Raw genomic sequence first — 114,213 nt, 5'->3', positions numbered from 1 at the left:
TCCTGATGGCTGGCCAGCACCCGGAAATCGCCGATCCGCGGGTCGCGCTTCAACACCGCGCAGAACAGCCGCGCGGCATCTTCCACAAAGATCGGATTGGCGGCGTTCAGCTCGGCAAAGGCCTGTTCGTCTTCGCGCTTCACCATCACCTGCGTCTCGGTGACCACCCCGGCACGGGCGATCTCGACCAGATCTTCCACCGTCAGCGCAGCGTCCAGCACCTCGACCGACAGCCGCGCGACCGAACGCTGCGAATGCGGCGTGGCCAACTGGCCGCGCGTGTTGCGCGCATGTTCCGAAAGCTCAAGGCTGCACGGGCAGGTGCTGGAATAAACGTAATCCAGATGCACGATTTTCTTGCGCAGCCCGGCGGTTTCCACCAGCTCGAAGGCCACCTCGTAATATTGCCAGCCCGCAAGGCCCGAGCGCAGCGACGGCACCTGCATCGGATAGGAAAAGCGCATCTGGATGCGGGCATCAAAGCTGCCCAGATCGGCCTTGTAATCGTCAAGCGCGGCCTCGATCACCGAAAAGCCAAAGGTGCGTTCCGCATGGGCATAGAAAGACCGCATGATGCGGCTCATGTTGATGCCCTTCTTTTCGGCCTCAAGGCTGACGGTGCCGGTGACGCTGGTTTCCAGCATCACAGGCGCGGCGTCGCGGGTCTGATAGCGGATCGGCAGGCGGAAATTGGAAATCCCCACATGCTGAATGCGCTGCCGCTCGCCCCGGATCAGGCTGGATGGCCCGTTCTGCAAATCGGGCAGGCTGTCCTTATAGGCCGGGGTCACCGCGAAATTCTGCGGATAGGCGCGGCTCAGCGCCGGTGCGAACTGCCCCGGCAGCAGATAGCCCACCCCCGGCTCCAGCGTGGCAATCTCGTCATCCGATGAATGGCGCGCCCATTTCTGCAACAGCGCCAGCGCGGCCTCCGCCTCGTCACGGCTCGGCTTGCGGTCGATCTCGGGGGTGTGAATGTTCATGGGCTGGGTCCTTCCGGTTCGGGCCGGGCCGCTGCCCATGCCGTCAATGTCAACAGGTATACGCAAAGCGTCCGCGATCGGATCAGTGGGCGGGCGCCGGGCAAGAAGAATTTCTGGCCCCTGCCCGCCGCCCCATGGAATATAAGCACCGCTTGGCAGCACACAAGCCAGCAAGCGGCGTCCGCACCGCCTTCAGGCCTGCGCCAGCGCAGCGCGGAGATCCGCGATCAGATCGCCCGCATCTTCCAGCCCCACCGACAGCCGGATCAGCCCCGGCGTGATGCCAAGCGCGTCTTTCTGGTCTTGCGGCAAGCGCTGATGGGTGGTGGTGGCGGGATGCGTCGCAATGGTCTTGGCATCGCCCAGATTGTTGGAAATCTTGGCAATCTCCAAAGCGTTCAGGAAGCGGAACGCCGCCTCCTTGCCCGCCGCGATGTCAAAGGTCACCAAGGTGCCGCCCGAGCCCATTTGCGCCACGGCCAGATCATGCTGCGGATGACTGGCCAGCCCAGGATAGATCACCCGGCCCAGCTTTTCATGCCCCTCCAGCGCCTGCGCGATCTTCAGCGCCGCTTCCGCCATCGCCCGGCAGCGCAGATCCAGCGTCGCCATGCCGTTCAGATGCATCCAGGCGGTGAAGGGCGACATGCTGCCGCCCGTGTGCTTCATGTAAGGCTCCAGCACCTTGCGGATGAACGCGGTGGTGCCACAAACCACACCGCCCAGCGCGCGCCCCTGCCCGTCGATGTGCTTGGTGGTGGAATAGACGATGACATCGGCGCCTTGGTCCACCGCGCGCGAGAAAATCGGGGTGGCAAACACATTGTCCACGACCACCAAAGCCCCCACCGCATGGGCGATCTCGGCCACGGCGGCAATGTCCACCAATTCCAGCGTCGGGTTCGACATCGATTCAAAGAACACCGCCTTGGTGCCCGGCGTGACGGCGGCGCGCCATTGGTCCAGATCGGCCCCGTCCACAAAGGTCACCTTCACGCCATAGCGCGTCAGCACCTCTTCCAGGATGTAAAGGCATGATCCGAACAAGGCCCGGCTCGACACCACATGATCGCCCGCCCGCAGCATCGAGGTCAGCGCCCCCGACACCGCCGCCATGCCGCTGGCGGTGGCAAAGGCATCCTCGGTGCCTTCCAGCGCCGCGATGCGCTCTTCGAACATGCGGGTGGTCGGGTTGCCATAGCGGGCATAGATGAACTCATCCGCCCCCGCCTGCACAAAGCGCTGCTCCGCCGCCTCGGCGGTCGGATAGACAAAGCCTTGCGTCAGAAAGATCGCCTCGGCCATCTCGCCATATTGGCTGCGCCGCGTGCCCTCATGCACCAGTTTCGTGCGCGTGTTCCAAGTCTCAGACATGCCGTCACCTTTCGGCAAAAAGAAAACCCCGAAACCGGCAAAGGTTTCGGGGCCCACCCCCAAGACCTTTTAGCGGAATGTTTAACGTGGCCCGCAATCCGGTAACAAAGCACCACGCCCCGCGCATACGCTTTTGCCGCCGCAGGGTCAACGCCCTTGCGCCCACCCTGCCCGCCAAGATCCGCGCCGCAAGGCCCGCGCGCCCGCTGCCGCTTGCACCTTTCTGAAATACTCCCGCGCGGAGCGCTCCCGCAGCCCGCCACCGGCGCGCCCTTGCAAGATGTCTCCCTAGTCCTTGCGCTTGCCCGTCTCCTCGGGCTCGATCAGAAAGCGCTGCAAGGCATAGATCTGCGCCCAAAGAAACAGCATCAGCGCCAGAGGCATCCCGAAGGTCTCGAGCTTCACCCAAGTCTCGGTCGACATCGTGCGCCAGATGATCTCATTGGCCACCGCCAGCGCCACGAACATCAGGCACAACCGCCGCGTCAGGATCATCCAGCCTTCGCGCCGCATCGGCAGCGCCTCGGCCAGCACATATTCCAGCCAGCTTTGCCCGCGCAACAGCCCGATCCCCAAAAGCGCCGCAAGGCAGGCATAGACGATGCTCGTCTTCATCTTGAAAAAGCGCTCGTCGTTGAACCAGGCGGTCAGCCCGCCGAAGAAGATCACCATGAAGGCGGTGAACACCTGCATCCGGCTGATCTTGCGCGTCAGCGCCCAAAGAATGCCCATCGCGAGCAGCAGGATCGGGATGAACACCAGCGCCGCCACGATGAAGCCCGAATACTCGGTGCCGCGAAACGTGAAGGTGTCGTCCTTGATCCGCAGATAGATCAGGAAGAAAGCCACCGTCGGCCCCAGTTCCAGCACCTGCTTCACCACGCCGTTGATCTTGCGCTCTGCCATTGTCCGTTTGTCCTTCTGCCGCCTATCCAGCCTGCACCATGATCGCGCCGCCCGCCACTGCCGCCATCAACAGCGCGCGGACAAGCCCCACCTTTTCGCCCAAGACCGCCCAGCCGATCACGGCGGCGAAAACGGTCGAGGTTTCGCGCAAGGCCGCGACCTCGCCCACCTTGCCCAGACGCGTGGCCAGCATCACACCGCCAAAGCTGACAAAGGCCACCAAGGCGCCAAGGATGCCGCGCATGACCAAAGGCCCCGCCGGCGGCAAGGGCGCGCCGATCCCGCGCCACTGGCGGTAGGCCACCAGCAGCGGAAAGTCGATGGCGGTGATCAGGAAAAACCACGCAAGGAAGGTGAAAGGGTCGGGCGTCAGCCGGATGCCCCAGGCGTCATAGGTGGTGTAGACCGCCACCAGCAGCCCCCCGGCAAAGGCCCAGGCCAGACCCGCGCGCAAGGCCGCCCGCGCCACCACCCCGCCGCGCAGGTTCAGCGCCGCCAGTGCCAGAATCGCCCCCGACAGGATCGCCACGCCCAGCCATTGCAGCGCGCCATATCCTTCGCCCAGAAAAAGCGCGGCAAAGGCCAGCGTCGCCAGCGGCCCGGTGCCGCGCACCACCGGATAGACCACGGTAAAGGCCGCGCGCTCATAGGCCAGCGCCATGGTCAGCTTGTAGGCGAAATGGATGCCCAAGGCGCCCAAGAGCACCAGCCACTCAAAGCCCTGCGGCCAGGGCACGAGGAACAGCGCCACGGGAGCCGCGAAGATCGCGATCCACAGATCGATCGAGCCGCGCGTGACCCAAGGATCATGCCGCCCCTTTTGCAGCGCGCCGAACACCGCATGGGCAAAGGCCGAGGTGAGCGCAAGCATCAGTGCCAGCCGCAGCCCTTCGGGCGTGCCTTCCAGTGAGATGAGCCAATCGGTCATGAAGAACGTCGTCCTTGCTGGACCCCCGGGGGCTTTGCCCCCGGACCCCCAGGATATTTATGAACAGATGAACGAGGTCAGGCGTCGAGCCCGACCAGCGCGCGGGCGAAATCCTCGGGGTCGAACGGGGCAAGGTCGTCGATCTGTTCGCCCACACCGATGGCATGGATCGGCAGGCCGAACTTGTCCGCGAGGCTGACCAGCACGCCGCCCTTGGCGGTGCCGTCGAGCTTGGTCATCACGAGGCCCGAGACATCGGCGATCTTGCGGAAAATCTCGACCTGCGCCACGGCGTTCTGGCCGGTGGTGGCATCCAGCACCAGAAGCGTGTTGTGCGGCGCGCTGGGGTCGATCTTGCGCAAGGTGCGCACGATCTTGGCCAGTTCCTCCATCAGATCGGCGCGGTTTTGCAGGCGGCCTGCGGTGTCGATCATCAAGAGGTCGGCGCCTTCGGCCCGCGCCTTGGTGAAGGCGTCGAAGGCAAGGCTGGCGGGATCGGCCCCTTCGGGCGCGGTGAGCACCGGCACCCCGGCGCGCTGGCCCCAGACCTGCAGCTGTTCCACCGCCGCCGCGCGGAAGGTATCGCCTGCCGCGATCACCACTGATTTGCCGGCGGCCTTGAACTGGCTGGCCAGCTTGCCGATCGTCGTGGTCTTGCCCGAGCCATTGACCCCCACCACCAGCACCACCTGTGGCCGGTTGGGATAGAGCGGCAAGGGCCGCGCCACCGGGGTCATGATGCGCGTCACCTCATCGGCAAGGGCGCGGCGCAGTTCAGAGGCCGAGATGCGTTTTCCGTAGCGCCCTTCGGCGATATTGGCGCTGACCCGAAGCGCGGTGTCGACGCCCATATCCGCCTGAATCAGCACGTCTTCCAGGCTTTCCAGCATGGCATCGTCCAGCTCGCGCCGGGGGGCATCGGCTTCGGCGGGACCGAACAGACGGCCCAAGAGGCCCGGCTTGCCCGCCTCGGCCGGCGCGGGGGCGGTCTGCGGCGGGGCTGCGGTGTTTGTTGGCGGCTTTGCCGCGGTGTTTGCATTCTGCGGCTTTGCCGCGGGCGGGGTCTGCGTCGCGGGCGCCAGCCCCCCCTCATTCGCGGGTTCGGGCGGCGCATCGGCGACCAGCGCGTCGAGGCCTTCGCCGATCTTGTCCGACGAGCGGAACATCTTGTCGCGCAGCTTCTTGAAGAATGACATCGGGGCCCCGGTCTGATGGCGGACGTTTCCTTCACCTAAGCGCAAAATCCGGCTGAGGGAAGGCGGTGCGGACATTTCCCGCCCGGAAAGCGGCGGCTGGGCAAGTCGCGCCTTGCCCTGGAAAGGCCCCGAATCCCTGATAAGCTGCCCGCATGATGCCTGCTGCCTTGCCCATGACGGTCTTTGCCCTTGCCACGCTGTCGCCGGTGGCGCTCCTCCTTATGGGCCTGTGGGCGGGGGGCGTTTGGCTCTGGGCGGCGGTGTTTTACACCGGGGGTCTGGTGGTGCTGCTGGATCAGCTGCTGCCGTCGCTGGGCGGCACTGCCCGCGAGGACGCCGAGTTTCCCGGTGCCGATGCCCTTCTGGTGGCGGTGGCCCTGTCGGTGCTGGGGCTGATGCCGCTGACGGTGCTGGGCGTCGTGTCCGGGTCTCTGAGCCTTGGCGAAAAGCTCCTTCTTGTGCTCGCCACCGGGGCCTTTCTGGGTCAGGTCGGGCACCCGGCGGCCCATGAGCTCATCCACCGCCCCGGCCGCGGGCTCTATCGGCTGGGGGTGCTGACCTATGGTGTCTTGCTTTTGGGCCACCACGCCTCGGCCCATCGGCTGGTGCATCATGTGGCGGTGGCGACGCCAGACGATCCTTACACGGCACGGGCGGGCGAAGGCTTCTGGCGCTTTGCCGCGCGGGCCTCGGTCGGCGGGTTCCGGGCCGGCAAAGCGGCGGAAGACATCCGACGCGCGCGGGCGCCGGGGCGCGAGGGGGTGCATCCCTATGCATGGTATCTGGGGATTGCCGCGGCCAGCCTTGCTCTGGCCGGGCTGATCGGCGGCGGGCTGGGGCTCTTGGTCTGGCTCGGGCTTGCGGCCCATGCGCAGATGCAGCAGCTGCTGGGCGATTATGTGCAGCATTACGGGCTGCTGCGCGCGCGCCTGCCCGATGGCCGCTTCGAGCCGGTGGGGGCGCGCCATGCGTGGAACGCGCCGCATTGGCTGTCTTCGGCGCTGATGCTGAACGCGCCGCGGCATTCCGACCACCACACCCATCCCGGGCGCGCCTACCCTGCGCTGCGCCTGGCGCCAGAGGCGCCCCTGCTGCCTTGGCCGCTGCCGCTGGCCTGCACGCTGGCGCTGGTTCCGCGGCTCTGGCACCGCCGCATGCGCCCGCATCTGCAACGCTGGCAAAGCGCAGCCGGGCAAGATCCCGCTCAGTGACGCGCAGGGCCACTGGCGCGAACCCGCCCGCCATGCGACGCTTCGCGCATTCGTGATCGGAGATCGCCGCATGCGCCCCCCCGCCCGTTCCCCCACCCGTTCTTTTGCCCGCACGCTCGCCTTCAGCCTGATGCTGCTCCCTCTGCCCCTCGCCGCGGCCGAGCCGCCGGTGCCCCTGACCGGTGCCGAGTTTGAAGCCTATACCACCGGCAAGACCCTTACCTTCAGCCAGTTCGGCCAGGTGTACGGGGCCGAGCAATACTTGCCCGGCCGCAAGGTCCGCTGGGCCTTCAAGGGCGACGTTTGCCGCGATGGCACCTGGTATGAAGAGGCCGGGAAGATCTGCTTCACCTATACCTACAACCCGACCCCGCAATGCTGGTCCTTCTGGCGGCAGGACGGGCGGCTCACTGGCCTTTTCAGCGGCGACGGCGCAGGCGCGGAACTGTCGGAAGTCGCACAATCCCCTGACCCTCTGGCTTGCGCCGGGCCGGATGTGGGCGTCTGAACGGCCTTGCACCGCAGCACCCGGCGGGGCGGGCAGGACGCCTCCGGCGGGAGTATTTCAGAAAGGTGCAAATCAGCGCGGCGCTCTCATGTTTGCACCTTTCTGAAATACTCCCCGCGGAGCGTCCGACAGGGCAACCGGGTGCGCCAGTGGCAAGGAACGCTCTGCGGCTTGCCACGCTTGACTGGCTTGCGCTCGCAGCTGCGCGCCGGTCAAAACAGCGAGCCTTGCTCGGGCGGCTTGCCCCCGCCTTTGCGCGCGGCGGGGCGGGCGCCGAGCGTCAGGCGGCCATCCTGAAACTCCACCTCCAGCACATGCGCCGTTTCGGCGGCGGCGCGGGTGGTGACCACGGCCCCATCGGCGCGGACGACCGCATAGCCGCGCTGCAAGGTCTGATCGTAGCCCAGCGTCAGGCGGGTGCGGTCCAAAGCCTCGAGGCGCCGGGCCAGATCGCGCAGTCTTTGCGCGGGTGCGGCATCCAGCCGGGCGGAGGCGCTGTCGAGCAGGCGGCGCTGCTCGGTGATCTTGCCCCCCGCCTGCGCGATCAGCCGCGCCAGCGAAGGCGCAAGGCGTGAGGCCCATTTGTCGAGCTGCCCGTGCCAGAGGTCGCGCCGGCGCGACAGCCGGGCCTCCAGCGCCTCGGCCCGCCGCGCCACCGCCTCGCGCCGCCGCGCGATCAGCCCTTGCAGCGCCAGGGGTGACAGCCGCCCGGCCTGTCGTTCATAGCTGCCACGCTTGCGGCTGACCGCGAGCGACAGCGCCCCCGACAGCCGCCCCGTCGCGGCATCCAGCCGCTGTGCCGGCCCCGCGAGCAGGGTGTCCGGCCGGGGCAGCGCGCGCGCCACATCGCGCAGCCTTTGGCCGCGCTGCGCCACCCCTTGCGCCAGCGCCCGGCTGAGCCGCGCGCCCAAGGCATCGACCGCGGCCATCAGTTCCAGCCGCACCGGCACCGCCATCTCGGCCGCCGCCGTGGGCGTGGGCGCGCGGCGGTCGGACGCAAAGTCGATCAGCGTGGTGTCCGTCTCATGCCCCACCGCCGAGATCAGCGGAATGCGCGACTCGGCTGCCGCGCGCACCACGATTTCCTCGTTGAAGCCCCACAGATCCTCAAGACTGCCGCCGCCACGCGCCACGATCAGCACATCCGGGCGCGGCACCGGCCCGCCGGGGGCAATGGCATTGAAGCCACGGATCGCCGCCGCCACCTCGGCCGCGCAGGCCTGCCCTTGCACCGCCACCGGCCAGATCAGCACCCGGCGCGGAAAGCGGTCGCGCAAGCGGTGCAGGATGTCGCGGATCACCGCGCCCGAAGGCGAGGTCACCACGCCGATCACCGCGGGCAGATAGGGCAAGGGCCGCTTGCGCGCGGCATCGAACAGCCCCTCGGCCTGCAAGGCCGCCCGGCGCTTTTCCAGCATCGCCATCAAGGCGCCCGCGCCCGCTGGCGCCACATCCTCGACGATCAGCTGATATTTCGACTGGCCGGGAAAGGTGGTCATCCGCCCGGTGGCGATCACCTCCATCCCTTCCTCGGGGCGCACCTGCATCCGCGCCACCTGCCCTTTCCACGAAATCGCCGCGATCACCGCGCGGTCATCCTTGAGGTCGAAATACAGATGACCCGAGGCCGGGCGCGACACCCGCCCCACCTCGCCGCGCACGCGGACAAGGCCGAATTCGCCTTCGATCACCCGTTTGACCGCCCCCGACAGTTCGGAAACGCTGTATTCGGGGCTGTTGCCGACCGGGGCCGGGGCGTCTTCAAACAGGTCCATGGCGCTTGCCTCCCTTGCGGGCTGACCTTATGACGCCTGCAACCGAAGGCCAAGGGGGCGCACCCATGAACATCCTCATTCTCGGCTCGGGCGGGCGCGAACATGCGCTGGCGTGGGCGGTCAAGCAGAACCCCAAGACCGACCGGCTGATCGTGGCGCCCGGCAATGCGGGCATCGCACAGCTGGCCGACTGCGCCGAGATCGACATTCTGGACGGCGCCGCCGTGGTCGCCTTCTGCGCCGAGAATGCGATCGACTTCGTCATCATCGGCCCCGAGGCGCCCTTGGCCGCCGGTGTCGCCGATGCCACCCGCGCAGCCGGACTCCTGACCTTCGGGCCGAGCGCCGCCGCCGCCCGGCTCGAGGCCTCCAAGGCCTTCACCAAAGAGCTTTGCGATGCCTGCGGCGCCCCCACCGCCGCCTATGCCCGCTTTGCCGATGCCGCCGCCGCCCGCGCCTATGTCAAGGCGCAAGGCGCGCCCATCGTGGTCAAGGCCGACGGGCTTGCGGCGGGCAAAGGCGTGATCGTGGCGATGACGCTGGACGAGGCACTGGCCGCCATCGACGACATGTTCGGCGGCGAATTCGGCGAGGCCGGGGCCGAGGTGGTGATCGAAGAGTTCATGACCGGCGAAGAAGCCAGCTTCTTCGTGCTCACCGATGGCGTCAACGCCCTGCCGATCGGCACCGCGCAAGACCACAAGCGGGTGGGGGCGGGCGACACCGGCCCCAACACCGGTGGCATGGGCGCCTATTCCCCCGCTCCGGTGCTGACCCCCGCCTTGCAAGATCAGGCGATGGCACAGATCATCCGCCCCAGCATCGCCGAAATGGCGCGGCGCGGCACCCCCTATCAGGGCGTGCTCTACGCCGGGCTGATGATCGAGAACGGCCAATGCCGGCTGGTGGAATACAACGCCCGCTTTGGCGATCCGGAAACGCAGGTGCTGATGATGCGGCTGGGAGGGCAGGCGCTCGATCTGCTGCTCGCCTGCGCCGAAGGCCGGCTCGACAGCGCCCGCGTGCACTGGGCCGAAGATCACGCGCTGACCGTGGTGATGGCCGCGCAAGGCTATCCGGGCGCCTATGCCAAGGGCAGCGTGATCCACGGGCTGGAGGCCTTGCCCGAAACCAGTGCGGACATGGTCTTTCACGCCGGAACCCGCGCGCAGGACGGGCAGATCCTCTCGAACGGCGGCCGTGTCCTCAACGCCACCGCCCGCGGCGCCACGCTGGCCGAGGCTCAGGCCCGCGCCTATGCGCTGGTCGATGCCATCGATTGGCCCGAAGGGTTCTGCCGCCGCGACATCGGGTGGCGGGCGCTTTAACCTGCCAAAGCCGCACCCGGCCACACCTGCGGGAGCCTCCGGCGGGGATATTTAGGAACAGATGAACGCCAAGGGCGTGCTTCTTTCTGTTCATCTGTTTCCAAATATCCTCGGGGGGAGCGGGACACCGTCCCGCCGGGGGGCAGACAGCCCCCCGTGCACCGCCGGCCACAGGCGCAGCCATGGGGCGGTTGTGCATGCCATCGGGGCTTGCGCCGCCCCCCGCCCCCGCATATGACACGCCCGATTGTTTTGGTGGCCGTGGGGAGGATGCATCCATGCCGCTTCTGGTGATGAAATTCGGCGGCACCTCGGTGGCCGACCTCGCGCGGATCGAGAATGCCGCGAAAAAGGTGCAGGCCGAGGTGGCCCGTGGCTATGACGTGATCGTCATCGTCAGCGCCATGTCGGGCGAAACCAACCGGCTGGTCGGCTATGTCGAAGGCACGTCCAAGCTGTATGATGCGCGCGAATATGATGCCGTGGTCGCCAGCGGCGAGAATGTCACCGCCGGGCTGATGGCGCTGCGCTTGCAGGAAATGGGCATCCCCGCGCGCAGCTGGCAGGGCTGGCAGGTGCCGATCAACACCACCTCGGCGCATGGTTCGGCCCGCTTCATCGACATTCCGCGCGCCAATATCGATGCGAAATTCGCCGAAGGCTTCAAGGTTGCCGTGGTGGCGGGCTTTCAGGGCCTCTCAGCCGAAGGCCGCGTCACCACCTTGGGCCGGGGCGGCTCCGACACCACCGCCGTCGCCTTTGCCGCCGCCTTCGGCGCCGAACGCTGCGACATCTACACCGATGTCGACGGCGTCTACACCACCGACCCGCGGATCTCGTCCAAGGCGCGCAAGCTCGACAAGATCGCCTTCGAGGAAATGCTGGAACTCGCCTCCCTCGGCGCCAAGGTCCTGCAAACCCGCTCGGTCGAGCTGGCAATGCGTTACAAGGTGCGGCTGCGTGTCCTGTCCTCCTTCGAGGATACGGATGAAAACTCTGGAACCCTGGTCTGCGACGAGGATGAAATCATGGAATCGAAAGTCGTCTCTGGTGTGGCCTACAGCCGCGACGAAGCGAAAATGACACTTGTCACCGTCGAGGACCGCCCCGGCGTGGCCAGCGCCATCTTCGGCCCTCTGGCCGATGCGGGCGTGAATGTGGACATGATCGTCCAGAACATCTCTGAAAAGAACTACGGCAACCACAGCGGCGCCGTCACCGACATGACCTTTTCGGTGCCGACCAATCAGGTCGCGCGCGCGCAAAAGGCGATGGAAGATGCCCGCGCCGCCGGGCTCATCAATTATGACGAGCTGATCGCCGACACCGATGTGGCCAAGGTCTCGGTCGTGGGCATCGGCATGCGCAGCCAGGTGGGCGTCGCCGCCCGCATGTTCAAGGCGCTGGCCGCCGAGAACATCAACATCAAGGTCATCGCCACCTCCGAGATCAAGATCTCGGTGCTGATCGACCGCCGTTACATGGAACTCGCGGTGCAGGCGCTGCACGACAGCTTCGAGCTGGACAAGGCCTGAGGCAGGCCCCAGACCGGCCAAAGCCCGAGATCCCCGCCGGAAAGCCGCCGCTTTCCGGCGGTTCGTCTTTCCGCGCCCCCGGTGTCTGCCGCCTTTTCAGGCAAAAGCCGCCCAACTGTGCCGTGATGCCGCGGCGCGGCGACTTTCCCCCCTCCCCTTTCAGCAGGGCCTCGCCTATAGAGGGGGCAAGTCAAAGGGTGCCCCAGAATGCCAGAACGGTCGGATAGTGACAGCCGCAAACTCTTGCGCCGCCTGCGCGACGTCTTGGGCGCGCAGGCCAAAGGGCAAGAGCGGCTGGACCAGATCACCCATCTGATCGCCGATTCGATGCGCACCGAAGTCTGCTCGATCTACCTGTTCCGCGACGCCGAAACGCTTGAGCTGTGTGCCACCGAAGGGCTCAAGGCCGAATCCGTCCACCAGACCCGGATGAAGCTGGGCGAAGGCCTCGTGGGCCGCGTCGCCCGCACCAACACCCCCGTCAACACCGCCGATGCCCCCGCCGAAAAGGGCTTTCGCTACATGCCCGAAACCGGCGAGGAGATCTATTCCAGCTTCCTCGGCGTGCCGATTCAGCGCGTGGGCGAAAAGCTCGGCGTGCTCGTGGTGCAGTCCCGCACCGCCCGGCAATTCTCGGATGACGAGATCTATGCGCTGGAAGTGGTCGCCATGGTGCTGGCCGAGATGACCGAACTGGGCGCCTTCACCGGCGACGAAGACGGGATGCGCGCGCTGCACCGCCAGCCGGTGATGTTCCGGGGCGCCACCGGGCAGGAAGGCGCCGCCGAAGGCCATGTCTGGCTGCACGAACCGCGCGTCGTCGTCACCAACCCGGTCGCGGATGATCCGGTGGCCGAGATCGACCGTTTGCGCGATGCGGTGGGGCAGCTGCGAATCTCGGTCGATGATCTGCTCTCGGCCGAAAGCCTCGACAAGGAACAGCGGCAGGTGCTGGAAGCCTACCGGATGTTCGCCAATTCGCGCGGCTGGCTGCGCCGGATGGAGGCCGACATCCAGAACGGCCTGTCGGCCGAGGCGGCGGTGGAAAAGGAACAATCCGCCGCCCGTGCCCGGCTGGAACAGGTGCCCGATGCCTACCTGCGCGAAAGGCTGAACGATCTCGACGATCTGTCGAACCGCCTGCTGCGCATCCTCACCGGCCAAGGCGCCGACACCGGGGCCGAGATGCCGGAAAACCCGGTGCTGGTCGCGCGCAACATCGGCCCGGGCGAGCTGCTGGAATACGGGCGCAAGCTGCGCGGCGTGGTGCTGGAAGAAGGCTCGGTCGGCAGCCATGCCGCCATCGTTGCCCGGGCGCTGACGATCCCGCTGGTGATTCACGCCCGCCGCATCACCGCCGAGGCGCTCAACGGCGACCATATTCTTGTCGATGGCGATCAGGGCATCGCCCATCTGCGCCCCGAAGAGGCGGTGGCCCGCGCCTTCCGCGACAAGATCGCCATGCAGGCCGAAGCGCAGGTGCGCTATGCCTCGCTGCGCGATCTGCCCGCCACCACCGCCTGCGGCACCACCATCGCGCTGCATATGAACGCGGGCCTGATGGCCGATCTGCCCAGCCTCGAAGGCTCCGGGGCCGATGGCGTCGGCCTCTTCCGCACCGAGTTGCAATTCCTCGTGCGCAACAAGATGCCACGCCGGGCCGAACTCGCAGGGCTCTACGCCCGGGTGATGGATGCCGCCAAAGGCAAGCGCGTGGCCTTTCGCACCCTCGACATCGGCTCCGACAAGGTGCTGCCCTATATGAAACCCAATGACGAGCCGAACCCCGCCATGGGCTGGCGCGCGATCCGGGTTGGCCTCGACAAACCGGGCGTGCTGCGCATGCAGATTCAGGCGCTGTTGCGCGCCGCCAATGGCCGCCCGCTGACCCTGATGTTCCCCTTCGTCACCGAACTGGCCGAATTTCAACAGGCGCGCGCCCATGTCCTGCGAGAGGTGCACCGCGAACGCTCGCTCGGCCATGTGGTCCCCGCCACCCTTGAAATCGGCGCCATGCTGGAAACCCCCAGCCTCGCCTTCGCGCCACGCACCTTTTTCGAGCTGACGGATTTCGTCTCCATCGGCGGCAATGATCTCAAGCAGTTCTTCTTCGCCGCCGACCGCGAGAATGAACGGGTGCGCCGCCGCTATGACATGCTCAACCTGTCCTTCTTGGGCTTCATCGAACAGATCGTCGGGCGCTGCGCCGAAACCGGCACGCCCCTCTCCTTTTGTGGCGAGGATGCGGGCCGCCCGGTCGAGGCGCTGGCCTTGGCCGCCTTGGGGCTGCGCAGCCTCTCGATGCGCCCGGCCTCGATCGGTCCGGTCAAATCCCTGCTGCGCCGCGTCAATCTGGCCGAGGCCCGCGCCGTGATCAGCGCGGCCCGCGCCCGCGGCGACATGAGCGCACGCCCCGCCCTGATGGACTGGCTCGCCACCCAACCCGCCTGACGCGGCACGGCATTGCCCAAGCCGCCACGCCCCCGCCGTCTCTCTTGTTCGAACGTCTCTCCTGTTCAAAAATATCCCCGCCGGAGGCAACGCCGCGGGCGGGTTGGCCGCAGGCCAGACGCCCGCTCACATTCAACGCGGCGCAGCCGCTCCTCCAGATCCCGCCGGTTCAGCCCAAGGAAGCGGCGGGTCACGCAAAAGTTAGCCGCTCAACCGCCCTTGCGCAGGCGCGGGGCCTCCACCGCGGTGCGGAACTCGGCCAGCACCGCCTCGGCCCCGTGGATCTGCGACAGCCGCAACAGCGCAAAGCGGATGCGGGCCACTTCGGTGAAATAGCTCAGGAACGCCGCGTTCAGCGCCGCCCCCGTCACCGCGCCGATCACCGGCACCGCCTGCGCCGCGAGCTTCTGGCCCAAGGTGGCGGCCAGTTTCGGGGCCACGGTGGCAATCACCTTTTGCACCGCAGGCCCGGTCAAGGTCAGCCGGGCCGAGACGAAACTGGTGTTGATCCCGTCATCCTCGGCCAGCGGACTGCCCGCGCCAAAAACCTTGATGCATTCGGCCCGCACGCCCGGGTCCTCGGGGTCAAAGCCTTCGGCCCGCGCCGCCTGCCGGATCGCATGCAGGATCAGCGTCACCGTCACCGGCAATTCCGCCAGCGCGGTGGGCACCCCGCCCGCGCCGCCCGCCGCCCCGGCGGCCATCGCAGCCACCAAAGGGCCGCGCGTCCCGGTATCGGGCAGGCGGTCGCCTTGCCCGGCCACCGCCATCGCCGCCGACAGAGCCTGCGCCACCCCCCGCTCGATCTGGCTGCGATAGGCCTCGGGCACCAGCGCCAGCTGCTGCTCCAGCCGCCCGCCCAAACGGTTCACCAGCGAAATCACCGGCCCATTGGCACGGCGGTGCCGCGCCGCCAGATCGCGGATTTCGGGCAAGGCATCGCCCGGCAACACAAGAAGGATATGATCGCGTGACAAAGGGTCCATGCCCTTTGATATGGGGGCCTTTGGCCGCCGCGCAATCCCTGCGCGCCGCCCGATTTTCGCGCCTCAGGTCGCCTTGGTGACAGCCCCCGTCACCCCGTCCCAAGCCCCGGCCTTGAGCGCCAGCCCCAAGACCCGCTCGGGGTTGGTGGGCGGCGGCATTTCCACCCCCTCCAGCTTGCGAAAGCCAAAGCGCCCGTAATAGGGCGCATCCCCCACCAGAAGCACCCGCTCCCAGCCCAGCCGCCGCGCTTCGGCCAGACTTTCGTTCATCAAAAGCCCGCCCAAGCCTTCACCCTGCCGCGTCGGGTGCACCGCGATCGGCCCCAGAAGCAGCACATCCTGCCCCCCCACCAGCGCGGGCCAATAGCGGATCACCGCCGCCAGCGCCCCGGTCTCGTCGCGCAAGGTCAGGCACAGCGCCGCCACCGTCGGCACGCCTTCGCGCAGGCGGTAGGACGACAGCGCCGTGCGACCGGGGGCAAAGCACAGGTCATACAGCGCCTCGACCTCCCACCAATCGTCTTCGGTCTCTTCTTCAAGCCTGTAGACCACGCGCGCCTCCTGCCCTCGATCCCGCCTGCCACCGCCGCGGCCAAGCACCGGCGATTCCCCGCACTTCCCTGTGGCACGCGCCCGTAACATGCGATTATGTCAGGTTCAAATCCCCATTCCCCCCGCCCGACAGGAGCACGCCCATGTTCTACAGACCCCAAGACGGACACGGTCTGCCCCACAACCCGTTCAACGCCCTCGTCACCCCGCGCCCCATAGGCTGGATCTCCACCACCGGGCCGCAAGGCGACAATCTCGCCCCCTATTCCTTCTTCAACGCCGTGGCCTATGTGCCGCCGCAGGTGATGTTCGCCTCCACCGGCGCCAAGGACAGCCTCGCCAATCTGCAAGACACGGGCGTCTTCGCCGTCAACATCGTCGCGGCCCAAATGCTGGAGCAGATGAGCGCCACTTCCGCCGCCCTGCCGCGCGGCACCGATGAATTCGCCGCCGCCGGGGTGGCCAAGGCCACCTGCACCACGATCGCCTGCCCGCGCGTGGCCGATGCCCCCGCCACGCTGGAATGTCAGGTGACGCAGGTGCTTGCGCTCAAAGGCGAGAACAACTTCCTGATCCTTGGCGAAGTCACCGGCATTCACCTCAAGGAGGACTGCCTCGTGGACGGCCGCTTCGACCCGGCCCGCTATCAGCCGCTCGCGCGCATGGGCTACCGCGACTATGCGATCGTGCGCGACACCTTTGAACATCTGCGCCCGGATGACCAACGCTAAGGGCGGGGTCTCCCCCGCCCTGCGCCCTCTCGCTCTGCGCCGTGCTCAGCCCTGCGGCTGCGCGGGGCTGCGCAGATAATACACCGCGCCCCCCAGCACCGCGCCGATCACCCAGGCATAGCCTTCCAGCTGCGCCAGCGCCGGCACCCAGACCGCCGCCACCGAAAACGCCGCCCCCACGCCAAAGGCCAGCAGCGCCGTGTGGTTCCAGCCGTTGCGATAGTGGTATGGCCCCCGCTCCATGTCATAGAGCGCGTCGCGGTTCAGCGTCTGCTTGCGGATCAGGTAGTAATCCACCACCAAAATCCCGAACAGCGGCGCCAGCGTGGCCCCCAGCGTGTTCACAAACCCGCTGATGCCCACGTTGCTGATCACCGCCGTCCACAGCCCGCCGATCACCAGCGCAAAGCCAGACGTCACGATGCCCGCCTGCCGAAAGCTGATCCGCCCGGGCGCAAGATTGGCGATCCCGTTCACCGCCGGAATGAAATTGGCCACCAGATTGATGCCCACCGTGGCGGCAAAGAAGGTGATCGCCGCGATCACGCCCAAAAGCACGCTGTCGGTGCGCTCGACGATCTCGGTCGGGTTGATGATCTGCTCGCCATAAACCGCCGCCGCACCCGCCGTGGTCAGCAAGGCCAGCGCCGAGAACAGGATCATGTTCAGCGGCAACCCCGCCAGATTGCCCTTCACCATCGCCTCCTTGCTCCTGGCATAGCGCGAGAAGTCACTGAAATTGATCATCACGGCGGCGAAATAGGCGATCATCGTGCCCACGATGGCGATGAACCCCGCCACTTCCGTGCCCCAAGTGCCTTCGGGATTGGCAAAGATCGTCGCCGCATGGTGCAACAGCTGCCCGTCCGACTTCACCCACAACACCGCGACCAGCCCGATCATCACCGCATAAACGAACGGCCCCGCGATGTTCAGGAATGTCGCGACCCAGCCCATGCCGCGCCAGAAAATGACAATGTGAAAGGCCCAGACAATCAAGAACGACATCCAGTCGATCCCCGACAGGCCCAGAAACAGGCTGCCGCCCTCGGCCCCGGTCACCAGACGGATCAACAGCGCCAGCGCGGTCGAGGCGAAATAGACCTGCACCCCATACCAGAACACCGCCACCGTGGCGCGCATAATCGCCGGCAGCTTGGCCCCGGCGGTGCCCATGCTGGCGCGCGCGAACACCGGATAGGGAATGCCGTATTTCTCCCCCGCCGCGCCCGACAGGTTCACCATCAACATCACGAACAGCCCTGCCGCGATCAGCGCGGCAAAGGCCGTCCAGCCGCTGACGCCATAGCCGATGAACAAGGACGCCACCAGCGTATAGCCGAACAGCGATTGCACATCATTGGCCCAGACGTTGAACACCGCGAACCAGCCCCATGTCTTTTCATGCGGCTCTGTCGGGCGCAACGCATCCTCGTTGCCCGCAAAATCCTCTGCTTCCGTGATCGCCGCCATGGCCCGTCCCTTCCTGATGCTGATGTGCCATGCCTCTCTCCGGGTCTCCCCTCGCGCGCCGGATCTTGTCGCCCGGTCGCAAGAAAGGGCTTGTCATCGGCCCGGTTCAAGACATTTATGCTAACATGTTACGTGACGTCCCAGAGTCACACTACACCGTCCCGGCAAGAAAGAGCTTATGGAAACCGCAGACAATCCGGCCCGCAACCGCGCCCCGTCCCGCGCCCGCCCGGCGCCCCGCAACGGCGCGGGGGCGCCAAGCGCGCCGCCCGATCAGGCCGAACAGGCCTATCAGGCCTTGCTGGATCACCTGCGCCAAGGCCACTTGGCCAGCGGCATGTTCCTGTCGATGCCGCTTTTGGTGGCGCAACTGGGCTTTCCGCTCGCCGCCACGCGTGAGGCGGTCAAACGCGCCGAGGCCGCCGCCTTGGTCAGCATCCTGCCCAAGCGCGGGCTGATGGTGATGCGCGCCGATGCCGCCACCACCCGCGATTGCATGGAACTGCGCGCGATGCTCGACATTCACGGCGCGCAAGGGCTGCTTGCGCGCGGGGAAACCCTGCCGCTCGCCGCGCTGCGCCGCGCGCATGAGGCGCTGCGGGACGAGGCCGCGGCCTTGCCCCCCGGCAGCACCGTGCAGCGCCGCGCGATTGAAACCGATCTGTCCTTGCACGATCTGCTGGCCACCGGGCTGGATGGCCCGCTGCTGCCGCGCCTCTATGCCGACAACCGCAACCGCATCGCGGTGATCCAGACCCAGCGGCCCTTTCTGACCGATCGGATCGTGCCCGCGATGACCGAACATCTGGCCATCCTCACCGCGCTCGAGGCCCGCGACATGACGGCCGTGCAGCAAAGCCTGTGGGACCACCTGACCCATACCTTGCGCTGGTGGGGGATCGACGCGCGGGGATCTGCGCCTGCGCCTGGGTGTCTGCCGTAGGGCGGGGTTAACCCCGCCCTACCGCTGCGGCGGGCGTTGCGGCGGTGTTCTGACGCAGGCGGGCGCCCTGCCCACCCTTCCCTCTGCCCGCCCCTTCCCTCTGCCCGCCCCCCGCCGTAAGATCGGCCCGACCCCAAGCGTGAGGCCCGGAATGAACAGGATGATCGGCATAATCGGCGGCTCTGGCCTCTACCAAATCGACGGGCTGGAAGGCGCCTCCTGGGTCAAGGTCAAGACACCTTGGGGCAAGCCTTCGGACGAGGTTCTGGTCGGACGGCTGGACGGTGTTGCCATGGCCTTTCTGCCCCGGCACGGGCGCGGCCATGTTCTGTCGCCCACCGGAGTGAATCACCGTGCCAATATTGACGCGCTCAAGCGGCTGGGCTGCACCGATCTGGTGGCCGTCTCCGCCGTGGGGTCGCTACGCGAGGACTTTGTGCCGGGCGATTTCGTGCTGGTGGACCAGTATATCGACCGCACCTTCGCGCGCGAGGGGTCTTTTTTCGGCAATGGCTGCGTTGCGCATGTAGGCTTTGCCCATCCGACCTGCGCGCCGCTTTCGGCCCGGGTCGGTGTCGCAGCCAGTGCCGCCGGAGCGCGGCTGCATGAGGCGGGCACCTATATCGCGATGGAAGGTCCGCAGTTTTCCACCCTCGCCGAAAGCCGCCTCTACCGGCAGTGGGGCGCCGATCTGATCGGCATGACCGGTCTGCCCGAAGCCAAACTCGCCCGCGAGGCCGAGCTGTGCTACGCCAGCCTCGCCATGGTGACCGATTTCGACTGCTGGCACCCCGAGCATGGCGCGGTGGACGTGGCGCAGGTGGTGGCCATCATGGGCCGCAACGCCGGCCTTGCGCGCGAGATCATCGCCCGCCTGCCTGCCCTCCTTGGCCCAGAAAAGCCGCCTTGCCCGCAAGGCTGCGACCGCGCGCTGGACCATGCCATCATGACGGCCCCCCACCTGCGCGACCCCGATCTGCTGGCCAAGCTGGACGCGGTGGCAGGACGGGTGCTGTGAGCTTGCGGCACGGTCTGGCCGCAGGCCTGTGCGCGCTCGCGGTGCAGGCTGATGCCTCGGACGGCGTGCAGGTCGCAGGTCTGCTGTCCGACGCCGACTTCTTCCGTGCGGCCACGTGCGGCGCCGCACCCGGCGAGCCTTGCCAGCAAGACCCGATCCGCTGGCCCAAGACCGAGCTGACCCTTGCCGTCTTGCCGCCCGAGGTCGACACCGGGCGCTTTATCCCGCTCTTACTGTCGGTCAGCGTCGATTACGCCCTGCGGCAAATCAACCGCACGGGCGCGAACCTGCGCATCACCCGCGTGTATGACGCGGATGCCGACATCCGGGTGGCGCTGACCGATGCCACCGAGGGCACAGTGATGCCCGACCAGCCCGGCATCAGCGCGCCGGGCGAAATGGGGGTGGGCTATGCCTCGGTCTGGTCGACGCCCGACAACCAGATCACCGAAGCCTCGATCCTCATTTCATCCCAGATCCGCGCGTCCGAAATGGTTTCGGTGGTGCTGGAAGAGATCTTCCAGACCACAGGCCCGCTGTTCGACATCGACAGCCCTGCCTATGAAGGCGTATCCATCCTGTCGCAAAATGCCAATTCTACCGTGACCATCGCGGGACAGGACGCTGCCTTGCTGCGCCATCTGTATCCGCCTGAACCCTGAAAGCCTGCGCATGAGCTCTGCCAAAACCGTCAAGGATTACATCCGCACGATCGTTGATTTCCCGCATGAGGGAATTTTGTTCCGCGATGTGACCACCCTGTTTGCCGATCCGCGCGGGTTTCGCATGTGCGTGGATCAGCTTCTTGCCCCCTATGTGGGCGTGCGAATCGACAAGGTGGTAGGGCTCGAGGCGCGCGGCTTCATCCTTGGCGGCGCGGTGGCCCATCAGCTGTCCACCGGCTTTGTGCCGATCCGCAAAAAAGGAAAGCTGCCGGGGCAAACCATCGCGCAGGCCTATACGCTGGAATATGGCGAAGCCGTGGTCGAAGTGCATGAGGACGCCATGCAGGCGGGGGAGACCGTGCTGGTGGTCGATGACCTTCTCGCCACGGGCGGCACTGCCGAGGCAGGCATCAAGCTGATCGAAAGGTTGGGGGCACGGGTGGTGGGCTGCGCCTTCGTGGTGGATCTGCCTGATCTGGGCGGGCGCAAGCGGCTGGAGGCCATGGGCATGGATGTGCACGCGCTCTGCGCCTTTGACGGGCTGTAAAGCGCGCAAAGACAAGGCGGGGCACCGGCTCGCAAAGATCGCGCCCCCGCATGCCTGTTAACCGCGCCTTAGGGAATTCCGCCTAGACAAGAGGCGCGCGGTCGGTGATCGCGCTGCTGCTTGCACGGGGCCTTAGGGCCTTGGTTGACGTGCTGCTTGCAATCACACGTCACTCAAACCCCACCCCGCCGGGCCTGAAAATCCGGCGGGGTCACCGCTTTGCAGCAGGATTGCGGCCTTGTCTCAGAGGTCTTGGCGGGCCGCTGCGCAACCGTCTTGCGCTTGTGATGTGCCGCGACTAGCGTCCTCGCATGACCCCCAGTTTGCCCGATCTCACCCGCACCTTCGCCCGCATCGGGTGCTTGTCCTTCGGTGGCCCGGCCGCCCAGATTGCCCTGATGCACCGGGTGCTGGTGGATGAGCGTAAGTGGCTCAGTGAAAAAGACTACCTGTCAGCACTTTCGTTCTGCATGCTGCTGCCGGGGCCAGAGGCGATGCAACTGGCCACATGGGCAGGCTGGCGGCTCCATGGCACCGCGGGCGGCCTGATTGCCGGAGGCCTGTTTGTGCTGCCGGGGGCACTGGTGGTGCTGATCCTGTCGATGGCCTATGCGGCATGGGGTTCGCTTCCCCTGATGCAGGCGCTGTTTCTGGGCGTGCAGGCGGCCGTGATTGCCATCGTGATCGAGGCCTTGATCCGGGTGGCACGGCGTGCGCTGCGCGGGCGGGCGGCCTATGTGATCGCCGGGCTGGCGTTTCTGGGGCTGTTCGTGATGAACCTGCCGTTTCCGGTGATCATTCTGTCCGCCGGGCTTTGGGGTTTGTTCACCGCGCGCGGCACCCCTGCGGCTCTCCCCCCCGTTACCGCTCCGCGCACCCCACAGACGCTCGTGCTCTGGCTGGCGGTGTGGCTTGTGCCTTTGGGGCTGCTGTGGCTGCAAGGCGGCATCCTGTTCGACATCGGCTGGTTTTTTTCCAAGCTCGCGGTGCTGACCTTTGGCGGCGCCTATGCGGTGCTGGCCTGGATGACGCAAGAGGTGGTGCAGGTGCAGGGCTGGCTGACCACGTCGCAGATGATGGCGGGCTTGGGGCTGGCAGAGACCACGCCGGGGCCGCTGATCCTGGTCAATGAATTCGTGGGCTTCATGGCAGGGTATGGGGCTTCGGGCTGGGGCTTGGGGATCGCGGCGGCGCTGGTGACGCTGTGGATGACCTTCGTGCCTTGCTTTTTGTTCATCTTTGTCGCCGCGCCCTATATGGCGCGTGTCACCGCCGATCCGCGTCTGGCCGGGGCCTTGAATGCCATCATGGCGGCGGTTGTCGGGGTGATCGCGAATCTGTCGCTTTGGTTTGCCTTGCATCTGCTGTTCGGCACCCTCACCCCGCAAAGCCTTGGCCCAATGCAGCTCACGGTGCCGGATCTGGCAAGCCTGAACCTGACGGCGCTGGCACTGGCCGCGGTGTCGGCCCTGCTGCTCTTGGGGTTTCACCGCCCCTTGTGGCAGGTTCTGCTGGCCTCGGCGCTGCTCTCTGTCGCAATCAGTGCGGCCTGACCCCTTTTCATCGGGGGCAAAACCCCTATGCTGGCCGAACGACAAGATGAGGATGGGATATGGCGCGCTCGATTGATTACGGTAATCTGATGCACCGCGCGATGCGCAGCCTGATCCAGTCGGTGCTGGAAGATGTGGGCAAGAACGGCCTGCCCGGCGCGCATCATTTCTTCATCACCTTCGACACCACGCATCCCGATGTCGAGATGGCCGATTGGCTGAAGGCCCGCTATCCGGCAGAGATGACGATTGTCATTCAGCATTGGTTCGAAAATCTCGTCGTCGATGAGGATGGGTTCACCATCACGCTGAACTTTGGCAACCAGCCCGAGCCGATGGTGATTCCCTTCGATGCCGTGCGCACCTTCGTGGACCCATCGGTAGAATTCGGCCTGCGCTTTGAAAGCCATGCCGAAGAGGATGACGAGGCGCTGGAAGAAGACGAGGAAGATGACGATGATCCGCCGCCGCATCAGGATGCGCAGGTCGTCAGTCTGGACAAGTTCCGCAAGCAGTGATGCCGCGCGTGCCAGCCGCCTGATGGCTGTATGCGACGGTATGCCAATTGATTTTTCCGCGCCCCCGCCGTAAGGACGGGGCAGCAAAATCAGGAGGCTTGCCCATGTCCGCCACCCGCACCGAAACCGACAGCTTTGGCCCGCTCGAGGTTCCTGCCGACAAATACTGGGGCGCGCAGACCCAGCGTTCGATCATCAACTTTCCCATTGGCTGGGAAAAGCAGCCCGTGGCGATCATCCGTGCGCTTGGCGTGATCAAGAAGGCCTGCGCCCTGGTCAATGTCGATCAGGGCGATATCAGCCCGGAACTCGGCAATGCCATCGCCGCCGCCGCGACCGAGGTGATCGAGGGCAAGTTTGACGACAACTTCCCGCTGGTGGTCTGGCAGACCGGGTCGGGCACGCAATCCAACATGAACGCGAACGAGGTGATCTCGAACCGCGCCATCGAAATGCTGGGCGGCGTGATGGGCTCGAAAAAGCCGGTTCACCCGAATGACCATGTGAACATGGGCCAGTCGTCGAATGACACCTTCCCCACCGCAATGCATGTGGCAACGGGCATGATGGCGCGCGATGTGCTGTTGCCGGGACTGGAAAAGCTGCATGCCGCACTGGTCGCGAAATCGGAAGAGTTCAAGGATATCATCAAGATCGGCCGCACCCATACGCAGGATGCAACGCCGCTGACCTTGGGTCAGGAATTCGGCGGCTATGCCAAGCAGGTGGAAAAGGGCATTGCGCGCGTGAAGATGTGCCTGCCCGACATTTACGAACTGGCGCAAGGCGGCACCGCCGTCGGCACCGGCCTGAACACCCGCGTGGGCTGGGATACGCGTGTGGCTGCCCGCATCGCCGAGATCACCGATCTGCCCTTTGTCACCGCGCCCAACAAGTTCGAAGCACTGGCCGCGCATGACGCGATGGTGATGTTCTCGGGTGCCTTGAAAACAGTCGCGGCGGCGCTGTTCAAGATCGCCAACGACCTGCGGCTTCTGGGCTCTGGCCCGCGCTCGGGCTTGGGCGAGTTGATCCTGCCCGAAAACGAACCGGGCTCCTCGATCATGCCGGGCAAGGTGAACCCGACGCAGGCCGAGGCGCTGACCATGGTCTGCGCGCATGTGATGGGCAATGACGCCGCCATCGGCTTTGCCGGGTCGCAGGGGCATTTCGAGCTGAACGTCTACAACCCGATGATGTCCTATAACCTGCTGCAATCCATGCAGCTTTTGGGCGATGCGGCGGGGTCGTTCACCGACAACATGGTGGTGGGAACCCAAGCCAACACCGCGCGGATCGACAAGCTGATGAAGGAGTCGCTGATGCTGGTCACCGCTCTGGCCCCCACCATCGGCTATGACAATGCGACCAAGGTGGCCAAGACCGCGCATAAGAACGGCACCACCCTGAAGGAAGAGGCGATCGCGCTTGGCTTCGTCGATGCCGAAACCTTCGACCGTGTGGTGCGGCCCGAAGACATGATCGGCCCAAAGGGGTAAAAGGCGTTCCGGGACGTCAGGACCGGATCACATCCTCCGGTAAAGATTTAAAGGCATCGAACGCCCGCAGCCGCTGCTGCGGGCAAGGAGACGGAAGCCGATGGCCGAGATCGTCAATCTTCGCACAGTGAAAAAGCAGGCCGCCCGCAAGTCGGCCCGCCATCAGGCGGATGCGAATGCCGCGAAATTCGGGCTCACCCGCGCCGAGAAGGATCGGCAAAAGGCCGAAGCCGAAAAGGCTGCGCGCGATCTGGCAGGGCATAAGCGCGACCCTTAGGGCGGGGTTTCCCCCGCGCCTCCCGCGCCGAAGGAGGCTTCACCCCGCCCTGCCCTTGCGACAAGGCGTCTTGCCTGCTAGGGCAACGGGATGCTGTCATATCAACACCTCTATCACGCCGGAAATCTGGCCGATGTCCAGAAGCACGCGCTGCTTGCGTGGACGCTCGACTATCTGACGCGCAAGGACAAACCGGTCACCTACGTGGAAACCCATGCGGGACGCGGGCTGTATGACCTGACCGCGCCCGAAGCGGTGAAAACCGGCGAAGCGGCCAAGGGCATCGCCATCGCGCAGGACTGGTTCCCCACCAACCACCCTTATCGCCGCGCGCTCGCGGCCACGCGCGCCGAGCGCGGGCCAAATGCCTATCCGGGCAGCCCGCTGATCGCCGGGCATCTGCTGCGCGAGATCGACAGTCTTCACCTGTGCGAACTGCACCCGCAAGAACATGCGGCGTTGGATTATGCCGCCGCTCCCTTTGGCGCAAAGGTCTACCGCGAAGACGGGCTGGCAAAAGCGCTCTCGATCTGCCCGCCCACGCCCCGGCGCGGCATGGTGCTGATCGATCCCTCTTATGAGGTGAAAACCGACTACGAGACGATCCCGCGCGTGCTGGGCCAATTGCACCGCAAGTGGAACGTCGGCCTGATCTATCTTTGGTATCCGATCCTGCGAGACGGGCTGCACAAGCCGATGCTGGCCGAAATTATGGCCCTAGCCCCAGAAGCGCTTGTGCATGAGGTGCGCTTCCCCCCCGTGCGCGAAGGACATCGGATGGAAGGCTCGGGCATGGTGATGCTGAACCCGCCCTTCGGCATCGAGGAAGAGACAAAGCGCCTTTCGGCCCTGTTCCGAAAGCTGCGCTGAACCGACCGGGCCCGAATTTTCGGCGAAAATTCGTGTCTGGACCCGGTGCTGGGGATCACTCCCCCAGCATCCGGCCTGCCATTTCGGTCAGATCCCGGCTCAGCCCCTCGGTCGCCAGCATCCGGCGCAACCCTGCACGGATCATGGCCTGACGGTCGGCGTCATAGCGCCGCCACGTCTCGAACGCGGTCGACATCCGCGCCGCGGTTTGCGGATTCAACGGGTCCAGACGCAGCAGCCATTCGGCGACCAGATCATAGCCCCCGCCCTCCGCGTGATGGAATCCAGCGTGGTTCCCGGCAAGGGCGCCGATCACCGCCCGAAAGCGGTTGGGGTTTTTCCAGTCAAACGCCGGGTGCGCCGTCAGGTCGCGGGTCACCTCAACGGCGCGCTCGGGCGCAGCAAAGGCGATCTGCAGCGCAAACCACTTGTCCATCACATTGCGGTCATGGCTCCACCGCGTCTCAAAGCGGGCGAGTTCCGCTTGCCCTGCGCCGATGTCGAGCAGGCAGGCCAAGGCCCCGACCTCTTCGGTCATGTTGTTGGCTTGTGCGAACACCGCGCGTGCCGCCGCGCCGTCGTCCAGACGGCTGAGGAGAGACAACGCGGCAAGCCGCAGCGCGCGGCGCCCCGCCGCGCGCGCATCGGGGCTGAAACCGCCGGGTTCGGCCAAGGCCGCGATCAACCCCGGCACCTCAGAGCCAAGCCGCTGGGCAAGCGCCGCCCCCATCCTCCGGCGCGCCGCGTATATCCCTGCCGGATCGGGCACATGGCCCGACGCGTGCAGAGTTTGCGCCATATCATCCTCTGAGGGCAGGCGCAGGCAAAGCGCCCGGAAGGCCGGATCAAGGCTTTCGTCCAGCGCCACACGCGCCAAGGCATCCAGCCAGTCTGGCCCCGGTGCGGCCCCTGCCGTCACCATCCGCGCCAGCACATCCTTGGCAAGCGCGCGCCCGGCCTCCCACTTGTTGAACGGGTCGGTGTCATGCGCCAGAAGGAAGGCGCGTTCGGCGGCGGGGGTCTCGCGCTCCAGCACCACGGGCGCTGAAAACCCCCGCAAAAGCGAGGGCACCGGCCGCGTCGCCAGCCCTTCGAAGCGGAAGGATTGCCGCATCTCCGTCATCTCAAGCACGGTGGTCGCAAGCACCTCATCTCCGTTGGGGTTCAGCAAACCCACGGCAATCGGCAGCACCTTGGCACCCTTGACCGGCTGGCCGGGCGTGGCAGGGTTTTCCTGTTCAAAATGAAGGGTATAGACGCCATTGTTAAACTCATCTCTCACCTTCAGAAGCGGCGTTCCGGCTTCGGTATACCAGCGTTTGAACTGGGTCAGATCGCGGCCTGTCGCATCTTCAAACACGCGCAGCCAATCTTCGATGGTGGCGGCCTCTCCATCATGGCGCTCAAAATACAGATCCAGCGCCCGGGCATAAGCCTCGGCCCCCACCAGACGCCGCAGCATCCCGATGACCTCGGCCCCTTTTTCATAGATGGTGGCGGTGTAGAAGTTGTTGATCTCCATATAGCTGTCAGGGCGCACGGCATGGGCCAGCGGGCCTTGATCCTCGCGGAACTGGCGGGCGCGCAGCATCAGCACATCCTCGATCCGCTTGACCGCCGCGCTGCGCATGTCGCCGGAAAACTGCTGATCGCGGTAGACGGTCAGCCCTTCCTTCAGGCACAGCTGAAACCAGTCACGGCAGGTGATGCGGTTGCCCGTCCAGTTGTGGAAATACTCATGCGCGATGATCGCCTCGATCCGCGCAAAATCGTCATCGGTGGCGGTCTCGGGGCTCGCGAGCACGAATTTGGAGTTGAAGATGTTCAGCCCCTTGTTCTCCATCGCGCCCATGTTGAAATCATCCACCGCGACGATGTTGAACACGTCCAGATCATATTCACGGCCATAGACCTCTTCATCCCAGCGCATCGACCGGATCAGGCTGTCCATCGCATAGGCGCAGCGCTGCTCGTCGCCGGGGCGCACCCAGATATTGAGCGCCACATCGCGCCCCGACATCGTGCGAAATCGCGCGGAATGGGCGCGCAAGTCCCCCGCCACCAGCGCGAACAAATAGGCGGGCTTGGGCCATGGGTCATCCCATTCCGCCCATCCCGGCCCCGCGGCCACCGGGTTGCCGTTTGACAAAAGCACCGGCAAATCGCCTTCCACCCGCACGCGGAACCGCGCCATCACATCGGGGCGGTCGGGGTAGAAGGTGATCTTGCGAAAGCCCTCGGCCTCGCATTGGGTGCAATACATCCCGCGCGACATATACAGGCCCTCCAGCGCGGTATTGCCTTCGGGCGCGATCTCGACCTCGGTTTCCAGCACGAAAGGCCCATCGGGCAGATGCGCCGCCGCCAGCGTCAGCCCGGTGGCATCGGGCTGCGCGGCAAGGGGCCGTCCATCCACCGACAGCGCCAGAAGCCGCAGCCCCTCGCCATCCAGCCGCAGATCCTGCCCCGGCTCGCGTGCCGGGTTCGGCCGCATCTCCAGCCGCGCCATCACGCGGGTGGCTTGCGGCGCAAGGTGGAAGGTCAGCGTGACCTGATCCACCAGATGCGAAAACGGCTGATAGTCGGAAAGAAGAATGGCGCGGGCTTCGGTCATGTCATGGGTCTCCTGCCCGCCCAAGCTAGGCGCTTGGCCGCCATGCGCAACCCCGAAGACGGACCCGCGGCAGAAAACCCAAGGCCGCGCGGCGGATCGGGTCTTTACGAATCCGACGCATCCGCTATCTCTTTGTTCCATGAATGTTCTTGTCTGGTTCAAACGCGATCTGCGCCTGCATGACCACCCCGCGCTGACGCGGGCGGCGGCTCTCGGGCCGATCCTGCCGCTTTACGTTGTCGAGCCGGAGTATTGGGCTTTGCCCGACACCTCGGCCCGGCAATGGGAGTTCACGGCCGAATGCCTTGCCGATCTGCGCGAGGCGATGGCACAGGCGGGCGCGCGCCTTGTGGTGCGGGTGGGCGACGCGGTGGAGGTGGTGGCGCGGTTGTGCCGCCAGCACAAGATCACGCAGATCGTCAGCCACGAGGAAACCGGCAATCTGTGGACCTTCGCGCGCGACCGGCGGATGGCGGCTTGGGCGCGGCAAGCGGGTGTCGAATGGACGGAACTGCCGCAATCCGGGGTGGTGCGCCGGCTACAGGGCCGCGACGGTTGGGCAAGGCGGCGGGATGGGTTCACCGCGCAGCCACAACTGCCCGCGCCCTCGGGGCTGAACCCGGTGCCGGGGGTAGAGCCGGGCGCCATCCCCACGGCGCGCGCCTTGCGCTTGGCCGAGGATCGCTGCGATCACCGTCAGGCAGGCGGGCGCCAGCACGGGCTCTTGGCGCTGGAAAGCTTCCTCACATCCCGCGGTGAGCCTTATCGCGCCGCCATGTCCTCTCCCCTCGGGGGGGAGCGGGCCTGTTCGCGGCTTTCGCCTTATCTGGCGCTTGGCGCGCTGTCGGGGCGCGAAGTGGCACAGGCCGCCAGCGCGCGCTTGGCGGAACGCCCGGGCGGAAGCTGGCCCGGGGCGCTGTCCAGCTTTCAAAGCCGCTTGGCGTGGCGCGATCATTTCATGCAAAAGCTGGAAGATGAGCCGCAGATCGAGGCGCGTTGCCTGCACCGCGCTGCCGAGAGCCTGCGCCCGCGGGACCCCGATGCCGCGCGTCTCGCGGCGTGGAGCGCGGGCGAAACCGGCCTGCCCTTTGTCGATGCCTGCATGCGCTATCTGGCGGCGACCGGGTGGCTGAACTTCCGGATGCGGGCGATGGTCACATCGGTCGCCTCCTATCACCTTTGGCTGGATTGGCGGGCCACCGGGCCGGTGCTGGCGCGGCGTTTCACCGATTACGAACCCGGCATTCACTGGCCGCAGGTGCAGATGCAATCAGGGACCACGGGCATCAACACACCGCGCATCTACAACCCCGTGAAACAAGGGCTGGACCAAGACCCGACCGGTGTCTTCACCCGCCGTTGGGTGCCCGAACTGGCGCGGGTGCCCGATGCCTTTCTGCATTGCCCGTGGCGATGGGAAGGCGCGCGCACGGTGCTGGGATTGCTGTATCCAGAGCCGGTGGTGGATGTCAGGGGCGCACAGCGCGCGGCACGCGATGCCATCTTCGGCCTGCGCAAGACCATGCCGCGCGCCGAGGTTTTCGAGATCATCGAGCGTCACGCCAGCCGCGCGGGGGGGCAGTTTGTCAACGACCGCACCCCGCGCCGCAGGCCACCCTCGCCTTCGGCGCAGTTGAGCCTAGGTCTGTAACCCATGGCGAAGATGATCAAAAAAGGCGATCTGCCCAGCAAACCCTGCGCCCATTGTGGCCGCCCTTTCGCGTGGCGAAAGAAATGGGAAAAGGTCTGGGACGAGGTGCGGTTCTGTTCAGATCGCTGCCGCTCTGAGGCGAAACGCAAACCGGGCTGACCTTGGCTCACAGGGTTGCGGCCACCGCATCCAGTTGCGCCGCCGCGGTGCCCCAGCCTTGTTCAAACCCCATCTCTTCATGCGAGGCCCGCTGATCCGCGCTGCGATGCATCGCAACCGCGCGGTAGAGCGTGCCCGCGCCTTCGGGCTCGATCAGGATAAAGGCGGTCATCCCGAAACTGTCAGACGTTGGCCTGTATCCGGGGCCCAGCAGATCGGTCCAGACCAAGCGACGCTCGGGCACCACCTCAAGGATGCAGCCATCGCCCGTCTGGGTGCCCATGTCGGGAATGTCCATCGTGGTGGAGAAGATCCCGCCGGGGCGCAGGTCGATCTTCACATCGCGCGTGACCACAGGTTTGGGCGCAAACCAGCGCGCGATCAGCGCAGGCTCTGTCCAGCAGCGCCAGACCTTGGCAGGCGGAGCCTTCAGGTGGCGCACCAGTTCCAGATCCGTCTCAGGGTTCAGCTGCATTCTTATCCTCCACTGTCGCCAGAAAAGCCTCCAGCCGATCGGTGCGCGGCGCGCCGCTGTCAGCCCCACAGGGCAAAGATTAACCGATCCCACGGATTTGTAACCCTCTTCGAAAGGCGAAAGCTGTGTTCGGATTTGTGGTAAAATAAAATGACCGCTTTTGTTGCTTCGGCCTGCATTTTTCAGTATCTGTGCAGCACCGCATACGACGGTATTCCATCGGACACCGCAGGCAGAATCGAGGACTCCCATGACAGACCGCATCACCATCACCGGGTTGAAGGTTGACGCCCAGCTTGTGGATTTCATCGACCATCAGGCACTGCCGGGCACGGGCGTTGATGCCAGCACCTTCTGGCAGGGCTTCGCCAGTGCGGTGGCCGATCTGATGCCGAAAAACCGCGCCTTGCTCGCCCGGCGCGAGGCTTTGCAGACACAGATCGACACTTGGCACAAGGACCGGCGCGGCACGGCCTTTGACGCGGCCGCCTATCAGTCTTTCCTGACCGAGATCGGCTATCTGGTGCCTGAAGGCCCGGATTTCTCGATCGAGACCACGCAGACCGACCCGGAAATCGCCCATGTGCCCGGCCCACAATTGGTGGTGCCGGTGATGAACGCGCGTTACGCGCTGAATGCGGCGAATGCGCGCTGGGGCAGCCTTTATGATGCGCTCTACGGCACCGATGCCTTGGGCGATCTGCCCAGCGGCAAGGGCTATGACGCGGCGCGGGGCGCGCGCGTTGTGGCTTGGGGCCGCGCGTTTCTGGATGAGGCCGTGCCGCTCGCCCAAGGCAGCTGGAGCGAGGCGCGCGGCTTCCGGGTCGATGCGGGCCAGCTTTGGGTGACCGGGGCCGAAGAAGCGGTGGGCCTGTCCGATCCGGCCCGCTTTGTCGGCTACGCCGGGGCGGCGGACGCCCCCACCGCCCTCGTGCTGCGCAACAATGGCCTTCACATCGCCGTTCAGATCGACGCCACCACCCCCACGGGCCGCGATGATCTGGCGCATGTCTCGGACATCCGGCTGGAATCGGCGATGTCGGCGATCATGGATTGCGAAGATTCGGTCGCGGCGGTGGACGCCGCCGACAAGGTGCTGGCCTATGGCAACTGGCTTGGTCTGATGAAGGGCGATCTGTCCGAAGTCATCGTCAAAAGCGGCAAGGAAAGCATCCGCCGCCTGAACCCCGACCTGACCTTCACCGCCCCGGATGGCGCTGCGCTGACGCTGACGCTGAAATCTCGCGCGCTTTTGCTGGTGCGCAACGTGGGTCATCTGATGACCAACCCTGCGATCCTGACAGAAGACGGGCGCGAGATCGGCGAAGGCATCATGGATGCTTTTGTCACCACGCTTTGCGCGATGCATGATCTGAAAAAATCGGGTGGCAGCCGCAACTCGACCATGGGCTCGGTCTATGTGGTGAAGCCAAAGATGCATGGCCCCGAAGAGGTCGCCTTTGCCTGCGAGATCTTTGACCGGGTGGAACAGGTGCTGGGCCTGCCGCGCCACACCGTCAAGCTGGGCATCATGGATGAAGAGCGCCGCACCAGCGCCAACCTCAAGGAATGCATCCGCGCCGCCAAGGACCGGGTGGCCTTCATCAACACGGGCTTCCTCGACCGCACCGGGGACGAGATCCACACCAGCATGGAAGCTGGCCCCATGGTCCGCAAGGGCGACATGAAGGCGAGCGCGTGGATCAAGGCCTATGAAGACCGCAATGTCGACATCGGGCTCGCCTGCGGCCTGCGGGGCCGCGCGCAGATTGGCAAGGGCATGTGGGCGGCCCCGGACCTGATGGGCGACATGCTGGCGCAAAAGATCGGCCATCCGATGGCGGGGGCGAATTGCGCTTGGGTGCCCTCACCCACCGCTGCCACCTTGCACGCCACGCATTACCACCGCGTCGATGTGCTGGCGCGTCAGGCCGAGATCGCCAAGGGCGGGCCGCGCGGCACGCTGCAGGCGCTGCTGACGCTGCCGCTGGCGCAAGGCGCGAACTGGTCGGAGGAAGAGATCCGGCAAGAGGTCGAGAACAACGCACAAGGCATTCTGGGCTATGTGGTGCGCTGGATCGATCAGGGGGTGGGCTGTTCCAAGGTGCCCGACATCCACGATGTCGGCCTGATGGAAGACCGCGCCACTTGCCGCATTTCCTCGCAGGCGCTGGCAAACTGGCTGCACCATGGGGTGATCGGGGAAGACCAGGTGATGGCGGCGCTGCGCAAGATGGCCGCCGTGGTCGACCGCCAGAACGCCGGCGACCCTGCCTATCAGCCGATGGCCCCGGGCTATGATGGTGTGGCCTTCCGCGCCGCGTGTGATCTGGTGTTGAAAGGCCGCGCACAGCCTTCGGGCTATACCGAGCCTGTGCTGCACGCCCGGCGTCTCGAAAAGAAGGCCGAAGCCGTATGACCCTTTCCCTCGAACAGGCGCGCCAGATCATCTCGGCGGCGATGGCCAAGGGCCGCAGTGATGGCATGAAACCGCTGTCCGTGGTGGTCGTCGATGCAGGCGGCCACACCATCGCCTTCGAGCGTGCAGACGGCGCTTCCCCCGGACGCTATGCGGTGGCGCATGGCAAGGCCCATGGCTGCATCATGCTCGGGCTGCCGGGCAGCGCCATTCAGGCGCGCGCCGATGCACAGGCGTATTTCGTGCAGGCGATGAACGGCCTCTTTTCCGGGGATTTTGTGCCGGTCAAAGGGGGCGTTCTGGTCCGTGATGCGGCGGGCGTGGTGATCGGCGCCGTGGGCATCACCGGCGACAGCTCGGACAATGATGCGCTGGCCGCCTGCGCCGGGATCGCGGCTGCAGGGCTGGTGGCCGAAAGCTGAAGCGCCCTGCGCTTCAGCCCAGATCCAGCGCGATCGCATGCACCCGCGTGTTCAGATCGCCAAGCGCTGCATGCACGGCCCGGTGCCGCGCCACCCGGCTGAGAGGGGCAAGCGCCTCTGAGCGCAGCAGAATGCGAAAGTGGCTCTCCCCGCTGCCATCATCGCCGGAATGGCCTGCGTGCTTGTGACTTTCATTCACGATTTCAAGCTGTTGCGGCGCGAATGCCGCCATCAGCCGTTGCTGCATCTCATCCTTCACGGTCATTTTTGTGATCTCCCCCTTCAATCCGCCGCCCAAACCCCTAAACTGTGGCGCCCGAGTCGGAAAGACAGCGGGTCGCAGGAAAGGCAGACGATGGTCACGAAACCCCCCTTTGAATTCGACATTCGCGTTTCCGCGGACAAGAAGCGCAAGAAAACCACCAGACGGGGGATGTCGGGTGCGTTCGACACATCGAACAAGCCGTGCGACTTTCCGGGCTGCAAAGAGACCGGGGCTTACCGCGCGCCCAAAAGCCCCGATCTGCTGGATGAATTCTTCTGGTTCTGCAAAGAACATATCCGGGAATACAATCTGAAGTGGAATTTCTTTCAAGGCACTTCGGATGATGACTTCCAGAAGTTCCTCGACAAGGACCGGGTGTGGGAACGCGAGACCAAGCCCTTCAGCCGCAAGGATGACGGGCGGGCTTGGGCGCGGCTGGGCGTGGATGATCCGATGGCGCTCTTGGGGGAAAAGGCGACCCAGAACCCCGGGCGGCCCGTGGCGGCCTCGACCCGCAAACTGCCGCCGACCGAGCGCAAGGCGATCGAGATTCTGGACGCGCGCGACAGCTGGACCAAGGCCGAGATCCGCAAGCAATACAAATCCTTGGTCAAGGATTTGCACCCCGACATGAATGGCGGCGACCGCAGTGACGAAGAGCGTCTGCAAGAGGTGGTCTGGGCTTGGGATCAGATCAAGGACAGCCGCTATTTCCGCGACTGACGTGCAGCACGATTTTTCTGCGAAAAATCAAAACAGCGGGCCTTGCCCGCTGTTTTTTTCTTCCGATTTTTCGCAGAAAAATCGTGATGCGCGTCAGGCCGCGCGAAAGGTCAGCGCCGCCCCGTTCATGCAATAGCGCTTGCCCGTGGGCTGCGGACCATCGCCGAACACATGGCCGAAATGTCCGCCACAGCGGCGGCAATGCACCTCGGTGCGCACCCCGAACAGGCTGCGGTCTTCCTTGGTGCGCACAGCATCGGGCAAGGGTTGCCAGAAGCTGGGCCAGCCGGTGCCGCTGTCATATTTGTGCTGCGACGAGAACGCCGGCAGATCACAGCCCCCGCAGTGATAGGTGCCCGCCCGCGTCTCCTTGTCGAGCGGGCTGGTGAAGGCGCGCTCGGTGGCCTCCTCGCGCAGCACGCGGTAGGACAGATCGCTCAGCCGCGCGCGCCATTCGGCCTCAGACAGCTGAAATTCGAAGACACCGTCGGAGGCCCAAGCCTTCGGCCCCATGACCATCAAGGCCACGCCCCCCAAAACGACTGCACGTCTGTTCATTCTCATCTCCCGTTTCGGATAGCATACGCCCTGTTTACGGCCCCCGCGCGCAAAAGGTTTCGGCTTCACGCAAACGCGATCCGCCGCCACAATCACAGGCTTTGCCCCCTTCCCCTTGAACCCCGCTGCGTTATGTTCCACAACTTCACCGGAAATGGGCCAAAAGGCCGGGACAGGACTGAACAAGATGCTGGATCACGCGATGAAACCGACTGAAGAAATCTCTGTGCGTGAGGTGTTCGGCATCGACACCGATATGAAGGTCAAGGCTTTTGCCGAAGCGACAGATCGGGTTCCGGCGGTTGATCCGACCTACAAGTTCGACCCTGACACCACGCTCGCCATCCTTGCGGGCTTTGCCTACAACCGTCGTGTGATGATCCAAGGCTATCACGGGACGGGCAAATCCACCCATATCGAACAGGTCGCCGCTCGGCTGAACTGGCCTGCGGTGCGGGTGAATCTTGACAGCCACATCAGCCGGATCGACCTGATCGGCAAGGATGCGATCAAGCTGCGCGACGGCAAGCAGGTCACCGAATTCCACGAAGGCATCCTGCCTTGGGCGCTGCGCAACCCGGTGGCGATCGTGTTCGATGAATACGACGCAGGCCGCGCCGATGTGATGTTCGTGATCCAGCGCGTGCTGGAAACCGATGGCAAGCTGACGCTGCTGGACCAGAACGAGATCATTGCCCCGCACCCGTCCTTCCGGCTGTTTGCCACCGCCAACACCGTGGGGCTTGGTGACACCACCGGGCTTTATCACGGCACCCAGCAGATCAACCAGGCCCAGATGGACCGTTGGAGCCTTGTGGCCACGCTGAACTATTTGTCGCATGACGCCGAGGCGGCGATCGTTCTGGCGAAAAGCCCGCATTACAACACCGAAAAAGGCCGCAAGGTGATCAGCCAGATGGTTACGGTGGCGGATCTGACGCGCACGGCCTTTATGAACGGCGATCTCTCCACCGTGATGAGCCCGCGCACCGTGCTGAACTGGGCGCAGAACGCCGAGATTTTCCGCAATGTGGGCTATGCCTTCCGGCTGAGCTTCCTGAACAAATGCGATGAGCTGGAGCGGCAGACTGTGGCCGAATTCTACCAGCGCTGCTTTGCCGAGGAACTGCCCGAAAGTGCTGCCTCGATGGCGATGAAGTGATCTGCGGCGCGCGCATCTTGCCCTTGCGGTCGATCTTCGCCCAAGCCCCCCTTGCCTGCGAAGACGCCCCCTAGGGCGGATGAGCGGTCCCGAAAGGCCTTGCCATGAGCAAACCCAGCGACAACCCCGCCGATCCGTTCAAGAAGGCTTTGGCCGAAGCCACCAAGGTCATGGCCGATGACCCGGAAATGACCGTCACCTATTCGGTCGACCCTCCGGGCATGAACCGCGATGGGGTGCGCCTGCCGCAGGTCAGCCGCCGGATGACGCGGGACGAGGTGCTGCTCGCGCGCGGCACGGCCGATGCCTTTGCCTTGCGCCGCAAATTCCACAACGAGGCCACCGCCAGCCGCTACGCCCCAACCGGGCAACTGGCGCGCGACATCTTCGATGCCATGGAAACCGCCCGCTGCGAAGCGATGGGGGCACGAGCGATGCCCGGCACGGCGGGCAACATCGACGCCAAGATCGGGCATGAAGCCGACCGCAAGGGCTATGGCCAGATCACCAGCACGCAGGATGCACCGCTGTCGGTGGCGGCAGGCTATCTTGTCCGCCATCTGGCGACGGGGCGCGATCTGCCCAATGGGGCGGCCAATGTGATGAACCTGTGGCGCGGCTTCATCGAAGAACAGGCCGGCGGCACGCTCGACAACATCGACCATGTTCTGGCCGATCAGGCCGCCTTCGCGCGTCTGGCGCGCAAGGTGATTTCCGATCTTGGCTATGGCGACCAGTTGGGCGACGACCCGGACGCGCCCGAAGACGATCAGTCCAATGACGAGGCGCAGGAAGACGAGGACAGCCCCGAAAGCCAAGGCGAAGAGCAGTCCGAGCAGGAAGAAAGCGAAGCCAGCCCCGAGCGCAGTCAGGAAGAGCAGCAAGACCAATCTCAGGCGCAGGTCTCGATGGAAGACAGCGCCGATATGGAACAGGGCGATGAGGCCGAATTGCCCGAGGGCGAGGCGCCGCTGGAGCCGCCGCCCCCTGCCCCGCATTCTTCGGCCGATCCGAATTACACCGTCTTCACCACCGAATTCGATGAAGAGATCCGGGCCGAAGATCTGGCGGAACCGGCCGAGCTGGAACGGCTGCGGGCCTATCTGGACCAACAGCTGGAACCGCTCAAGGGCGCGGTCAGCCGCTTGGCCAACAAACTCCAGCGCCGCCTTCAGGCGCAGCAGAACCGGTCTTGGGATTTCGATCTGGAGGAAGGCACATTGGACGCGGGCCGTCTTGCCCGCGTTGTGGCCAACCCGACCACACCGCTCAGCTTCAAGCAGGAAAAGGACACCGAGTTCCGCGACACCTGCGTGACGCTGCTTCTGGACAACTCGGGCTCGATGCGGGGGCGCCCCATCAGCATTGCGGCGATCTGCGCCGATGTGCTGGCGCGGACGCTGGAGCGCTGCTCGGTCAAGGTGGAGATTCTGGGCTTTACCACCCGCGCCTGGAAAGGCGGCCAGTCGCGCGAACGTTGGCTGGCGCAAGGACGGGCGCAACAGCCCGGACGGCTGAATGACCTGCGCCACATCATCTACAAGGGCGCCGATGCCCCTTGGCGGCGGGCGCGCCCCAATCTTGGCCTGATGATGAAAGAAGGCCTGCTCAAGGAAAACATCGATGGCGAGGCGCTGGAATGGGCGCATCGCCGCGCCGCCGCCCGACCCGAGGCGCGCAAGATCCTGATGGTGATTTCCGACGGCGCCCCGGTGGATGACAGCACCCTTTCGGTGAACCCTGCGAATTTTCTGGAAAAGCACCTGCGCGACGTGATCGCCATGGTCGAGCGGAAACGCGCGGTCGAGCTGATTGCCATTGGCATCGGCCATGATGTGACGCGCTATTATCAGCGCGCGGTCACGATCACCGATGTGGAACAGCTGGCGGGCGCAATGACCGAGCAATTGGCGGGCCTGTTTGACACCGATCCGCGCAAGCGCGCGCGGGTCATGGGGATGCGCAAGGCGGGATAGGCCGGCGCGTCGCGGACGGGTCGGAGGGGGGCGCTGCCCCCCGCCTGCGGCCCCCCCGGAGTATTTCAGAAAGGTGCAAGCCATGTTCCAGAGCTTTGACAGCCCCGCGGCCCCCGAACAGGGCCCGCCCCGGCTGGCGGCCTTGCGCACCCAGATGCAGGCGACCGGGCTGGCGGGGTTCATCGTGCCGCGCGCCGATGCGCATCAGGGCGAATATGTCGCCGCGCGGGATGAGCGCTTGCAGTGGCTAACCGGCTTCACCGGATCGGCCGGCTTTGCGGTGATCTTGCCGGATGTGGCGGGGGTGTTCATCGACGGGCGTTACCGTGTGCAGGTGAAGGCGCAGGTGGACATGCAGGTCTACACCCCGGTGCCTTGGCCGGAGGTAAAGCCGGGCGACTGGATCCGCGACCATCTGACGGCGGGGGTGGTGGGGTTTGACCCTTGGCTGCACAGCGCCGATGAGGTGGAGAGCCTGCGCGCCGCTCTGGAGCCTGCGGGCCTGTCCTTGCGCGCGGTGGACAACATGGTGGATGCGGTCTGGCCCGATCAGCCCGCGGCGCCGCAGGGCCGTGCTTTTGTCCACCCCGAGACGCTGGCCGGTGAAAGCAGTGCGGGCAAGCGCGCCCGTCTGGCCGAAGGCCTGTGGCAGGCCGGACAAGGGGCAGCGGTGCTCACCTTGCCCGACTCGATCTGCTGGCTGCTGAACATCCGGGGGGCCGATGTGCCGAAGAACCCGGTGCTGCAAGGCTTTGCCATCCTGCATGCGGATGCGAAGGTCACGCTGTTCGCGGATGCGGCCAAGCTGGACGCGGCCCTGCGCGCACATCTGGGAGAAGACGTCACCCTGTGCCCGACCGACACCTTCCTGCCCGCCCTTGCCCGCCTGCAAGGCCCGGTGCGGGTGGACAAGGCCAGTGCGCCCTTGGCCGTCAGCGCCGCGCTGACCGAGGCCGGGGTAGCCGTGGCCTGGGGCGATGATCCCTGCCGCTTGCCCAAGGCGCGCAAGACCGCCGCCGAGATTGCCGGGATGCGCGAGGCGCATCTGCGCGACGGGGCGGCCATGGCGGCCTTTCTGGAATGGCTGGACCGCCAGCCGCCCGAAACGGTCACGGAAATCGACGTGGTGACGGCGCTGGAAGGCTTTCGCCGTGCCACCAACGCGCTGCATGACATCAGCTTTGACACCATCTGCGGCGCAGGCCCGCATGGCGCGATCATCCATTACCGGGTGACGCGACACACCAACCGCCCCTTGCGTGACAATGAACTTCTCTTGGTGGATTCAGGCGGCCAATATCAAGACGGCACCACCGACATCACCCGCACCATCGCCCGGGGCGATCCGGGGGATGAGGCGCGCGCCTGCTTTACCCGGGTGCTGCAAGGCATGATGGCCATCTCGCGCGCGCGCGTTCCCAAAGGGCTTGCCGGGCGCGATCTTGACCCGCTGGCGCGCTATCCGCTTTGGGTGGCAGGGCAGGATTTCGACCATGGCACCGGCCATGGCGTCGGCGCTTTCCTGAGCGTTCACGAAGGGCCGCAGCGGATCAGCCGCCTGTCCGAAGTGCCGCTGGAGCCGGGGATGATCTTGTCGAACGAGCCCGGCTATTACCGCGAAGGGGCCTTTGGCATTCGGCTGGAAAACCTGATCGTGGTGCAGCAGGCCCCCGCTCTGGGCGACAATCGCCCACAGTTGAGCTTTGAGACGCTGACATTTGTGCCCTTCGATCGGCGCTTGATCGTGACAAGCATGCTGTCGGCGGCAGAGCAAGAGTGGCTGAACGCCTATCACGCGCAGGTGCTGGCGCAGATCGGGCCTCGCGTCGCGCCCCCCGTGCGCGACTGGCTTACTCAGGCCTGCGCGCCGCTGTAGTCGGCAGCGCTCAGGGGGCGGTGGCGGTGGCGCGGATGCGCTCCACCATCGCGCGCACCCCGTTGGAGCGTTGCGCCGACAGATGGTCGTTCAAGCCCAGACGGGCCAGTTCAGCGGGCGCATCCACCGCCGCCACCTGATCCAGCGGCACGCCCGCATAAAGCGCGTGCAAAATCGCAATCAGCCCGCGCACGATCATTGCATCGCTGTCGCCCTGAAAATCGAAGCGGCCGTCGGCCACCACCGGGCGCAGCCAGACCTGGCTCGCGCAGCCATCCACTTTCAGCGCCGGTACCTTGAATTCCTCGGCCAAGGGCGGCATCGCCTTGCCCAATTCGATCACATGGCGATAGCGGTCTTCCCAATCGTCCAGAAAATCGAAGGTTTCGGCAATCTCTTCAAAGGCGGGGGTGGCCATGGCTGCTGCTCCTTTGCCGCTGAGGTAATCTCCCGCCCCTCCAAGGTCCAGCCCTTTGTGCAGATCGCGCCGTGGCACGGCAAAAGCCATGCCTCGCAAAAGCCGCCCTTTTCAAAACCCACCCTTTTCAAAACAAGGTGCATCGGCTACCCAAGGTCAAAGCGAAAATGGATGGACCTATGACACGCCCGCTGATGACACGCCCTGTGACCGCCGCCCTTGTCGCTGTTCTGGTGCTCAGTGCGTGCGGCGCGGCGCGGGACTCGCGGCTGAACCCGTTCAATTGGTTCGGCCGGTCCGAGCGGGTAGAAACCCTGACCCCTGTGGTGGAAGCGCGCGACCCCCGGCTTCTGGCGGCCGACATCGCCGATCTGCGCATCGAGCCCTATAGCGGCGGCGCCATCGTGCGTGCGACCGGGGTGATGGAAAGCCAAGGCTGGTGGCGTGCCGATCTGGTCGAGGTTCCGGGCGACGACCCCAGCCATCTGGTGCTGGACTTCCGGGTTTTGCCCCCGCTGTCGCAAACGGCGGTGGGCACGGTGCAATCGCGCGAAGTCACCGCCGCCACCACCATTTCCGCCCGGCGGCTGGAAGACATCAGCCGGGTGACGGTGCAGGGCGCACGTTCGGCCCGCACCACCGGTCGCTAAGGTTACAGGCGCACCACCCGCACTTCGTTGCCTTTCGCCGACAGCGCGATCTCGCCCCGGCACAGCCGCAGGGCGTCGTCGCCAAAGGCCTCTTTGCGCCAGCCGCTCAAGGCCTCGACCTCGCGACCCCCTGCGGCAATCGCATCCAGATCCGACGCCGAGGCGATCAGCTTTGGCGCCACGCCAAGGCTTTCCGACTTGGCCTTCAGCAGCACCCGCAACAAATCGGCCAAGGCCGGGTTCACCTGAATCTGCTCCCGCTCATCGGCGACCTTGGGCATGTCTTCCGGCTTCATCGCGAGTCCGGCCTTCACCGCCGCCAGAATGCCATCCGCGATCTCGGGCTTGCGTCCTTCACGCATCAACAGGCGCGAGCGGCCCAATTCCTCCACCGTGGTGGGACGGGTCGAGGCCAGTTCCAGCAGCGCATCATCCTTCATCACGCGGCTGCGCGGCACGTTGTGCTTTTGCGCGTAATCCTCGCGGAAGCGTGCCAATTCCTTGACCACCGCGAGAAACCGGCCCGAGGTGGTGCGGGTCTTGATCCGCAACCAAGCCTCTTCGGGGGTGGTGGTATAGGTCTCGGGGTTGGTCAGAACCGCCAGTTCCTCGCCCACCCAATGCGCGCGGCCGTTCTTGGCCAATTGTCCTGCAAGCCACTCGTAAATCACCCGCAAATGGGTGACATCGGCCAAGGCATATTCCATCTGCGCCTTGCTGAGAGGGCGGCGCGACCAATCGGTGAAGCGGCTGGTCTTGTCCAGGCTTTCCTTGGCGATCTTGCGCACCAGCGTTTCATAGCCGACCTGCTCGCCAAAGCCGCAGACCATCGCGGCAATCTGGGTGTCGAACAAGGGCTCGGGAAAGACATTGCCTTCGACGAAAAAGATCTCCAGATCCTGCCGCGCCGCATGGAACACCTTCACCGTGCCTGTGTGGCGGAACAGATCATAGAGCGGCTCAAGGCTCATGCCTTCGCCTTCGATCGGGTCCACCAGCACGGCATCACCCGTCTTGCCGGGCAGCGCCATCTGGATCAGGCACAGCTTCGACCAATAGGTCCGCTCCCGCAGGAACTCGGTGTCGATCGTCACATAGGGTTGGGATTTGGCGGCCTCGCAAAACGCGGCAAGGTCTTCGGTCGTGGTAATCATGCGCATCGGTCGCGTCTTTCAAGGGGCCGCGGGGGCATCCCGCAACATATAGGCTCTCGCTATAGGCGTCGCCTTTCGCCTTGAAAAGCCCCGCATGCGCGTTTCCGCCCGGTTTCGACAAGACGGCCACGCGACGTGATGGCACAGAATAAGGCCATCCGGGGATGACCCGGGGCAAAACGGCCAGATGCGCCTCTGGCCCTGCGCGGCGATCCGACCGCCCCCCCCAATGGCTCCGCGACCGCTGGGCAAGCGCCAAGGCGCCCGTCAGAACAAACAAGGGCGGGCTTGCCCGCCCGCCGCTTGGTCGCAGCGCCGCCCAAGCGGCGCTGCATGAGGATGGCTCAGCCCAAGACCGGCCTTTCGTCAGGCCGCCTTGCGACGGCGGACAAAGGCCAGCGCGCCAAGCCCGCCCACCAAGAGCAAGCCACCCGCAGGCAGCGGCACCGGCGAGGGCGGCAAAATCGCATCAAGGCTCGCACGGGTCCGGTCGGTGTAATCGGTGAACCAGCCGTCATAGCCCAACTGGAACAGCGTGGCGATTTGCGCGTCCGAGGCCTCTTGCGTCAGCGGGCGCAAGGTATAGCCATGCACGATGAGACCCAGCGCGTGCGCCGCGTCGACAAAGCCTTGGGTCAAGGCCTGCCCCGACAGGCTCACCCCCACGCCATCGGCAAAGGTGGCGATCTCGGCCAAGGTCAGCCCGCCAATGCTGTATTCCCCGCTCGACAACAGCGACACCCCGCCCAAAGCGGCCAGACGCTGCTTGCTGCCTTCTTCTTCCTGAATGCGGGCAATGGCGCGCAAGGCGTTCAGATCAAAGCTCTGGATGAACACCTTGTCATTGGCGCTGTTGAAGCCTGCGGCGTTCAACTGCTGAACAATCTGGCGGCTGCCCAATTCCGACGTGGGCGATTTCGCCTCGGGATAGATGCCGATCTGCGTGCCATTGGCCGTGTTGTAGTCAACCAGAAAGTCCAGAACCTCCTGAAAGGTCGGAACGCGGTAGGGGTTGGCCATCGATGGCGTGAAACCGGGATAGGTGGTTCCTGCCTGCGGGCCGCGCGGCGTGACCGTCAGTTGCTGGATTTCCGCATAGGTAAAGTTGCGGACCGGCTCCCCCTCACGCCCCGGAAACACGGTGGCCACATTCGTGGTGCCGCGCAACGTGGTGTCATGCATGGCCACAAGGACACCATCCTTGGTCAGCGCAAGATCGGGCTCGATGTAATCCGCGCCCAACTGGATCGCCAACTCATAGCCGCCCAGCGTGTGTTCCGGCAAATAGCCTGCCGCACCGCGATGGGCGATCACAATCGGCGCCTGACCGTCCAACGTGTTCAACGTGGCGGCGCCCACGGCGCCCGGCAGTGACAAAGCGGCGCTCACAACGGCCGCGACAAGGTGAAGTTTCATGTCCGTTCCTTTTCAAGGCGTGTCCCGTGTTGATCGGACACGCCTCGGGCCTAACAGTCTCATATGACAGCACTGTTTTGCTTTTGCGAACAATTGTTACAACTTGCCAACACGCCCGGCGCTGCAGAACAGCACCTTTTCGCCGCGCGAAACAGTGGCCTGTTATTGGACGTGATCCAGAAACACTGGCCTGCGGTCCCCCGCAACGAACTGGCGCAACACCAACGGATACAGGCGATGTTCCTGCACCAGCACCCGCGCCGCAAGCGTCTCGGCGGTGTCACCGGGCTGCACCGGCACCACCGCCTGCCCCAGAACCGGACCTGCATCCAGCTCTGCCGTCACCTCATGCACCGTGCACCCGGCCTGCGTGTCCCCCGCCTCCAGCGCGCGCTGATGGGTGTGCAGGCCCGGATATTTCGGCAACAAGGACGGGTGGATGTTCAACATCCGGCCTTCGAACTGGCGCACAAAGGCCGGGGTCAGCACCCGCATGAACCCGGCAAGGCACAAAACATCCGGCCGTGCCGCAAGGATGGGTTTCAGCAACTCGGCCTCAAACCCCGCCCGGTCCCGGCCAAAGCCACGATGATCCACGGCAGCAGTCGGCACGCCAAGCGCTGCGGCCTTGGCCAGACCACTGGCCTCCGGGTCATTGGACGCCACCAGCACCGGCTCAGCATGGCCGCCCGCCAGCATGTCCTGCACCAAGCGCAGCATGTTGGAGCCACCCCCCGAAATCAGGATGGCCACCCGTGTCACAGCAGCGCGCCCTTGTAGATCACGCCTTCCCCGGCAACCACGCGCCCCATGCGGACCACGGTTTCCCCTTCGGCGGTCAGCAATGCGGCCAAGGCCTCGGCGCGGTCTTCGGCCACCACCAGCATCATGCCGATGCCGCAGTTGAAGGTCTTGAGCAATTCTGGCTCCGACATCTGTGCGGTGCGGGCCAGCCAGTCGAACACCGGCGGCAAAGTCCAGGCCTCCAAGTCGATCTCGCAGGCCAGACCCTCGGGAATCACGCGCGGCGGATTCTCCGTCAGCCCGCCGCCGGTGATATGGGCCAGCGCATGCACCCCGCCCGCCCGCACCGCCGCCAAGGCCTGCTTCACATAAAGCCGCGTGGGCGCAAGCAGCGCCGCCCCCAAGCTGCCCGCGCCAAAGGGGGCTTCCGCCTCCCAGCCCAGCCCGGACAGTTCCACCACCTTGCGCACAAAGCTGTAGCCGTTGGAATGCACCCCGTTCGAGGTCAGGCCCAAAAGCACATCGCCCTCGGCCACACCGGCGGGCAGATCGGCGCCGCGCTCCATCGCGCCGACGGCAAAGCCCGCCAGATCAAAGTCGCCGCCGTGATACATGCCCGGCATCTCGGCCGTTTCGCCCCCGATCAAGGCGCAGCCGCTGGCCTCACACCCGGCCGCGATGCCATTGATGATACGGGTGGCCTGATCCAGCTCCAGCTTGCCGGTGGCGAAGTAATCGAGGAAAAACAAAGGCTCGGCGCCTTGGCAGACCAGATCGTTCACGCACATCGCCACCAGATCGACGCCGATCGTATCCACATTGCCGGTGTCAATCGCGATGCGCAGCTTGGTGCCCACACCATCGGTGGCCGCGACAAGGATCGGGTCCTTGTAGCCCGCGCCCTTGAGGTCAAACAACGCGCCAAAGCCGCCCAAGCCCCCCATGGTCCCCGCGCGCATCGTGCGCTTGGCGGCGGGCTTGATCCGCTCGATCAGGGCATTGCCCGCGTCAATGTCCACGCCGGCATCGGCATAGGTCAACCCGTTGTGGCCTTTGGTCATCGCCCGTCTCCGTTCAGGGAATCCGCTGTTGGCTTCCCTTACGCTTTTCCCCCTTTGGGCGCAACAAACCAACCTGAACTTGCGCCCGCCATCCTTGACCCGCGCGCCTGATCTGCTAGGCAAGGGTCCGGTAGGGGGCTGTAGCTCAATGGTTAGAGCCGGGCGCTCATAACGCCTTGGTTGGGGGTTCGAGTCCCTCCGGCCCTACCACCCCGCCCCGCAATCCCCCAATCCCCAATCCCCACGCCTTGGGCGCGCCTGTGCCGTGCCGCGCGTGGCGCTCACACAGCGCGGGCGCGCGGCGCCTCGGTCCGTGCCACGCCCTCCGCTTCCGCGCAGACAGGCGCAACGGGCCGCGATCCTGCATCGCGGCGCAGGTCTTTCGCGCCACGATGCAGCAGCCGCAACTGGCAAGCGACCCCCCGGCTTACAGGCCGGGTCCCCGCGCACAGGGTTACTGCGCGAGCTTTGCCTTCGCATCCGCATTGCCCAATGCGGCGGCCTCTGTCAGCAAGCTGCGGGCGCGCGCAGGCTCATCCGTTGCGATCATCTCGGCCAAGGCCACCATGGCAAAAGCGTTTTTCTGCACCGCGGATTGCTCCAGCAGCGTCTTGGCATCGGTTGCGCTTGCCGTCACGCCAAGGCCGTCGCGGTAGATTTCGCCCAAGCGCAGCAGCGCCCATGCGTTGTTCTTTGCGGCGGCGCGCTCAAGGTAGAACTTGGCGCGCGTCAGGTCACGCGGGATGATCTGGCCCTGAAGATAGGCATCGCCCAGTTCGTAATTTGCCCAGATGTTGCCCTCACGCGCCGCGGCGTCAAGCAGCGTGACCGCACGGCTTGGCAAGGGCGCCACGCCGTCTCCCTTCATCAGCATCGCGCCCAGCTTGTATTGCGCCCAAGGATTGCCCTGCTCTGCGGCCTGCCCATACAATTCGGCGGCGCGGGCGCGGTCTTGTGGAGCGCCTTTGCCTTCATACAGCATCTCGGCGGCGTTATACTGGCCCCAAGGCGCACCGCGCTCAGCCGCGCTCAGGTAGAGCTTCAGCGCCGCCTCCAGCGAGGCCGCATCGCCTTTCTTGGCCAGATCATCGGCAGCCGCAACCGCCTCGATCGGCGACAGCTCGGCAAAGGCCGGCAAGGGCGCGGCGGCCATGGTGAACAACATAAGCGCGATCGTGATCGAATGTTTCATCTGTCTTCCTCGGACACTTGGGGCACAGCGGCCCGGCAAAGCGGGCTTTGCTGGGCAGCAATGGAAAAATCGGCGGTGGGCACGGGGCAGGCCGTCGCAAAGACCGGAAGGGCCGTGGCCGAGCGCAAGGGCCGCCACAGCCCCTGCACGGCGCGGCCTGTTTCTTGCGCAAGGCAAGACCCCAGATCGGCAAACCCCGCGCCAAGCCCGACAAAGCGCCACAGCCCATAGCTGTAAAGCACGATGTTGATCAGCGGGATGACCACGCCATAAGGCTGGTCCGCCTGCAGGCCCATGACCACATACGCCACCATCAACGCAAGGATTCCAAGGTTGAAGACAAAGGCATAAGGCGGCACGACGGTGCGGCTGGCCAGCTTGGGCGTGCGCAGGAACTTGCGCCGCCGCCCGCCCGCCATCTGCCAGACCGATGCAAGAATGCCTGCAAGGTTCACCGGAAGCAGCATCAGGTTCAGCGCGCAGACGCCAAACAGATCGCGCCAATGATAGCCCATGCGCCGCAGGTCCGCCATGTAGAGCAGGAAATAAGGCGTCATGAACAGCGGCGCCCAGAACATGGGATGCGCCTTTTGCGCCGACATCAGCATCAGCACCAGAATCCCGACATTGCCGATCAGCGGCGACAGCAGATAATGCGAGCGCACGAACAATTGCGGCAGCTTGCGCCAGAAGCCGCCCTGCCGCCATTGGCTGCGGAGCAGGTCGAAGAACAGGATCAGCCCGCCATTGGCCCAGCGCTTGCGCTGGATCGCCAGCGCGCCGAAATCGGCAGGGGTGGCGCTGTAGGCCAAGGGTTCAAAATGATTGTGAACGTGCCAGCCCTTGTCCTGCAAATCGATGGTCGATCCGGTGTCCTCGATCACGGTCTTGTCTTGCACAAAAACCACAACCTCATGCCCGTTCTCCTGCCGGGTCGAGCGGATGTCCTCCAGCGCGCGGCGGCGGATGATGGCATTGGCCCCCACCCAATAGGCCGCGCCGTAATGGCTGGACCCTTGATGGATGAGATACTGAATATCGGTGGTCGCCCCCGCGATCCGCTCCACCGGAGTCAGACCATGGGGAAAGGTCAGATAGGGCGTCTGCGCCACGGCGGCCTTGGGCGATGCCTCAAGGATGCCGACAAGGGTCAGAATGTAATCCGACACGATGACGCTGTCGGCATCCAGCGTCAGCACATAATCGGGCATCGGCACCGACAGATCGGCCACGCCCTGCCCCGCCGCCACCGGTTCCAGCCGCAGCCCGTTTTCGTCGGCCACACTGCGCCAATCGCGGCCCATCAGCCCCAGATAGGCGTTCAGATTCATCGCCTTGTTGGCGGCATGCGACAGATTGCCAAAACGTTTGCGCTGAAAGCTCACGATCTCGCCCGCCGCCGTCGCCTCCAGACGATCGCGCGCCACGGCCAGATCCACGCCCGGCGTGCTGCGCAGCTTTTGCGCCTCGGCCTCGTGGCGCGCGGCCAGCGCCAGCACGATGCGGTCGGTCACGAAGCGGTCGACATGGGCAAAGGAGGGGTCCGCCTCGGCCTTGAGCCTTACGGCAATCTCGCGCAGCCAATCGGCCAGCCGGTCATGCGCCTCGGCATAGCGCAGCGCCGTCGCCGGGCCTTCAAGCGCGGCGCGCCGGATCGCTTCGCCCTCGGCAATCCAGGCGCGGACATCGGCAATCGCCCCCAAGCTTTCGGCCAGCGGTCCCGGACGGTTGGGCGGATCATCCACCAGAACCACGATCTGCTTGTTGCGATAGGTGGCCAGCGCCGCCGAAAGCACCGTCTCGATCAGCACCCGGCGGCTTTCCTGATAGGACGGGATCAGCACCGTCACCGAAGGCGCCGTCTTTCCCATCAACGCCTCGGGCGGGATCGTGGCCGTCGCGGGCCGCGCCCGGCGCACCGCCGCCCCCAGCCGGATCACCTGATAGGCCAGCGCACAATAGAACAGCCCGCCGATCATCAAGGCAAAAGGCAGCATCGTCCAGCCATAGTCCAGCACGGCCTGCACCGCGAGCCAGACAAACACCCCAAACAACACAGTGGACAGCGCCACAAGAAGCCGCACCGACCAAAGCTCATGACGGCCTGCACCGCGCCGCAGCGCAGGCTCCTGCCCCCGCTCGGGCGCAGGGACAATCGGCTCGGGGACAGGCCGCTCGGGGCCTACCCTGCTGTCTGCCAGCGACCAAAAGACCATCAGAACGCCCTGCGCAACTTGATGCTGGCGTGTTGATCCTTGGTGTCACCGCCTCGGGTCAGACCGACCCGGCCTTCGACCGACCAGCCCGCGGCCTGATAGGCGGTAAAGCCCGCCGACAGGTTCCAGACTTTCGAGTCATTGCCCGTCCCAAGGGTAAAGCCATTCACCCCCGTCGTATCCGAGGCCAGCGCGCTGGTCACATCCACCCCGCCCTGCGAGTAGAAGCTCGCCCCAAGCCGGGCAAAGGCGCGCAGCACATCGCCATCGGCCGAACGGCGATGGGTGCCGATTTCCACCGCAGGAACAAGGCTGAAGATGGTCTCGTTCATGCCGTCAATCGCCAGCGCCGCACTGCCGCCGGTTTCACGATAGGCATTGGACGTGATATAGGTCGTGTTGAAATCGACCTGCGGCATGACATACAGGCTGTCGCTGCCAAACAGATAGGCCCCACGCAGCTTGAGGTTATAGGTCCCCACATCCGTGGCCCCGGTCAGGGTCTGGGTGCTGCCGCCCACGCTCACGCGCCGCTCCGAAGACACCGACCCCCAGCTGCCGCTCAGCGCCGTCACAAACTGGAACGCCCCCGGCGCGTATTTCAGCGTGACACCCGCATGCACGCGGTTCGTCTCAGCGCTGTCGCCATTGCTTTTGCGGGTGTTCGAGAACGAAATCCCCATCGCTCCGCCCAGATGCCAGTCGCCCTGATCAATGGCGCGCTGTACCCCTTGGGTCAGCGTGAAGGTCTCGGTCCTTGCAAGACCCGTCCCGGCCGAGCCGCGCTGCAAGCGGCTGGCATCCAACCGGGTCCAAGCGCAATCGGCCTCGCGGGTCGGGGCCGACAGGCCCGAAGACACCGGGCAACTCATCATCCCATCCGCAAAGGTCTGCGCCTGCAAATGGCTGCCGCTCACGGTGTCCATCACAACATCGGGGCGCAGCGCGTCATAAATCGCCTCCCCTCCTTCAAGGGTGCCGTCCGACACCAGCATCGCCACGAACTCCTCGGTCCCGGCGCCGCCCGCGGCGAACGCACGGTTGAAATAGGCCCCGATCTCGCCGCTGCTCTCGCTCAGACCATTGGCCGACAGGTCCATGCCCGACAGGTTCAGCGTGACCGCACTGCCATCAAGCGAGGTTGCAATCTCTCCGGCCACAAAGGCGTTGCTGACAAGGCTCAGGCCCTGCGAAAGCACCCCGCCCTCGGTCGTGATGAATTCAAAGCTGCGCGGCACCGCACTGACCGAGGTGAAGGACAACACCAGATCCCCCGCCAGCGCTGCCGTGCCGCTGACCGCGATCTTGTCGCCGCCATCGCCTGCCATGTCGATGTCAAAGGCAAGCCGGCTGGTCTCGGTCGTCACCAGATTGCCGGTCAACTGGGTCAGCCCCACGACGCCATCGCCGCCGGGCGACAAGATGCCCGCGTTGGTCACGGTGTTGCCGGCGCCCACATCCAGCACCGTTCCGCTGTCCAGCCGCGCGCCCTGAAGGTTGTTGAACGCATTCGACCATGGGCCAAGCCGCACATTGCCGCTGACCGTGCCATGGTTCTGAACCAGAGTGTCACTCTTTTCCGAAAGAATCGCGTAATGGTTCAGCCCGCTGGAATGGGCGATGGTGCCAAAGTTGGTGATCGTGTTGCTCAACCCGCCATCCAGCAACACCCCTGCGGCGCCGCCCGTCACCGTGACACCCTCGGCGATATTGGCCGACAGGTTGCCAAATCCGGTGAGGCGGATGCCGTTTGCGGCGGCGCGGATCGTGCCAGAGGCGACCGTCACCGTCGCATTGCCGGTGGCCGAAGCCGCAACCAGCCCGTCTCCGCCCGCTGTCACGTCGCCCGTCTGGGTGACGCCCACCTCGCCGCTGCCGATGTTCAGCGCCGTCACCCCATCGCCTGCGGCCTCCACCGCGCCGATGACGTTGACGAAAACCTGACCATTCGCAGAGCTGGCCTTCACCCCGTCCTGCGCTGCCGTCACCGCGCCGGTCATTTCCACCGTTACCGTGCCTGCGCCCGCGTTGGCGGCAAGGATGCCGCTGCCCCCGGCAGCGGTGATCGTGCCATCGGTCATCCGCACCGCAACATCACCCGTCGCCGACTGGGCCGAGATGCCATGCGTCACGGCGGCGATGCTGCCGGTCTTGCCCACAAACACCGTGCCCGGCCCTTCGTTCACCGCCGCGATCCCGGTGCCATAAGCAGACAGCGCCCCAGACTGCTTCACGCTCACCGCGCCGTTCGAGCTATAAGCATAGATGCCCGTGTTGCCTGCGGTCAGGCTGCCGGTCTGCTCGACCGAAACCGTGGCCGCGCCGCGGCTTTCTGCATAGATCGCGTTGGACCCGGTCTGCATATCGCCTTCGACCTTCACCGCAACCGCCGCCACGGGGCTGCGCGCCTCCACACCCACACCCTCCGCCGTCAGATTGCCCTGATGCGAAACCGTCACGCTGTGTGCGGTATTGTTGGATCCGCTGCGCGCGTAGACCCCGCCCCCTTGCGACTCAAGCAAGCCTTGCGTGTTGGACGACACCGCCCCAAGGGCCGAGGTGATGTGCACGCCATTGGCCCCGCCCGAGCGGATGTCGCCCACCCAGTCCAGCGAAGCGGTCGCCGCACCATCCGTCTCGATGTGGATGGCATCGGTGTTGCCGGCAACGGTGCCACTGCCCGTGACCGAGGCCGCCCCGCCTGCCGAATACGCCAGAATCCCTTCCCTGCTGCGCCCGGTCACATCGCCGTCCCACGACACCACAGCCGAGGCATTGCCGGTGCTCGACACCGAGATCCCGTTGAAAGCCGCCGCGACCGTTCCGCCGCCCGAGACGCTGGCTCCGCCCGAAGCGGCAGAGACCACAATGCCGCTGGCCTCTTGCGAAGAAATCGCCCCCTCCCAGTTGACCGAGGCACCCTGCGCCGTGCTGTCCGTCTCGACCGCGATGCCAAAGCCCAGCGCCGCGATGTCGCCGCTGCCTCTGGCATCCGCGCCGCCATTCGCGGAATAAACCAAGACTCCATGCCCGCCATCCGCCGTGATCGCGCCGTCCCAGCGCAGGCTGGCATTGCCGCCCGGACCGCGCGCATCCACCGTAAATCCGCTGCCGCCCGAAGCGACGGTCCCTTCCCCTTCGACCGAAGCGCCGCCGTCGGTGGCATCAAGGCTCACCGCAGCGCCAGCGGCAGCCGAGATGTCGCCGCTCCATTTCAACGAGGTATTTCCACCGCTTCCGGCAGAAGACAGGCGGACCGCGCCCAGTGCACCGCTGATGTTGCCCGTGCCCTCTGCCGAGGCCGCGCCATTGTCGGCCCGCAGCGCGATGCCCAGCCCTGCGCTCGAGGTGATCGCCCCCGACCATTTCAGCGCCACAGGCCCCGCCTTCGGACTGGCCGAAATCGCATCCCCCTCCGCGCTTACCGCGCCCGCGCCCTCGATCACGGCGCCGCCATTGTCAGAAAAGGCAAAAATGCCACGCCCGCCCGTCGCGGTCACATCGCCCGTCTGGCGAATGTACACATCCCCCCCGGTCGTGCCGACGCGGATGCCATCTGCGCCGTCGGTGATGATGCCAAAACCGCCGGTGTCACTCAAAAGCGTTGCTGCAGTGTCGGTTTCATACAAGATGCCAACCGTGCCGGTGGCAGGCGCGATGTCCGCGCTCAGATCGCCAACCTGCAAGGCCTCCACCGGCGAGGTGGCGCTGATGCCCCCGCTCTGGTCGCCGCTGCAACTTTGAAAGCTTCCCTCCGCCACACAGCTCGACTGGGCGAAAGCGGGGCCAGAGACCAGCATGGTCGTTCCCAGCAAAACCGCAACACAGGCCGAGCGCTCTCGTGGGACCGCACGCAGCATGGCCTGCGACGAAACTTTCTTAACGCTCATTCTTCAATTCCCTTAACCAATCCCCGGCACACCTGCGCAACGCAGGCGAAATGCCGCTGACGTAACGGCAGGAAACCGCGCACTGTCAACGCGACACCGTGAAGAAGTTAACGAACAAGCTGCAAGCGTTGCATAAGGATCAACTTCCAGTAGATTGACTGTATCTCAGCGTTACACTGGGGCGTCGACAGCCGGCGCCATGCCTTGGAATTCAGCACTCCAAACGCCCGCAACGGCAACCCGTGACCCGCCCGGAACCCAAGGCCCGAACGCGGTGCTAAAGCCCCACACCCCCGCCCGCTGGAACACGTCGACAGGGCTATCGCTGCGGATAAAGCAGAACTGACGCATCCCCCCGCAAGACGCCGCAAGCCCCCCAAATGCCCAAGCCCGCCAGACCAAAAGCCCAGACGCAGCCCACCGTCATTCGGTCAAAACCGACAGACCGTCGGCTTCACATCAAACACGCATCATCAGGGGTCTGGCGGAGTGGAAGGGATTCGAACCCTCGAGACGTTGCCGTCTGCACCCTTAGCAGGGGTGTGCCTTCGACCACTCGGCCACCACTCCGCTAACCCGTTTAAAGATGCCTGCGGGCGGGGGCAAGGGGCTTGAGAGGAAATATCTTTGCGCGGCCAAAGATCGGGCGCTGGTCTGGACGCCCGCCCGCCCTGGGCCCGCGAGTCCCGCGCCCGCTTGCGCTCCACCCCCCAGCGCCGCGCCACCCAGCCAAGCGCCCGCCTGCACTCCATCTTCCTGCCCCGCGCCCGCCAGCCCTGCGCCTGCCAGCCAAGGGCCCGCCAGCGCTCCCCGTGCCCGCCAGCCCCGCACCCGCCTGCCCTCCACCTGTCCGCGCCGCGCCCTGTGGGCCGGATCGTCAGGGTCTGGTCACGTCATGGCGATACAGCCAGTCAAAGCGGCGCAGCGCCGCTTGCGGTGCCACCACCGATCCCAGCCGCAGGCCCAGATGCGCCACGCGGCGCGCCACGCCTGACAGGTGATACAGCCGCGCATTGGTGTTGGCGGCCGCCACGATCCGGCTGCAGCGCCCCCAGCGCGCTGCCTGATAGGCCGCCAGTCCCGCGGCCACCCGGTCATGCCCGGCCAGTGCCGCCGCCAGCACCCAGGCATCCTCCAGCGCCATGCAGGCCCCCTGCGCCAGAAAGGGCAGCGTCGGATGCGCCGCATCGCCCAGAATCACCGCCGCCCCTTCGGGCATCACCCGGTACCACTGCTCGGCCACCGGATGCCGGAACAGGCCCCACAGCCAGACATCCTCCACCTGCTCCAGCCAGCCCCGCACCCGCGGCGAAAAGTCCTGAAACGCCAGCTGCATCTCCATGCTGTCATCGCGCAAGGACCAGCCTTCCTCCACCCAAGCCCGCCGCTCTTCCACCGCGACAAGGTTGCGCAGCCGTCCGCCGCGCAGCGGATAGCTCACCAGATGCCGCCCCGGCGCCATATGCACCTCGGCCACCTGTGGCGCACCCGCCGTTTCGGGAATCAGCGCGCGCCACGCCACCTGATGCGTGAAGAAGGGCGCCACCTTGCCCGTCAGCGCGCGGCGCAGCGGCGAATGCAGCCCATCCGCCCCGATCAGCAAGCCGCTGGTGCCCGTCTCGCCCTGTGCCAGCCGCCACGAAGGGCGCGCGCCCGACAGATCCACCGTCTCGACCTTGTGCAACAACCGCAGCTCCACCCCCGCCGCGCGCGCGCCTTCCAACAGCAGTGCAATCAGATCGGCCCGATGCGCGAAATGATAGCCCGCGCCCGCCACATCCAGCCGCGTCACCACCTCGCCCGACAGCCCGTCGCGCAATTCCACCGCCGTTGCCCGGGTGGACACCGCCTCCAGCGCCGCCCCAAGGCCCAGCGCGCGCAGCACGGCCGCGCCATTGGGGCTGATCTGCAAGCCCGCCCCCACCTCGCGCACCGCATCGGCCTGCTCCAGCACGGTGACCTGCGCCCCGCGCATCGCCAGCGCGCGCGCCACCGCCAGCCCCGCCACACCCGCGCCCAGCACCGTGACACTCTGCCCGATCAGGCTCATCTGCCCCGCCTTTCCCCACATGCAAAACGCCGGACCCATCGGCCCGGCGTCAGTCTGTCACAGAAGGCATGGACCGGGCAAACCCCCGCGCCCATCGCTATTCGTCGCGGTGCACTTTCTCGCGGCGCTCATGCTTTTCCTGCGCTTCCAGCGTCATCGTCGCAATCGGGCGCGCATCCAGCCGCTTGAGGCTGATCGGCTCGCCTGTCATCTCGCAATAACCGAACTCGCCATTGTCGATGCGGCGCAGCGCAGCATCGATCTTGGAAATCAGCTTGCGCTGACGGTCCCGCGTGCGCAGCTCCAGCGCGCGATCGGTTTCTTCCGAGGCCCGGTCCGCCAGATCCGGCACATTGCGGCCGCTTTCGGTCAGGTTGCCCAAGGTTTCCGCGCTCTGATCCATCAGCTCATGCTTCCAGTTCACCAGCTTGCGGCGGAAATACTCCAGCTGCCGGTCATTCATGAAAGGCTCACTCTCGGCAGGACGATAATCATCCGGGAGGAAGGCTTCTGGCTTCATCTCAGCACTCTCCAATGTGTCGGATCGCACCGACAGGTGGGCTTCTGTCATGGCGCGCTCCTGTTGGCGCAGCACCTAGACCTTTTCGCAGCGATTGTCACTAGCTGTTGCGACATTTTGTGGTCGCCGATAGCCTACGTCCCACACCGTTCACCCCCGCGTTCCATAAGGGCCACCCGCACGATGACCTTTCAATCCACCCAAAGCTATGTGGCCACCAAAGACCTCACCATCGCCGTCAATGCCGCCGTCACCTTGCAACGCCCGCTCTTGGTGAAAGGCGAACCCGGCACCGGCAAGACCGAGCTTGCCCGGCAGGTGGCGGCCGCTTTGGGGATGGAACTCATTGAGTGGCATGTGAAATCCACAACCAAGGCACAGCAGGGCCTGTACGAATACGATGCGGTCAGCCGCCTGCGCGACAGCCAGCTGGGCGAGGCGCGGGTGCATGACGTGGCGAATTACATCCGGCGCGGCAAGCTCTGGCAGGCCTTCACCGCGCCCGAACGCGTGGTCCTCCTGATCGATGAGGTGGACAAGGCCGATCTCGAATTTCCGAACGATCTGTTGCAAGAACTCGACCGGATGGAGTTTCACGTTTACGAGACGGGCGAGACGGTGCGGGCCAAGCACCGCCCCGTGGTGATCATCACCTCGAACAATGAAAAAGAGCTGCCCGACGCCTTTTTGCGGCGCTGCTTTTTCCACTACATCCGATTCCCCGATCCCGAAACGCTGCGCGCCATCGTGGCCTTGCACTTCCCCGGGCTCAAGGAGTCGCTGCTGACCACCGCGCTGACCCAGTTCTATGAAATCCGCGAAACGCCGGGGCTGAAGAAAAAACCGTCGACCTCCGAGGTGCTGGATTGGCTCAAGCTGATCTTGGCCGAGGATCTGGCACCTGAAGATCTGCGCCGCGATGCGAAATCCGCCTTGCCCCGGCTGCATGGCGCGCTGCTCAAGACCGAACAGGATGTGCAGCTTTTCGAACGTCTGGCCTTCATGGCCCGCGGCAACCGCTGACGGCCGCGCGCGCACCACACCCTGCCAGCCAGCACGAATGTTCTGCGAACATTCGACGCCCCGGCGCCGCGCCCGCGCCGAATTTTCGCAGAAAATTCGTCTTCCCCCAGAAGAACCGCCAATCTGCGGCTCTGCGCCGCCACGCCAAGACCCGCTCACAAAATCGTGATCCAACCTCCGGCCAATCCGCGCCAAGATGGCCCGGCGGCTTTCGGGCCGCTGTCTGTCGACGGGCGGCCTGCGGGCCGCCGCTTGCCTGAAACCGGGGGCCAGTGCCGCGCCGCCTCTTGCCGCAAAGCCGATTGCCCGATGTCCCCGCCCTTACGTCTGCTGTTCCCCCTCCTCCTCGCGCTCACCGCCTGCGACGCCGCGCCCAAGGCCGATGTCGGCATGGCCCGTCTTGACAACCCCGCCCGCCTTGCCGTGCCCGCCGCGCTGCCCGTCCTGCCCTCCGGCCCGCCGATCCCCGCCCTGCGCGGCAATGTCGAGATGGCCGCCGATTTCCTCGATCTCACCTTCCGCATGGAAAGCGGCCGCAGTCTTCCCGCGCTCACCCGCTTCGAAGGGCCGATCACCGTGGCGCTGGTCGGTCAGGTCCCCCCGGTTGCGGCTCATGAACTGCCGCGCCTCCTCGCCCGCCTGCGGGCGGAGGCCGGGATCGACATTTCCCAAACCCAAGGCCCCGCCGCCATCACCATCGATTTCCAGCCCACCGCCGCGCTGCGCCGCGTGGTGCCCTCTGCCGCCTGTTTCGTGGTGCCGAATGTCAGCGGCCTTGCCGATTACGCCCGCAAGCGCAACACAACGGCCGTCGATTGGGCCCGGCTTCCCCGGCGCGCGCAGGTGGCCATCATGGCCCCTTCCGATGCCAGCCCACAGGAAGTGCGCGATTGCCTGCACGAAGAACTCGCCCAAGCCCTCGGCCCTTTGAACGATCTGTTCCGCCTGCCCGATTCCGTCTTCAACGATGACAATTTTCATTCCGTGCTCACCGGCTTTGACATGCTGATGCTGCGCGTGCACTACGCGCCCGAACTGCGCTCGGGCCTGACCGAGGCCGAGGTCGCCGCCCGCCTCCCCGCCGTGCTGGCCCGGCTCAACCCCGGGGGCCAAGGCCATGGCGACGCGCCCAAGGCGCTCAGCCCCCGGCCATGGATCACCGCCACCGAAACCGCCTTTGGCCGCCGCAACAGCGCCCGCGCCGACGCGGCCGAGCGCATGGTCGCCTTGGCCAGCGCCCAAGGCTGGACCGACACCCGCATGGCCTTCAGCCTCTTCGCCCGGGGCCGGGCGCAGGCAGGCCACAACGCCCCCGCCGCCATCGCCGCCTATACCCAAGCCATCCGCATCTGGCAGACCATCCCCGGCGCCCAGATCCACGCCGCCCATGCGCAGATGCATCTGGCCGGGCTCGCGCTCGCCTCCGGCCAGCGCGATCAGGTGCTCGCCCTCACTGCCGCCGCCATCCCCGTCGCCCGCCGCCACCAGAACGCCTCTTTGCTCGCCACGCTCCTTACCCTGCGGGCCGAAGCGCTCGAAGCCGAAGGCCGCGTCACCGAGGCGCGCCCGCTGCGTCTCGACAGTCTGGCGCTGGCGCGTTATGCCTTCGGTTCGGAGGCGCAGGTGCAGGCCCGGCTGTCAGAGATCGCGACACTGGCCCGGCGTGCTGGTCGGGACTAGGCTCGCAGCGCCCCGGCGCACAACGGCAAGGGGAAGCGGATGATCGTTCTGGCAGGTTTGGTTCTGGGCATCGCCATCGGAGCGATGACCGCCCGAAAACGCGGCGGCAACCGGCTCGACATGGCGCAATATGCGGCAGGCTATGCCATCGCCTTCATGCTCTTGGGCCTGTTTGTCACCATCTTCCTCGAACGCACCCTCGCCTGATGGGTGCCGTGCCGCCTCTGCGGGTCTGACCCATGTTCCTGCCGTTCTTCGAAACCCTTCGGAAAACCGGCGTGCCCGTCTCCCTGCGCGAGTTTCTGGCGTTTCTCGAAGCCATGGCCGCCGGTCTTGTGACCTATGATGCCGAAGGCTTCTACTACCTCGCCCGCAGCGTGCTGGTAAAGGACGAGCGTCACATCGACCGGTTCGACCGCGCCTTCGCCGAAGCCTTCAAAGGGCTGGACGAGATCCCGCCCGAAGCCGTGCTCGACGCCATCGACCTGCCCGCCGACTGGCTGCAAAAGCTGGCCGAAAAGCACCTGACACCGGAAGAACGCGCCGAGATTCAGGCGCTTGGCGGCTTTGATGCATTGATTCAGACGCTCCGGCAACGCCTTGCCGAACAAAAAGCCCGCCACCAAGGCGGCAGCAAATGGATCGGCACCGCGGGCACCTCGCCCTTTGGCGCTTATGGCTACAACCCCGAAGGCATCCGCATCGGACAAGACCAGTCCCGCCATCAGCGCGCGGTCAAGGTCTGGGACAAGCGCATGTTCCGCAACCTCGACGATCAGCGCGCGCTTGGCACCCGCACGCTCAAGATCGCCTTGCGCGCCTTGCGCCGCTGGGCGCGCGACGGCGCCGCGCAGGAATTCGATCTTGGCGGCACCATTGCGGCCACCGCGCGCAGCGGCTTTCTCGACGTGCAAACCCGGCCCGAACGGCGCAACGCCGTGAAAGTGCTGATCTTCTTTGACATCGGCGGCAGCATGGACCCCTATATCCGGGTGATGGAAGATCTCTTCTCCGCCGCGCGGTCCGAATTCCGCCACCTCGTGCCCTTCTACTTCCACAACTGCCTCTACGAAGGCGTCTGGCGCGACAATGCCCGCCGCTGGGATCAGCAAACCCCGACATGGGAGGTGCTGCGCCGCTACGGCCCCGACTATCGCTGTATCTTCGTGGGCGACGCCGCCATGTCCCCTTACGAAATCCTCCACCCCGGCGGCGCCAATGAACATTGGAACCCCGAACCCGGGCAGCTCTGGCTCGAACGCGCTTGTGCGCAGTGGCCGCATCATCTCTGGATCAACCCGGTGCCGGAAGAGCACTGGCGCGCCACCCACTCCACCCGCCTGATCGCCGAAATCTTCCAGAACCGGATGGTGCCGATGACCCTCGAAGGCCTCTCCCGCGGGCTGCGGGGCCTCAGATGACCCTGTGGCGCCGCCATCCCTTGCTGGCCAGCCTCTTTGCGCTGGCGCTCCTGCTCACCCTGTTCTTCGCCGGGCGCTTCACCGCACAGGTGATCTACTGGTCCGATCCGGCGCGGCAGGAACAGGATGTCGAAGGCTGGATGACCCTGCGCTATGTCGCCCGCAGCTGGCAGATCGCGCCGCGCGATCTTTATGCCGCCGCAGGCCTGCCCGCCCCGGTGCGTGGCCGCCCGATGACACTGGAACAGCTGGCCGAAGACCGGGGCATCCCGCTGCCCGCGCTGATTGCAGAAATCGAGGCCAGCATCGCGCGCCTGCGCGCCGCGCCGCAGCCCGAGGGGACGCCTGCCCCGTGACCGACTGGCTGCTCTCTGCCGTGCCCACCTATGGGCCGCTCTTGGTGGCGCTGGTCACCTTCCTGTCCTGCATCGGGGTGCCGGTGCCTGCCTCCATGCTGATGCTGGCCGCCGGCGGTTTCGCGGCCTCGGACGATCTTGAGGTCTGGCAGGTGGCGCTGGCCGCCCTCACCGGCGCAGCCTTGGGCGACCAGACCGCCTATTGGGCCGCGCGCAAAGGCGGCGCGCCTTTGGTCGACCGCATCGCAACGGGGGCGCGCGCGCCGCTTCTGGCCCGTGCCCGCGCGCAGGTGGCCCGGCGCGGCACCGGGGCGGTCTTCCTCACCCGCTGGCTCGTCAGCCCGCTCGCGCCCTATGCCAACCTGATCGCCGGGGCCAGCCGCATGGGCTGGCTCCCCTTCAGCCTCGCCGCCGCTGCCGGAGAACTGGTCTGGGTCAGCCTTTACGTCGGCGCAGGCTATACTTTCGGCGACAATCTCGAAGCCGCCACCGAATTCGCAGGCTCCATTCTGGGCTTCCTCGCCGCAGGCGCCATTGCGGGGGGCCTTGGCTGGTGGCTCTGGCACCTGTCGAAACGCGCCGAGTGACGCTTTGCCGCGCGGCCGCTTTCTTGCGTCAGCCCTTTCCCTTCGCGCGCCGCCGCCCCATATTCCGACCCATGATCAAATTCCTGCCCATCCTTCTGGCCATTTGCTATGCGCTCTTGATGTGGCGCTTTTCCGTCTGGCGCACCGCCAAGATGCTGGATCAGCAGTCGCAGCCGCTGACCGATCCGGCGATCACCCGGCTGGCCGACCGGATGGCCGCAGCGCTCGACATTCCCACCATCAAGGTCAATGTCTATGAAATCGACGCGGTCAACGGCCTCGCCGCCCCGGATGGCCGCATCTTCCTCACCCGCGGCTTCCTGAACCGCAAGGCCCGGGGTGAGGTCAGCGCCGAGGAACTGGCCTCGGTGATCGCGCATGAACTGGGCCATGTCGCCTTGGGCCACACCCGCCGCCGGATGATCGATTTCACCGGGCAGAATGCGGTCTTCATCATGCTCTCGGCCTTGCTCAACCGCTTCATTCCGTTTCTGGGCGTCTGGATCGCCAACCTGATCTCCACCGCCCTGATGGCCCGTCTCTCGCGCCGCGACGAATTCGAGGCCGATGCCTATGCTTCGGCCTTGCTCGTCAAATCCGGCATTGGCACCGGCCCGCAGAAATCCCTGTTCCGCAAGCTGCAAACGCTCACCAACAACGCAGGCAGCGGCGTGCCCGCCTGGCTCCTCAGCCACCCCCGCACCGAAGAGCGGATCAAGGCGATCGAGGCCGCCGAACTGCGTTGGCAACCGCGCTAGGTCCTGCGCCGCAGCACCCGGCCGCGCCCGCAGGACGCCTCCGGCGGGAGTATTTCAGAAAGGTGCAAAGACCTGTGGACTTGCATCTTTTCCAAATACTCCCCCGCCGGAGGCGTCCGCCCTCTTCCCCCGGCGCATCGCTTGGCGCTGTGTGGGAACCGCTCCGCACCTCATGCGTTAGCCCTGTGAACCACAGTCAACAGCATGCAGGAGGCTTCATGTCCGCCCCCCAGACCAATATCGAAAAGCAGCAACGCCGCCACCGGGGACCGCTTGTCGGCATGATCGCGGTGGTGATCGCGGTCGGTATCGGGTTTGTCTGGTGGCTGGGGTATGAGGCCGCCGAGAGTGATCCGCCGTCCAGCGCGGCTGGGCAGATCGATGGCCGCACGGGCGAAACCGTCCCTGAATCGTCCGAGGGCACCGCAGGCACCGCCCCCGCCGCCCCGGCGCCAGACACCACGCCCCCCGTCCAGCAAAGCACGCAACCCACCCCCGGTGTGCCGAACCAGACGGTGGACCCGCTCACCCCGGCTGACGTGCCTGCCGTCGACCCGCTGCCGCCGGAATCGCCCGTCGTCCCGGCCAACCCGACCAATTGAGCGGCGCGATTTTCTGACACGTGATTTTCTGAAGACGGGCCGGGGCCATGGGCACCCGGCCCTTTTTCTGGCCCGCGCCCCGTGCTCCTGCGCCCCTTATCCGGCGCTGGCCTCCATCGCCCGCGCTAGCCGGTTCAGCCGGACCCGTTTCAACAGCCCCTTGCGGGTGAAGCTCTGCCCGGCCAGCTGTGACGCCTTTGCCTGCACCCTTGCAATCACCCCGGCCACCGCCTCCGGCTCCGCAGACCACAGCTCCCAGAGGAAGCCGTCCGGGTCCCGCCGCACGATCCCCTCTTCGGCCAGCACATGGCGCGGAAAATCGGCAGCGTTGAAGGTGACGATGCCATCGGCATGGCCGCCAATGGCCACCGCCAGCACATGCACGTCATTCGGGTCGGGAAGCAAAAGCCGTGCCTCGATCCCCGGCTGTTCGCGCACCATCGCCTGCGGAAACTGCGCGCGCAGCTGCGCGGCCTCGCCTTCCGCCAACGCCTGCTGAACCGGCCCCAGCTTGGCCGTCGCCCGCACCCATTCCCGTAAGATCCGCTCCGACACCACAGGCGTGTAAAGCCCCGCCGCCGCGCAGCCCATCAGGATCTCGCGCAGCACCGTGGGGTAAAGCACGCAAGCGTCCAGCACCAGCCTCATCGCAAGCCCTCCGCGCGCCTGCACCAATGCGACGCGCCCACCGCCTCAGTCCAGCCGGAAGGTCAAGGCCTTCAGATAGCCCGATTCCGCCAGTTGCGGCAGCATCGGGTGATCCGGCCCGGCAAATCCGGTGTGAATCAACTGGCCCCGCCGCCCGCCGCGCCCGATGCCGCGCGCGCTCGCATTGCGGAACGCCGCCAGATCTGCCGCATGCGAGCAGGAACACAGCACCAGATAACCGCCCGGCGCCACCAAGGGCGCCGCCAGCCGTGCCACCCGCTCATAAGCGCGCAACCCCGCCTCCAGCGCCGGTTTCGCGGGCGCAAAGGCGGGGGGATCGCAGATCACCACCTCAAACCGCGCGCCTTCGCTGCCCAGCGCTTCCAGCACTGCAAAGGCATCGCCTTGCCGCGTGGCAAAGCGCGCTTCTACCCCCATCGCCGCCGCGCCCTCGCCCGCCAACGCCAAAGCCGCCGCCGAGCCATCCACGGCCAAGGCGCTTTCGGCCCCGCCCGCCAGACAGGCCAGCCCGAACCCGCCCACATGCGAGAACACATCCAGCACCCGGGCCCCCTGCGCCAGCCGCGCCGCAAAGGCGTGGTTCGGCCGCTGGTCATAAAAGAGCCCCGTCTTTTGCCCGCCCAGAAGATCGGCCCGGTAAAGCGCGCCATTCATCGGCACCGTCACCGGCCCCGTCACCGCGCCCGCGACCACCGCCACCTCTTCGGCCAGCCCTTCCAGCCCGCGCGACCGGCCCGAGCCATTCTTGACCACCGCCGCAACGCCCGTGACCGCGATCAGCGCCGCCACCAGCGCCTCCAGATGCGCCTCGGCCCAAGCCGCATTGGGCTGCACCACCGCCACATCGCCGAATCGATCGATCACCACACCGGGCAGCCCATCCGCCTCGGCATGCACCAACCGGTAGAACGGCGCGTCGAACAGCCGCGCCCGCATGTCCTGCGCCCGCGCGAGCCGGCCTGCGAACCACGCCTCATCGATCACCGCCGCCGGATCGCGGTCCAGCATCCGGCAGATGATCTTCGACTTCGGGTTCACCGTCACCAGCCCCAAGGGCCGCCGCTCGCCATCCTCCAGCACCGCCAGCGCCCCGGGTGTCAGCCCTTGCGTGCGCCGGTCCGTCACCAGCTCATCGGCATAGACCCAAGGAAAGCCATGGCGGATCGCCCGCGCCTCGGCCTTGGGTTTCAGCCGCACCACCGGCAGGCCACGCGCCGCAGCGCCGCCCACAGCAGCAGGGTCAAGATCGGATTCGGGGGCACGAGGCGCATCGGGAAAGGTCATCATCCCTCCGCCATAGCGCATTCGCGCCGCCGCTGGAATGCCCCTCTCGCATGCGCCCCCCCACCGCAGACTGGCGCCTGCCGCCAAAGCCGGGCACACTTCCCCCCGAACATGCCGCAAAGGGTTGTTAGCGCTAACAGCATCTGCTACACTGCCCCCACGCCCAGCCCGCCAACCGCACAAAGGCCCGCCATGACCCTGCACCCCGCCCTCGCCCGCGTCACCGACCGCATCCGCGAACGCAGCCATGCCCCGCGCGCCGAATACCTCTCGCGCATGGCCGCCGCCGTGGCCAATGGCCCGGCGCGAAGCCACCTCACCTGCGGCAATCAGGCCCATGCCTATGCCGCGATGGAGGCGGACAAGACCACCCTCGCCACCAGCCGCGCGCCCAATATCGGTGTGGTCACCGCCTATAATGACATGCTCTCGGCCCATCAGCCGTTCGAGCGTTACCCCGATCTGATCCGCGCCGCCGCCCGCGCCGCCGGGGCCACCGCGCAGGTGGCGGGCGGCGTGCCCGCCATGTGCGATGGCGTGACCCAAGGCCAGCCGGGGATGGAACTGTCGCTCTTCTCGCGCGATGTCATCGCGCTGGCCGCAGGGGTGGCACTGTCGCACAACTGCTTTGACTCCGCCCTCTACCTCGGCGTCTGCGACAAGATCGTGCCCGGCCTCATCATCGCCGCCGCCACCTTCGGCCATATCCCGGCGGTCTTCGTGCCCGCAGGCCCGATGACATCCGGCATCCCGAATGATCAGAAATCCGCCGTGCGCAACGCCTATGCCGAAGGCAAGGCCACGCGCGAAGAGCTGATGGCGGCGGAAATGGCCAGCTATCACGGCGCGGGCACCTGCACCTTCTACGGCACCGCCAACACCAACCAGATGCTGATGGAATTCATGGGCCTGCACCTGCCGGGCGCCAGCTTCATCAATCCCGGCACGCCGCTGCGCGACGCGCTCACCACCGCCGCCGTGCAGCGCGCGGCCGAAATTACTGCCCTTGGCAATGACTTCCGCCCTGCCGGCGAAATCCTCGATGAACGCGCCTATGTGAACGGCCTTGTCGGCCTGATGGCCACGGGCGGCTCCACCAATCTCGTGCTGCACCTGCCCGCCATGGCGCGCGCCTCGGGCGTCATCCTTGACTTGCAGGATTTCGCCGATCTGTCGGACATCGTGCCGCTGATGGCCAAGGTCTATCCCAATGGTCTGGCGGATGTGAACCATTTCCACGCCGCCGGCGGCCTGCAATTCCTCATCAACCAGCTCCTTGACGCAGGCCTCCTGCACCCCGATGCCAAAACCGTCGCAGGCGACGGGCTCGAGGCCTATCGTCAGGAACCCACGCTGAAAGACGGCCGCCTCGGCTGGCAGGATGGCCCGCGCGCCACGCTCAATGACAAGATCCTGCGCCCCGCCGCCGATCCTTTCGCCGCCACCGGCGGGCTCAAGCAACTCACCGGCAATCTCGGACGCGGTGTCATCAAGGTCTCCGCCGTGGCCCCCGAACGCCATATCGTCGAGGCTCCAGTGCGCATCTTCCACACGCAAGAGGCCGTGAAGGCCGCCTTCAAGGCAGGCGAGTTCACCTCCGACACCATCGTCGTCGTCCGCTTCCAAGGCCCCAGCGCCAACGGGATGCCGGAACTGCACTCGCTCACGCCAACGCTGATGGTGCTGCAAGACCGCGGCCTCAAGGTGGCGCTGGTCACCGATGGCCGCATGTCGGGCGCCTCTGGCAAGGTCCCCGCCGCCATCCATGTCTCGCCCGAGGCAGCACTCGGCGGCCCCCTCGCCCGCCTGCGCGATGGCGATCTCCTGCGGCTCGATGCGGTCGCAGGCACCCTCACCGTGCTGGCGCCGGATTTCGACAGCCGCGCCCCCGTCACCGCCGATCTCTCAGCCAACAGCCACGGCATCGGGCGCGAACTCTTCAACGTCTTCCGCCAGACCGTCGGCACCGCCGACACCGGGGCGGGCGTGGTCGTCTGACCCCGCCCCCCTTGCCCGTTCATCTGTTCTTAAATATCCCCGCCGGAGGCTCCCGCCGCTTCCGTCTCCCCGCCGTCAAAGGACCACGCCCATGACCCCCACCGAACAATCCGCCCGCGCGCTTGCCGTGTGCCAGCTTGCCCCCGTCGTCCCCGTTCTGGTGATCGACGATCTGGCCCATGCAAAGCCTTTGGCCGAGGCGCTGGTCAAGGGGGGCCTGCCCGCGCTCGAAGTCACCTTGCGCACCCCTTGCGCGCTCGATGCGATCCGCGCCATGGCCGAGGTGCCGGGCGGTGTGGTGGGGGCAGGCACGCTCCTGACCCGCGCCGATGTGAAAGCCGCCAAAGAGGCCGGCGCCACCTTCGGCGTCTCGCCGGGCTCCACCGACGCGCTCCTTGACGCCTGCGCCGAATTCGAACTCCCGCTTCTCCCCGGCGCCGTCACCGCTTCCGAAGTGATGCGGCTTCTGGAAAAAGGCTACACGGTGCAGAAATTCTTCCCGGCCGAGCAATCGGGCGGCGCCGCGTTCCTCAAATCCATCGGCTCGCCGATCCCGCAGGTGCGCTTCTGCCCCACCGGGGGCATCAGCCTGAAGAACGCGCCCGATTACCTCGCGCTGAAAAACATCCTCTGCGTCGGCGGCTCCTGGGTGGCCCCCAAAGAGGCGATGGCCGCTGGCAACTGGGACGCCATCACCACGCTCGCCGCCGAAGCCCGCGCCCTGCGCGGCTAAGGCTCAGGCGCGTCACGCCGCCCAATCCAGCATCTGCGCCCAGCGCCACCGGCGTCTGGGCGCGGCCTCCTCCCGCTCCAGCCCCGCCGCCACGGCGGCACCAATCTCGGCCGAGGCGGTGATGCCCTGCACAAAGGGCCGGTCATGCATCAGATAGGGCAGCGCCGCCAGCACCACCCGGCCGCCATAGCCCGCGACCCCGCGCAGCACATAGCCTTCATCCACCTCCGGCACCTCTTGCTCCGCCGCCTCCAGCGCCGCCCGCAACGCGGCAAAGGGCAGATCTTGCGCCTGCATCGGCCGCTGGCCGCGCGCGTCGATGAACACGTCGAACGCCAATTCCCGCCCTTTGGCGCGGATCACCGTGCCCGTCTCACCGATCTCCAGATCATAATCCTCGCCCAAGGCCGCCACCTGCAACGCCCCCGCATCGCGCAGCGCAAGCAGACGGCGGATCGATTCCGGCGGCACGGCGGCGTAATTGTCGATGAACACCCGCTTCAGGCCTGCGTCAAAGCGGGCGCGGTCATCCTCGGGCAGTTGCGCCAGCACCGCCTCCACCGTTTCATGCATCCGCAAAATCGCATAGCGCCAGCCCACCGTGCGCCGCGCGGCGCGGTCGCGCTCCACCTCGGCCAAATTCTCCCGCGCCCAGCCAAAAGGATCGCGCGCCAAACGGTCGGCGAAATAGGCCGCCGCAAAGCTGTCGGCGGTCAACTCCGGCAAGCCCACATGCGCGGCATAACCTGGGTCCGCCGCCGTGATCTCGGCCCGGAACAGATCGAACACCGCATCCAGCGGCGCCTCAGCCGCCAGCGCCTCGGTCAAAGCCGCCTCTGTCATCACCTCCAACGGAGCATAGGGGATCGGGCAATAGAAATCCGCCTCGGGCAACACCCCGCTGCGCGACATCAGCGTGATCTGCAACCCGTCTTCCCGCCGCTCATAAACCAGCGCCTCGCCGTCGCGCACAAAGCGCCCGTGCTGTGTCGCGACCGCCATGGCCGCATCGATCGCGCTCAGCGAGGTGCCCAGCACCCCCACCCGCGCCGCAGGCACATCGGTCTGGATCAACCCCGACCACGGATTCGGGAAATAGCGCGCCGTCTGCGCATCCTCGGCAAAACTGTGCCCCGAGGCCAGAACCACCCGGTCAAACACCGCGCCTGCCGCCCCGGCCTCCACCATCACCCCGCCGTCGCTCAGGCGCAGATCGGTGACTTCCACCCCGGTATGCACCACCACCTCATGCCCTGCGGCTTCCGCCGCCACGATCAACGCCTCGAACTGCGCGTGAAACCACGCGCCCAGCATCAACCTTGGCGTAAAGAGCCGCGCGTTCAGATCGTCATGGCGCAGCCCGAACCGATGCAGAAAGGCCGCCGGTTGCGCCTCCAGCCACTCCAAATAGGTGCCCTGCAACGGCGGGATCTCGATACTGGCGATATTGGCCAGCATCGCCTTGGTCGCCGTCTCTTCCGAATAGGGCGTGCCCACGCCGATCGTATCGCCTTTTTCATACAAGGTGATGCGATAGCGCGCCGCTTGCCCGCTCAGCGCGGCAAAGGTGTAAAGTCCGGTGGGACCGGTGCCGATCAGGGCAATGGACAGCATGGGGGAAAGCTCCTCGCTTGCGCCCTCACAGGGGGCACTCTCTCAACGTGCTGCAGGTCCGCAGGTTCCCCGGTGCTGTGAACTGAAAAAACGCCAGAGGTTTCCCTCTGGCGCCACTTACTTGCAAATACCAACGCAAAACACTGATTACGCAGAGAACAAACGCTAAAAAACCTTTTACTCCAAACCAAAACGCTCTCAGTCCAGATGCCGCGTGTCCTGCAGCAGAACCGTCAATTCGTCCCGCATGTCGCGCAGCTCGGTCACATCGGCGGGCGGCATGCCCGAGGCGCCAATCGCCTCGTCGAACGCTTCCAGCACGTGGTTCTCGCCATCGCGGATGCTGTCCATCACATCCTCGTCGATCTCGTCGAACAGCGCGCGCAGCGACACTACCGCCTTGTTCACCGTGCCCATGAAGGTGCCATCCGCATCCGGCTCCACGCCATGGCGGATCAGCATGGCGGTCAGCGCCGCATTGTGGCGGTCATGCAGCGCGCGAAAGCGCTCGGCGACCGGGCGGAACTCCGGCTCGGCCTTTTCCACCATCTTCACATAGCCCGTCAGCGCATCCACCGTGCGGCGCTGCAAGGCCAGCAGCGCATCCGCCGCATCCGGGGCCGCCATCGGCGCATCGCCTTCGGGCGTGGTCAGCATCATCGAGGCTGTCGTGGGCGTCAGCATGGGAACTCCTTTCACGCGGCAAAGCCGGTTTCGGTCGGGCTGTCCGTGGGGTTGAGTGTCTATTCCGTGGCACCTCAGTGCCTTCTGGATCATCAACGCGCGGCGGGGACATCGGTTCCGCGCCGCGCGTCAAAAGCTGTGAAGTTTTTTCGTCCGGCTCAGGCCTCGACCAAGACCCGCACCGCCTGACCGGGGGCGGTGAACTCACCCTCCACCCGCTCATCCTTTGTGACCTCATCGCCCGCACTGCACAGCCGCAGCACCCAATCGCCTTCGGGCAAGGCAAAGGCACAGTCATCGCCCGCGTTCAGGATGATCAGCACATCGGCGCGCGCGGGCCGCCGCAACAGCAGGCCCAGCGGGCCGTCCTGCCCCCAGTCCTCTTCGCCCATCTCGCGCCCCTCGGCGTGCAGCCAATGCGCCTCATCGGCCACACCATCGCCATGGCCGGCCCCCACCGCAAAGCGGCGGCTGGCCAGCCCCAGCTCTTGGCGCAGCGCGATCATCGCCGCGGTCGCCTTGATCAACTCTGGCCGCCCCGGCCAGCCGATCCATGCCAGTTCATTGTCCTGACAATAGGCGTTGTTGTTGCCGTTCTGGCTGTGGCCCATCTCGTCGCCCGCCAGGATCATCGGCACGCCTTGCGACATCAGCAAGGATGCCAGCATCGCCCGCACCCGCCGCTCGCGCCCGTGCAGGATGCCCGGGTCATCGGTCGGCCCTTCGGCCCCCATATTGTGCGAGAGATTGTTGTCATGGCCATCGGCGCTGTCCTCGCCATTGGCCTCATTGTGCTTGTTGTCATAGGAAACGCAGTCCCACAGCGTAAAGCCGTCATGCGCCGCCAGAAAGTTGACCGATGTGGTCGCGGGCCGCTTGGAGTGGTGAAACTGCGTGGGCGATCCCAGCAAGCGCTGCGACACCCGCCCCCGCAACCCGCCATCGCGCCGCCAATAGCCGCGCAGATCGTCGCGTGCCTTGTCATTCCACTCGCGGAACGGCCACGGAAATCCGCCCACCTGATAGCCCCCCTCGCCAATGTCCCAAGGCTCGGCGATCAGCTTCACATGGCTCAAGACCGGGTCCTGCCGGACCGCGTTGAAAAACGCGCTTTCCCGCTCGAACCCTGCGCTTTCGCGCCCAAGGGTCGAGGCAAGGTCAAAGCGGAACCCGTCCACATGCATCACCTGCACCCAATAGCGCAAGGAATCGAGAACCATGCGCAACACCATCGGATGCGCCACGTTCAGCGTATTGCCGCAACCGGTGGTGTCAAAGCTGTGGCGCGCGTTGTCAGGCGACAGCAGGTAATACGACGCATTGTCGATCCCCCGGAACGACAGCGTCGGCCCCATCTCATTGCCTTCCGCCGTGTGGTTATACACCACATCCAGCAGCACCTCGATCCCCGCCTCGTGGAACCGGCGGATCGCATCCTTGATCTCCGAAAGCTGCCCGGTTTTCAGATAGGGCGCGTTCGGCGCGAAGAACGACAGGGTGTTATAGCCCCAATAGTTGCGCAAGCCCTTCTCCAGCAGATGCCGGTCCTGCACAAAGCCGTGCACCGGCAGCAACTCGATCGCCGTCACCCCCAGCGCCTTCAGGTGCTGGATCACCGGCTCCGAGGCCAGCCCCGCAAAGGTGCCACGGTCGGCCTGCACCACCCCGTCATGGCGCATCGTCAAACCTTTGACATGCGCCTCATAGATCACCGTCTCTTCCCATGGGCGCAAGATCGCCCGGTCCGCCGACCAGTCGTAATTCGGGTCCACCACCCGCGCTTTCGGCATGAAGGCGGCGGAATCGCGGGTGTCGAAACTCAGATCCCCCTGCCCGATCTCATAGCCAAACAGGCTGTCATCCCAGTCGATCTCGCCGGTCAGCTGCCGCGCATAGGGGTCCAAGAGCAGCTTGTTGGGGTTGAACCGATGGCCTTCTTCCGGCGCATAGGCCCCGTGCACCCGGTAGCCATAGGCCTGCCCCGGGGCCAGCCCCGGCAGATAGCCATACCAGATCCCGCCTTCCATCTCGGGCAGATCCAGCCGCGCCGTCTCCGTCGCGCCATCCTCGTCGAACAGGCACAGCTCCACCCGCTCGGCATGCTCGGAAAACAGCGCGAAATTCACGCCCTCCCCGTCATATTCCGCGCCCAGCACCGCTGGCCGCGCCGAGCCCGCATCAAACACCAATCCCTTTGGGGACACTTTCAACATCACACCACCGCCTGTGGAAAAAGCAACCGGCCAAGGCCCCGGTCACGCCGCGGCATGCGTGCCGCCCGTCGCGAAAGCATCTGCGTCGTCACCAAAGTGGTGCCGCCCGGAGTCACCCGGAACCAGCGCGCATCTTCCACCGGGTCTTCCCCGATCACCAATCCTTCGGGCAAGGTCACCCCCGGCCCCACGATCACCCGCGTCAGACGGCAGCCGGGCGACAGCCGCGCGCCATCCATCAGCACCGATTGCTCCATCATGCCCCAAGCCGATTGCCCGCTGCGGCTGCGCAGCGGCGCAAACAACCGCAGGCCCCCCACCGTGGTCGACATGCCAAACCGCGTCAGCGCGGGTGCCATGTCGCGCAAGGCGGGCGCGGGCAGCGCACAAGGCGTTTCCGTCTCGAACTGCAACCACGTCTCGCGCAAGGCATCCAGCGTGCCCACGTCGCGCCAGAACACCGGATGCCCCACCGCCGCTTCCCAGTTCCACGCAAAAGCCTCTCCAGCGCGCACCGCGCGCGGCAGGATGTCATGGCCAAAATCATGCGTGCTTTTCGGCATCACCGCGTCTTCCGCCAGCCGCGCCCGCAGCCATGCCCAGTCGCAGACATAAATTCCCATGCTCGCCAAAGACCGCTCTGGATCATTGGGCAAGGTCGGCGGAATGTCGGGCTTTTCCACGAAGTCCACGATCCGCCCGGTCGCATCCGCGGTGATCACCCCAAAGCCGCGCGCCTCGTTGCGGCCCACCACCTTGGCCGCCAGCGTCACCTGCGCGCCGCTGGCGCGATGCGCCGCGATCAGCGGGCGGTAATCCATCTGATACACATGGTCCGCCGACAGGATCAGCACCTCCCGCGCGCCCAAGGCGTCGATCTGCTCGGCGTTCTTCCACACCGCATCCGCCGTGCCGCCATAGCTCAGCGCCGCCGCCGCCTCTTCGCTGCCGCGCCGCACCACCAGCCCCCCGTCGCCCAGCCGGTCGCCCCATGCAGCTTCCAGATGCATCTCCAGCGTCTCGGGCCGGTATTGGCTGGCCACGATCACCTTGCTCAAGCCCGAGTCCACGATGTTCTGCATCGTGAAATCCACGATCCGCCGCCGCCGCAGGAACGGCAGCGCAGGTTTGCAGGCCCTGTCGGTCAATTCATACAAACGCGACCCGCGCCCGCCCGCCAGCAAGACCGCGACCGGCGCCGGTCCTGCATCCTCATCCATCACGTCAGAAACAACATCTGCCATCTTGCGACACTCCGGCTCTCGGGGAACGGCGCATCCGCGCGCATCATTCCAAAGGGGAAACTCATGCAGCTTCAACCCGCGACCCGCCGATAGGTTGCATCACGTTTTCAGCAAATCTTTCTGACTCAACAGATTTTCGCCGATCCCCGTTACAGCGGCCAGAACAACAGAATGGCCGGCACCCCCACTGCCGTCACGATCACCTCCAAGGGCAGGCCCATCCGCCAGTAATCGGAAAACCGATAGCCCCCCGGGCCCATGACGATGGTGTTGTTCTGATGCCCGATCGGCGTCAGAAAGGCGCAAGACGCCGCAATCGCCACCGCCATCAAATAGCTGTCCGGGTTCGTCCCCGTCGCCTCGGCCAGCCGGATGCCCACCGGCGCGGCCAGAATGGCAGTGGCATTGTTGTTCAGCACATCCGAGATGAACATGGTCGCCACCATCAGCAGCGTCAGCCCCACCCAAGCGGGCAAGCCCGCCGTGGCATTCGCCAACAGCTCTGCCACCAGACCCGAGGCGCCGGTGCTGTCCATCGCCGTCCCCAACGGGATGAGCGAGGCCAAAAGCACGATCACCGGCCAGTCGATATGCTCATACAGGTCTTCCACCCCCAGAATGCGCAGCAGCACATAGGCCACCACCACCGCGCCCAGCGCCACCGGCATCGTGGCCAGCCCAAGGCTCACCGCCGCGATGGCCAGCGCGAACAGCACCACCGCCCCCACCGCGCGCTTTTCCATCGTCACCGTCTCGCGGCGGCTCAGCGGCAACAGGCGCAGCGCATCCGCGATGCTCTCGGCCTGTGTCTCGGGGATCAGCACCAAAAGAATATCGCCCGCCAGAATCTTGGTGTCGCGCAGGTTGTCATGCAGCGTGCGGTCGCGCCGCAAAATGCCCAGCAGCACCGAGTCATGATCCACCGCCAGCCGCGCCTGCCGCGCCGTGCGCCCCACGATGCGCGAGGCATCCGTCACCACGAATTCCGCCATCACCTCACCGGCAAGCGAGATGCGCGGTGCATCCGCCGCCAGACCGTCCGGATAGGCCAGCTGCAACTCCAGCCGCGCCTCTTCCAACAGCGTCGGCGTGGCCTCGATCAGCAGAATATCCCCGACCTCCAGCACAATGCCGCCCGGTGCGCCATAGACGCGCCGCCCGCGCCGCTTGACGGCAATCAGGCTGGCCCCCAACCCTTCACAGGCGGCCAGCAGCTCGGCCTTGGTCTGGCCAATGGTTTTCGATTCATCGGGCACCACCAGCTCGGCCACATAATCGCGCATCCGCGCTTCGGCATCGCCCGCACCCACCGCCGCCTGCCGCTGCGGCACGAACCGCCAGCCCATCAGCGCCACGAACAAAAGCCCCGCCACCGCGACGATTCCGCCCACATAGGCGAAATCGAAAAAGCCAAAACCCTCGCCCATGGCGTCGCGGCGAAAGGTCGAGACGATCAGGTTCGGCGGCGTGCCAATCAGCGTCAGCATCCCGCCCAGAATGGTGGCAAAGGCCAGCGCCATCAGCGTCAGCCCCGCCGCCCGCCCCGCCTTGCGCGCGGTCGCCACATCCACCGGCATCAGCAGCGCAAGCGCGGTGACATTGTTCATCACCGCCGACAGCAACGCCCCCACCGCACCCAAGCGCAGCACATGCAAGGACACCGGCAAATTCGGGTTCGACAACACCCGCGCCAGCGCATTGATCGCCCCGGTGCGGATCAGCCCCGCCGACACCACAAGCACCAAGGCCACCGTGATCACCGCCGGATGCGCAAAGCCTGCAAAGGTCTCTTCTGCGGGCACCACGCCCAACAAGGTGGCCGCGATGGCCCCGCCAAAGGCCACAATGTCGTGTCGGATTTTCCCCCAGATCATCAAGACGATAATAACGGCAAACAAGGCAAACAGCAGGGCCTGATCTTGGGTCAATTCGGGAACACTCCTAAGGGTGCAGATCAACGCCGCCGGGGGCAGGCAGTTCCGGCCCACAGCGCCTCTCCCGCCCAGCGCCGCGCGCCCTGTCAAACCTGTGTCACATCAGCACCCGTCCCGCCGCGCCATGCGCTGCGCCCCGTCCTCCCGATCGGGGGCGACCGAAGGGGCAAAAGGGTCGGCCCCTCTCCCGCGCGCACTCTGGTCGACCGCGGGCCGGATGAGGACCCATGCCCCCCAGCTGCGCGAAGGGCAAAGCTTAACAAAAGCTTAAAGTTGCAAGGTCAAGCCGTTGAAATCAAACGGTTTTGAACCTTGTGACACAGTGTCTCACACCCCCAGCCGCGCCGCGCGCCCGCCCCGCCGCCGCGGTGGCTCGGGCGCGGTCAGCGCCTCGGTCAGAACCCGGGTCATCGGGTGCTCCGGCGCCCCCATCCCATATTCCGCCAGCACCACCCGCAAGGCCTCGGCACTCTCCACCCCGCGGCCAAGGCTCAGCGCCCAGTCAATGAAGATCGACCGGCACTCCCCGTCCGAGATCCCCTCGATCCGAAAGCTCTCGCGCACCAACCCCTTGGGGTCTGCCTCACTCAGCCGCATCATCCGCCTCCCCATCCGTGCCTCCCATGAGCCCGGCAATCACCTGCTCGGCCCGCGCCGTCACCGCCTCCAGCCGCGCGGTCAAACCCTCGGCGCTGGCCTCGCCCGTCTCACGCAGCAAGAAGGCCCGACCGCCGATCCCCAGCTCGGCCATATTCAGCGCGCCTTCCGTCAGCAGCCGGGTGCCACATTGCAGCCGCCACAGCACCCTGTAGGCGTCCAGCAGCGCCGTCTGCTCCGCCACCGACACCCCCGCCGCCATTCCCGCCGCCACCTGCCGCTCCACCCCGCGCGCCGCACTCCCCGCAAGCAGAGCAATCATCTGCGCGCAAAGCTCCACATCCATCAAGCGCCCCGGCCCGTTCTTGGCCTCCCAACTGCCCTTGGCCGGCTTGGCCGCCTGCAAGCGCGCCCGCATGGCCGCCACATCGGCGCGCACGCCCGCGCCCTGCCCCTTGCGCGCCAGCAGATCGCGCCGGAATGCCTCCACCTCGCCCACAAGCCCCGCCTCCCCCGCCAGCACCCGCGCCCGCGTCAGCGCCAGATGTTCCCAAGTCCAGGCCTCATCCTCCTGATAGCTGGTGAAACTCTGCCACGCCGTCGCCACCGGACCCTGCCGCCCCGAAGGCCGCAGCCGCATGTCCACCTCATAAAGCCGCCCCTCGGGCATCTGCGCGGTCAGCGCCGTCACCATGGCTTGGGTCAGCCGCGCATAATAGGGCCGCGCCGCCAGCGGCTTCGGCCCGTCGGACTGCTCCACCCCGGCCGCGTCATAGATCATGATCAGGTCCAGATCCGACCCCGCATTCAACCGCTGCGCCCCCATCGACCCCATGCCGATCAGCACCGCGCCCCGCCCCGGCATCGGCCCATGCTTGCGGGCAAACTCCTCCGTGACCACCGGCCACAGCGCGCCCACCACGGCATCGGCCAGATCGGCATAGCTTTTCCCAGCCTCAAAGGCATCGGTCAGCCCGCGCAAGTGATGCACCCCCACCCGGAAGTGCCACTCCTTCATCCAGCGCCGCGCCGAATCCAGCTTCTTTTCATAATCCGGCACCGCCGCCAGCACCTGCGCAAGCTCTGCCCGCAAGGCCTGTGCCCCCGGCCACGCCGTCCAGAAACTGCCGCCGATCACCGCATCCAGCACGCCCGCGTTGCGCGACAGATGCCGCGCGAGCGAAGGCGAGGTGCCCGCAATGTCGATGATCAGCTCGATCAGCGTGGGATTGGCTTCGAACAGCGAGAAGATCTGCACCCCGGCGGGCAATCCCGCCAGAAAACCATCCAGCGCCCGCAACGCCTCATCCGGATTGGCGGCACGGTGCAATTGCTTCAAAAGCTGCGGCCGCAAGCGCCGGAAAATGCCTTGCGCCCGCTCTGACCGCAGCGCGGGATACTGCACCCAAGCCGAAACGATCGCGGCCGCGGCCTCGGAAAGCTCCGGCCCGGCCTCGGCCTCGTTCGGGGCAAAGAAACTGTCGGTCAGCCGATCGACGCAGGCAATGCGGTCCAGAAGCCCGGCACGAAAGGCCGCCTCTTCCTCGCCACATAAGGCCGCGATTCGCGCCACCCCTTCGGCGGTGACAGGCAGATCATGGGTCTGGGCATCGCCCACCATTTGCAGCCGATGCTCCACCTCGCGGTGCGCGCGGTAAAGCGTGATCAACTCTTCGGCCACATCCGCAGGCACCCAGCCCTTGGCCGCCAGCACCTGAAGGCCCCCCACGGTGGTGCGGTCGCGCAGATCCGGGTCACGCCCGCCCGCGATCAGTTGTCGGGTCTGGGTGAAAAACTCGATCTCACGGATGCCGCCTTGGCCCAGCTTCAGATTGTGGCCTTCGACCACCACCCGGCCATTCAGCCCGCGATGCTCGCGGATGCGCAACCGCATGTCATGCGCGTCCTGAATCGCGGCAAAATCCAGATGCTTGCGCCAGACGAAAGGCGTAAGTGTTTTCAGAAACCGCGCCCCCGCCGCGAGGTCGCCGCCACAGGGCCGCGCCTTGATATAGGCCGCGCGCTCCCATGTGCGGCCGACGCTTTCGTAATAGCTTTCCGCCGCCGCCATCGACAGGCACACCGGGGTGACGCTGGCATCGGGGCGCAGGCGCAGATCGGTGCGGAACACATAGCCATCGCCCGTCAGATCCGACAAAAGCGCCGTCATCTTGCGGGTGACGCGGATGAACGCCGCCCGCGCCTCTTGTTCGGCCCCGGGATAGCGGGTCTCATCGAAAAGGCAGATGAGATCGATGTCGGAGGAATAGTTCAGCTCATGCGCGCCCATCTTGCCCATGGCAAGGCTGACCATGCCCGCCGCCGTCTCGGCATCTTCGGCGGTGGCGCCCGGGATCTTGCCGCGCCGGATCTCATCGCCAACCAGCCGCACCATCGACAGATGCACCGCACGATCGGCCAGATCGGTCAAGGCACCGGTGACCGTTTCAAGCGGCCAGACGCCGCCCAGATCACACAGCGCCGTCAGCAGCGCCACCCGCCGCTTGGCCAGACGCAGGCCCGGCCCAAGCGCGGCCAAGTCCAGCGCCGCGATATGGGCGAAGGCCTCCTCCAGCGCCGCCTCCGGCCCTTGGGCCAATGCGGCGCGCAGCCAGAGCGACTCCCGCGTCATCAAGCCGCGCAAATAAGGGCTGCACCCCGCCGCCCCGGCCAAAAGCGTGGCGACCTCTGGCCCCAGATCGGCAAAGGCCGCCCGCACCTCGGCGGCCGGGGCAGGATCGAAGGGATGCGGCGAACGGGTGAGGCGGCGTGCGAAATCGGTCATCATGCGCCAGCTTTGGCCAAGGCGCGGCGCGGCGTCAATTCCTGATCCGTTGCTCCAAGCGACCGGCGTCGAGGGGGCTCCGCCCCCGCCTGCGGCCCCCCGGAGTATTTCAGAAAGGTGCAATGCCAAGGCAGCGCCGCCTGTGGGCAAAGGTTAAGAGTCTCTGAAGATGAAAGTGCAGGCCATTGATTTCATTGAGATGCCTCTTGTGTCACACAGGGAGACACGGCCGCGCCAAAACCAAAAAGCCCCCGCTTTCGCAGGGGCCTTTGAGGCAGGAATGGCGCGGTTGACGGGGCTCGAACCCGCGACCCCCGGCGTGACAGGCCGGTACTCTAACCAACTGAGCTACAACCGCACATTCCGTCCGGCCCCTGGTTTCCCCGGCGCCGTAGGGGGGCTTTTAGGGGCATGCGCGGGGGCCGTCAAGCGGGCCCGCGCGGAAAATCGCAGGAATTTTCCAAAGCCCTCAGCGGTCGGGTGCCGGGATGAATTCGCTGTCATCATCGGGAGGCAGCCGGAAGCGCCCGTGCATCCAATCCCCCGCCCGCCAAGCCTCACGCGCGGCATCGATCCGCTCGCGCGAGGAGGCGACGAAGTTCCACCAAATGTGGCGCGGCCCGTCCATCGTGGCCCCGCCCAAGAGCATGATCCGCGCGCCCTGATCCCCCGCCCGCACCGACACCCGGTCGCCGGGCCGGAACACCAGCATGCGGCCGGCCTCAAACTCTTGCCCGCCCACCGTCACCGCGCCGGACAGAATATACACCCCGCGATCCTCGTGGTCGTCGGGCAGCGGCAGCGCGGCACCGGCTTTGAGGGTGGCGTCGGCGTAGAAAACCTCGATCCCGGTCGGCACCGGCGCGGTCTCTCCATAGGCCGAGCCCAGAATCAGCCGCAGATGCTTTCCCTCTCCCTTCAGCTCCGGCAGGGCGGACTTGGGGGCATGGACAAAGGCCGCCGGGTCATCCTCCATCGCGCGCGGCAAGGCGAGCCAAGTTTGCAGGCCGAACAGATCATGCGGCTGGTCGCGGATGGCGCCGTCCTGCCGTTCGGAATGGGTGATCCCCTGCCCCGCCAGCATCCAGTTCACCGCCCCCGGCTCGATCCAGGAATTGGTGCCCAGACTGTCGCGGTGATGAATGCGGCCTTTCATCAGATAGGTGACGGTGCCCAGCCCGATATGCGGGTGCGGACGCACATCAATGCCCTTGCCCGTCAGGAACTCGGCCGGACCCATCTGATCGAAGAAGATGAAGGGGCCCACCATCTGCCGCTGCGCCGAAGGCAGCGCGCGGCGCACCTCGAAGCCGCCCAGATCCCGGGCGCGCGGCACAATGACGGTTTCAATCGCATCCACCGCGTCACCGATGGGGATGGAGGGGTCAAGCACAGGGTTCCAGCTCATGGCATTCTCCTTTGCCCTGAACTTAGGGTCAAAGGACCGATGTGTCTTTGCCGATCCCCGCGCGGACTCTGTGCGCCATAGCACGCATCAGCCAAGCAGCTTTTGCAAAAGCGCCGCAAAAACCGACACGCCGGGGGCGATCAGCGCCTCGGGAAAATCATAGGCCGGATCATGCAAAGCCGGGCTCTCTTCTCCGGCTCCCAGCAGAAACATCGCCGACCGCGCTCCGGTCTGGGCAAAGCGGCCGAAATCTTCGGAGGCCCGCATCGGCCCCTCTGCCGGCGTATAAGGCACCCCGGCCTGCGCGAGCGCGGCCTCGATCTGCGTGACCGCCTGCGGGTCGTTGTGACAGGCCGCGAAATCGTCATGCCAGCTGAGACGCAGGCTCAGACCGTGGCGAAGGGCCATCTCCTCTGACAAAGCGCAAGCGCGGGCCTTGAGCTCACGCATCGGGGCATCTCCCAAACTGCGCAAGGTCACCCAAAGCTCGGCCTCGCCGGGGGCGATGCCAAAGGTGGGTGTGCCCAAACGCGCATGGGTCACGGTGACCAAACGGAAATCCGGGCCAAGCGCACCACCGGGCCCGAGGGCACTCAGCGCGGGGATCAGGGCAAACAGCGCGGCTTGTGGCGAAAGGCCGGTGTCGGGCGTGGCGGCATGGGCGGTGCGCCCTTGGAGTTGCAGCCGCAAGCCAACCGAGGCGCAATTCGCAGGCCCCGCCGACACCCGCGCCTGCCCCAAGGGAAGGCCCGGCATATTGTGCAGGGCAAAGGCCCAATCGGGACGCAAGGCGGCAAAGGCCGGGTCGGCCAGAACGGCGGCCGCTCCGGACCCGTCTTCCTCGGCAGGCTGAAACATCAGCACCGCGCGCCCCTTGGCTGGCCTGCGCTGCGAGAGCAGATGTGCCACCCCGATCAATATGACCGCATGGCCATCATGACCACACAGATGCGCCACCCCCGGCACCTGCGAGACATGCGCAGGGCCGGGCGCCTCGGGAATCGGCAAGGCGTCGAGCTCGGCGCGGAGCATGACGGTTGGACCCGAAGCCGCTCCGTTGAAGACAGCCGCCAAACCATGGCCACCCAAGCCGGTGACGATCTGATCGGGCGCGAGCGCGGCAAGCGCTCTCCGCACGCGCCGTGCCGTCTCAGCCTCGGCCCCCGACACCTCGGGGTGGCGGTGCAGATCATGGCGCAGGTCGACAAGCGCAGTCAGGACGTCTGGTGTCAGGTCCATGGCAAAGGCCTTTCTTTTTGCAACACCGGACAGCGCGGGCGGTCGCGTGTCAAGCCATGCCTCGGCTTAGGCTTGCCGCCTGTGCAGGTGTCGTCTAAGCAGAAGCAAAGGACAGTTTTCATGCGTATTCTGATCACCAACGACGACGGCATCAACGCTCCGGGGCTGGAGGTTCTGACCGCCATTGCCCAAGAGATTGCGGGACCGGAGGGCGAGGTCTGGACGGTGGCCCCCGCTTTTGAGCAATCGGGCGTGGGCCATTGCATCAGCTATTCGCACCCGATGATGATTGCCCAGCTCGCCGAACGCCGCTTTGCCGCCGAAGGCAGCCCGGCCGATTGCGTCTTGGCCGCGATTTATGACGTGCTGGACGGCGCAAAGCCCGATCTGGTGCTGTCGGGCGTCAACCGGGGCAACAACGCGGCGGAAAACACGCTTTATTCCGGCACCATCGGCGGCGCGATGGAGGCCGCATTGCAAGGCATCCCGGCGATCGCGCTGTCGCAATACATGGGGCGCGGAACCGAAGGGCTGGACACGCCGTTTCAGGCGGCGGTGGTGCATGGCGCGGGCGTGGTGCGGCAGCTGTTGGACAAGGGAATCTGGACGCAGGATGATTTCCGGGTCTTCTACAACGTGAACTTCCCGCCCCTCGCCGCCGACAAAGTGCTGGGCACCAAGGTGGCCGCCATCGGCTTTCGCCGCGACACGTCTTTCTCTTGCGAGCCGCAGATTTCGCCGACGGGGCGGCGCTATCTCTGGATCAAGGGCGGGCCGCAGCACACGCCCACCGAACCGGGCACGGATGCTGCGGTCAACCTCGAAGGCTGGATCTCAGTCACTCCGATGCGCGCCGATCTGACGGCGCATGATCTTCTGGCGCCGCTGGCGGCGCAATTGGCATGATGGGACCCGGCGGCCCGGAAGACTCGGACGCCGAACGCAAGATGCGCTATTTGTTTGGATTGCGATCAAGAGGCGTCACCGACGCCCGCGTGCTGACCGCGATGGAACGGGTGGACCGTGGCCTGTTCGTGCGCGGTCATTTCGCGGACCGCGCCTATGACGACATGCCGCTGCCGATTGCCTGCGGTCAGACCATCAGCCAGCCTTCGGTGGTGGGTTTGATGACCCAAGCACTGAACGTTCAACCGCGCGACACGGTTCTGGAGATCGGCACAGGCTCGGGCTATCAGGCCGCCATCTTGGCGCAGCTCGGGCGCCGCATCTATACGGTGGACCGGCACCGGCGGCTGGTGCGCGAGGCACAGGGCGTTTTTCAGGCATTGGGGCTGGTGAACATCACCGCCTTTACCGCCGATGGCAGCCATGGCTTGCCGGATCAGGCCCCGTTCGACCGCATCATCGTGACCGCAGCCGCCGAGGACCCGCCCGGCCCCCTCTTGGCGCAGCTCAAGGTTGGGGGTATTATGGTGCTGCCCGTCGGCCAGTCCGACGCAGTGCAAAGTCTGATCAAGGTCACCCGTGGCAGCAGCGGGTATAATTACGAAGAATTGCGCCCCGTGCGTTTTGTGCCGCTGGTCGAAGGGCTGGGGGCAGAGTAATCCTCGCGGGACGCGCAGAACGAGTGACACAGCCGAAGGCTGAGCAAGTGGTGTAACAAAGGGCGGGACACACCGTCCGTCAAGCAAAAGAGGCAGAGCATGACCCGCACCCTCCCGTCCCCGATGGCCCCCCGTCTGCGACTTTTCTGGCTGGGAAGCGCGTTTGTCACGCTTTCGGCCTGTATGCCGAGTGGCGGCGGCAGCCCCTTCGATGGGCTCGACTGGGATCTGCGAAATGGCCCGGGCGTGCTTGACACGTCCGATGCCGCGTTGAACGCAACAGAGCGTCGGCCCGCACCGGATGCGCGCGGCGTGATTTCTTATCCCGGGTATCAGGTCGCGGTGGCGCGGCGTGGTGACACGGCGGCCTCGGTGGCCATGCGCGTTGGCATCGCACCGGAAGAACTGGCGCGCTACAACGCGATCATCCCGACCGACCCGCTGCGCGAAGGCGAGGTGCTGGCCTTGCCGCGCCGCATCGCCGACACCGGTCCCGTGCAAGGTGGCGGCATTTTTCCAACCACCGGCGCGGCCCCTGCCCCGGTGGATGTCTCTGCCATCGCCACCACCGCGCTGGACCGTGTGGGCACACCGACACCACCCGCCACAACCCGCCCCAGCACCGGCGGCGAGCCGGTGCGCCATCAGGTGCGGCGCGGCGAAACCGCCTTCTCGATTGCCCGCAGCTACAACATCTCGGCCAAGGCCTTGGGCGAATGGAACGGGCTCGGCCCCAATCTGGATGTGCGCGAAGGCCAGTATCTGATCATTCCGGTTGCCTCATCCGCCCCGCCTCCCACGGCGGCAGCGGCGCCTGCACCCGTCAGCCCGCCCGGCGCAGGCTCTGCCACGCCGACGCCCCCGTCGGCGGCCAAACCATTGCCTGCCGAGCGCACGACACCCGCCGCCACCGCCCCGCGCGAAACACCGGCCTCGCCCGATCTGGGGGCACAGCGCACCACTTCTTCCAAGATGCTGATGCCGGTGCAGGGTTCGATCATCCGGCCCTATGCCAAGGGCCGCAACGATGGCATCGACATCTCGGCCTCGGCGGGCACGCCGGTGCGGGCCGCGGCCGATGGCACCGTGGCCGCGATCACCACCGACACGGCGCAAACCCCAATCATCGTGGTGCGCCACGCCGACAATCTGTTGACCGTCTATGCCGGCGTTGACGGTATCAGCGTGAAAAAGGGGGATCGCATCACGCGGGGACAGACCATCGCCACCGTGCGCGCGGGCACGCCATCGTTCTTGCATTTCGAGGTGCGGCGCGGCGCCGACAGCACCGATCCGGTGCCCTTCCTGCAATAGTCCCCAAGAGCCAAGACAACATGACAAAGGGGCAGCGCCAATGGCCTGCCCCTTTGTTCGTGCGAAGACAAGAACGGTCAGGCCCCGGTCTGGCGCCGCAGCTCGCGCAATTGATCGGCCGTCAGATAACCGCTGGCCCGCGCGCCCTCATCCCGCTGCCATGCCGCCAAGGCGGCGCGCGTGTTGCGGCCGAAAGCCCCGTCGACCCCACCCGTGTTGTAACCAAGCCGCGTGAGCATGCGTTGCACTTCACGCCGTTCGGCCGCCGTCAGGGCAAGCAGGCTTTCCTCCACCGGGTCTTCGCTCGCGCCCGGCGTTGAAGGCGCAGGGGTGGTCGGCGTGCCCGCTTGCTGCTGGATGAGCCGCACCTGCGATGCCGTCACATATCCCGTGGCCGCCACCTTGTTTGCGCTTTGCCACTGGCGGATCGCCGCGCGGGTGTTGGTGCCCCACAGCCCATCCGCCACGCCCACCGAATAGCCCAGTGCCGAGAGTTGACGCTGAAGCGTGGTGCGCTGCGTCCGGGTAAGCCCCAAAGAAGCTTCCACCGATGCCGCGCTCGCATTCGGCGCCGGAGGTGTCACAACCGGCACGGGCGGGTTGCCCGGCACCGACGCACCAAGCCGCGCCAAGGCGCGCTCTGCCGCCGCGCGCTGGCTGCCATTGGGGAATCGTGTCAGATAATTCCGATAAGCGCTGGCCGTATTGGCTTGCTGCGCCTCACGGAACGCGGCCTGATCCATTTCTTGCGCCAAGAGCGATTTCGCCACGCCAGACACAATGTCCCCAAAATCCGTCTGCGCGGTGGCCGGCATGGCCACTGCAAGGCTTGTTGCGAACACCAATGAGGTCACAAACTTCTGCATCGTCCAGTTCCTTCCAAAGGATCGCGCGGCCCGCAGGCCTGCGCGTTTCACCTCACAACGCACAAGCCCTTCCCCGGTTGCAGAGTTTTTTTCAACGGCCCGCGCGCCGGGACAAAACCCGCTCAGCGGCGGCGCAGATCGGCGGCAAGTTTCTGCCTGCCCAGCCAAACGGCGCCCATGACACCTGCCCGGTTGCCCAGACGACTGACCCGGCACTCCGGCATCGCGAACGGTTGCTGCGCAAGCCGCGCCACCACCCGCGCCACCAGATCGGGGCGGCGCCCGACGCTGCCACCAAAGACCACAAGCTGCGGATCGGTGATGGCCGCCACGGACAACACGGTAAGGGCGAGCCGCTCCACCAATGCCGCCAAGACCGGCGCAAAATGCGGATCTTCCGCGTTGAAGAGCTCGCGCAAGCTTAGGCCGGGCTTGCCCCCCTTCGCCACATAGGCCGCAACCAAAGGCGCCGCACCGATGGTGCTTTCAAGCGCCCCGGTCTCAAAGCTCTCGGGCGCGAAAGGATCGGCGCCAATCGGCAGCACCGCCACCTCGCCCGCCGCCCCGCTCGCGCCGCGCAGGATTTGGCCATTCACCAACTGCCCCAGCCCGATTCCGGTGCCAAGCGCCACAAAGGCCATCGACTCCGCCCGGTGGCCCAGCCAGTATTCACCCAAGGCCGCAAGGTTCACGTCATTTTCCACCGCACAAGGCAACCCCAGCGCCGTGGTCAGATGCGCCGCCAGATCCGTCTGGCGCAGGCCCGCGATGTTTGGCATCCGGCTCACATGCCCCGTGGTCGGATGCACTGCCCCCGGAATGCCAATGCCTGCGGCCACCAAGGGGGCGCCACCGCCCTCTGCCATCAGCTGATCGCGGTGCTGCCTCATCTGCGCCACGAGCGCCGCACCCCCTGCCGGGGCCGTGGGCTCGATCCGCTCGGCCAGACAGCGCCCGTCCAGATCGCACAGCACCGAATGCACTTTTGTGCCGCCGACATCGCAGCCCAGAAGCAGCGCGGCCTCCGCGCGCAAGCGGCCCGAGGCGATCCAGCCGCCTTGGTCAAGCTCAGTCGCCCCGGCCCCGGCGCAAGCCGCCGTCGGATCGGTCAGAAGATCGGCCAACAGGCCGCGCGCCGCCACCGAAAGCGGCACCGCAGCGCTCAGAATATCGCTGGTTGTCACCGCCGCCCCATGGCCTGTTCAGTTTTCGCATCGAACAAATACAGCGCGCCCGCAGCGGCAGAGGCTTGGATCGTGCTGCCAATCGCCGGAACCATCCGCGCCGGAGCCGTCGCAATCACGGTGCGCCCCTCGGTCTGGAAATGCACCAGCGTCTCGGGGCCCAAAGGTTCCACCGCCGTCACCTCGCCCGAGATGCTGAACGCGCCCTCCCCTTCGCCCGCCACCAGATCATGCGGCCGCAGCCCCACCAGCAGCGGCCCGCCGCTTTGCGCAACGATCCGCCCCCCGACCTCGGCCGCCGGCAGCAGATTCATTGACGGGCTGCCGATGAACTGCGCGGTGAACACGTTGACGGGTGCCTCATAAATCTCGGTTGGCGTGCCCGATTGCAGGATATGACCGTCGCGCATCACCACGATCCGGTCTGCCATCGTCATCGCTTCCACCTGATCATGGGTCACATAGACGATGGTGGTGCCAAGCCTTTGGTGCAAGCGCTTGATTTCTATTCGCATCTGTGCGCGGAGCTGGGCATCGAGGTTCGACAGTGGTTCATCGAACAAAAAGGCCGCCGGGTCACGCACCATGGCACGGCCGATGGCCACCCGCTGCCGCTGCCCGCCCGAAAGCGCGGCGGGCCGCCGATCCAGCAGCGCCGTCAGCCCAAGCATGGTCGCCGCCTCGGTCACCCGCGCGTCTTTCTCCTCGCGCGAGAGAGGCGAGGTGTAGAGCCCAAAGGCGATGTTCTGCCGCACCGTCATATGCGGATAGATCGCATAATTCTGGAACACCATGGCGATGTTGCGCCGCTTGGGGTCCAACTCGTTCACCACCTCATTGCCGATCAGGATCTCGCCGCCCGAGATTTCCTCCAGTCCCGCGATCATGCGCAACGTGGTGGACTTGCCGCATCCCGAAGGGCCGACGAAAACGACGAATTCGCCATCTGCAATATCAAGGTTGATGCCGTGGATCACATCGGTCTTGCCGTAGGATTTCACGAGGTTGCGCAGCGCAATGGTTGCCATCAGGCAGCCTCCACCAAAGATTGAAAGGATTGGGCGAGCATGTCCGCCGCTGCCGCTTCGGCCTGCGCATGCGCGGCCGCGGTGGCAGTGAAGGCGTCCAGACGCGCACGGTAATGCCCAAGGGCTTCGCCCAGCGGTGCCGGGGCCGGGCCTCCAAAGCGGTCACGGACCGACACAAAATATTCGGGTGAAACGATGTGCTGAAACTCGGCCTCGCTCAACCCGCTGTCCTGCCCGGTTGCCGTTTTGAACGCCGCGCGGAACGGGGCATATCCCCCCGAAGGCAGATCGCTGCCCTCGGCCACCACCGCGCGGGCCACATGGGCGGCAATCTCATGCGCGGCGCGGAATGACAGCCCCTCCCGCCGGACCAGCGTATCGGCAAGCTCGGTGATCGTGATGCAGGAACGGCGGATGTTCTGCGCCACGCGTGCGCCATCCACCTGCATCTGCGCAACAAAGGCCGCCAGCAGGCGCAGCACCCGCGCCCCGCTCTCAAAGGCCTGATACCCGGCCTCTTGGCTTTCGCCTTCGCTGTCGTTCATGTCGGTGAAAGGCGTGTTGTGAACGATCTCAAGCATCACCCGCGCCCGGCCGACCGTCTGGCTCGACAGATGGCGCATATGCTCGATCGGCACCGGATTGCGCTTTTGCGGCATGATCGAGGAAATCTGCACCAAGGCATTGGGCACGTAAATCTGCCCCACCTCGAACGCCGTCCAGAATTGCAGATCCTGAATGAAGCGCCCGAGGTGCAAAAAGGTCAGTTCAAGCGCGCCATAGCTTGCCGTGATGTAATCCACCGCCGCGATGCAGCTGTAGGAATTGCGCTGCGGCGCTGCGAACCCCAAAAGCTCTGCCACTCGCGCCCGATCCACCGGAAAGCCCGAGGTGGTGATCGCCGCCGCCCCCATCGAAGACAGGTCCACCACGCCGCGCGCTGCCTCCAGCCGTTCGATGTCGCGGATCAGAACCTCGATCACGGCGGCAAGGTAGTGGCCAAGCGTGGTGGGCTGCGCCGGCTGGCCATGGGTATAGGCAACGATCAGCGTGGCCCTCTCGCGCTCTGCCGTGCCGATCAGTGCCGCCAGCAAGGCGCGCGCCTGTTCCAGCGCGCCATCCAGCCGCGTCTTCAGCGAAAGTTTGAACAGCGTATGGTCAATGTCATTGCGCGACCGCGCGGTGTGCAGTCGCCCCGCATCCTCGGGCGCAAGCCGCGCTTTCAGCTCGCGCTCGATCAGGAAGAAGAAATCCTCCACCTCTCCGGTATAGGTCAACGCCGCCGGGTCCACTTCCGCATCAATCGCCACCAGCGCCCGGGCAATCCGCCCCGCAACAGCGCGGGGCAGGATGCCGGTTTCGGCCAGCATCACCAGATGCGCGCGGTCAATCCGCCGAAAGCCATCCACATGGTGGGTTTTGGCGCCATCAAACAGCGGGCGCAGCACCGTGTCCTTATACACCGGATCGGGAAAGCGCGAGGTGTCGGCATGTCTCGGGTCGGTCATCGTCATCCTTTCAGACCCGCCAGCATGACCCCGCGCACGATGTAGCGTTGCAGCAGCAGGAACACCAAGAGGGTGGGCAGCGTGGCCAGCGAGGCGCCGGTCATGATCATTTCCCATTGGATGGCCTGCTCGACGGCAAAGCTCGAAAGCCCGATGGGAAGGGTGTAAAGTTCTTGGCTCGTGGTCACGATCAGCGGCCAGAAAAACGCGGTCCAGTTGCCAAGGAAGGTAAAGATGGCCAAGGCGGACAGCGCCGGCGTCACCAAAGGCATCGCGATGCGCCACCAGATGGTGAATTCGTTCAGCCCGTCGATCCGCGCGGCCTCGATGAAATCATCGGGCACCGTTTCGAAGAACTGCTTCATCAGGAAGGTCCCGAAGGCCGTCATCATGCCCGGAAACATGATGCCCCAATAGCTGTTCAGCCAACCAAACTCGGCCGACATCAGATACCACGGGATCACCAGCATCTCGGTCGGGATCATCAAAGTCGACAGGATGGCAAGAAACACGAAGTAACGCCCGCGAAAGCGGAACTTGGCCAGCGTATAGCCCACCAAACTGTCGAAAAACACGTTCGACAGCGTGACAGCCACCGCAATGAAGGTGGAGTTGAAGAACCAGCGCAGAAAGCGACCGTCCGACAACACCTTGATGTAATTGTCCAGCGTCGGCGCTGCCGGGATCATCCGCAGATCATAGACCTGCCCCGCCGTCTTCAACGAGGTGGAAAACATGAAGATCAGGGGGGTCACCATGATGACCCCGCCGATGAACAGCACGGTCCAGATCAGGATGCGTCCCGGATGGATGCGCGGCATCGCAAGGGTGGGGGTGGGGGCCGGGGCTGAGGTCATGTCCGCTCTCGCAAGATCCAGAGTTGCAACAGCGACACCACCAGCAGAATGGTGAACAACACCACCGTCTGCGCTGCGGCATAGCCCATCTCATAGGAAGAAAACGCGGTCTGATAGATCATCAGAACCAAGGGTTTGGTCGATCCCAACGGACCACCGGGGTCATTCGTGGTCATATTGTAGACCTGATCGAAGATCCGCAGGAAGCCGATGGAGGAAAACACCACCAGAAACACCGTGGTGGGCTTCAGCAGCGGCAGCGTGATGCGCCGCAGAATCGCCCATTCGCCCAAGCCATCGATCCGCGCGGCCTCGTAATAGGTGTTGGGAATGGCGCGCAGCCCCGCCATGAAGATGATGATCTGAAACCCAAGCCCCGCCCAGATCGCCGTCACCATGATCGACGGCAAGGCCCAAGTGGTCGAGTTCAGAAAGGCCAGCTGCGGAATGCCGAAGCCTGAAAGGAAATCATTGATCACCCCGATCGGTGCAGGCTGGTAGAACCAGCGCCAGACCCAAGCCATCGCCGAGGCCGTGGTGATGAACGGCAAGAAATACAGCGCGCGCAGGAACGTGTGGCCAAAGCGCACCCGGTCCAGCGCATAGGCGATGATAAAGGACAGGACCAGACTGATGGGCGTGCCCATGATCAGATAGGCAAAGGTATTCCGGAACACGCGGCCGAACTGCGGGTCGGCAAACAGCCGCGTGTAATTGTCCAGCCCGATGAAAGACGGCTCGGACATCAAGTCCCAGTCCGTCAGCGAGAGCCAGAAGGCATGACCCGTGGGATAGAAGCGGATCACACCGTAGAACAGCACGGGCACGGCCAGAAAGCCCCAGACCCACAACAATTGTCTGCGCCGCATGGTCCAGAAGACGCGCGGCCGGTTGGGGCGCCCCGTGGGCGCCCCCTGCTCTGTCATTGCCATGCCCGTCTACCCGTCACTTCTTGGCGCGGTCGATGATGGCTTGCTCGGCGGCGGCGGCGGCAGCCAGCGAGTCCTCCACCGATTGCCCCTCGATCAACACCCGGTTTGCCATGTCGATGGTGTTTTGGCGCTGCGCCGCCTCATCGACAAACAGCGTGGTGCGGGCATATTCCAGACCCTTCAGGAAAGGCGCATAGACCGGATTGGCAAGGTTCTCCTCGGTCAAGGCCGCAGAACGGCGCGCTGGCAGTTCCCCCACGACATCCAGCCAAATCTTCATCGCCTCTTCCGAGCTGATGAAGGCCAAAAACTTCTCGGCGGCTTCCAGCTCTTCGCCTTCCGCGCTGGCACCGATGGCATTGGCGAAATAGCTCGCGTAGTTCGAGCGCAGTCCCTCGGCATTGGCGGGAAGCTCGGTCACGCCCCATTCGAAATCTTCGATGGTGCGGAAGGACCCCAGACGGAAGGTGCCGTCGACCGTGAACCCGGCCTTGCCCGCACGGAACGCGGCTTGGCCTTCATCCATAAAGCCACGCTGGCCGATCTTTTCCACCAGTTGCAGATCGGTGAAGAACTTCAGCGCCGCCGCCCCGGCTTCGTCATTATAGGTGACGGTGGCACCATCCTCGCTATATGGCGCGCCGCCGAACTGGCGCACCAGAACCTCGCGCCACCACTGATGGTCCTGCCCGCCCATGTCCAGCGTCATGCCGGCGGTCACCATGTTTCCGGCGCCATCCACCTCGGCCATCGCCTTGGCCTGCGTCACCAGCTCTTCCAGCGTGGTGGGCGGGGTGTTCGGGTCCAGCCCGGCCGCTGTCATCAGGTTCTTGTTGTAGAACAAGGCCAAGGACCGCACCGCAGTGGGCAGGCCATAGTAATCATCGCCCCGCTTCATCGCGCTGACGATCGGAAAGAATTCCTCTTCGATCTGCGCATGCGGGAAAGCCTCCGGCGACAGCGGCTGAATCACCCGGCCGCCAATGAACTGATCAGCCCAGCCATAAAACAGCTGCAGCACATCCGGCCCCTGCCGCGCCATGTTCGCCGCCACCACACGAGTCTGATAGTCGGCATAGGGGAAGGTGACATGCTTGACGGTAATGCCCGGATTCGCGGCCTCAAACGCCTCGATCAGCTGGTCCATCGCGTTGACGCGGGTTTCAAAAACATATTGCCAGTATTCGATTTCAACGGCTTGCGCCGCCGTCACGGTGAACGGACTGATACCGGCCATCAGGCCAGCGAGCAGGATACCTTTGTGCATGTCAGAACCTCCGTTGGCCTGGCCAAAGCGGCCGGCGTTTTTCCTCCAGCGGATGCGACAGGCACCCGTCCGTGGCCTCAGCGTCGTCACGAATCTGTTTCAAGTCAATAAAATAATTTACTTGTTTTAATCTATTCAGCTGTGCAGTCTTTCTCCCAAGACAAAAGGTCAATCCCCATGAGCACCGAAGCCCCCGAGCGTCAGAAGTTCACCATCGGCAAGAATCCGGGGCGGAGCCGGGCGCACAACCGACGGGTCGTGCTCGATCTTTTGCGCAGTCACGGGCAGTTGGGGCGCAAGCAGATCGCCGACATGACCCGACTGACCACCCAAGCCGTTGCCAACATCATCGACGAGCTTCTGGCCGAAAATCTGCTTGTCGACATGGGCCGCCTGCGCTCGGGCCGGGGCCAGCCGCCCGTGCAATTCGCCATCAACCCCGATGGCGCCATCACCATCGGCTTTGAAATTTCGGTCAGCCATCTGGTCACCACGGTGCTTGATCTGCATGGCCAGATCCGCGAACAGGCCTCGGTCGCACTGACCGACACCGGCCCCGCCGCGCTGATCCCGCGAATCGTCGCCGAAGTCGCGGCGATCCGCCTGCGCTTTCCCGCAGCCCTTCTCGGCGTCGGCGTGGTGATGCCCGGCCCTTTCGAGATCGAAGGCTTGTCGGGCGTGGGCCCCACCACCCTGCCCGGCTGGGCTGGCATCGACGCCACCGCCCAATTGGCGGCCCAGATTGGCGTGCCTGTGGTGATCGAAAATGACGCCAACGCCGCCGCCGTGGGAGAATCGCTGTTCGGCGCAGGACAAGGCCTTTCGGATTTCTGCATGATCTACTTCGGCGGCGGCATCGGCCTTGGCATGATCCACGACTCGCAACCCATCCGTGGCGCCTTCGGCAACGCCGGCGAAATCGGCCACATCGTCAGCGCTCCGGGCGGGCGGCCTTGTGCATGCGGGCAGTCTGGCTGTCTCGAACGCTATGCCTCGCTGGATGCCCTGCGCGAACGTCTCGGCCCCGCCGCCACCGGCGATCTGCCTGTGCTTTTGGCCCAAGAGCACCCCGCCATGCTTGAATGGCTGGCGGAGGCTTCCGCACATCTGGCACCGGTGGTGACCATGCTGGAAAACATCCTCGACCCCGAAACGGTCATCCTCGGGGGCGAGCTTCCCGATGCGCTGATCGATGCGCTGATTGCCCGGCTCACACTGGGCACCTCGGTCGCCAACCGCCGCAACCGACCGCTGCCACGGGTGATCCGCGCCCGCACCGGCCACCGCATCGCCGCTTTGGGCGCTGCCGCCCTGCCGTTTTTTGACACCATCGTGCCCAAGCTGGACACAGGGGTTGGCCTGTCCGCCCCGCAAAGGAGTGCCGCCCATGACTGACCGTGACCGCATCGCCCGCCAAATGGCGGAACCTTCGCTTGTGCGCCTGCACCGCGCCCTGTCCCGGCTGACCTCGGTGGTAACGGTGATGAACACCGGCGCACATCCGGATGACGAACAAAGCGGGATGCTGGCGTGGCTGCGGCTCGGGCTGGGCATGCGGGTCGTGGTCGCCTGCTCCACGCGCGGAGAAGGCGGGCAGAACACGCTGGGCCCCGAACGGCGCGGCGCGCTTGGCATTTTGCGCACGCGCGAAATGGAAGAGGCCGCCCGCGCGTTGGATGCCGATGTTCACTGGCTGGGACACGGCCCTGATGATCCCGTGCATGATTTCGGCTTTTCCAAGGACGGCGACGCCACCTTTGCCCGCTGGGGCGAAGCGCGCATCGTGGAACGTCTGGTCCGCGCCTATCGGACCGAGCGTCCCGATGTGGTGATCCCCACCTTCCTCGACGTGCCGGGCCAGCATGGCCATCACCGCGCCATGACCCGCGCGGCGGAAACGGCCCTGCGCCTCGCGGCCGATCCGGCGGCGCACCCGGAACATGCCGCCGAAGGCCTGCTGCCATGGACGGTCGCGAAATACTATCTGCCCGCTTGGTCGGGGGCGGGCGGCACCTATGATGACGAGGTTCCCCCTCCCCCCGCCACGCTCACCCTGCATGCGCCGGGCGCCGATCCGGCCACGGGGGCAGCTTGGGACCATATCGGAGAGCAGTCCCGCTTTTACCACGCCTCGCAGGGCATGGGCCATTGGCGCGCGCAGCCCCAAGACACTTGGCCGCTGCACCTTAAACACGGCGCGCCAGAAGCGCAGATCACCGATGGCCTGCCCGCCAGCCTCGCCGCGCTGGCCTCTTATCCCGGTGCCCCCGCCGCCCTGCACCCCGCCGCAAAAGCCATCGCCGAAGCCATGGCCGCCTTTCCCGATGCCGATGCCGTTGTCGCAGCCCTTCTGCGCGCCGATGCGGCCCTAGAGCAGGCCGAGCGCGCAGAGGCTGCCTTTACACAGGCCCATGGTCACCGCATCCGCCGCAAACGGGCCGAGGTGCAGGCCGCTTGCCTCATGGCCGCCCGCGTGATGCCCACCCTTGCTTATGCCACACCAACCCGGCTTTTCCCGGGCGCGACCGCGACCCTCGCCTGGCAATGGGCGCTGCCCCCCCAACATGAGGTGACCGTCACGCCGATTCTCCCTGCCGGAGTCACCCCTTCTGACATCACCGCCACGGGCTGCACCCTGACCGTCGCCGCCGATGCCCCCTTCACGCCGCAATTCCATCCGGGCTGGTCTGCCATGGGCGGCAATGGGCCTGCTTGGCTCCAGATCAGCGCCACGATCAACGGGCGCCCATTGACCGCGCGGCAAGATCTGGAGGCGCCGTTGGAGATTGGCCCCGAACGGACGCTGACGCTCGATCCCGCCGCCGCGATCCTGCCGCTGACCGCCATTCCAGCCACGCTGACGTTGCGGGGTGCCGAAGGGGCCGACTGGCAGCTTCCCACCGGCTTCGCCATCGAGGGCGAGACGCTGACCCTGCCCGCCACTCTTGCGGCAGGCCTGCATGAATTGACCCCGATGGTCGCGGGGCGTCCTGCCATGCGCAGGCATCAGGCGCAGTTTGCCCATACGGGGCTGATCAGCCACCTCACGCCACAAAGCTTGCAGCTTCTGGCGCTCGATCTGGCGCTGCCCGCGGCGCGCATCGCCTATATCGGTGGCGGGGGCGACAGTGTGGGGCTTTGGCTGCAGCGCATGGGCGCCGATGTCACCGTGCTGGCAAAGCTTGACCCGGCCGAAGATTTCCGCCGCTTCACCACCGTGATGGTGGGCATCGTCGCCTATGGCAGTCGGGCTGATCTGATCGCCGCCACGCCAGCACTCCACCGCTTTGTCGAAGGCGGCGGTCATCTCGTCACCCTCTACCAACGCCCCGATCAAGGCTGGGCGCCGGATAAGATCCCGCCGCGCCGCCTTGTCGTTGGCACCCCGTCGCTGCGCTGGCGGGTGACCGATGCCACAGCGCCCGTCACGATGCTGGCCCCCGATCACCCGCTGCTCTCCGGTCCAAACCGGATCACCGCAGCCGATTGGGACGGATGGAACAAAGAGCGCGGCATCTATTTCGCAAGCGACTGGGACGCCAGCTACACGCCCCTGCTCTCGTTGCACGACGCGGGTGAAGCCCCGCTTCTGGGCGCCCTCGTCTCAGGCCAGATCGGTCGGGGGCGACACACGCATTGCGCGCTAGTCTTGCACCATCAACTTGATCATCTGGTGCCGGGTGCATTTCGTCTGCTGGCCAATCTGGTGCAGCCCGCGGGCTGATCCCGATGGCCGCCTCCTCCCGCAGCACGGATTACGCCGGTGCGCCTTGGCTCGTGGCCGATATGGTGCTGATCACCGTCATGACGGTGATCGTCAAGCTGCAGGGCGCGCATTATCCGGCGGCGCAACTGGTGTTTCTGCGCGCGCTCATCGGTGCGGTGCTGATCGCGCCGCTGGTCTGGCGCGAGCGTCAGGCGGTGCGCGACATGCAGCGCCCATGGCGCAATGCCGCACGCGTGGCCTGCAATGCCGTGGCGCTCACCTGCAACTTCGTGGCGCTGGCCAATCTGCCCTTGGCGCTGGTGACGGCGATTTCCTTCACCCGACAGCCGGTGACCATGCTGCTTGCGGTGACGTTCCTGAAAGAAAAAGTGCGCCCGCTGGCTTGGCTTGGCACGGGCCTCGCCTTCTGCGGGGTGTTGGTAATGATCGGTCCGGTCGCGCTGTTGCCGGGACTTGGCCTTTTGGCCGCGTTTGGCTCGGTGCTCTTTGGCTCACTCGCCACCATCCAGACCCGCGCCTTGCGGGGCGAGAATGCGGTGGTGATGATGCTGTTCTACGTGGTCGGACTTTTGCTGCTCACCGCAGGCCCGGCATGGGCGTTCTGGACGCCGGTTCAAACCGGTGACCTGCCCGCCTTGTTTGCCATCGGATTGCTGGCGCAGCTGGGGCAGTTCTTTTTCCTGCGCGCCTATCGCGACAGCCCCGCCTCGGTGCTCGCACCCTTGTCCTATGGCGCGCTCGTGCTGGCCACCGCGGCAGGGTGGCTGGTTTTTGGCGACACGCCCACGCTGGCCACCTTCGCGGGAATCGCGATCATCATCCTTGCGCTGCGGATCGTGCACGCCGCCCGCCCGGCCGAGCCAAAGCGCTAGCCCCCCCCGCGCGGCAGGCCCGTTGCGGTTCTTGGGAGTGGATGGCCGACTTCGTTGCCCCCGCGCGCGCAGTCGCCGCTTTCGCGATTGTCCACAGCGCAAGCGTCATCGGGGCCTGCATCCGGCGGAACAAAGGCTCAGGCGCGGCCTTGCACGGCAGAGGAGGCCGGAGTGTTTCGGGTGAAAGGGCCATAGGGAATCATGGGCGGAGCAAAGGTTTGCGCCGTCGCGCGGTCCCAACGGTCATGCCATTCGGCCAGATCCGGGTGCCGGTCTGCGGCAAGCAGGAAGCCTTCGGGAACATAGGCAAACACCTCATTCCCGTCCATGAAGGTGCTGGCCTCTTGGCGGAACATGAGGTGGTAGGGCAGAAAATCGATCGGATTGTCCAGCCCGGCCGCACTGGCCAACTCGCCCAAGGCGTGCAGGGTGTTGCGGTGGAACCGCGCCACCCGCTGGCTCTTGTCGGCCGGGTCCAGCGCGCGCTGACGCAGCTTGTCCTGCGTGGCGATGCCCACCGGGCATTTGTTGGTATGGCACGATTGCGCCTGAATGCAGCCAATCGCGAACATGAAGCCGCGTGCCGAGTTGCAGAAATCCGCCCCCAGTGCCAGCACGCGGGCGATGTCAAAGGCGCTGACAATTTTGCCTGCCGCCCCGATCTTCACCTGATCGCGCAACCCCGCCCCGCGCAGGGTGTTGTGCACGAAATGCAGCCCCTCGCGCATCGGCATCCCCACCCGGTTGGCAAATTCCAGCGGGGCCGAGCCGGTCCCGCCTTCCTTGCCATCCACCACGATGAAATCAGGCACGATGCCCGTCTCCAGCATCGCCTTGACGATACACATGAATTCCCGGCGGTGCCCGATGCACAGCTTAAAGCCCACGGGTTTGCCGCCCGACAGGTCGCGCAACCGCGCGATCATCTGCACCAGTTCCAGTGGCGTGGAAAACTCGCTGTGCGCGGCAGGGGACAGGCAATCCTGCCCCATCGGAATCCCCCGCGCCTGCGCAATCTCGGGCGTGATCTTGGCGGCAGGCAACATCCCGCCATGCCCCGGCTTCGCCCCTTGGCTCAGCTTGATCTCGATCATCTTGACCTGAGGGTCCGCCGCCTGCGCCGCAAAGGCCTTGGGGTCAAAGCGGCCCTCCGGCGTGCGGCAGCCGAAATAGCCCGAGGCCACCTGATAAACCAGATCACCGCCGCCTTCGCGGTGATATTTGCTGATCCCGCCTTCGCCTGTGTCATGCGCAAAGCCGCCCAGTTTTGCCCCCCGGTTTAAGGCCGAGATCGCATTGCCCGACAGCGAGCCAAAGCTCATGGCCGAAATGTTGTAAAGCGACGCCTCATACGGCTGCTTGCAACTGGCATTGCCGATGCGCACGCGGAAATCGGTGTTGCTGATCTGGCGCGGCACCACCGAATGGGTGATCCAAGCATAGCCAGCTTCATAGACTTTCTGCGTGGTGCCAAAGGGCCGTTTGTCTTCCACCCCCTTCGCGCGCTGATATACCAGACTGCGCGCCTCGCGGCTGAAAGGCTCTTCGTCATGGGTGCCTTCCAGCAGATATTGTCGGATTTCGGGGCGGATGCTTTCCAGCATATAGCGCAGATGCCCGACGATCGGATAATTGCGCAGCACCGCGTGCTGTGTCTGCGTCACATCGCGCAAGCCTACAAGGCTCAGCCCCGCCAAGACCAGTGCCGGGACCAGCATCCAGATCGAAACGACAGCCGCGAGCCCTGCGAACACAAGCGTGCCAAGGACGGCAAGCGCGAAAAAGCCAAAACGGGCAACAGAAGCAATTCGGAACATCAGGCGCGGTCTTTCTTGTCAGTCACGTCACGGTGCGGCAGCGGGGCCGGTGCTGCCCTATCATGCCACGCCCCGCCTGGCGAGCATGGCGTCAGCCTCGCCGCAAGAGATGAAGGAATGTTTGACCAAGGCCACCGCACCGCGAAACATCAGGCACCAGCCTTCATGTCCACCACCACGCGCCCCTGCACTCCGCCGCGCAAGATCGCGGCCCCCAAATCCGGCACCTCCTCAAGCGTGGCAGGCCGGATCATCGCCTCCAGCTTGTCCATCGGCAGATCGGTGGTGATCCGGTCCCAAGCGGCCACCCGCCGCGCATAGGGCACTGTCACCGAGTTGATCCCCAGAAGATTGATCCCGCGCAACAGAAAGGGAATGATATTGGCCGGAACCGCAAGTCCTCCGGCATTGCCCACCGCCGCGACCGAAGCCCCGGCCTTCATCTGCCCCAGCACACGCGCCAGCATCTGCCCGCCGACCGCATCCACGCACCCCGCCCAGACCTCGGATTCCATCGGCCGCTTGATGGCCTCGGCCAGATCGGCGCGCGCAATCAGCCGTCCGGCGCCCAGATCGCGCAAATACGCCTCTGTCTCGGGCCGCCCGGTCACCGCCGCCACGCGATAGCCAAGCCGCGCCAGCACCGCCACCGCAACCGACCCCACGCCTCCCGCGGCCCCGGTCACCAGCACCTCCCCCGCCTCCGGGGTGAGCCCATGGTCTTCCAGCGCCATCACCGCCAGCATCGCGCTGAAACCCGCCGTGCCCACCGCCATCGCCTGCCGCGCGCCCAACCCTTCGGGCAAGGGCACCAGCCAATCCGCCTTCACCCGCGCCCGCGTGGCAAAGCCGCCCCAATGTGCCTCGCCCACACGCCAGCCGGTCAGCACCACCCGGTCGCCCGGCGCATAGCGCGCATCCTCCGACACCTCGACCACGCCCGCGAAATCAATCCCCGGCACATGCGGATAGTTGCGCACCAGCCCGCCCCCGCTGGGCGACAGGCACAGCCCGTCCTTGTAGTTCAGGGTTGAAAACTCCACCCGAACCGTCACCTCGCCCTCTGGCAAGGCGCTGTCGGGCAGGTCCGCCACCCGCGCCTGCGCCTGACCGTCTTCGCCCTTTTCCATCAAGATCGCGCGAAACATCCGCCCCTCCTCCGCTGGCCCGGTCCGGGCTCTGCCCTTTGCCCAAAGCTGCGCCACATCAGCTTTTTCCCTGCCCCAAAGAAGGCAACAGCCGCCGAGCCAGGTCAACCCCGCTTTAACACCCTTGTCGGCGCGAAGATCGCACCCACTTTCCGGTGAACCCGCGTTCCGCGCTTGTGGCCACAGATATCCTTTACTACCTTTCCCCAGAGCCGCGGCGCCAGAAGCCCCGGTCGCCGTCCAACAGAAGGAACCACAATGACCCGAACCAAACTTTTCCTGGCCTGTGCCGCTTCTGCGATTGCCTTGTCTTCCGCCGCCCGCGCCGCCGACCCTGAACTTCTGGTGTTCGATTGGGCGGGCTGGGAAATCGATGGCGTGCTTACCGATTACGTGGCCAAGCACGGCGCCAAGCCCACCTACAGTTTCTTTGGCGATGATGACGAAGCCTTCCAGAAAGTCTCCTCCGGCTTCCGCGCCGATGTGGCGCATCCGTGCGTCGCCTCGCTGCCGCGCTACCGCGAGGCCGATCTGATCGAGCCTTGGGATGTGTCGAAGATTCCCGAATTCGCCAATATCGCGCCGCAGCTGCTGGATTCCGAGTTGATTCAGGATGAGCAAGGCGTCTGGTTCATTCCCTCCGACTACGCCTATACCGCAACGGCCTACAACACCGAAGAAGTCCCCGCCGAAGATGTGGCAACGCTGAACGTCTTCACCGATCCGAAATATGCCGGCCGCACCTCGCTGCCCGACAGTTCGGATGATGTCTGGTCACTGGCGCTGCTTGCCACCGGCGTTTCCGATTGGGACAATGTCACCGACGAACAGTTCAGCGCCGCCGCCAACTGGCTGCGCGAGGCGCATAAGAACGTCCGCGCCTATTGGTCCGACCCGTCCGAGATGTCGCAGCTGATGGCCACGGGCGAGGTGCTGGTGTCCTGGTCGTGGAACGATGGCGTGGCGCTCCTTGCCGCCGAAGGCTTCCCCATCGGGTTTGAACGCAGCCCCGCCGAGGGTGCCGCCACCTGGTTCTGCGGTTATGTGAACCTGAAGAACCAGCCCGGTTCGGAAGACAAGGCCTATGATTTCATCAACTCGCTTCTGGCCCACACCTCGGCCCAGCCGCTGCTCGATGAACTGGGCTATGCGCATTCCAACACCGAAGCGATGAAGACCATTTCGGAAGAGGCGCTGAAGGCCGCCTTCGTCGACCCGGTCACCACCACGCTTCTGGCGCAAACGCCGATCTCGGCCGAGTTCCGTGAAAAGATGATCAACGAATTCGAATTGATCAAATCGGGCTTCTGATCCCGCAAGCGATTTCGTCCCCCTGCGTCCGGCCGGTCCCCCCGGCCGGGCGTTTCATGTGTTGCGCCCCCCGCGCCCGACGCAAGATCTGTCGAAACGGGCTTGTGACGCGAAAGCTCCCCCCCTATATTGATCCTGTTCGGGGCAACCCGGACTATGGTGATAAACGCACCTGTAATAGACGGCTCGGACCCGGGGGCGGTACCCGGCGACTCCACCAAATCACCCGTTCGTTTCGGGGGCTCGGGGTCGAAATAGGATCGACGAACGTTCAAAGAGGCCAGCTTTCACTCGGTGAGGTACCACCGTAATCGGTCCAAATGTACAGTTGCAAACGACAACCGTGCTCCGGTGGCTCTGGCTGCGTAAGCAGTTCGAACACCGAAACTTAAGCCCTTGCGCTTAGCCGCGTAAGGCGGGGTTCGCAGGTACCTGGCAACAGAAACCTGCACCTTTCCCCGCATTGTGACTTGCCTGCCGCCCTGCAACCGCGCGACGCTTTGCCCATGCGCGCGCTTGCCCTCTGCCTTGTCCTACTTACCCTGCCGCCCTCCGCCCGCGCCTGCGAGGTGGCGCTGCTCCTCGCCATCGATGTCTCGGGCTCCATCGATGCCGCCGAATACCGCCTGCAATCCTCCGGCACCGCCGATGCCCTGCAAGACCCGGCTGTGACGGCGGCCCTGCTCGAAGGGCAGGTCGCGCTCAGCGTGATGCACTGGTCGGGCAGCGGCCAACAGGCGGTGATCCTGCCTTGGACGCAGATGCGCAGCCAAGATGAGGTTGCCCGCGCAGCCCATCGGATCCGCAGCGCGCCGCGCGCCTTCGCAGGCTCCGACACCGCCGTGGGTCAGGCCATCGACGCCGCCCTCGCCCAATTCGCGCAAAGCCCGCCTTGCGCGCGCCGGATCGTCGACATTTCGGGCGACGGCCCGGAAAACAGCGGCAACACCGCCCGCGCCGCCCGCAGCCGGGCGCAAGCCGCCGGCGTCACCCTCAATGCCATCGCCATCGAAGATCTCGGCGCCTCGACCGCGATCACCCGCTTTTATCAGAACTGGGTCATCACCCGCGGCGGCTTTGTCATCACCTCCCGCGGCCTCGCGGCCTATCCCGCCGCGATCCGCGCCAAACTCCTGCGCGAGTTGGAAAAGCCCGCCTCCTAGCCTCTGCACCTTTTCCAAATACTCCGGGGGGGCGCGGCACGCGCGGGGGGCAGCGCCCCCCTCCGCCCTCAGCCGCGCAAGACAGCCCCGGGATTCATGATCCCCAGCGGGTCTAGCGCCGCCTTGATCGCCCGCATCGCCGCCAGCTTGGCCGGATCGCCATAGCGCTCCAGATCCCCCACCTTCAACCGCCCGATCCCATGCTCGGCGCTCACCGACCCGCCCAGCTCATGCACCAGATCATGCACACAGGCCTTCACGGCCTCGCGCTGGTGATCATGGTCGTGCCGCGCGCGCCCCTTCACCGGGAACACGTTGTAATGCAGGTTGCCATCGCCCAGATGGCCAAAGCAATTGATCCGCCAGTCCCCCAAGCGCGCCAAGGCTGCGCCTGCCCGGGGAATAAAGCCCGGGATCTCCGACAAGGGCAGGCTGATGTCATGGCTCGACACCGACCCGATGCGGCGGTTCCCTTCGGGAATGCTCTCACGGATGCGCCACAAGGCGGCGGCCTGCGCCTCAGACGTGGCAATCACCCCGTCCTGCACCAATCCCGCCTCGGCCGCCTGCGCATAAAGCGCCGCCATCGCCTCCTCCGGCGCCACCCCGCGCGGCAGGCCCAACTCGATCAGCACCGACCATTCGGGCAGCGGCGACAAAGGCACCGTCACCTCCGGCAAGGTTTCCGCCAAAAAATCATAGCCCATCCGGTGGATGAGCTCGAAAGCCGAGATCAGCCCGGCCAGCTCTGCCTCGGCCAACGCCAACAATTCCAGCGCCGCCTGCGGCGACGGCACCGCGAGCAAAGCCACCACCTTGGCGGCAGGGTCCGGAAACAGCCGCAAACTGGCAGCGGTGATCACGCCCAAGCTGCCCTCGGACCCGATCAGAAGATGCCGCAGGTCATAGCCGGTGTTGTCCTTGCGCAACCGCTTCAAGCCGTTGAAAATGCTGCCATCCGGCAACACCGCCTCCAGCCCCAGACACAGATCGCGCGTATTGCCATAGCGCAGCACGTTCAACCCGCCCGCATTGGCCGCCAGATTGCCGCCGATCCGGGCCGATCCTTCCGAGGCCAGCGACAGCGGAAAGATCCGTCCCAGCTTGGCGGCTTCTGCCTGCACATCGGCCAGCACCATCCCGGCCTCCACCACCAGCACGTTTTCCTGCGGATAGGCGCCGCGCAGCGCCGTCATCCGCTCCAGCGACAAGATCAGCGGGGCGGGCCCTTGCGGCATCACCTGCCCGCCCACCAGCCCGGTGCCGCCGCCCATCGGCACAAGGCCCACCCCGGCCGCGCCACAGGCCCGCACCACCGCCGCCACCTCTGCGGTCGTGCGCGGACAGGCCACCGCGCCCGCCTGCCCCTTCCAGCGCCCGCGCGGCTCTTCCAGATCGCGCGCGGCGGGCGCCCGCAGCAGGCCGGGATGCGCGGCGTCCAGCGCGCTCAGAAATTCGGGGGTGCAGGGATAAAGCATGTCGAACCTCTTCTTTGCGCCCGCTTTACGCCAAGGCGGCGCGCAAGAAAACCGCTCTTCCGGCGTGATCCCTGTCAACTCTTGCAGACCCTGTCCCCCCGCAAGCGCGGCAACCCGTCAGCCCCGACGCGGCCCCCCCCTCAATCGATGCGCTCCGGCGTCAGCACCATGATCGTGGGCCGCCCCGGCAGGTTGCGCAAGGAAACGTCCAACCACGGCATGCCGGTTTCCACCACCTCGAACTCCGCCTGCATCGTGTCCAGAAACACCCGCAGCGACGCGCCCGAAAACCAGTGCATCGGCACCACGATCGAGGATCGCAACCGCCGCACCACCTCCGTCATCTCCGACACCGCCATGGTGTAGCCCCCGTCCACGGGCACCATCACCACATCCAGCCGCCCGATACTGGCGTATTGCGCCTCATCCGGCGCGTGGTGCAAATGCCCCAGATGGCCGATGCACAGCCCCCCGGCCTCGAAGATGAAGATGGAATTGCCATCCTTGCGCAGCTCATCCCCCCAGCGCCCACGCACATCGGTCGGCACATTGCGCACCAGCATCGGCCCAAGGTCCAGCTCATGTTGCGCCGGCCCTGCCTCGGTCGCCCAGCCCGGCAGCACATGCGGGATGCGCGGGTCGGGGTTCGGCGTCCAATGGGTGGAATGCGCGTTGTTCATCGTCACCACATCGGGCACCCAGTCGCGCAGGCCCGTGAAACCGGTGAAATCGGTCACCGCCACCTTGCCGCCTGCGGCAATCGCAAAGCTTGCATGATCGATGAAATGGATGCGCACCTGATCCGCCGCCACATCCGTTCCAAAGCTTACTGGCATCACCTGCGCAATCCCTTGCGCCACCGCAAAACAATGCGAAGGAATCCGCTCCGCCTCTTGCGCCAGCACCGGCGCGGCCCACAGACCCAAGATCACAGCAGGCAAGATCGTCAGACGCATCGAACACCTCCGGGTTGCACCCGAAAGCTAGCACAGCTTTCCGCGACGTCAGGAACTCCCGGCGATCACGCTTGCGTCAGCGCCTCAGCCCACATCGGTGCGGCCGCGCCGATCGGCGCGCAAAGCGGCATACAGCACATGATTGCGCCACCGCCCGTTGATCTGCAAATAGCTCTGCGCCACGCCCTCATACTTGAAGCCGGTCTTTTCCAGCACACCCCGGCTGGCGACGTTTTCGGGCAGGCAGGCCGCTTCCACCCGGCTCAGATCCAGCGCGGCAAAAGCATGATGCACCACCGCCTGAATCGCCTCGCGCATATAGCCGCGGCGGCTGAACGTCTCGCCCACCCAATAGCCGATGGTGCCGCATTGCGCAGGCCCACGCCGGATGTTGTCGAGTGTGATCGCCCCCAGCAACTGCTGATCCTGCCGCCGGATCATCAGGAAGGGCACCGCCGTGCCCTGCGCCTCGGCGCGCTGCGCCCAATAGACCCGGTTGGTGAAGGACCGCCGCGACAGATGATCCGCCGACCACACCGGCTCCCATGGCGTCAGGAACCCGGCGCTCGCCTCCCGCAACTCGGCCCAAGCCCGCCAGTCGCCATGCACCGGAAGGCGCAGCGTCATGCGCTCTGTCTCCAGTTTGGGGCGGCGGCGGAAAGGCAGCATCAGGCGGCAAGCCGGCTGCGAATGGCCTCGATCCCGGGTGCCTTGGCCACCGGACCATACAGCGCCAGCGCGCTCTTGGCCCCCGCCAGATCACCGGCAAAGCGCCGCACATCGGCCATGGTCACGGAATCGATCTTTTCCACCGCTTCCGCCGGGCTCGGCACCCGCCCCCAGACCGCCAAAAGCCGCGCATTGCGCTCGGCCCGGTTCGACGGGCTTTCCAGCCCCATCAGCAACCCGGCCTTCAACTGCGCCCGCGCGCGCGCCACCTCGGCCTCTGTCATATCCTCGGCCGCGCGCTTCATCTCGTCCACGGTCAACTGCGCCAGTGCCGCAATCTCTTCCTTCGAGGTGCCCGCATAGATCGTGATCGACCCGGTGTCCTCATAGGCCCCCGATTGCGCAAAGATCGAATAGCACAGGCCCCGCTCTTCGCGGATCTTCTGGAACAAGCGCGACGACATGCCCCCGCCCATCGTCATCGCATAAACCTGCGCCGCATAGACATCCGGGTGGCGATAGCCGGGCGCTTCCAGCGACAGCGCGAAATGCACCTGCTCCAGCTTCTTCACTTCCCGCCGCTCGCCGCCGATAAAGGCGGCAGGCTCCACCACGCTGATCCCGCGCGCGGGCAGGTGGCCGAAAATCTCCCGCGCCTGCGCCACGATCGCCGCATGATCCACCCCGCCCGAGGCCGACAGGATCATCTGATCCGGCGCATAATGCTGGCCAACAAAGCTGCGCAGATCCTCGGCGGTAAAGCTGCTCACCCGTTCGGACGGCCCCAGAATGGTGCGGCCAAACGGCTGGTCGGGATAGCTCACCTCCTGCAACCAGTCAAAGATGATGTCATCGGGCGTGTCCAGCGCCTGCCCGATCTCTTGCAAGATCACATGCCGCTCGGTCTCGATCTCTTTCGGATCGAACACCGGGTTCAGCACGATGTCGGAAATCACATCCAACGCCAGCGGCACATCCGCCACCAGACAGCGCGCATAATAGGCCGTCATTTCCTTGGACGTATAGGCGTTGATATAGCCGCCCACATCCTCGATCTCTTCGGCAATCTGCAAGGACGTGCGCTTGGCCGTCCCCTTGAACGCCATATGCTCCAGAAAATGCGCGATGCCGTTCTGCTCGGGCCGCTCATGCCGCCCCCCTGCCATCACCCACACTCCCACCGAAGCGGATTCCAGCCCCGGCATATGTTCGGTGACGATCTTCAAACCATTCGGCAGGGTCGAGATTTGCAGGCTCAAGATGCGATCCTTTCGCGGATCAAGGATTGGATGCGGCCCAGATCATTGGGCACGCGGGTCAGCCGCTCACGCCGGTCGAACAGATCGGCCATGCGCGGCGGCAGTTCGGGGCGCTGGCCAATGGCCTCCAGCACCGCATCGGGGAACTTCGCCGGATGCGCGGTCGCCAGCGTCACCATCGGCGTCGCGCCCAGATGGTCATTCGCGACCTTCACCCCCACCGCCGAATGCGGGCACAATATCTCGCCGGTGCGCACATATTCGCGGTTGATCGTCGCCGTGGTTTCCTCTTCCGAGCAGCGCCCCGAGGCGAATGTCGCCCGCAAATCCTCCAGCGCGCCTTGGCTGATGTGGAACCCGCCCGATTTCATCTCATCCATCAACTGCCCGACCGCGCGGCCATCGCGGCCATAGGCAAAGAACAGCGCGCGTTCAAAGTTGGACGACACCTGAATGTCCATCGACGGCGACATCGACGGCTTCACCCCGTTGGTGCGGTAGTCGCCCGAGGTGATGGCGCGGTGCAGAATGTCGTTCTGGTTGGTGGCGATCACCAGCTTTTCGATCGGCAACCCCATCGCCCGCGCGATATAGCCCGCGAAAATATCGCCGAAATTGCCGGTGGGCACGGTAAAGCTCACCGCCCGGTGCGGCGCGCCCAAGGACACGGCCGCGCTGAAATAATACACCACCTGCGCCAGCACCCGCGCCCAGTTGATGCTGTTCACCCCCGCAAGCCGCACCCCGTCGCGGAAAGCGAAATCGTTGAACATATCCTTCACGCGCGCCTGCGCATCGTCGAAGTCACCATCAATGGCCAGCGCATGCACATTGGCCTCCGACGGCGTCGTCATCTGGCGGCGCTGCACCTCGGACACCCGCCCATGCGGATACAGGATGAACAGATCCACATTGGCCAAGCCCCGGAAGGCCTCCATCGCCGCCGACCCGGTGTCGCCGCTGGTGGCGCCCACAATCGTGATCCGCTCGCCCGATTTGGCAAGCGCCGCCTGCATCATCTGCCCGATCAACTGCATGGCGAAATCCTTGAACGCCAGCGTCGGACCGTGGAACAACTCCAGCAGGAAATGGTTCGGCCCCATCTGCACCAAAGGCGCGCGCGCCAGATGGCCAAAGGGCTTGTAGGCCGCCGCGATCAAGCCGCGAAATTCATCATCGCCAAAGGTCTCGCCCAGATAAGGCCGCATCACGCGATAGGCGATCTCTTCATAGCTGCACCCCGCCAAGGCGGCGATGTCGTCCTGCGCCATCACCGGGATGCTTTCCGGCACATACAGCCCGCCGTCACGGGCCAGACCGGTCATCATCGCCTCGCCAAAGGTCAGGATCGGGGCGGCACCACGGGTAGATATGTATTTCATCGCAACCTTGCCTTCAAACCGTTCTGCGCCTGATACGCCACAGAAGATACGCTGTCATCCCCAACCATACGGCGGCGAGCCCAAACCATTGCACCGCATAGCCCAAATGGTTGTTTGGAATGCCCGAGGTATCAACAGGCATGGGCTCGATCCCCGGCGCCGTCGGCGCCCGCGCGACGATCAGCAGCGGCTCCGTCGCAAGCTGTGCCGCCATCGCAGGCACGTCGCGGGCAAACCACAGGCCGGTTTTCGGATCGGGCGGCGGGGTGAAGCCGTCCACCTCATCGGGCCAGTGCAGGTTGCCCTCGACATCCGGCACGTCCGGCCCGCGGGGCGAAACCCGCGCGCCATCGGCGACAAAGCCGCGGTCCACCAGCACCCGCCGCCCCTCAGTCTCGAAGGCCTCGATCACCCGCACCCCGGCGCCAATCTCCTTGCGGCTGACCAGAACCTCCAGCACCTCTCCGGTAAACCGCCCCGTCGCCTTGACGGGCAAATAACGGTCTGCCTCCGGGTCAGGGGCTGCGGGCAGCGCCACCGGCGCGGCCACGATCCGCGCCGAAATATCCGCCAGCGCCGCCTCTTTCCACGCCAAACGGTCCAACTGCCACAGGCCAAGCCCGGCCAGAACCCCGGTGCCCAGCAGACCGAACACCAGCGGAAGGATCATGCGACGCGCCACAGAACCAGTCATCAAAGCCGTCTCCCAAAAGCAAAGCGCGGACCTATTGGCCCGCGCCTCGTGGTAAGGTCAAGAGCGCGTCGCGCGCGTGGGCCTTACTGGCCCCAGACGTAGATCGAGGCGAAAAGGAACAGCCAGACCACGTCCACAAAGTGCCAGTACCAAGCCGCCGCTTCAAAGCCCACGTGCTTCTCTTGGGTGAAATGCCCCTTCATCGCGCGGATCAAGCACACCAGCAGAAAGATGGTGCCGACCACGACGTGGAAGCCGTGAAAGCCGGTCGCCATGAAGAAGTTGGCGCCATAGATGTTGCCGGCAAAGCCAAAGGCCGCGTGGCTGTATTCATAAGCCTGCAGGATGGTGAAGAACACGCCCAGCACGATCGCCAGAATCAAGCCGTTCTTCAGGTCCTTGCGGTTGTTCTCATGCACGAGGGCATGGTGCGCCCAAGTCGCCGCCGCGCCCGAGCACAGCAGGATCAGCGTGTTGATCAGCGGCAGGTGCCATGGGTCGAAGGTCTCAATCCCCGCGGGCGGCCACTGGCCATCCTGGATGGGCGACAGCGGCCCCATCGGATACATGGCATGCTTGAAGAACGACCAGAACCACGCGGCAAAGAACATCACTTCCGACATGATGAACATGATAAAGCCATAGCGCAGGCCGATCACCACCACCGGGGTATGGTCGCCCACTTGGCTTTCCTTCACCACATCCGCCCACCAGCCGAACATGACATAAAGCACGCCGACAAAGCCGATCAGCCCCAGCCAAGGACCGGACCCATGCATCCACAGCACAGCGCCGTAAAGCATGACGAACGCCGTGAGCGCGGCCAGAAAGGGCCAGATCGACGGCGGCAGAATGTGGTAGTCGTGGTTCTTGGCGTGGGCCATAGTGGGTTCCCTCGGTTCTTTTTTATCAGTTTACAATGCCCGTGACAGGCGCGGCAAGCGCCGCCTGCTCTTCGGGCAAGGAAGTTTCGTAAAACGTATAGGACAGCGTGATTTCCTTCACGAACTTGCCCTCGCGATCCTTGACGATCTCGGGATCGACGAAAAAGCTCACCGGCATCTGAACCGTCTCGCCGGGCTGCAACACCTGCTCGGTAAAGCAGAAGCAGGCGATCTTGGCGAAATAACCACCCGCCGCATCCGGCGTCACGTTATAGCTCGCGGTGCCTGCGATCACGCGGTCGGTCGGGTTGTGCGCCTCGTAGAAGGCCAGCGCGTTTTCTCCGATCCGCACCGTCATCGTGCGCTGCACCGGCTTGAACTGCCAGCCCATCCCGCCCGAGGTCGATCCGTCAAAGCGGATCTGGATGGTCTGGTCCAGAATCGTGTCCGGCGCCGCCTCGGCCACCGACGTGGTTCCGCCAAAGCCGGTCACCCGGCAGAACCAGTCATAAAACGGCACCGCCGCGAAAGACAGCGACGCCATCGTCACAACAACACCCGCCAGCTTGGCGGCGGTTTTCAAGGTTGGGTTCATGGTTGTGTCCCCCCTGTTGCGGCGGGCGCCATCTCGGGCCGCACCGTATGGTCAAAGCCTTGCATCGGGTCGCCGCGCGTCACCTTCACCACGGTCAGCGCAAACACCAGCGCCACAAACGCGACCAATGTGACACCAAGGCCCACGTTGCGCGAAAACCGCCGCTTGTGCAGCTCGTGGTCGGGGCGAAAGCTCATGCCCAGCCCCCAAGGCCATAGGCTTTCAGCAGCGCTTCCACAAGAAAAGCCGCGAAATGCACGAACAGATACAGCAGCGAGAATTTGAAGAACGACTTCTCCACCGCGTATTTGTCAGCCTCGGCCACCGGCTCGGGGCGCTTCCAGATGTCATAGGCGCCTTTCAGGAACACCGCGTTCAGCACCACCGCCACCGCAAGCGTGAAAGGCCCGCCAATCGTGGTCAGCGCGGCCCAGATCGACACCGGCGCCAGCAGCACCGTGTAAATCAGGATTTGCCGCCGGGTTTCGGCGCGGCCATGCGTCACCGTCAGCATCGGCACCCCGGCCTTGTGGTAATCTTCCTTCATGAACAGCGCCAGCGCCCAGAAATGCGGCGGCGTCCACATGAAGATCAACCCGAACATCAGCGCCGATTCCACCGACACCCCGCCCGTCGCCACGGCCCAGCCGATCATCGGCGGGAAAGCCCCCGCCGCGCCACCGATCACGATGTTCTGCGGGGTCGAGCGCTTCAGCCACATGGAGTAGACCACGGCGTAGAAAAAGATCGTAAAGGCCAACAGCCCGGCCGCAAACAGATTGGCCGAAAGCGCCAGCATCACAACTGCGATGCCCGACAGCGCCAGACCAAATCCCAGAGCCTCGCCCGATTGCACCTTGCCTGCGGGCACCGGGCGGCTCTTGGTGCGGTTCATCACCGCGTCGATATCGGCATCCCACCACATGTTCAGCGCGCCCGAGGCCCCTGCCCCCAGCGCGATGAACAGGATGGCGGCAAAGCCAACCACCGGATGCACGCCCACAGGCGCCACCAGCAGCCCCACCAAAGCGGTGAACACCACCAAAGACATCACACGCGGTTTCAGCAGCGCGACATAGTCACCAAACTGCGCCTCTCCGCTTTGGGGGTAGGCCTGAACGTCGCTCATTCTTTATCCTTGGCTTAGGGAAATGGCCCCGGCAAAGGGGCCATTCACATCGCTTCCCTTCCGAAAAGGGATCAGTTGTTGGCAGCCAGCTGCACGTTCGAGTAGGCCTCGATATCCGCTGCCGACAGCACCACATCACCGGCCTGCGCGGCGGCCAGCCACTGCGCATAGACCTCTTCCGACACCACTTTCACGGTGATCGGCATATAGGCATGGGCGATGCCGCACAGTTCAGAGCACTGGCCGAAATACACGCCCTCACGCTCGGCGTTGAACCACAGCTGCGCCAGACGGCCCGGCACCGCGTCCTGTTTCACGCCAAAAGCGGGGATCGTCCAGGAATGGATCACGTCAGCCGCGGTGACTTGCATCACGATCGTCTTGCCCACCGGAACCACCACGGCGGTGTCGGTCGCCAGCAGGAACTCACGATCGGTGTAGCCCGCTGCCGCCAGTTGCGCGCTGACTTCCGGGGTCAGGCGGTTGTCGCCGCCGGTGGCCGGAGCACCGATCATGTAGCTTTCAAAGGCCACCGGGGTCGCGCCTTCGGCGTTCGGCTCGTTGATGCCGTCATCCACATATTCATAGCCCCAGTACCACTGGTAGCCTGTCACCTTGATGGTGATGTCGCCCACAGGAATTTCCTGCTGCTTGAACAGCACCGGAAGCGAAAACGCCCCGATGAACACCAAGATCAGGATCGGCACCACCGTCCACGCCACTTCCAGCGGCGAGTTATGGGTGAATGTCGCAGGCTTGGGGTTGCGCTTTTGATTGTAGCGCACGATCACCCAGACCAGCAGGCCCGTGACGAAGATGGTGATCACGGTGATGATCACCAGAATCATCCAGTCCAGCCCTTGCAGATCGCGGGCAAGCTCGGTGGCCGCTGGCTGAAATCCAGTGCCCCGGTCCGTGGGAACACCCACGATTTCAAGGCCTTGCGCAACGGCAGCACTGCCCGACACCAAGCCTGCAACACTGGCGGCGACCCCGCCGATTTGGTTCCAAAGACGCATGTTCTGTTCCCGTTATCTTTACGGCTTGGGTGCCGCTTGTCAGAAGACCACCCTTGGCGCATGGTGCGACACGCGGCAGAATCCCGTTGTTTCCGGCTGTCTTGAAACCATATTAGGGTGTCTGCCACAAGAGAAACCGTTGCGACATAGCAGCGCCATTTGACACAGATCAAGGACAGCCCCCATGACAGATCAGCCCTTCCGCCCGTTCGAGACCCATCTGGACGAGGCGGCGGCACTGGAAATCCTGCGCGCCGCCACCCTCGGCGCCGAGGATGGCGAGCTGTTTCTGGAACGCCGCCGCTCCGAAGCCATCGTGCTGGATGACGGCCGCATCAAGACCGCCTCTTATGATGCCTCCGAAGGCTTTGGCCTGCGCGCGGTGAAAGGAGAGGTCGCAGGCTATGCGCATGCCACGCAAATCAGCGAAAGCGCCCTGCGCCGCGCCTCGGAAACCGCCCGTCTGGCGGTTGGCGATGGCGGCGGCACCTTCGCCGCCCCGCCGCAAGGCACCAATGTCAAACTCTATGGCGATGCCGATCCGATGGCCGATGCCACATTCGCGGTCAAGATCGACACTTTGCGCGAAATCGATGCCTTCGCCCGCGCGCTCGACCCGCGCGTGATCCAAGTCTCCGCCACACTCTCTGCTTCTTATCAAGAGGTGGAAATCCTCCGCCCCGAAGGCCTGCGCCTGCGCGATCTGCGCCCGATGGCCCGGCTCAACATCTCGGTCATCGTCGAACAGAACGGGCGGCGCGAGCAAGGCGGAATGGGCGGCGGCGGCCGTTTCGGGCTCAAGGGCCTGATGCAACCCGATCATTGGCAGCCCGTGGTGCGCGAAGCCTTGCGCATCGCACTGGTCAATCTCGACGCGGTGCCTGCCCCCGCAGGCGTGATGGACGTGGTGCTGGGCCCCGGCTGGCCCGGCATCCTCTTGCACGAAGCCATCGGCCACGGGCTGGAGGGCGACTTCAACCGCAAGAAAACCTCCGCCTTCGCAGGTCTGATGGGCCAGCAAATCGCCGCGCGTGGTGTCACCGTGCTGGATGACGGCACCTTGCCCGATCGGCGCGGCAGCATCAGCATTGATGACGAAGGCACAGCTTCCGCCCGTAACGTGCTGATCGAGGACGGGATTTTGGTGGGCTACATGCAAGACCGTCAGAACGCCCGCCTGATGGGCGTGGCCCCCACCGGCAATGGCCGCCGCGAAAGCTATGCCCATATCCCGATGCCGCGCATGACCAACACCTATATGCTTGCGGGGCAAGAAGACCCGGTGACCCTGCTCGCCGGCCTCAAGGACGGGATCTACGCCGTGGGCTTTGGCGGCGGTCAGGTCGACATCACCAATGGCAAATTCGTCTTCTCCTGCACCGAAGCCTATCGCGTGCAGAACGGCAAGATCGGCGCGCCCGTCAAAGGGGCCACCCTGATCGGCGACGGTGCCACCGCGCTCAAACACATCCGCGCCATCGGCAATGATCTGGCGCTGGACCCCGGCATCGGCAATTGTGGCAAGGCCGGGCAATGGGTGCCGGTCGGTGTCGGCCAGCCCAGCCTGCTGATCGGTGGCCTCACCGTCGGCGGGTCCGCCGCGTGACGCTGATCCACTCGCCCGAGCAGATGCACACGCCTTGGCGTGATCTGCTCGCGGCGGCCCTTGCGGCGGTGCTCTTGCCGTCGGCCCTTGGGCTCTTGGGCCTCGGCCTCTTTCGCCTGTTTCACGGCGTCCTGCCGTCCGAAGCCGCGCTGACCCTCTGGGCCGCGAGCACCGCGCTGATGCTCTCGCCACTTCTCAGCCTTGCCGGAATGATCCTTGCCCTGCCCGTGGTCTCGCTGCTGATCCGTCTGGGCTGGTTCGGCTGGCTGCCCGCCGCCGCCACCGGCCTTGTCATCGGCGGCGTGATCGGCGCGATGATGGCCTTTGCGCCCGGCGCGCTCTGTGGCGCCGCCGTCCTGTTGATCCTGCGCGCGGTGCTGGGCGTCCTGCGCCCGATGCAGCCCGATCAGCCCACCGGTTGAGCCCGCCTCACTCTTCCAGCAACGCCGTCAGCGGTGCCAGTGCCACGGTCGAGGCGCGCCCTTCCACCGCCCATTCCAGCACGCCCGCTACGGTTTCGGGGCGCAGATCGCCAATCACGATCACCCGCCCATCCTGCGCCGCCTTAAAGGCCGCGCGGTCCAGATAGCGCCGCACCACCGGGCTCGCCTCTCCGTCGCTGTCGATCGCGCGAAACACCACCGCCGCTGCCAGACCTTCGCGCCGCGCCACCTGATCGGCCGCGTTCAGCCCTTGGTCCAGCGTCACCAGCCCCCGCCCTTGTTCGGCCAGAATCGGCACCACCTGTGCCGCAAGCGCCCGGTTGGCCTGAAAGGCGGTGCCATCCGCGTCGATCACCGCCACCGCTTCCGGCAACCGGCTGTCCAGCACCTGAAAGCTTTGCTCCAGATCGCCCGGCCCCGCGCCCTCGGGAATGCCGGTGCCCGCCATCACCACCTCTTGTCCGCCCGCGCGCCAGATCGCCGCACGCTCCGCCGCCCCCTCTGACAAAGGATCAATCACGATCGACAGCGGCAATGCCAGCGCCGCCAGTTCGGCGCGGTCCACGCCCTCTTGCCCCTTGTCCTGCAACAGGATCGCGAACAGCGGCTTTTGCGCCGGATTGTCAAACGGGCGGGCATAGCGCGCGCGCGGCGGCAGCGTCGCCGGATCAGCCCCCACGGGCTCCGCCTCGGCCCCGACTGGCGCATCGCCGATGCGCGGCAACCGCCCCGTCACCACCCCCTCGGCCTCCGCGTTCAGCGGTGGCGCCGAGGGCAAGACCCCTTCCCCAAGCGCCAGACCCTCTGGCACCGGTGCGGGCTGCGGTCCCGGTTCGGGCGTCGGATCTGCTGGCACCGCCACGACCGGCGGCTCGGCGGCGGCTTCGGGCAAGGGCAGCAACAGCGCCTCTTCCTCGGGGCGCAGGGGCGGCACGGGCGGCAAGTCTGCCGCCTCTGGCGCGCCCTCGGCTGCGGGAAGCATCGGCGCGGTCGGTTGCACCGCCGCTTGCGGCGCCTCGCCGGTTGCCGGGGCCATGGGCGGGCGCACCTGCCCGGCCGAGGCCAAGGCCTCGCCCGGCGCCTCGCTGGGCGGCGGCAGCGGCAGCGCGGCGGGCGCGGACGCCCCCTCCGCCACCTGGGCCTGCGGCAACGAGGCCGGGCTTTGCTCTGGCGCAGGCGCGGCCGGATCGGGCACCACAGGCGCAGGCACCGTCGCGCCGCCCTCCTGCGCATCGCTTACCCCGTCGGGCGCGGCTGTCTGTTCTTCCGGCTG

99 protein-coding genes, 3 tRNA genes, 1 other RNA gene and 1 riboswitch (1 of these 104 only partly in view) are annotated in these 114,213 nt (G+C 65.7%); of the genes, 46 read left to right on the top strand and 57 right to left on the bottom strand.

The annotated features are described in order from the left end of the window. The 5 genes from folE2 to ftsY all read right to left on the bottom strand — a co-directional run. Positions 1–983 carry the 5' portion of a GTP cyclohydrolase FolE2 gene (gene folE2 / locus CUR21_RS03925; RefSeq protein WP_100195717.1) on the bottom strand. Its footprint begins 106 nt before the window's first position, so only the first 983 of its 1,089 coding nucleotides appear in the window; its start codon is at positions 981–983; its stop codon lies beyond the left edge, outside the window. A gap of 192 nt (positions 984–1,175) precedes the next feature. Continuing rightward, positions 1,176–2,357 carry an O-succinylhomoserine sulfhydrylase gene (gene metZ / locus CUR21_RS03920; RefSeq protein ID WP_100195716.1) on the bottom strand — a complete coding sequence of 394 codons (1,182 nt, stop codon included), beginning with the start codon at positions 2,355–2,357 and terminating at the stop codon, positions 1,176–1,178. A 49-nt stretch (positions 2,358–2,406) separates the two neighbouring features. Continuing rightward, positions 2,407–2,483: riboswitch (SAM riboswitch) on the bottom strand. A 162-nt stretch (positions 2,484–2,645) separates the two neighbouring features. Continuing rightward, positions 2,646–3,263, bottom strand: coding sequence for an inner membrane-spanning protein YciB (locus CUR21_RS03915; RefSeq protein WP_100195715.1), 618 nt, complete (start codon positions 3,261–3,263; stop codon positions 2,646–2,648). Between the two features lie 22 nt (positions 3,264–3,285). Next, positions 3,286–4,191, bottom strand: coding sequence for an EamA family transporter (locus CUR21_RS03910; protein ID WP_100195714.1), 906 nt, complete (start codon positions 4,189–4,191; stop codon positions 3,286–3,288). Positions 4,192–4,268: 77 nt separating this feature from the next. Further along, the gene (gene ftsY, locus CUR21_RS03905) at positions 4,269–5,387 is read right to left on the bottom strand and encodes a signal recognition particle-docking protein FtsY (RefSeq protein WP_100195713.1); all 1,119 of its coding nucleotides are present in this window, start codon (positions 5,385–5,387) and stop codon (positions 4,269–4,271) included. 152 nt (positions 5,388–5,539) lie between these two features. Here ftsY and CUR21_RS03900 point away from each other — a divergent pair, with 152 nt between their 5' ends. Continuing rightward, a complete protein-coding gene (locus CUR21_RS03900; RefSeq protein ID WP_232622677.1) occupies positions 5,540–6,598 on the top strand; it encodes an alkane 1-monooxygenase in 1,059 nt (352 codons plus the stop codon). Between the two features lie 70 nt (positions 6,599–6,668). After that, positions 6,669–7,106: a hypothetical protein gene (locus CUR21_RS03895; RefSeq protein ID WP_369802503.1), complete on the top strand. Its 438-nt coding sequence runs from the start codon at positions 6,669–6,671 to the stop codon at positions 7,104–7,106. 212 nt (positions 7,107–7,318) lie between these two features. On the opposite strand, the gene xseA is transcribed toward CUR21_RS03895, so the two are convergent. After that, on the bottom strand, positions 7,319–8,881 hold the full coding sequence (gene xseA, locus CUR21_RS03890; RefSeq protein ID WP_100195712.1) for an exodeoxyribonuclease VII large subunit: 1,563 nt from the start codon (positions 8,879–8,881) through the stop codon (positions 7,319–7,321). Positions 8,882–8,946: 65 nt separating this feature from the next. On the opposite strand from xseA, the gene purD reads away from it, so the two are divergent. The 3 genes from purD (at position 8,947) to ptsP (ending at position 14,195) form a co-directional block, all read left to right on the top strand. Next, positions 8,947–10,209 carry a phosphoribosylamine--glycine ligase gene (gene purD, locus CUR21_RS03885; protein WP_100195711.1) on the top strand — a complete coding sequence of 421 codons (1,263 nt, stop codon included), beginning with the start codon at positions 8,947–8,949 and terminating at the stop codon, positions 10,207–10,209. Positions 10,210–10,487: 278 nt separating this feature from the next. After that, the gene (locus CUR21_RS03880; RefSeq protein WP_100195710.1) at positions 10,488–11,744 is read left to right on the top strand and encodes an aspartate kinase; all 1,257 of its coding nucleotides are present in this window, start codon (positions 10,488–10,490) and stop codon (positions 11,742–11,744) included. Positions 11,745–11,951: 207 nt separating this feature from the next. After that, positions 11,952–14,195: a phosphoenolpyruvate--protein phosphotransferase gene (ptsP, locus tag CUR21_RS03875; protein WP_100195709.1), complete on the top strand. Its 2,244-nt coding sequence runs from the start codon at positions 11,952–11,954 to the stop codon at positions 14,193–14,195. A 209-nt stretch (positions 14,196–14,404) separates the two neighbouring features. Here the strand turns inward: ptsP and CUR21_RS03870 are convergent, their stop codons facing one another. Beyond that, positions 14,405–15,181: an EcsC family protein gene (locus CUR21_RS03870; RefSeq protein ID WP_100195708.1), complete on the bottom strand. Its 777-nt coding sequence runs from the start codon at positions 15,179–15,181 to the stop codon at positions 14,405–14,407. 63 nt (positions 15,182–15,244) lie between these two features. After that, positions 15,245–15,733, bottom strand: a complete 489-nt coding sequence (locus tag CUR21_RS03865; RefSeq protein ID WP_232622676.1) for a GNAT family N-acetyltransferase — start codon at positions 15,731–15,733, stop codon at positions 15,245–15,247. 143 nt (positions 15,734–15,876) lie between these two features. Here CUR21_RS03865 and CUR21_RS03860 point away from each other — a divergent pair, with 143 nt between their 5' ends. Continuing rightward, positions 15,877–16,464, top strand: a complete 588-nt coding sequence (locus CUR21_RS03860; RefSeq protein WP_100195706.1) for a flavin reductase family protein — start codon at positions 15,877–15,879, stop codon at positions 16,462–16,464. Positions 16,465–16,509: 45 nt separating this feature from the next. Here the strand turns inward: CUR21_RS03860 and CUR21_RS03855 are convergent, their stop codons facing one another. After that, positions 16,510–17,937: an NCS1 family nucleobase:cation symporter-1 gene (locus CUR21_RS03855; RefSeq protein WP_100195705.1), complete on the bottom strand. Its 1,428-nt coding sequence runs from the start codon at positions 17,935–17,937 to the stop codon at positions 16,510–16,512. Between the two features lie 178 nt (positions 17,938–18,115). Between CUR21_RS03855 and CUR21_RS03850 the strand changes: the two genes are divergently transcribed. The 9 genes from CUR21_RS03850 (at position 18,116) to rlmJ (ending at position 25,827) form a co-directional block, all read left to right on the top strand. Then, complete coding sequence (locus CUR21_RS03850) at positions 18,116–18,880, top strand: GntR family transcriptional regulator (RefSeq protein ID WP_100195704.1); 765 nt, start codon at positions 18,116–18,118, stop codon at positions 18,878–18,880. A 151-nt stretch (positions 18,881–19,031) separates the two neighbouring features. Next, entirely contained in the window at positions 19,032–19,898 is an 867-nt protein-coding gene (locus CUR21_RS03845) for an S-methyl-5'-thioadenosine phosphorylase (RefSeq protein ID WP_100195703.1), read from the top strand. After that, positions 19,895–20,560, top strand: coding sequence for a hypothetical protein (locus CUR21_RS03840; RefSeq protein WP_100195702.1), 666 nt, complete (start codon positions 19,895–19,897; stop codon positions 20,558–20,560). Before CUR21_RS03845 ends, CUR21_RS03840 begins: the two co-directional genes overlap by 4 nt. 10 nt (positions 20,561–20,570) lie before the next feature. Next, positions 20,571–21,110 carry an adenine phosphoribosyltransferase gene (locus tag CUR21_RS03835; protein ID WP_100195701.1) on the top strand — a complete coding sequence of 180 codons (540 nt, stop codon included), beginning with the start codon at positions 20,571–20,573 and terminating at the stop codon, positions 21,108–21,110. Between the two features lie 311 nt (positions 21,111–21,421). Further along, on the top strand, positions 21,422–22,663 hold the full coding sequence (chrA, locus tag CUR21_RS03830; RefSeq protein ID WP_100195700.1) for a chromate efflux transporter: 1,242 nt from the start codon (positions 21,422–21,424) through the stop codon (positions 22,661–22,663). Between the two features lie 59 nt (positions 22,664–22,722). Then, positions 22,723–23,181 carry an SspB family protein gene (locus CUR21_RS03825; protein ID WP_100195699.1) on the top strand — a complete coding sequence of 153 codons (459 nt, stop codon included), beginning with the start codon at positions 22,723–22,725 and terminating at the stop codon, positions 23,179–23,181. 104 nt (positions 23,182–23,285) lie between these two features. Then, positions 23,286–24,680 (top strand): class II fumarate hydratase, encoded by a 1,395-nt coding sequence (gene fumC, locus CUR21_RS03820; RefSeq protein ID WP_100195698.1) that lies wholly within the window; start codon positions 23,286–23,288, stop codon positions 24,678–24,680. A 100-nt stretch (positions 24,681–24,780) separates the two neighbouring features. Continuing rightward, positions 24,781–24,957, top strand: coding sequence for a DUF4169 family protein (locus CUR21_RS03815; RefSeq protein ID WP_100195697.1), 177 nt, complete (start codon positions 24,781–24,783; stop codon positions 24,955–24,957). 90 nt (positions 24,958–25,047) lie between these two features. Continuing rightward, positions 25,048–25,827, top strand: a complete 780-nt coding sequence (gene rlmJ / locus CUR21_RS03810) for a 23S rRNA (adenine(2030)-N(6))-methyltransferase RlmJ (protein WP_100195696.1) — start codon at positions 25,048–25,050, stop codon at positions 25,825–25,827. A 55-nt stretch (positions 25,828–25,882) separates the two neighbouring features. On the opposite strand, the gene pepN is transcribed toward rlmJ, so the two are convergent. Further along, positions 25,883–28,441, bottom strand: a complete 2,559-nt coding sequence (pepN, locus tag CUR21_RS03805) for an aminopeptidase N (RefSeq protein ID WP_100195695.1) — start codon at positions 28,439–28,441, stop codon at positions 25,883–25,885. Between the two features lie 139 nt (positions 28,442–28,580). Between pepN and CUR21_RS03800 the strand changes: the two genes are divergently transcribed. Beyond that, a complete protein-coding gene (locus CUR21_RS03800; RefSeq protein ID WP_100195694.1) occupies positions 28,581–30,092 on the top strand; it encodes an FAD-binding domain-containing protein in 1,512 nt (503 codons plus the stop codon). 3 nt (positions 30,093–30,095) lie between these two features. Beyond that, entirely contained in the window at positions 30,096–30,251 is a 156-nt protein-coding gene (locus CUR21_RS03795; protein WP_198431612.1) for a DUF2256 domain-containing protein, read from the top strand. A 7-nt stretch (positions 30,252–30,258) separates the two neighbouring features. Here CUR21_RS03795 and CUR21_RS03790 read toward each other — a convergent pair whose 3' ends face one another. Beyond that, positions 30,259–30,726, bottom strand: a complete 468-nt coding sequence (locus CUR21_RS03790; protein ID WP_100195693.1) for an SRPBCC family protein — start codon at positions 30,724–30,726, stop codon at positions 30,259–30,261. Positions 30,727–30,976: 250 nt separating this feature from the next. Between CUR21_RS03790 and CUR21_RS03785 the strand changes: the two genes are divergently transcribed. Beyond that, positions 30,977–33,145, top strand: a complete 2,169-nt coding sequence (locus CUR21_RS03785; RefSeq protein WP_100195692.1) for a malate synthase G — start codon at positions 30,977–30,979, stop codon at positions 33,143–33,145. Beyond that, positions 33,142–33,567 carry a heme-binding protein gene (locus CUR21_RS03780; protein ID WP_100195691.1) on the top strand — a complete coding sequence of 142 codons (426 nt, stop codon included), beginning with the start codon at positions 33,142–33,144 and terminating at the stop codon, positions 33,565–33,567. The genes CUR21_RS03785 and CUR21_RS03780 overlap by 4 nt, the downstream gene beginning before the upstream one ends. A gap of 13 nt (positions 33,568–33,580) precedes the next feature. On the opposite strand, the gene CUR21_RS03775 is transcribed toward CUR21_RS03780, so the two are convergent. Next, positions 33,581–33,832, bottom strand: coding sequence for a BolA family transcriptional regulator (locus CUR21_RS03775; protein WP_100195690.1), 252 nt, complete (start codon positions 33,830–33,832; stop codon positions 33,581–33,583). A gap of 90 nt (positions 33,833–33,922) precedes the next feature. Between CUR21_RS03775 and CUR21_RS03770 the strand changes: the two genes are divergently transcribed. After that, positions 33,923–34,555, top strand: coding sequence for a J domain-containing protein (locus CUR21_RS03770; RefSeq protein ID WP_100195689.1), 633 nt, complete (start codon positions 33,923–33,925; stop codon positions 34,553–34,555). Between the two features lie 93 nt (positions 34,556–34,648). Here the strand turns inward: CUR21_RS03770 and msrB are convergent, their stop codons facing one another. Next, complete coding sequence (msrB, locus tag CUR21_RS03765; RefSeq protein ID WP_100195688.1) at positions 34,649–35,113, bottom strand: peptide-methionine (R)-S-oxide reductase MsrB; 465 nt, start codon at positions 35,111–35,113, stop codon at positions 34,649–34,651. A 187-nt stretch (positions 35,114–35,300) separates the two neighbouring features. On the opposite strand from msrB, the gene cobS reads away from it, so the two are divergent. The 3 genes from cobS to CUR21_RS03750 all read left to right on the top strand — a co-directional run bounded on the left by cobS (position 35,301) and on the right by CUR21_RS03750 (position 40,127). After that, entirely contained in the window at positions 35,301–36,275 is a 975-nt protein-coding gene (gene cobS, locus CUR21_RS03760; protein WP_198431611.1) for a cobaltochelatase subunit CobS, read from the top strand. A gap of 104 nt (positions 36,276–36,379) precedes the next feature. Continuing rightward, complete coding sequence (gene cobT / locus CUR21_RS03755) at positions 36,380–38,251, top strand: cobaltochelatase subunit CobT (protein WP_100195686.1); 1,872 nt, start codon at positions 36,380–36,382, stop codon at positions 38,249–38,251. A gap of 82 nt (positions 38,252–38,333) precedes the next feature. Further along, positions 38,334–40,127, top strand: coding sequence for an aminopeptidase P family protein (locus CUR21_RS03750; RefSeq protein WP_100195685.1), 1,794 nt, complete (start codon positions 38,334–38,336; stop codon positions 40,125–40,127). A 10-nt stretch (positions 40,128–40,137) separates the two neighbouring features. On the opposite strand, the gene CUR21_RS03745 is transcribed toward CUR21_RS03750, so the two are convergent. Further along, positions 40,138–40,545: a SufE family protein gene (locus CUR21_RS03745; protein WP_100195888.1), complete on the bottom strand. Its 408-nt coding sequence runs from the start codon at positions 40,543–40,545 to the stop codon at positions 40,138–40,140. Between the two features lie 179 nt (positions 40,546–40,724). Between CUR21_RS03745 and CUR21_RS03740 the strand changes: the two genes are divergently transcribed. After that, positions 40,725–41,195, top strand: coding sequence for a hypothetical protein (locus tag CUR21_RS03740; protein ID WP_100195684.1), 471 nt, complete (start codon positions 40,725–40,727; stop codon positions 41,193–41,195). 2 nt (positions 41,196–41,197) lie between these two features. On the opposite strand, the gene rnd is transcribed toward CUR21_RS03740, so the two are convergent. The 4 genes from rnd to purM form a co-directional block, all read right to left on the bottom strand. Continuing rightward, the gene (rnd, locus tag CUR21_RS03735; protein ID WP_100195683.1) at positions 41,198–42,355 is read right to left on the bottom strand and encodes a ribonuclease D; all 1,158 of its coding nucleotides are present in this window, start codon (positions 42,353–42,355) and stop codon (positions 41,198–41,200) included. 360 nt (positions 42,356–42,715) lie between these two features. Then, a complete protein-coding gene (locus CUR21_RS03730) occupies positions 42,716–43,765 on the bottom strand; it encodes a glycerophosphodiester phosphodiesterase family protein (RefSeq protein WP_100195682.1) in 1,050 nt (349 codons plus the stop codon). Between the two features lie 162 nt (positions 43,766–43,927). Further along, positions 43,928–44,527, bottom strand: coding sequence for a phosphoribosylglycinamide formyltransferase (gene purN / locus CUR21_RS03725; protein WP_100195681.1), 600 nt, complete (start codon positions 44,525–44,527; stop codon positions 43,928–43,930). Next, positions 44,524–45,570: a phosphoribosylformylglycinamidine cyclo-ligase gene (purM, locus tag CUR21_RS03720; protein ID WP_100195680.1), complete on the bottom strand. Its 1,047-nt coding sequence runs from the start codon at positions 45,568–45,570 to the stop codon at positions 44,524–44,526. Before purM ends, purN begins: the two co-directional genes overlap by 4 nt. Positions 45,571–45,704: 134 nt before the next feature. Here purM and CUR21_RS03715 point away from each other — a divergent pair. Continuing rightward, a tRNA-Ile gene (locus CUR21_RS03715) sits at positions 45,705–45,780 on the top strand. 244 nt (positions 45,781–46,024) lie between these two features. Here CUR21_RS03715 and CUR21_RS03710 read toward each other — a convergent pair. The 6 genes from CUR21_RS03710 to dksA all read right to left on the bottom strand — a co-directional run bounded on the left by CUR21_RS03710 (position 46,025) and on the right by dksA (position 55,438). Continuing rightward, positions 46,025–46,762 (bottom strand): tetratricopeptide repeat protein, encoded by a 738-nt coding sequence (locus CUR21_RS03710; protein ID WP_100195679.1) that lies wholly within the window; start codon positions 46,760–46,762, stop codon positions 46,025–46,027. Next, positions 46,759–48,978 (bottom strand): glycosyltransferase family 2 protein, encoded by a 2,220-nt coding sequence (locus CUR21_RS03705; protein ID WP_157791928.1) that lies wholly within the window; start codon positions 48,976–48,978, stop codon positions 46,759–46,761. The genes CUR21_RS03710 and CUR21_RS03705 overlap by 4 nt, the downstream gene beginning before the upstream one ends. Then, a complete protein-coding gene (locus CUR21_RS03695) occupies positions 48,978–52,868 on the bottom strand; it encodes an autotransporter domain-containing protein (RefSeq protein ID WP_100195676.1) in 3,891 nt (1,296 codons plus the stop codon). Before CUR21_RS03695 ends, CUR21_RS03705 begins: the two co-directional genes overlap by 1 nt. A gap of 482 nt (positions 52,869–53,350) precedes the next feature. Next, positions 53,351–53,438, bottom strand: a tRNA-Ser gene (locus CUR21_RS03690). A 307-nt stretch (positions 53,439–53,745) separates the two neighbouring features. After that, on the bottom strand, positions 53,746–54,918 hold the full coding sequence (locus CUR21_RS03685) for an FAD-dependent monooxygenase (RefSeq protein ID WP_100195675.1): 1,173 nt from the start codon (positions 54,916–54,918) through the stop codon (positions 53,746–53,748). Between the two features lie 97 nt (positions 54,919–55,015). Next, a complete protein-coding gene (dksA, locus tag CUR21_RS03680; protein WP_100195887.1) occupies positions 55,016–55,438 on the bottom strand; it encodes an RNA polymerase-binding protein DksA in 423 nt (140 codons plus the stop codon). A 183-nt stretch (positions 55,439–55,621) separates the two neighbouring features. Here dksA and CUR21_RS03675 point away from each other — a divergent pair, with 183 nt between their 5' ends. From CUR21_RS03675 to CUR21_RS18745, 8 genes are all read left to right on the top strand, one after another. Continuing rightward, positions 55,622–56,461 carry a MoxR family ATPase gene (locus CUR21_RS03675; protein WP_100195674.1) on the top strand — a complete coding sequence of 280 codons (840 nt, stop codon included), beginning with the start codon at positions 55,622–55,624 and terminating at the stop codon, positions 56,459–56,461. A gap of 309 nt (positions 56,462–56,770) precedes the next feature. Next, positions 56,771–58,141: a DUF2927 domain-containing protein gene (locus CUR21_RS03670; protein WP_100195886.1), complete on the top strand. Its 1,371-nt coding sequence runs from the start codon at positions 56,771–56,773 to the stop codon at positions 58,139–58,141. Positions 58,142–58,180: 39 nt separating this feature from the next. Next, positions 58,181–58,348, top strand: coding sequence for a hypothetical protein (locus tag CUR21_RS18750; RefSeq protein WP_100195673.1), 168 nt, complete (start codon positions 58,181–58,183; stop codon positions 58,346–58,348). Positions 58,349–58,380: 32 nt separating this feature from the next. Next, positions 58,381–59,562: a VWA domain-containing protein gene (locus tag CUR21_RS03660; protein WP_100195672.1), complete on the top strand. Its 1,182-nt coding sequence runs from the start codon at positions 58,381–58,383 to the stop codon at positions 59,560–59,562. Then, positions 59,559–59,918 carry a hypothetical protein gene (locus CUR21_RS03655; protein WP_100195671.1) on the top strand — a complete coding sequence of 120 codons (360 nt, stop codon included), beginning with the start codon at positions 59,559–59,561 and terminating at the stop codon, positions 59,916–59,918. The genes CUR21_RS03660 and CUR21_RS03655 overlap by 4 nt, the downstream gene beginning before the upstream one ends. Next, positions 59,915–60,505, top strand: coding sequence for a DedA family protein (locus CUR21_RS03650; RefSeq protein ID WP_100195670.1), 591 nt, complete (start codon positions 59,915–59,917; stop codon positions 60,503–60,505). Before CUR21_RS03655 ends, CUR21_RS03650 begins: the two co-directional genes overlap by 4 nt. A 71-nt stretch (positions 60,506–60,576) precedes the next feature. Beyond that, positions 60,577–61,263: a M48 family metallopeptidase gene (locus CUR21_RS03645; protein WP_100195885.1), complete on the top strand. Its 687-nt coding sequence runs from the start codon at positions 60,577–60,579 to the stop codon at positions 61,261–61,263. A gap of 218 nt (positions 61,264–61,481) precedes the next feature. After that, on the top strand, positions 61,482–61,865 hold the full coding sequence (locus CUR21_RS18745) for a hypothetical protein (RefSeq protein WP_198431610.1): 384 nt from the start codon (positions 61,482–61,484) through the stop codon (positions 61,863–61,865). Between the two features lie 96 nt (positions 61,866–61,961). Here CUR21_RS18745 and CUR21_RS03635 read toward each other — a convergent pair whose 3' ends face one another. Then, positions 61,962–62,513 (bottom strand): RSP_2648 family PIN domain-containing protein, encoded by a 552-nt coding sequence (locus CUR21_RS03635; protein ID WP_100195669.1) that lies wholly within the window; start codon positions 62,511–62,513, stop codon positions 61,962–61,964. Positions 62,514–62,558: 45 nt separating this feature from the next. Continuing rightward, entirely contained in the window at positions 62,559–63,818 is a 1,260-nt protein-coding gene (locus CUR21_RS03630; RefSeq protein ID WP_100195884.1) for an RSP_2647 family RNA methyltransferase, read from the bottom strand. A gap of 192 nt (positions 63,819–64,010) precedes the next feature. Between CUR21_RS03630 and edd the strand changes: the two genes are divergently transcribed. Continuing rightward, positions 64,011–65,816 carry a phosphogluconate dehydratase gene (edd, locus tag CUR21_RS03625; RefSeq protein WP_100195668.1) on the top strand — a complete coding sequence of 602 codons (1,806 nt, stop codon included), beginning with the start codon at positions 64,011–64,013 and terminating at the stop codon, positions 65,814–65,816. Positions 65,817–65,907: 91 nt separating this feature from the next. Continuing rightward, positions 65,908–66,549, top strand: coding sequence for a bifunctional 4-hydroxy-2-oxoglutarate aldolase/2-dehydro-3-deoxy-phosphogluconate aldolase (locus tag CUR21_RS03620; RefSeq protein ID WP_100195667.1), 642 nt, complete (start codon positions 65,908–65,910; stop codon positions 66,547–66,549). A gap of 12 nt (positions 66,550–66,561) precedes the next feature. On the opposite strand, the gene CUR21_RS03615 is transcribed toward CUR21_RS03620, so the two are convergent. The 10 genes from CUR21_RS03615 to CUR21_RS03570 all read right to left on the bottom strand — a co-directional run bounded on the left by CUR21_RS03615 (position 66,562) and on the right by CUR21_RS03570 (position 80,267). Further along, positions 66,562–68,163: an FAD/NAD(P)-binding protein gene (locus CUR21_RS03615; protein ID WP_100195666.1), complete on the bottom strand. Its 1,602-nt coding sequence runs from the start codon at positions 68,161–68,163 to the stop codon at positions 66,562–66,564. A gap of 198 nt (positions 68,164–68,361) precedes the next feature. Beyond that, entirely contained in the window at positions 68,362–68,847 is a 486-nt protein-coding gene (locus CUR21_RS03610; RefSeq protein WP_232622674.1) for a DUF2383 domain-containing protein, read from the bottom strand. A gap of 158 nt (positions 68,848–69,005) precedes the next feature. Continuing rightward, a complete protein-coding gene (gene glgX, locus CUR21_RS03605; protein WP_100195665.1) occupies positions 69,006–71,060 on the bottom strand; it encodes a glycogen debranching protein GlgX in 2,055 nt (684 codons plus the stop codon). Continuing rightward, positions 71,060–72,304, bottom strand: coding sequence for a sugar phosphate nucleotidyltransferase (locus CUR21_RS03600; RefSeq protein ID WP_232622673.1), 1,245 nt, complete (start codon positions 72,302–72,304; stop codon positions 71,060–71,062). The genes glgX and CUR21_RS03600 overlap by 1 nt, the downstream gene beginning before the upstream one ends. 149 nt (positions 72,305–72,453) lie before the next feature. Next, positions 72,454–74,232 carry an SLC13 family permease gene (locus CUR21_RS03595; RefSeq protein ID WP_100195663.1) on the bottom strand — a complete coding sequence of 593 codons (1,779 nt, stop codon included), beginning with the start codon at positions 74,230–74,232 and terminating at the stop codon, positions 72,454–72,456. A 333-nt stretch (positions 74,233–74,565) separates the two neighbouring features. Next, positions 74,566–74,835 (bottom strand): hypothetical protein, encoded by a 270-nt coding sequence (locus CUR21_RS03590; RefSeq protein WP_100195882.1) that lies wholly within the window; start codon positions 74,833–74,835, stop codon positions 74,566–74,568. Next, positions 74,822–77,620 carry a glutamine-synthetase adenylyltransferase gene (locus tag CUR21_RS03585; protein WP_100195881.1) on the bottom strand — a complete coding sequence of 933 codons (2,799 nt, stop codon included), beginning with the start codon at positions 77,618–77,620 and terminating at the stop codon, positions 74,822–74,824. Before CUR21_RS03585 ends, CUR21_RS03590 begins: the two co-directional genes overlap by 14 nt. Positions 77,621–77,901: 281 nt before the next feature. Further along, positions 77,902–77,978: transfer RNA gene (locus CUR21_RS03580), tRNA-Asp, on the bottom strand. Between the two features lie 111 nt (positions 77,979–78,089). Continuing rightward, positions 78,090–79,028 (bottom strand): pirin family protein, encoded by a 939-nt coding sequence (locus tag CUR21_RS03575; RefSeq protein WP_100195662.1) that lies wholly within the window; start codon positions 79,026–79,028, stop codon positions 78,090–78,092. An 87-nt stretch (positions 79,029–79,115) separates the two neighbouring features. Continuing rightward, positions 79,116–80,267 (bottom strand): amidohydrolase, encoded by a 1,152-nt coding sequence (locus tag CUR21_RS03570; RefSeq protein WP_100195661.1) that lies wholly within the window; start codon positions 80,265–80,267, stop codon positions 79,116–79,118. 120 nt (positions 80,268–80,387) lie between these two features. On the opposite strand from CUR21_RS03570, the gene surE reads away from it, so the two are divergent. From surE to CUR21_RS03555, 3 genes are all read left to right on the top strand, one after another. Then, positions 80,388–81,173, top strand: a complete 786-nt coding sequence (gene surE, locus CUR21_RS03565) for a 5'/3'-nucleotidase SurE (protein ID WP_100195660.1) — start codon at positions 80,388–80,390, stop codon at positions 81,171–81,173. Beyond that, entirely contained in the window at positions 81,173–81,832 is a 660-nt protein-coding gene (locus tag CUR21_RS03560; protein WP_100195659.1) for a protein-L-isoaspartate(D-aspartate) O-methyltransferase, read from the top strand. The genes surE and CUR21_RS03560 overlap by 1 nt, the downstream gene beginning before the upstream one ends. A 99-nt stretch (positions 81,833–81,931) precedes the next feature. Further along, positions 81,932–83,146: a peptidoglycan DD-metalloendopeptidase family protein gene (locus tag CUR21_RS03555; protein ID WP_369802502.1), complete on the top strand. Its 1,215-nt coding sequence runs from the start codon at positions 81,932–81,934 to the stop codon at positions 83,144–83,146. Positions 83,147–83,223: 77 nt separating this feature from the next. Here CUR21_RS03555 and CUR21_RS03550 read toward each other — a convergent pair whose 3' ends face one another. The 7 genes from CUR21_RS03550 to CUR21_RS03520 all read right to left on the bottom strand — a co-directional run bounded on the left by CUR21_RS03550 (position 83,224) and on the right by CUR21_RS03520 (position 90,788). Continuing rightward, a complete protein-coding gene (locus tag CUR21_RS03550; protein ID WP_100195658.1) occupies positions 83,224–84,012 on the bottom strand; it encodes a peptidoglycan-binding protein in 789 nt (262 codons plus the stop codon). Between the two features lie 122 nt (positions 84,013–84,134). After that, the gene (locus CUR21_RS03545; protein ID WP_100195657.1) at positions 84,135–85,196 is read right to left on the bottom strand and encodes an ROK family protein; all 1,062 of its coding nucleotides are present in this window, start codon (positions 85,194–85,196) and stop codon (positions 84,135–84,137) included. Then, complete coding sequence (locus tag CUR21_RS03540) at positions 85,193–86,224, bottom strand: ABC transporter ATP-binding protein (RefSeq protein WP_100195656.1); 1,032 nt, start codon at positions 86,222–86,224, stop codon at positions 85,193–85,195. The genes CUR21_RS03545 and CUR21_RS03540 overlap by 4 nt, the downstream gene beginning before the upstream one ends. After that, on the bottom strand, positions 86,224–87,732 hold the full coding sequence (gene argH / locus CUR21_RS03535; RefSeq protein WP_369802501.1) for an argininosuccinate lyase: 1,509 nt from the start codon (positions 87,730–87,732) through the stop codon (positions 86,224–86,226). The genes CUR21_RS03540 and argH overlap by 1 nt, the downstream gene beginning before the upstream one ends. A gap of 2 nt (positions 87,733–87,734) precedes the next feature. Continuing rightward, entirely contained in the window at positions 87,735–88,589 is an 855-nt protein-coding gene (locus CUR21_RS03530) for a carbohydrate ABC transporter permease (RefSeq protein ID WP_198431609.1), read from the bottom strand. Next, positions 88,586–89,521, bottom strand: a complete 936-nt coding sequence (locus CUR21_RS03525) for a carbohydrate ABC transporter permease (RefSeq protein WP_100195653.1) — start codon at positions 89,519–89,521, stop codon at positions 88,586–88,588. The genes CUR21_RS03530 and CUR21_RS03525 overlap by 4 nt, the downstream gene beginning before the upstream one ends. A 13-nt stretch (positions 89,522–89,534) precedes the next feature. Continuing rightward, a complete protein-coding gene (locus CUR21_RS03520) occupies positions 89,535–90,788 on the bottom strand; it encodes an extracellular solute-binding protein (protein WP_100195652.1) in 1,254 nt (417 codons plus the stop codon). 177 nt (positions 90,789–90,965) lie between these two features. Here CUR21_RS03520 and CUR21_RS03515 point away from each other — a divergent pair, with 177 nt between their 5' ends. Genes CUR21_RS03515 through CUR21_RS03505 form a run of 3 tightly spaced genes read left to right on the top strand, consistent with a single transcriptional unit; the run spans position 90,966 to position 95,387 of the window. Continuing rightward, positions 90,966–92,183, top strand: a complete 1,218-nt coding sequence (locus CUR21_RS03515) for an ROK family transcriptional regulator (protein WP_100195651.1) — start codon at positions 90,966–90,968, stop codon at positions 92,181–92,183. Beyond that, positions 92,176–94,512, top strand: coding sequence for a PIG-L family deacetylase (locus tag CUR21_RS03510; RefSeq protein WP_100195650.1), 2,337 nt, complete (start codon positions 92,176–92,178; stop codon positions 94,510–94,512). The genes CUR21_RS03515 and CUR21_RS03510 overlap by 8 nt, the downstream gene beginning before the upstream one ends. Before the next feature lie 5 nt (positions 94,513–94,517). Continuing rightward, positions 94,518–95,387, top strand: a complete 870-nt coding sequence (locus tag CUR21_RS03505; RefSeq protein ID WP_100195649.1) for a DMT family transporter — start codon at positions 94,518–94,520, stop codon at positions 95,385–95,387. Between the two features lie 137 nt (positions 95,388–95,524). Here the strand turns inward: CUR21_RS03505 and CUR21_RS03500 are convergent, their stop codons facing one another. Together CUR21_RS03500 and CUR21_RS03495 are read right to left on the bottom strand one after the other, a co-directional pair. After that, a complete protein-coding gene (locus tag CUR21_RS03500) occupies positions 95,525–97,204 on the bottom strand; it encodes an FMN-binding glutamate synthase family protein (RefSeq protein WP_100195648.1) in 1,680 nt (559 codons plus the stop codon). A 149-nt stretch (positions 97,205–97,353) separates the two neighbouring features. Next, the gene (locus CUR21_RS03495) at positions 97,354–98,352 is read right to left on the bottom strand and encodes an MDR family oxidoreductase (protein ID WP_100195647.1); all 999 of its coding nucleotides are present in this window, start codon (positions 98,350–98,352) and stop codon (positions 97,354–97,356) included. A 258-nt stretch (positions 98,353–98,610) separates the two neighbouring features. On the opposite strand from CUR21_RS03495, the gene CUR21_RS03490 reads away from it, so the two are divergent. From CUR21_RS03490 to CUR21_RS03480, 3 genes are all read left to right on the top strand, one after another. After that, positions 98,611–99,663, top strand: a complete 1,053-nt coding sequence (locus CUR21_RS03490; protein ID WP_100195646.1) for an extracellular solute-binding protein — start codon at positions 98,611–98,613, stop codon at positions 99,661–99,663. A gap of 98 nt (positions 99,664–99,761) precedes the next feature. Then, positions 99,762–100,116: a transfer-messenger RNA gene (gene ssrA / locus CUR21_RS03485) on the top strand. Between the two features lie 53 nt (positions 100,117–100,169). Beyond that, the gene (locus tag CUR21_RS03480; RefSeq protein ID WP_100195879.1) at positions 100,170–100,826 is read left to right on the top strand and encodes a DUF1194 domain-containing protein; all 657 of its coding nucleotides are present in this window, start codon (positions 100,170–100,172) and stop codon (positions 100,824–100,826) included. A gap of 68 nt (positions 100,827–100,894) precedes the next feature. On the opposite strand, the gene CUR21_RS03475 is transcribed toward CUR21_RS03480, so the two are convergent. The 11 genes from CUR21_RS03475 to coxB all read right to left on the bottom strand — a co-directional run bounded on the left by CUR21_RS03475 (position 100,895) and on the right by coxB (position 110,891). Beyond that, a complete protein-coding gene (locus CUR21_RS03475) occupies positions 100,895–102,304 on the bottom strand; it encodes an FAD-binding oxidoreductase (protein WP_100195645.1) in 1,410 nt (469 codons plus the stop codon). Between the two features lie 140 nt (positions 102,305–102,444). Further along, entirely contained in the window at positions 102,445–103,260 is an 816-nt protein-coding gene (locus CUR21_RS03470) for an MBL fold metallo-hydrolase (protein WP_100195644.1), read from the bottom strand. Positions 103,261–103,344: 84 nt separating this feature from the next. Next, on the bottom strand, positions 103,345–103,929 hold the full coding sequence (locus tag CUR21_RS03465) for a GNAT family N-acetyltransferase (RefSeq protein WP_100195643.1): 585 nt from the start codon (positions 103,927–103,929) through the stop codon (positions 103,345–103,347). Continuing rightward, on the bottom strand, positions 103,929–105,188 hold the full coding sequence (locus CUR21_RS03460) for a pitrilysin family protein (protein ID WP_100195642.1): 1,260 nt from the start codon (positions 105,186–105,188) through the stop codon (positions 103,929–103,931). Before CUR21_RS03460 ends, CUR21_RS03465 begins: the two co-directional genes overlap by 1 nt. Beyond that, on the bottom strand, positions 105,185–106,570 hold the full coding sequence (thrC, locus tag CUR21_RS03455) for a threonine synthase (RefSeq protein ID WP_100195641.1): 1,386 nt from the start codon (positions 106,568–106,570) through the stop codon (positions 105,185–105,187). The genes CUR21_RS03460 and thrC overlap by 4 nt, the downstream gene beginning before the upstream one ends. A 13-nt stretch (positions 106,571–106,583) precedes the next feature. Then, on the bottom strand, positions 106,584–107,252 hold the full coding sequence (locus CUR21_RS03450; RefSeq protein WP_100195640.1) for an SURF1 family protein: 669 nt from the start codon (positions 107,250–107,252) through the stop codon (positions 106,584–106,586). A gap of 95 nt (positions 107,253–107,347) precedes the next feature. Then, positions 107,348–108,148 (bottom strand): cytochrome c oxidase subunit 3, encoded by an 801-nt coding sequence (locus tag CUR21_RS03445; RefSeq protein ID WP_100195639.1) that lies wholly within the window; start codon positions 108,146–108,148, stop codon positions 107,348–107,350. A 25-nt stretch (positions 108,149–108,173) separates the two neighbouring features. After that, positions 108,174–108,743, bottom strand: a complete 570-nt coding sequence (locus CUR21_RS03440; RefSeq protein ID WP_100195638.1) for a cytochrome c oxidase assembly protein — start codon at positions 108,741–108,743, stop codon at positions 108,174–108,176. Beyond that, positions 108,740–108,940 (bottom strand): hypothetical protein, encoded by a 201-nt coding sequence (locus CUR21_RS03435; RefSeq protein WP_100195637.1) that lies wholly within the window; start codon positions 108,938–108,940, stop codon positions 108,740–108,742. The genes CUR21_RS03440 and CUR21_RS03435 overlap by 4 nt, the downstream gene beginning before the upstream one ends. Next, a complete protein-coding gene (gene cyoE / locus CUR21_RS03430) occupies positions 108,937–109,872 on the bottom strand; it encodes a heme o synthase (protein ID WP_100195636.1) in 936 nt (311 codons plus the stop codon). The genes CUR21_RS03435 and cyoE overlap by 4 nt, the downstream gene beginning before the upstream one ends. A 71-nt stretch (positions 109,873–109,943) precedes the next feature. Next, entirely contained in the window at positions 109,944–110,891 is a 948-nt protein-coding gene (gene coxB, locus CUR21_RS03425) for a cytochrome c oxidase subunit II (RefSeq protein ID WP_100195635.1), read from the bottom strand. A gap of 184 nt (positions 110,892–111,075) precedes the next feature. Here coxB and tldD point away from each other — a divergent pair, with 184 nt between their 5' ends. Both tldD and CUR21_RS03415 read left to right on the top strand, forming a co-directional pair. After that, the gene (tldD, locus tag CUR21_RS03420; RefSeq protein ID WP_100195634.1) at positions 111,076–112,497 is read left to right on the top strand and encodes a metalloprotease TldD; all 1,422 of its coding nucleotides are present in this window, start codon (positions 111,076–111,078) and stop codon (positions 112,495–112,497) included. Further along, positions 112,494–112,919, top strand: coding sequence for a hypothetical protein (locus CUR21_RS03415; protein WP_100195633.1), 426 nt, complete (start codon positions 112,494–112,496; stop codon positions 112,917–112,919). The genes tldD and CUR21_RS03415 overlap by 4 nt, the downstream gene beginning before the upstream one ends. Before the next feature lie 7 nt (positions 112,920–112,926). Here CUR21_RS03415 and CUR21_RS03410 read toward each other — a convergent pair. Further along, positions 112,927–114,213: divergent polysaccharide deacetylase family protein (locus tag CUR21_RS03410; protein WP_100195632.1), on the bottom strand; the 1,287-nt coding region annotated here is incomplete at its 5' end.

The sequence above is a fragment of the Pseudorhodobacter sp. MZDSW-24AT genome, assembly GCF_002794355.1.
In the GTDB taxonomy this organism is placed as follows: domain Bacteria; phylum Pseudomonadota; class Alphaproteobacteria; order Rhodobacterales; family Rhodobacteraceae; genus Pseudotabrizicola.
This window is presented reverse-complemented; position numbering and strand designations above follow the sequence as displayed.

Bases quoted from the DNA above. Each gene is read 5' to 3' on its own strand.
- CUR21_RS03505 (WP_100195649.1), top strand. From the start codon at position 94,518: ATGGCCGCCTCCTCCCGCAGCACGGATTACGCCGGTGCGCCTTGGCTC.
- CUR21_RS03775 (WP_100195690.1), bottom strand. From the start codon at position 33,832: ATGACCGTGAAGGATGAGATGCAGCAACGGCTGATGGCGGCATTCGCG.
- CUR21_RS03555 (WP_369802502.1), top strand. From the start codon at position 81,932: ATGACCCGCACCCTCCCGTCCCCGATGGCCCCCCGTCTGCGACTTTTC.
- thrC (WP_100195641.1), bottom strand. From the start codon at position 106,570: ATGAAATACATATCTACCCGTGGTGCCGCCCCGATCCTGACCTTTGGC.
- CUR21_RS03910 (WP_100195714.1), bottom strand. From the start codon at position 4,191: ATGACCGATTGGCTCATCTCACTGGAAGGCACGCCCGAAGGGCTGCGG.
- CUR21_RS03855 (WP_100195705.1), bottom strand. From the start codon at position 17,937: ATGGCGGCGATCACGGAAGCAGAGGATTTTGCGGGCAACGAGGATGCG.
- CUR21_RS03785 (WP_100195692.1), top strand. From the start codon at position 30,977: ATGACAGACCGCATCACCATCACCGGGTTGAAGGTTGACGCCCAGCTT.
- purM (WP_100195680.1), bottom strand. From the start codon at position 45,570: ATGACCAAAGGCCACAACGGGTTGACCTATGCCGATGCCGGCGTGGAC.
- CUR21_RS03440 (WP_100195638.1), bottom strand. From the start codon at position 108,743: ATGAACCCAACCTTGAAAACCGCCGCCAAGCTGGCGGGTGTTGTTGTG.
- CUR21_RS03815 (WP_100195697.1), top strand. From the start codon at position 24,781: ATGGCCGAGATCGTCAATCTTCGCACAGTGAAAAAGCAGGCCGCCCGC.
- CUR21_RS03620 (WP_100195667.1), top strand. From the start codon at position 65,908: ATGACCCCCACCGAACAATCCGCCCGCGCGCTTGCCGTGTGCCAGCTT.
- CUR21_RS03770 (WP_100195689.1), top strand. From the start codon at position 33,923: ATGGTCACGAAACCCCCCTTTGAATTCGACATTCGCGTTTCCGCGGAC.
- CUR21_RS03745 (WP_100195888.1), bottom strand. From the start codon at position 40,545: ATGGCCACCCCCGCCTTTGAAGAGATTGCCGAAACCTTCGATTTTCTG.
- surE (WP_100195660.1), top strand. From the start codon at position 80,388: ATGCGTATTCTGATCACCAACGACGACGGCATCAACGCTCCGGGGCTG.
- CUR21_RS03860 (WP_100195706.1), top strand. From the start codon at position 15,877: ATGTTCTACAGACCCCAAGACGGACACGGTCTGCCCCACAACCCGTTC.
- CUR21_RS03465 (WP_100195643.1), bottom strand. From the start codon at position 103,929: ATGCTGCCTTTCCGCCGCCGCCCCAAACTGGAGACAGAGCGCATGACG.
- CUR21_RS03445 (WP_100195639.1), bottom strand. From the start codon at position 108,148: ATGGCCCACGCCAAGAACCACGACTACCACATTCTGCCGCCGTCGATC.
- glgX (WP_100195665.1), bottom strand. From the start codon at position 71,060: ATGTTGAAAGTGTCCCCAAAGGGATTGGTGTTTGATGCGGGCTCGGCG.
- CUR21_RS03575 (WP_100195662.1), bottom strand. From the start codon at position 79,028: ATGAGCTGGAACCCTGTGCTTGACCCCTCCATCCCCATCGGTGACGCG.
- ptsP (WP_100195709.1), top strand. From the start codon at position 11,952: ATGCCAGAACGGTCGGATAGTGACAGCCGCAAACTCTTGCGCCGCCTG.
- CUR21_RS03710 (WP_100195679.1), bottom strand. From the start codon at position 46,762: ATGAAACATTCGATCACGATCGCGCTTATGTTGTTCACCATGGCCGCC.
- CUR21_RS03795 (WP_198431612.1), top strand. From the start codon at position 30,096: ATGGCGAAGATGATCAAAAAAGGCGATCTGCCCAGCAAACCCTGCGCC.
- CUR21_RS03470 (WP_100195644.1), bottom strand. From the start codon at position 103,260: ATGCGTCTGACGATCTTGCCTGCTGTGATCTTGGGTCTGTGGGCCGCG.
- edd (WP_100195668.1), top strand. From the start codon at position 64,011: ATGACCCTGCACCCCGCCCTCGCCCGCGTCACCGACCGCATCCGCGAA.
- CUR21_RS03895 (WP_369802503.1), top strand. From the start codon at position 6,669: ATGCGCCCCCCCGCCCGTTCCCCCACCCGTTCTTTTGCCCGCACGCTC.
- CUR21_RS03655 (WP_100195671.1), top strand. From the start codon at position 59,559: ATGACCCTGTGGCGCCGCCATCCCTTGCTGGCCAGCCTCTTTGCGCTG.
- CUR21_RS03520 (WP_100195652.1), bottom strand. From the start codon at position 90,788: ATGCACAAAGGTATCCTGCTCGCTGGCCTGATGGCCGGTATCAGTCCG.
- CUR21_RS03675 (WP_100195674.1), top strand. From the start codon at position 55,622: ATGACCTTTCAATCCACCCAAAGCTATGTGGCCACCAAAGACCTCACC.
- CUR21_RS03660 (WP_100195672.1), top strand. From the start codon at position 58,381: ATGTTCCTGCCGTTCTTCGAAACCCTTCGGAAAACCGGCGTGCCCGTC.
- CUR21_RS03915 (WP_100195715.1), bottom strand. From the start codon at position 3,263: ATGGCAGAGCGCAAGATCAACGGCGTGGTGAAGCAGGTGCTGGAACTG.
- purD (WP_100195711.1), top strand. From the start codon at position 8,947: ATGAACATCCTCATTCTCGGCTCGGGCGGGCGCGAACATGCGCTGGCG.
- CUR21_RS03825 (WP_100195699.1), top strand. From the start codon at position 22,723: ATGGCGCGCTCGATTGATTACGGTAATCTGATGCACCGCGCGATGCGC.
- CUR21_RS03515 (WP_100195651.1), top strand. From the start codon at position 90,966: ATGAGCACCGAAGCCCCCGAGCGTCAGAAGTTCACCATCGGCAAGAAT.
- CUR21_RS03695 (WP_100195676.1), bottom strand. From the start codon at position 52,868: ATGAGCGTTAAGAAAGTTTCGTCGCAGGCCATGCTGCGTGCGGTCCCA.
- CUR21_RS03645 (WP_100195885.1), top strand. From the start codon at position 60,577: ATGATCAAATTCCTGCCCATCCTTCTGGCCATTTGCTATGCGCTCTTG.
- pepN (WP_100195695.1), bottom strand. From the start codon at position 28,441: ATGACCGAAGCCCGCGCCATTCTTCTTTCCGACTATCAGCCGTTTTCG.
- CUR21_RS03870 (WP_100195708.1), bottom strand. From the start codon at position 15,181: ATGGACCCTTTGTCACGCGATCATATCCTTCTTGTGTTGCCGGGCGAT.
- CUR21_RS03670 (WP_100195886.1), top strand. From the start codon at position 56,771: ATGTCCCCGCCCTTACGTCTGCTGTTCCCCCTCCTCCTCGCGCTCACC.
- CUR21_RS03600 (WP_232622673.1), bottom strand. From the start codon at position 72,304: ATGGCAGATGTTGTTTCTGACGTGATGGATGAGGATGCAGGACCGGCG.
- coxB (WP_100195635.1), bottom strand. From the start codon at position 110,891: ATGCGTCTTTGGAACCAAATCGGCGGGGTCGCCGCCAGTGTTGCAGGC.
- CUR21_RS03435 (WP_100195637.1), bottom strand. From the start codon at position 108,940: ATGAGCTTTCGCCCCGACCACGAGCTGCACAAGCGGCGGTTTTCGCGC.
- CUR21_RS03685 (WP_100195675.1), bottom strand. From the start codon at position 54,918: ATGAGCCTGATCGGGCAGAGTGTCACGGTGCTGGGCGCGGGTGTGGCG.
- CUR21_RS03750 (WP_100195685.1), top strand. From the start codon at position 38,334: ATGTTCCAGAGCTTTGACAGCCCCGCGGCCCCCGAACAGGGCCCGCCC.
- CUR21_RS03590 (WP_100195882.1), bottom strand. From the start codon at position 74,835: ATGCGGCTGAGTGAGGCAGACCCCAAGGGGTTGGTGCGCGAGAGCTTT.
- CUR21_RS03500 (WP_100195648.1), bottom strand. From the start codon at position 97,204: ATGTTCCGAATTGCTTCTGTTGCCCGTTTTGGCTTTTTCGCGCTTGCC.
- CUR21_RS03845 (WP_100195703.1), top strand. From the start codon at position 19,032: ATGAACAGGATGATCGGCATAATCGGCGGCTCTGGCCTCTACCAAATC.
- dksA (WP_100195887.1), bottom strand. From the start codon at position 55,438: ATGAAGCCAGAAGCCTTCCTCCCGGATGATTATCGTCCTGCCGAGAGT.
- CUR21_RS03475 (WP_100195645.1), bottom strand. From the start codon at position 102,304: ATGCTTTATCCCTGCACCCCCGAATTTCTGAGCGCGCTGGACGCCGCG.
- CUR21_RS03630 (WP_100195884.1), bottom strand. From the start codon at position 63,818: ATGACCTTTCCCGATGCGCCTCGTGCCCCCGAATCCGATCTTGACCCT.
- CUR21_RS03730 (WP_100195682.1), bottom strand. From the start codon at position 43,765: ATGAAACTTCACCTTGTCGCGGCCGTTGTGAGCGCCGCTTTGTCACTG.
- fumC (WP_100195698.1), top strand. From the start codon at position 23,286: ATGTCCGCCACCCGCACCGAAACCGACAGCTTTGGCCCGCTCGAGGTT.
- CUR21_RS03570 (WP_100195661.1), bottom strand. From the start codon at position 80,267: ATGGACCTGACACCAGACGTCCTGACTGCGCTTGTCGACCTGCGCCAT.
- CUR21_RS03740 (WP_100195684.1), top strand. From the start codon at position 40,725: ATGACACGCCCGCTGATGACACGCCCTGTGACCGCCGCCCTTGTCGCT.
- CUR21_RS03790 (WP_100195693.1), bottom strand. From the start codon at position 30,726: ATGCAGCTGAACCCTGAGACGGATCTGGAACTGGTGCGCCACCTGAAG.
- CUR21_RS03550 (WP_100195658.1), bottom strand. From the start codon at position 84,012: ATGCAGAAGTTTGTGACCTCATTGGTGTTCGCAACAAGCCTTGCAGTG.
- cobT (WP_100195686.1), top strand. From the start codon at position 36,380: ATGAGCAAACCCAGCGACAACCCCGCCGATCCGTTCAAGAAGGCTTTG.
- CUR21_RS03540 (WP_100195656.1), bottom strand. From the start codon at position 86,224: ATGGCAACCATTGCGCTGCGCAACCTCGTGAAATCCTACGGCAAGACC.
- CUR21_RS03510 (WP_100195650.1), top strand. From the start codon at position 92,176: ATGACTGACCGTGACCGCATCGCCCGCCAAATGGCGGAACCTTCGCTT.
- CUR21_RS03800 (WP_100195694.1), top strand. From the start codon at position 28,581: ATGAATGTTCTTGTCTGGTTCAAACGCGATCTGCGCCTGCATGACCAC.
- CUR21_RS03635 (WP_100195669.1), bottom strand. From the start codon at position 62,513: ATGAGGCTGGTGCTGGACGCTTGCGTGCTTTACCCCACGGTGCTGCGC.
- cobS (WP_198431611.1), top strand. From the start codon at position 35,301: ATGCTGGATCACGCGATGAAACCGACTGAAGAAATCTCTGTGCGTGAG.
- CUR21_RS03705 (WP_157791928.1), bottom strand. From the start codon at position 48,978: ATGGTCTTTTGGTCGCTGGCAGACAGCAGGGTAGGCCCCGAGCGGCCT.
- CUR21_RS03835 (WP_100195701.1), top strand. From the start codon at position 20,571: ATGAGCTCTGCCAAAACCGTCAAGGATTACATCCGCACGATCGTTGAT.
- CUR21_RS03495 (WP_100195647.1), bottom strand. From the start codon at position 98,352: ATGTTTCGCGCGATCTTGATGGAAAAGGGCGAAGACGGTCAGGCGCAG.
- argH (WP_369802501.1), bottom strand. From the start codon at position 87,732: ATGACCGACCCGAGACATGCCGACACCTCGCGCTTTCCCGATCCGGTG.
- xseA (WP_100195712.1), bottom strand. From the start codon at position 8,881: ATGGACCTGTTTGAAGACGCCCCGGCCCCGGTCGGCAACAGCCCCGAA.
- rnd (WP_100195683.1), bottom strand. From the start codon at position 42,355: ATGCGCATGATTACCACGACCGAAGACCTTGCCGCGTTTTGCGAGGCC.
- CUR21_RS03850 (WP_100195704.1), top strand. From the start codon at position 18,116: ATGGAAACCGCAGACAATCCGGCCCGCAACCGCGCCCCGTCCCGCGCC.
- CUR21_RS03525 (WP_100195653.1), bottom strand. From the start codon at position 89,521: ATGGCAATGACAGAGCAGGGGGCGCCCACGGGGCGCCCCAACCGGCCG.
- CUR21_RS18745 (WP_198431610.1), top strand. From the start codon at position 61,482: ATGTCCGCCCCCCAGACCAATATCGAAAAGCAGCAACGCCGCCACCGG.
- cyoE (WP_100195636.1), bottom strand. From the start codon at position 109,872: ATGAGCGACGTTCAGGCCTACCCCCAAAGCGGAGAGGCGCAGTTTGGT.
- CUR21_RS03530 (WP_198431609.1), bottom strand. From the start codon at position 88,589: ATGACCTCAGCCCCGGCCCCCACCCCCACCCTTGCGATGCCGCGCATC.
- CUR21_RS03615 (WP_100195666.1), bottom strand. From the start codon at position 68,163: ATGCTGTCCATTGCCCTGATCGGCACCGGTCCCACCGGACTTTACACC.
- CUR21_RS03480 (WP_100195879.1), top strand. From the start codon at position 100,170: ATGCGCGCGCTTGCCCTCTGCCTTGTCCTACTTACCCTGCCGCCCTCC.
- CUR21_RS18750 (WP_100195673.1), top strand. From the start codon at position 58,181: ATGATCGTTCTGGCAGGTTTGGTTCTGGGCATCGCCATCGGAGCGATG.
- CUR21_RS03560 (WP_100195659.1), top strand. From the start codon at position 81,173: ATGGGACCCGGCGGCCCGGAAGACTCGGACGCCGAACGCAAGATGCGC.
- CUR21_RS03900 (WP_232622677.1), top strand. From the start codon at position 5,540: ATGATGCCTGCTGCCTTGCCCATGACGGTCTTTGCCCTTGCCACGCTG.
- tldD (WP_100195634.1), top strand. From the start codon at position 111,076: ATGACAGATCAGCCCTTCCGCCCGTTCGAGACCCATCTGGACGAGGCG.
- chrA (WP_100195700.1), top strand. From the start codon at position 21,422: ATGACCCCCAGTTTGCCCGATCTCACCCGCACCTTCGCCCGCATCGGG.
- CUR21_RS03585 (WP_100195881.1), bottom strand. From the start codon at position 77,620: ATGACCGATTTCGCACGCCGCCTCACCCGTTCGCCGCATCCCTTCGAT.
- CUR21_RS03610 (WP_232622674.1), bottom strand. From the start codon at position 68,847: ATGCTGACGCCCACGACAGCCTCGATGATGCTGACCACGCCCGAAGGC.
- rlmJ (WP_100195696.1), top strand. From the start codon at position 25,048: ATGCTGTCATATCAACACCTCTATCACGCCGGAAATCTGGCCGATGTC.
- CUR21_RS03490 (WP_100195646.1), top strand. From the start codon at position 98,611: ATGACCCGAACCAAACTTTTCCTGGCCTGTGCCGCTTCTGCGATTGCC.
- CUR21_RS03880 (WP_100195710.1), top strand. From the start codon at position 10,488: ATGCCGCTTCTGGTGATGAAATTCGGCGGCACCTCGGTGGCCGACCTC.
- ftsY (WP_100195713.1), bottom strand. From the start codon at position 5,387: ATGTCATTCTTCAAGAAGCTGCGCGACAAGATGTTCCGCTCGTCGGAC.
- metZ (WP_100195716.1), bottom strand. From the start codon at position 2,357: ATGTCTGAGACTTGGAACACGCGCACGAAACTGGTGCATGAGGGCACG.
- msrB (WP_100195688.1), bottom strand. From the start codon at position 35,113: ATGAACAGACGTGCAGTCGTTTTGGGGGGCGTGGCCTTGATGGTCATG.
- CUR21_RS03780 (WP_100195691.1), top strand. From the start codon at position 33,142: ATGACCCTTTCCCTCGAACAGGCGCGCCAGATCATCTCGGCGGCGATG.